Consider the following 114454-nt stretch of genomic DNA (forward strand, 5'->3'; position numbering starts at 1 on the left):
TTCGGAGGTCGCATCGGTGCCGTAGAAGTCGGCCAGGTACTCGGACCAGACCAGCCACGGATTGGTGGTGAACTTGCCGACCAGCGCGGCATCCGGGCCGGCGACCTGGATCAGGGTCGGACGGAAATGCCCGGAGTCGGTCAGGCTGTCGCCGAAGAACACCGTCTGCGAGTACGGGTGGTCATTGGACGCGGCGCCGGCCTGGGCGAACGCCGGTGCAGCAGCCAACGCGAGGGCGGCAGCCAGGATGGTGCGGACGGGTTTCATCATTGAAAGCTCCTGCAACGGAAGGGGGCAGCGCGACATACGCTGGTGGACGGATGCATCGAAACACGCACGCCCGCCGCAGGCAAGGCACCGAAGTCACCCCTACTGGCCCCGCCCTGCGCGACACGGGACAATGGCCGCATGAACATCACGCTCAACGGCGAGCCACGCACGCTCGCAGCACCCACCACCGTCACCGCGCTACTGCAAGCCGAAGGGCTGGGCGAGCGCCGGGTCGCCGTGGAGGTCAACGGCACCATCGTCCCGCGCAGCCGGCATGGCGAGCACCCGCTGGCCGACGGCGACACGGTCGAGATCGTGCACGCACTCGGCGGCGGCTGAGTCACTACCCGCGAGACAAATGGCGACGCGGGAATAATGTAGGAGCGACGTAAGTCGCGATCGCACGGCGAACCCGCTCACCGACGCGCCCCAACACGCTTCACCCCCGGCGAGCGCCGCGCCACGATGCGATAATCCCCGCATGAACGCTCCCCACGCCCCCGACACCCTGCTTTCCCAACCGCTGCTGATCGCCGGCAAGAGCTACCGCTCCCGCCTGCTGACCGGCACCGGCAAATTCAAGGACCTCGACGAGACTCGCCGCGCCACCGAGGCCGCCGGCAGCGAGATCGTCACCGTCGCGATCCGCCGCAGCAACATCGGCCAGAACCCCGGCGAGCCGAACCTGCTCGACGTGCTGCCGCCGGACCGCTACACCATCCTGCCCAACACTGCTGGCTGCTACACCGCCGACGAGGCCGTGCGCACCTGCCGGCTCGCCCGCGAGCTGCTCGACGGTCACCAGCTGGTCAAGCTCGAAGTACTCGGCGACCAGCGCACCCTGTTCCCCGACGTCGTGCAGACCCTCGCCGCGGCCGAGACGCTGGTGAAGGACGGTTTCGAGGTGATGGTCTACACCTCCGACGACCCGCTGCTGGCCAAGCGGCTGGAGGAGATCGGTTGCGTCGCGGTGATGCCGCTGGCGGCGCCGATTGGTTCCGGCCTGGGCATCCAGAACAAGTGGAACCTGGTCGAGATCGTCGAGAACGCCAAGGTGCCGATCATCGTCGACGCCGGTGTCGGTACCGCCTCCGACGCCGCGATCGCGATGGAACTGGGCTGCGACGGCGTGCTGATGAACACCGCGATCGCCGGCGCGCAGGACCCGGTGCTGATGGCGCACGCGATGAAGCTGGCGATCGAGGCCGGCCGCGCCGCGTTCAAGGCCGGACGCATCCCGCGCAAGCGCTTCGCCAGCGCATCGTCGCCGGTGGACGGGCTGATCGGGTGAGTGGACTTGCCGAACCAGTCAACCTCAGCGGTGGCGCGAAGCGCCGGATGAGGGCCGTGCGGGAACTCGACGGTATCGGAACCCGCGGCTTCGCCGCGCCCTCACCCCAACCCTCTCCCGCCAGCGGGAGAGGGACCCAGAAGCCATGACCGATACCGGCAAACCGGGCAAGGCGCCGCCCAAGCCGTTCACGGTCACCGAGGGCCATCGCCAGATCCGCAGCTTCGTGTTGCGCCAGGGCCGCTTCAGCCCGGCCCAGCAGCGCGCGTTCGACCAGCAGTGGTCGCGCTTCGGCATCGACTACACCGGCCAGCCGCGCGATTTCGACGCCGTGTTCGGCCGCAGCGCGCCGCGCGTGCTCGAGATCGGCTTCGGCAACGGCGAGGCGCTGCGCTTCGCCGGGCAAAACGACACAGACCGCGACCTGATCGGCATCGAGGTCCACGCCCCCGGCGTCGGTCGCCTGCTCAACGCGCTGGCCGCCGACGACGCCCGCAACGTACGGGTCTACCACCACGATGCGGTCGAAGTGCTGGCCAATGAGGTCGCCGACGCCAGCCTCGACGAGATCCGGATCTACTTCCCCGACCCGTGGCACAAGAAGCGCCACAACAAGCGGCGGCTGGTGCAGCCGGCGTTCGCCGCGCTGCTGGTGCGCAAGCTCGCGCCCGGCGGTCGCTTGCACCTCGCGACCGATTGGCACGACTATGCGGAGCAGATGTGGGACGTGCTCGACGCGACCGATGGCATCGTCAACCGCGCCGGGGAGCGCGGCTCGGTACCGCGGCCGGACTGGCGCCCGCAGACGCATTTCGAGACCCGCGGCCAGAAGCTCGGCCACGGGGTATGGGATCTCCTTTACGACCGCAGTTGAAAAGTCGCTGACCCAAGGTTGCCCGGCCCGGCATGGACACCGCACTGACGCTCACCACCGACATGAAGCTCGTCCTCGGGCTGGTGGGCTTCACGATGGCGATGTTCCTGTTCGAGCGCATCCGCGCCGACGTGGTCGCCCTCGTGGTGCTGGTACTGCTCGGACTGTCCGGACTGGTCGCGCCCGACCAGATCTTCAACGGCTTCTCGTCCAACGCGGTGATGAGCATCATCGCCACGATGATCCTGGGCGCCGGTCTCGACCGCACCGGCGCGCTCAACCGCCTGGCGGCGTGGCTGCTGCGGCGGGCGCACGGGGTCGAGTCGCGGTTGATGCTGCTGACCGGCGCGGTCGCCGGCCTCAACTCCTCGATCATGCAGAACCCGTCGGTGATGGCGCTGTACCTGCCGGTCGCCTCGCGGCTGTCGTCGCGCACCGGACTGTCGCTGCCACGCATGCTGCTGCCGATCGCGATCGCGATCGTCATGGGCGGCACCCTGACGATGGTCGGCAACTCGCCGCTGATCCTGCTCAACGACCTGCTGCTGTCGGCCAACAGCAACCTGCCGTCGGGCGTGGCGATGCTGGAGCCGTTGCAGATGTTCGCGCCGATGCCGATCGGCCTGGCGCTGCTGGTGGCGGCTCTGGCCTACTTCCACTTCTTCGGCGACCGGCTGCAGCGCGAGGAGGACGGCAAGGGCGCGACCCCCGCGCGCACCCAGAGCTACTTCGCCAACGCCTACGGCATCGAGGGTGACGTCTACGAGTTGACCGTCACCGCCGACAGCCCGCTGGTCGGCATGTCGCTGGGCGAGGCCGAGACGCTGCACGGCGCACCGCTGATCCTCGCACTCAAGACCAAGGACGAGTCACGGCTGTCGCCGCCGGCCGATGCGCGGATCTGGGTCGGCAGTGTGATCGGCGCGATGGGATCCAGGCAGGAGGTCGGTGATTTCGCCCAGAACCAGATGCTGCGCATGAGTTCACGGCTGCGCAATTTCGGCGACCTGTTCAATCCCAGCCGCGCCGGCATTTCCGAGGCGGTGATCCCGGCGACCTCCAAATTCATCGGCAAGACCGCCCGTGACCTGCAGTTGCGACGGTCGAAGGGCCTGAGCCTGCTGGCGATCAACCGCGACAAGAAGGTCATGCGCGAGGACGCCCGCGACGTCGCCCTGCGCGCCGGCGACATGCTGGTGCTGCACAGCATCTGGACCGAGCTGGCCGATGCCGCCAAGGGCAAGGACCTGGTGGTGGTGACCGATTACCCGAAGGGCGAGCAGCGGCCGCACAAGTTGAAGATCGCGCTCGGCATCTTCGCGGTGTCGCTGCTGCTGGCGCTGTCGTCGCGGCTGCCGGTGTCGATCGCGCTGATGACCGGCGTGGCCGGCATGCTGATCGCCGGGGTGATCCATATCGACGAGGCTTACTCGGCGATCAACTGGAAGACCGTGTTCCTGATGGCCTGCCTGATCCCGCTGGGCTGGGCGATGGACTCCAGCGGCGCGGCCTCGTGGGTGGCCGGCAACAGCGTGGAACAGCTTCCGGACGGCACGCCGGCGTGGCTGCTGCAACTGGCGCTGGGCCTGCTGACCACGCTGTTCTCGCTGGTGATCAGCCACGTCGGCGCGACCATCGTGATGGTGCCGCTGGCGGTCAACCTGGCACTGGCGGTGGGTGGCGACCCGACCGCGTTTGCGCTGATCACGGCGTTGTCGGCATCGAACAACTTCATGACCGCGTCGAATCCGGTGATCTCGATGATCACCGGCCCGGCCGGCTACACCGGCAAGGAGTTGTGGCGGGTCGGCGGGCCGTTGTCGCTGATCTACACGGTGATCGCGGTGCTGATGGTCAACCTGCTGTTCTGAATGACGGGCTTTGTGTAGGAGCGACGTGAGTCGCGAACGCCTCGCCATCCGGGATCGCCGTGCGATCGCGACTTACGTCGCTCCTACACGCACCCCTCGCTTTTCAGCCAGACGGCGGCGTCGCGGACTTCGACCGGAACCGCGCGCAGCGATTCGCCGCGGCACGGGCCGGCCAGGCATTCGCCCCGCAGCAATTCGAAACTGGCGCCATGCGCGGCGCACACCAGCAGCCCGTCCTTGCTCTTGAGGAACTGCCCCGGCGCCCAGTCGAGCCGTCGCCCGGCGTGCGGGCAGACGTTCAACCACGCGCGGACCTCGTCGCCCTGGCGGTGCAGCACCAGCGACTCGGCGTCGCCGTCGAGGGTCGCCTCCACCTCCGCAAATGCGCCGTCGGCGATCTGCTCCAGCGCAATCAAGGGAGGTTGGGTCATGAACGGAGTCGCCAATTGTTTAACGAAGTTCTCACAACTGTACGGCGGCCTGCACCGATACTCTCGTGTCCGGCTTTCCGCCGCATTGTGCCATGACGTACCGAATGACCGCCCAGACGTTCCGCTTCCACAGCCACCAGTTCCAGTCGCGCGTGCGCTCCGCGTTCAAGCCGCGCAAACCGCGCCATCGCCTGCTGCGTTTCGCGGTCGGCCTGGTCGGGCTGGCGTTGATCGTGCTGCTGGTGATGTTCGGGGTGGTGGTCGGTGCGGCGATGCTGGTCGCCGGCTTGGCATACAAGCTGTGGCACGGCCGCGGCAAGCCGATCGCGGCGCGCCGTTCGCACGATCCCCGCGTGGTCGACGCCGAGTACCGCGTGGTCGAAAAGCCCGCGATCGATCGTTGACCGACGTCATCGCGGCACCGCCGCAGCCACGCATTCCCGTCGGCTCCGGCGACGACGCAAGCTTCCCGGTGCGACGCATCCATTGCGTCGGCCGCAATTTCGCCGACCACGCCCGCGAGATGGGTGCCTCCGCACCTGATTCCAAAGCAGCGCGCGGCAACCCGGTGTTCTTCTGCAAGCCCGCCGACGCGCTGGTGATCGACGGCGTGGTGCCCTACCCGCGCGGTACCGCCGAGCTGCACCACGAAATCGAACTGGTTGTCGCACTCGGAGTCGACGCGCCGCCGGGCGTGCTCGATCCGGCCGACGCCGGCGCGCTGGTATTCGGCTACGGCGTCGGGCTCGACCTGACCCGCCGCGACCTCCAGGCCGCCGCCAAGGCAAAGGGCCTGCCGTGGGATACCGGCAAGGCGTTCGATGCGTCCGCTCCGGTGAGCCGGCTGGTTCCCGCCGGGGAGTGCGGCGACATCTCCACGCGTTCGCTGACCCTGCATGTCAACGGTGAAGTCCGCCAGCACGGAAAGCTGGTCGACCTGATCTGGGACGTGCCCGACATCCTGCACGAGCTGTCGAAGCTCTACGCATTGCGCGCCGGCGACCTGGTCTTCATGGGCACGCCGGCCGGCGTCGGTCCACTGCAGCCGGGCGACCGCTTCCACGCGAGCCTCGACGGCGTGGTCGAATTCGACGGTCACGTCGTTGACGGCGGTATCGACGCCATCTGATGCGGTAGGCTTCAGGCGCTACTGACAACCCGCTTCTCATCACGACGGAGATATCGACATGAGCATGGTCAGCGAGTTCAAGGCATTCATCGCGCGCGGCAACGTCCTGGACCTGGCGGTCGCGGTGATCATCGCGGCGGCATTCGGCAAGATCGTCACCGCGCTGGTCGACGGCATCATCATGCCCATCGTCGGCCTGGTCGTGGGCGGGGTCGATTTCTCGCAGTTGTTCGTCGCGCTCGATGGCAACGACTACGCCAACCTCGCCGCCGCGCAGGAAGCCGCGGCGCCGGTGATCACCTATGGCGCCTTCATCCAGACCATCATCGACTTCCTGCTGATCGCGTTCGTGATCTTCATGATCGTCAAGGCCTACAACCGCATGATCAAGAAGGAAGAGGCCGCTCCGGCCGCGCCAGCCGAGGAGGTCCTGCTGCTTCGCGAGATCCGCGATTCGCTGAAGCGCCCGGGCGTATGACCGCCGCGAAGTGCCAAGCGCGGCACAACGCCGCGTGACTTGAGGCACGCCAACACGAAGCCGCGAGTTGATACGCTCGCGGCTTCGTCGTTTTCAGGGCCGTGGCCCCGCAGGAGATCCGATGCGCCTTCCGTTGCTGCTGGGTACCACCCTGGCCACTTCCCTGATGTTCGCCGGCGCATTGCACGCCGCGCCGAAGGACACCACCATCCCCGCATCCGCGATCGACACCGCCGCCGACCTGCGCGAGACCGCGCTGGCCAGCGACCTGGGCTACCGCATCACCGAATCGCTGACCACCGAGGTCGGCCAGCGACTGGCCGGCAGCGAGGCCGACGCGCGCGCGGTGGCCTGGGCCAAGGCCAAGTTCGAGGCCCTGGGCTACGACAAGGTCTGGACCGAGCCGGTGACGTTCCCGAAGTGGGAGCGTCGCAGTGAGAGCGCCCGGGTACTTGGACCGCACGCGCAACCGCTGGCGCTGACCGCGCTCGGTGGCAGCCCGGGCGGCACCGTCACCGGCGAGGTCGTGCGCTTCGCCGACCTGGCCGCGCTGGAAGCCGCGCCGGCCGGCTCGCTGGCCGGCAAGATCGCCTTCATTGACTACAAGATGGAGCGAGCCCGCGACGGCGCCGGCTACGGCCCGGGCTCGCGCACGCGTTCCGGCGGCCCCTCGGCCGCGATCCGCGCCGGCGCGATCGGCTACGTGATGCGTTCGGCCGGCACCGATTCGCACCGCAACCCGCACACCGGCATCACCCGTTTCGACGACGGCCTGACCCCGATCCCGTCGGCCGCGCTGGCCGTGCCCGACGCCGACCAACTGGCGCGACTGCTCGCGCTGGGCAAGCCGGTGCAACTGGAGGTCGCACTCGACTGCGGCTGGAACGGCGAAGCGACCTCGTACAACGTCATCGGCGAGATCACCGGCAGCAGCAAGCCCGACGAAGTGGTCGTGATCGGCGGCCACCTGGATTCCTGGGACCTCGGCACCGGCGCGATCGACGACGGCGCCGGCGTCGGCCTGACCATGGCCGCCGGCAAGCTGATCGGCGACCTGCCGACCGCCCCCGCGCGCACCATCCGGGTCATCGCGTTCGCCAACGAGGAGCAGGGCCTGCATGGTGGCCGCGCCTACGCCAACGCCCACGTCGGCCAGATCGAGCAGCACCAGATCGCCGCCGAGAGCGATTTCGGCGCCGGCCGCATCTACGCCTTCGACACCTCCGCGCCCGACTACGCCAAGCCCGCGGCCGCCCAGATCGCCGAGGCGCTGGCACCACTCGGCATCGCCTACACCCCGGGCGAAGGCGGCCCCGGCCCGGACATCAGCCCGTTTGCCGGCAAGGGCATGGCCTGGGCCGCGCTGCGCCAGGACGGCACCGACTACTTCGACCTGCACCACACCCCGGACGACACCTTCGACAAGATCGACGCCGAGGCGCTTGCGCAGAACGTCGCCGCCTACACGGTGTTCGCGTACCTGGCCGCGTCGGCCGATGGCGACTTCGGCAGTGAGCTGAAGCAGGTCACGCCGCCGTCGGAATGAGCAACCGGCAGTAAGCTGTGGGCATGCCACAGCGCTATGACGATTTCGGAAGCATCGCGACCGACCCCGTAACCGGGGTCTACCGGCTGGGCGCCAACGGCCCCAACCTGGCCACCGCACTGGCCGCGGCGGGCGCCACCAAGCGGCGGGTGGCGCTGCTGCACATCGACATCGACATGTTCCGCTCGATCAACGCGAACATGGGCGAGGACATCGGCGACCAGGCGCTGGCTGCGGTCGCGCAGCGGCTGCGCAAGGCGATTCCGTCGGACGCGTGGCTCTGGCGGCTCAACAGCGACGAGTTCGTCGCCGGCGTCGGCTATCGCGAAGGCGAACTCGACGGCGCCGGGCTAGCCGAGCGCCTGCGCGACGCGCTCGAGATCCCGCTGTCGATCCCGCCCTACACGATGCCGATGACGATCTCGATCGGCATCGCGATCTACCCCGACCACGCCCCCGACGCCGCCAGCCTGCTCGCCAAGGCGGAGCAGGCCCTGCGGCGGGTCAAGGAAGAAGGCCTCGACGCGGTCGGCCACTACTCCACCCGCCCCACCCGGCCACCCGGTGGCGACGATTTCGCCGGCCGCCTGGTCGAGGCGCTCGACAACGAGTCGTTCCGGCTGTTCTACCAGCCGCTGGTCAGCGCCCACGATGGCGGCCTGACCGGCTTTGGCGCGCTGCTGCGCTGGCAGACCGACAGCGGCCTGCTGCGCCCGAATCGTTTCATGGACATTGTCGAACGCGTCGGCCTGTCCGCGCGCCTTGGCGAGTGGGTCACCGGAACCGCGGTCGCGCAGCTGGCCGACTGGCGCGCGCAGGGACTCGATTACCTCGGCATGTCGGTGCACCTGGCCGGCTCGATGCTGGCGCAGTCCGATTGCGTCGACCGCATCGGCGAACTGCTGCACCGGCATGGCCTGCCTGGCAGCGCGATGGAGTTCGAGATTTCCGAGAACGTGCTCGCGCTCGATGCCCGCCAGGTGTTCGACACCATCGGCGGGCTACGCGATCTCGGCGCAACCCTGACGGTGCAGGACTTCGGCCTCGGCGGCCTCAGCTTCGCCGCACTCGCTCAATACCCGCTGGACCGGCTCAAGATCGACCGCAGCTTCATCCGCAACGTCGCCAGCGACACCCGCAGCGCGGCGATCGTGCGCGGCATCATCGCGATGGGCCACCGGCTCGGGATGAAGGTCACCGCCAAGGGCGTCGAGAACGAAAGCGAACTGGGCTTCCTGCGCCGCAACCACTGCGACTTTTTCCAGGGCTACCTGTTCAGCGAACCGCTGCCGGCCGACCAGCTCGACGAACTGGTCGGGCGCCGCTTCCTGCTCCCCAACGCGTTCGCCGCCACCCGTCCCGAGCGCACCCTGCTGCTGCTCGACGACGAGGAGAACGTGCTGCGCTCGCTGGTCCGCCTGTTCCGCCGCGACGGCTACAACGTCCTCACCGCCAACAGCGTGCGCCAGGCATTCGACCTGCTGGCCAGCAACACCGTCCAGGTCATCGTGTCCGACCAGCGCATGCCCGACATGAGCGGCACCGAGTTCCTCGGCCGCGTGCGCGACCTCTACCCCGACACCATCCGCATGGTGCTGTCCGGCTACACCGACGTGACCACGATCACCGAAGCGATCAACCGCGGCGCGATCTACAGGTTCCTGACCAAACCGTGGCACGACGAGGAACTGCGCGAGCATATCCACGCCGCGTTCCGCGCCTTCGAGCGGCGCGCAGCGGGTGAAGCTGGTTACTAGGCATTGAACCCAAGTTGCGGGCCGCCGATACAGCACGCTCCTGCCTCCTCATGCACGGCGATCGAAAATGGCTATGCGCGGGCCAAGAGCGGCAAGGGGCGCAGGATCTTTTGCTTTCACGGTGACGCCAGAGAGAGAACAACGCCCTGGCGCAGTCCGATGGGACGCGCGCGCTACAACGACGGGACGGACTGGTCGGGCGACCACTGCCAGAAGGTCGCGCCGTAGCTGCTGCCTTCGATTTCGGGAAATACATCGCCCTGCTTGAAGTAGCGGCGGCTGTTTTGCTTGGCAGGGGTGAACCAGTAGCCGGCGCGCGAACACTCCTTGCCGGCGGGCAGACGCAGCGGTGGCGCTTCGACCGGCCCAAGCCCCTCGCTCAGCGGGATCGTTTCACCCGGAACGCGTTCGACCAGTGTCCATCGTGTCGGCTCACGGCTGACGTTCTGCATTCGCTTGGGGTCGTAGCCGACATTGGCTTTGTCGGCGGGGTCGCCGGCAATCAGAAACTGGGCGCAACTGTCGTCGATTTCCGGCAGGTAGATGCCGGTGCGCGGCACTGGGTCACCGGTTTGCACGGTGACTGAAGAATTCAGGCGGTACTTGGGCCACGCATCCACATCCGGCAGTGGGCCGCGGGAATCCGGGTTATATCGATCCGTCAAACCGCCCTTGATCCAATACGCGCCTGCCGTCCGCCAGATGGGGTCGGCGTAGCGGCCCGCAGTGTGCAGCAGATCGCTGTATTTTTGGAAAGCGCCTACTTCCACTTCGTCGAACCAGGCGGTCGAGAAGTCGCGTTGGCCACGAATATCGTTCGCCACTCCATGCGCTGCATCCAGCGACCGCATTTCACCATGGGTAAGCCTAATATAGGAGTCTTGCAGTTCAAGCAGGGTTGAGCGGAAGTTCGGTAAAACGATCTCGCCCCACACTATGTCCGGCTGCGCAGGCTGAGGACGACCGCGATAGTTGGCAGGGAGCTGATCCACAAATTGAGACAGGCAATGCTCCACATGCTTGACCATGTCCTCCCAGGCGTCGCGTATCAGAACGAAGTAGGCCTTGGAGCTGTAGTGCTCCAATAAATAAATTTCCTGCGGAATCAGCGGAGTTGCCATCAGAGTCACATAGTTTCATGGATGGGAAGATTTCGCTCATCCATATTGTTGGTAAGTTTCGGAAGACCTAAGAATTGGTCGCTTTCGCCGTGGAAGTCGGTGTAACCCCACCCAGTCGGCTGTCGTTTTCCGAACTGCTCCGGTTGGAGCTGGCCGGGGTCGAGCACGATCTGCGTACCTCCCCCCTCCAGAACGTACTGACTGGTGCTGTCAAGCTTTTGGCTGGCGGTAGCCCCTTCCCAGACCCTCAATCCGTCCCCCGGCGGGACGGTATAGGTCACGTATTCGCCGTTGCGGTTCCAGTGCCGCCAGACTGCGAAACGGCGGCGCCAATCGCCGCGATTTCTCAACGCCTTGAACTCGGCTTCACGCATCCAGCAAATGCTGTTGTCCTTGGAGGAGGGGTCGACGACACGGTACAGCTTCTCCCCCGGGGGGACGACGACGGCTTCGGCATCGTGGAACGTTTGATAGGTGCTCTTGGTAGCAGGATTCACGGATGTGTCGCTAATGTCGGGCCATAACGCCTGGGCGGGAGCATCATCAAGCGGTTGGAATTCGATCTTCCTTGTCTCATCCACCCAACCAGGCTTGTTCAGATCAAGCTCGACCCGGTCCTGTGCCAAGGTAGGCCGCACATATTTGTGCGGATTGACGGAATCGACGTGCGCCCGATAAGCCATGTCGCCCTCGACTTCCAGGCAGCGGGCCAGCTTGTCCAACCATTGTTTGACCGGTCGCGCGATCTCGCCCACCTTGGCATTGAGCGCCCGGCGGATTTCGACAACCGATTGCAACAACCGGACGGCACGGGCACCCATCGCTTCGGTGCCCCAGCGCTGGATGAGGTCCACGAAGTAACGTAGCGTCTCCAGTACCGAATCGAATGCCTTGCCCAGCTCGCTGGCGTTGACCTTGCTCGCCACCTCGTCAATTTTTCCGGCGAGCCATTTGTAAGGATTGGCTATGCGAAGCGCACTAAGCGTCTTCCGTACTGCCGGATGAGCGAGATGTTGATTGAGCTTCCCAATTCCGGCCTCCACGAATGGCCGGCTCGCGCGCCAGAAGTCGCTGTCCAAAGCGGACTTGCTGGCCCGGAACAACGATTTACGACCGTAGGCGAGCAGTATCTTGCCGCAGCCTTTGCCGAGCGACCCGAGAACCGGGAAGAGACCAACCAGCGTAAGCGACAGGCCTACCCAAGCCCATTTATTGCTGCTGTCTTCGTTGATCTTGCGGCAATTGGCGACTACGTCCCGCACGTCGCAAAGTTGATCGACGAACGGGATCATCGAGATCACCGTGCCAGTAGCGATCTGCGCCGTACTCTGCTCCTCGGCAAAGTCCCCCTGGATCACTTCCCAGAGCCACTCCGCGGCCGCGGACAGATCTTCTTTGGCGCTTTCCATCCAGCGTGCCGGCGCGGAGCCGTACCACGCCAGCGCGTTTTCGAGTTCATCCCACATGACGCCTTCCTTAGCCCAGTTTTGATCGCGAGACCGCTACGAGTGCCGAAAGCGGTTCCCAAGGCTCGTCCTCGAGCGGCTCGATTGGTTCGTACTCGACCCGCTCTGCTCGTCTCGGCACGTTTTCATGCCGTGCATGGCCGTCGGCGTCCAGTTTGCCCTTGACCGTCTGCCCGCCCTCGAAAAAGATCGTATAGCCCTGCCCGGCGAAGGGCTGGCTGTCGGCATCGCGATGATCTATTTCGATCCAGTTTTCCAGCTTTAGCTTGCTGTCCGGCAGCACTCCCAGCGCCGCTGCAGTACTAGCCCCACCCTTGAACGGCACTTGCCCCGCCTTGACCGTGAAGTTGCCCGGGCACGCAAACGTGATGTTGCCGCCTTCCAGCGTGATCTGCGTCTGGCCGGCCTGCAGGACGATCTTCTGCTTCGCCAGCACGTCGATGCGCTCGTCCGTGGCGGTGACGGTGACGGACTGGTCGGCCAGCAATTCCAGCGGACCGGTGTGGGCCTGCAGGCTCACTGGGCCGTTGGCGGCGATGGCCTTGACCGGGCCATGTTGGGCGAACAGGGCGAGGTGGCCGCCGCTGACGCCGGCAAAGGTGTGCGCGGCAGCCAGGTGGGCGTCCTGCTGGCTGGTCAGGTGGCTGTGGCCGCCCGCGTAGGCGACTGCGCTGGCGGGCGTCGTGAGGGCGATGGCGTCGGGTGATTCGGCGATCAGGACCGGGGTGGCGAACTTCTCGACCGGGTCGCCGCCGTCGCGGTTGGCACCGCTGGGCTTGGTCGCACTCTGGCCTTTGACGCTGCCGCTGTACTTGCCGTCCTGCTCGGAGTCCAGCGTGGTGATCAATTCGGTTTGCCGGGCGTTGGCGTCCAGTGCGGCGACCTCGCTGCCCTGCGCGGCATCGCTCAGCGCCTGCGCGGTGCGTTCGGCCGCTTTGAGTTGACCGACGGCTTCGGCAATGTCGAGTTGGGTCGACGTGGCGTGGTTGCGGGCGCTGGTCGATAGCAACACGCCGTGCCCGGCGCGGAGATTGGCCCAGCCCAGCGTGGCCAGGTCGAATCCTTCGCCGCGGTAGCCGCCCCGCGATGCGTTGCCAGCATCGATCAAGTGGCCCAGTTCGAGCCGGCTGTCGGCAAGGGATGTGTGCAAACGCTGGCGCAACTGGCCGGTGGCATCGTCGAGCAACCATTGCTGGGTGCCGCTGTCATCGAGCGATTGCGTGTGCAGGCCGCTGACAGTGCCCGGATGGTTGCTCGCATCGCCCAACGCGAACGGTGGGGCGACCTCGCCATTGAACAGTTGGCCGACAACGACGGGCTGGTCGATGTCGCCGTGCTGGAATTCCACCAGTACCTCGCTGCCGATCCGCGGCAGCGCGTGGCTGCCCCAGTTGGGGCCGGCCTGCCACTCGGCCACGCGCACCCAGGTGCCGGAGGCGTCGTCGCCCGGGGCATGGCCGTCGGGGTGGGCGCTGGAGCCGGTATCGGTGAGGCCGCCGCGGTTGGGGTTGCGGCCACGCTGCCAGGGGAACTGGATGCGGACCTGGTGGTCGCGGGTGCTGGTGACCGCCGCATCGGGCAGGCCGACCACGCGCGCGGTCTGCAGGCCGGGTGCGGTCGGCCTGGGCCTCGAGGTCGGAACGATCGCGGTATCGGCGCCGACCGCGGCAAACCGGTTCCGGTAGCTGCCGCGCTCCAGTTCGGCACCGTCGAGCAGGGCGACGATGCCGCTGCCCAGATTGTTGGCGGCGATGTGTTCGACCGCCAGCGGGATGAAGCGCTGGCCGGAAAGACCGGGATGCCCGGTCAGGGTGAAGGCCAATCCGGCGCCCAGGCCGCGGGCGCTGCCGGCGCCCGCGTGCAGGCGCTGCGGCAGGCGCAGGGCATCCAGTTGCAGGTCGGCGGCGAGGTCGGCGTGGCGGCGCTCGGCAAAGCGACCGGACGATGCGGCGGTGTAGACCTCGCGGGTCGGTAGGTTGGGGCCGGCCGGGTCGGCGTCGATGGCGGCGGCATGCGATTCGACCCGCTCGGGCTGCCAGCTGGCGGTGGTGACGGCGTTGGCGGTGGCCTGGCGCTGCTCGCTGAAGTGGCTGATCGCATCCAGCGATTCGGTCGCGTCGATGCGGTGGAAGCGCACCGTCGCCGGGTCGGCATCGACCACCTCGGCCTCGCGGTCGAAGATCACCAGAGTATGGCGCGCGTCGTCGCCTCCCTCGTCCGGAACCGCGGCTTGCGCGTGCTCGAAGCGCCAGGCCAGGCCGGCGTCGGCCAGCAGGCGGAACACGAAGTCGTGGTCGCTCAGGCGGTACTGGGTCCGGGTGGGAAACACCGGCAGCGGCTGGGTCGCATCGATGCGGTACGAGGCCTGCGGATAATCGTCGAGGATCCGTTCGATCACGCCGATGGCGTCGAGGTCCTGGAAGATGATCGCGTTGCGACGCAGCTTCAGGAACGCGGTCCACGGTTCCATCGTCAGCCGGTAACGCGCCAGTCCGCCGTCACTGCCCAGTGGCGCCACCCGCGTGCAGTGGCCGTGCCAGTGGCGGTGCGAGCCGTCAGCCTGCCGCAGCCGCAATGACAGCGGCTGCCCGATCAGGGCCTCGGCGTCTAGGAACGCCGACGTCGAGAGGCAATCGATGTTGAATTCGAAGTCGGCGCAGACCGACTCGTGGCCCTCGAAGCGTTCGACCACCAGTGCGCCGGGCGCGGCGGTGTCGATCTCGATCAGGCGGGTATCTTGCGACAGCAAAGTCCAGAGAGCAGGCAAATCCATTGCCATGGCATCCACTTCCATTTAGATGCCGACAAGGATAGCACCGCCGGGACGTGGGCCATTGAAGGGTCCGGCCAGGCCGGCAGGAGCACGGGGCTAGCCGGCCGTCGCCTCGTCGTCGCCCGCTCCGGCCGGCTGCACCACCGGCAGCACTACCCGGAACGTGGTCCCCGCACCGACCCGGCTCGACACTTCGATCCGCCCGTGGTGCTTGGCCACGATGCTGTAGCAGATCGCCAGCCCGAGCCCGGTGCCGCGGCCGATCGGCTTGGTCGTGAAAAACGGGTCGAAGATCTTCTGCAGCGCGTCCTCGGCGATGCCACAACCACTGTCGGCAATGCTGATCCAGGCCTCGTCGTCCTCGCAGCCGGTCGCCAGGCTGATGGTGCCGCGCTCGGTGATCGCCTGGCCGGCGTTGATCAGCAGGTTCATCAGCACCTGGTTGATCTCCGATGCGTGGCACTCGACCAGCGGCAGCGTGCCGTAGTGCTTCTCGACCCGCACCTTGTACTTGAGGTCGTTCCAGACGATGTTGAGGGTCGACTCCAGCCCGCGTTCCAGGTCCGACGGGCGCATGGCCTCATCGCGGCCGACGCGCGAGAAATCCTTGAGGTCCTGGACGATCTTGGTGACCCGCTCGATGCCCTCGCGCGACTCCGACAGCAGCTGCGGCAGGTCGCCGGTGATGAAGTCGAAATCCAGCCGCTCGCGCATGTGGCGGATCACCTCACGGCTCGATGCCGGGTCATCGGAGGCCAGCGCACTGGCATAACCTTCGATCAGTGCCATCAGTGCGCCGGTGTACTCCTGCAGCGTGCCGAGGTTGGAGTGGACGTAGCCGATGGGATTGTTGATCTCGTGGGCGACGCCCGCGGCGAGCTGGCCGATCGAGGCCATCTTCTCGGACTGCAGCAACTGTTCCTGGGCGCCAGCGAGGCGGCGGTAGGTGCGCTGCAGTTCGTCGTGGCGCCGCTGGAGCTCGTCCTCGCGGGCGGAGCGCGCGGAAACATCGCTGAAGGTGGCGAAGCGGCGCGTGGTGGACCCGTCGCTGCCGCAATAGAGCTTGACCTCCAGCACCATCGGCGGGTCCGCCATGGAGACTTCGCCCACCCAGCGGCCGTCGCGTTGCGCCATCTCCCACGACGCGCCGGTCGTGGTTCTCGAAAGCAGCAGGTCCGGGGTTGCACCAGGCCCCAGGCGCGCGGCCAGGACGCGCGCGGCGTGGTTGGCGCGGGTCGCCCTGCCCTCACCGTCGATCAGCACCACCGCGGTGTCGACTGCGGCCAGCGCCCATGGCATGTCGGTGTCCCGATGCCCGGCGGTGGTCGGTGTGTCGGGTTGTTCGCTCATCCCACTCCGAGGCAGCGCACTTGCGGACGCGCGCTCGATTGCCCACCGGCATCGTACACGCCCGTCGATTCGACGCGGCCAAGGTGGCGGAGGGCCCAGTTCACCTCGCGGCGGCGCCGGGCGAGCAGGATGGAGTTGGCGCGGTTGAGCTCGCTCAGCGCGCTCACCCGGGCGGGGTCGTTGCCACGCAGCGGCTGCGATTCGACCAGTCGCAGTGCGCTCAGCTTGGCCTGGGTGGAGTGCAGCAGGGCGTCGACGTCGTGCTCGAGCAGCGCCCGACGCTCGCCCTGCAGTGCCTGCTCAAGCGTATCGAGCGCGGCGGCTGCACCGGCCGCATCGGCCGTCACCGGCTGTGCGACCGCGGGGTTCACTGGCCCAGCTCGCTGTCGAGCGCCAACATGCGCGTGGCGATCTGCTGCGGGTCGACGCGGTAGCTGCCGTCGGCCAGCGCGGCGCGCACCTCGTTGACCTTGGCCAGGTCGATGCCAGGGGCGCCGAGTTCGCGCTGCATTGCCTGCAAGCCCTCGGCCTCGCCGGTCAGGCGCACGCTGTCGGCCGGCGGGGCCGCCGCGACGGGCTGCGAGCGTTCTTCACCGGCGCGCGACTGGGCCGCACCGATGGCGGCCGGATCGGTCGGGCGGATGGGCGGCGGCGTGCCGTCGATCTTGGTGGTCATGGAAATGCTCCTGATGGCTCGGTCGAACCCGGTAACGGCGTGTCCGGACGGAACTTTAGCCGACCCCGATTACCGGGCCTCAACGCATGACCTCGACGATCCCCGCGCCGACTACTCGGCCACGGATGATGCGGCGCGACTGCAGGTTCTCCACCGAAATCGCCCCGCCCGGCGCGGCCCGGCCCAGCGCGCGGCCGGCCACCCGGACCTCGATGCCGCCCGCCTTCGACACCAGTACCACCGGGTCGCCCCGGCGCAGCAACGGCCCCTCGGACATGTCCTCGCGGGTCGGCGCGGCGCCAGGGGCCAGGCTGCGTTGCGCGGTCTGGCCGACCAGCGCCGCCGGGTCGGCAAAGCCGCTACCCGCGCCGGCCATGTCGCGCCGGCGCATCGCCAGCATGTCGGCGGTGATGGTCTCGCCGGCCTGCACCGGCTGGGTCACCACCAGCACCTTCTCGATATCGCGCACCTGCACCGGCACGTACAGCTGCCAGCCCGGCTGGTCCGGGCAGCGCACCCGCACGATGCGTGCGCTGGTGGGTACCGCCTGCAAGGTCGCGCTGCAGGTCGCCATGCGCAGGTTGGGATCGACCGCGGCCTCGGTCGTCGCCAGGTCGCCGCCCACCGCGGCGACCGCCGCGGCGCGGATCGCTTCGGGCGGGGTGATCGGTTCGGCCGCAGGCGCAATGCCAGTGCACAGGGCCAACGCCAGCAGGAGGGGCAGGAACGACTGCCGCACGGCATGCTCCGGAATACGGGTGTGCCCATGGCAAGGCAAGCCGCGTGCCGCGCCGCCCGCCAACCACGTCGTCTCGTGCCCCGAACTGAATCGGCCTCAAGAACCCCGCCCCGCGGCCGACAACCTCGCCATGAGCCACGACCTGCTCGACCGCATCGACCAACGCACCCGCCTGGCCGGCCACAACCGGCTGGCGTTGCTGCTGTTCCGCCTCGGCACGCGTCAGCTTTTTGGCGTGAACGTGTTCAAGGTGCAGGAAGTGATCCCGCGCCCGCCGCTGTTCACCCTGCCGCAGCTGCCGCCGGCGTTCGCCGGGGCCGCGGACGTGCGTGGCCGGACCGTGGCGGTGCTCGACCTGGCCCGCGCCATCGGCCACACGCACGATGGCGACGAGCCGAACTACCTGGTGGTGACCGAGTTCAACCGCACCGTGCAGGGCTTCCTGGTCTCGGGGGTCGAGCGGATCGTCAACATCGCGGTCGAGGACATCCAGCCGCCGCCCGACCTCGGCGGTGACGCCCACTACCTGACCGGCGTGACCCGCCACAACGGCGAGTTGATCCAGCTGGTCGATGTCGAAAGCGTGCTGGCCGAGTCCGCCCCGCGCGCCAGCGACGCCGCGGGCATCGCGGTGCTGCCGCGCGTGCCCGGCGTGCCGCACGAGGTGCTGGTGGTCGACGACTCGCGCGTCGCCCGCAACCAGATCCGCCAGGTCCTCGAACACCTCGGCCTCGGCGCGACCCTGCTATCCGACGGTCGCCAGGCGCTGGAGCACCTGCAGCAGCTGGCCGACGCCGGCCGTTCGCCGGGCGAGCGCTACGCGATGGTGATCTCCGACATCGAAATGCCGGCGATGGACGGCTACACCCTGACGACGGAAATCCGACGCAGCCCCGTCCTGCGGGGGCTGTACGTGCTCCTCCACACCTCGCTGTCGGGCGTGTTCAACCACGCGATGGTCGAGCGGGTGGGTGCCGACGACTTCGTGCCCAAGTACTCCGAGCACGAGCTGGCACAACGCATCGCGGTGCGGATGAGCGCGCTGCAGCGCGCGGCGTAGGCCGCGCCCGGAGGCGAGCATCAGCGTCGTGGCACGGCGCTTGCCTGATCCCGGGTGAACCAGACCCGGAGGGCGTCCATGCCTTCGCCAGACTCATCGTTTCTCGGTATCCACGGCACCGCGCTGGCCCTGCGCGAGCAGCGCCTGCAGCTGCTCGCGGGCAACATCGCCAATGCCGACACGCCCGGCTTCAAGGCGCAGGACCTGGACTTCCGGTCCGCGCTGAACGCCGCGTTGAACCCGGCCACCCCCGGTGACGCGATCGAAAACGCGGTCGCTGCCGCGCGCTATGCACCCGCCGCCAGCCAGGCCAGCCTCGACGGCAACACCGTCGACGGCGAGCGCGCCAAGGCCTCGTTCGCACAGGCGTCGCTGGAATACCGCGCATCGCTGTCGTTCGTAGAGGCCAAGGTGCGCGGAATGCTGACCGCGATCACCGGGCAATAGGAGCGGCGGCGATGAGCACACTCCCGATCTTCGACGTCGCCGGCTCGGCGATGAAAGCGCAGTCGGTGCGCCTGAGCACCGTCGCCAGCAACCTCGCCAACGCCGATTCGGTGTCCGGCGACCCCAACGCGGTGTACCAGCCCAAGCACCCGCTGTTCACCACCCAGGCGGTCGCCGGCGATCCGGCGCTGTCCGGCGTGCGGGTCACCGAGGTGGTCGACAGCACCGCCGCGCCGCTCAAGCGTTACGAGCCCGGCCACCCGCTGGCCGACGCCGACGGCTACGTCTACGCCCCCGACATCGATCCGGTCGCGCAGATGGTCGACCTGATCTCCGCCTCGCGCAGCTACCAGGCCAACGTGGAGGTGTTCAACACCGCCAAGGAACTGGCGACCGCGACTTTGAACATGGGCAAGTGAGCGCGCCACGCATGAACACCCCGCACCCGAACCCCCGCACCGAGGACGCCACGCCATGAGCACCATCCCCGGCACCAGCCAGGAAAACCCGTGGGCCGCGCTGGGCCTCGCCTCGCAGGCGCCCACGCGCGACACCTCGCTCGGCCAGGCCGATTTCCTGCGCCTGATGACCGAGCAGCTCAAGCACCAGGACCCGCTCAAGCCGATGGAGAACACCGAGTTCCTCGGCCAGCTGGCGCAGTTCTCCACAGTCCAGGGCATCCAGGACATGCAGGGCGCGATGGGCTCGATGGCCAGCGTGATGGAGTCCGACCAGACCCTGCGCGCCGCCGCGCTGGTCGGCCATGACGCGCTGGTCCAGGCCGACGCGGTCGAACTGCAGGCGGGCGCCGACGGCGGCCTGTCGGGCGAGGTCGAGGCCGTCAGCGGCGGCCCGGTCCGGATCGACATCGTCGATGCCAGCGGCGCGATCGTCCACACCACCACCCTCGAGGCCGACGGTGCCGGCCCGGTCGGCTGGGAGTGGGACGGCCTGGATGGCGACGGCGAACCGGTCGACGCCGGGCGCTACGGCATCGTCGCCACCAGCGGCACCGGCGAGGACGCCACCGCGCTGGAAGTACGGCTGCAGGCGCGTGTCGACAGCGTGTCGATCGGCGCCGCCGGCCTCGTACTCAACCTCGCCGGCCTCGGCAGCCACTCGCTGTCTTCGGTCCGCCGGCTCGGCTAGCCCGGACAACCCCACCCACCCACCCGCCGCGCCGGCCGAACGCCGCCGCACCCCGAACAGAACCCGACCACAGGGAGCCACAGCATGAGTTTCCGCATCTCGCTCAGCGGCATGAACGCGGCCACGTCCGACCTCAATGTCACGTCCAACAACATCGCCAACTCCAAGACCACCGGCTTCAAGCAGTCGCGCGCGGAATTCGCCGACGTATTCCCGGTGTCCTCCTACGGCCTGTCGGGCAACGCCATCGGCGCCGGCGTGAAGCTGGCCCGGGTCGCCCAGCAGTTCGACCAGGGCAACGTCGAGTTCAGCGGCAAGGCGCTGGACCTGGCGATCAGCGGCGAAGGCTTCTTCACCCTGTCCGACCGCGGCACCACGGTCTATTCGCGCGCCGGCAATTTCGGCACCGATGACGACGGCTACGTGATCAACCCGGCCGGCCACCGCCTGCAGGTATTCATGCCGAGCACCAGCGGCACCGGCTTCGATACCGGCCGCATGACCGACCTGCGCCTGGCCACCGGCGACGCGCCGCCGCAGGCCACCCGCGGGGTCGAGGTCGGCACCAACCTGCCGGCCGATGCCAGCGTGCCGACGGTCGCGCCGTTCGATGCGGCCGACCCGTCCAGCTACAACTACACGACCTCGCTGACGGTGTACGACTCGCTCGGCGCCGCGCACACCCAGTCGCTGCACTTCGTGAAGACCGCCAACGCCAACGAGTGGCAGGTCCACAGCTCGGTCGACGGCACGCCCAATGGCGCGCCAACCACGCTGCAGTACTCCGACACCGGCGAGCTGCAGAGCCCGGCGCCAGCCCAGATCGCGCTGCCCGCCTACGACCCCGGCAACGGCTCGGCGCCGATGGCGCTGGAGCTGGACCTCGCGGCGTCCACCCAGTACGGCAACAGCTTCAGCGTCGGCCTGCTGGCGCAGGACGGCCACGCCACCGGCCGCCTGACCGGTATCGAAGTGTCCGAGGAAGGCGTGGTCGAGGCGCGCTACACCAACGGCGTGTCGACCCCGCTGGGGCAGGTGGCGATGACCAACTTCGCCAATCCGCAGGGCCTGCAGTCGATCGGCAACAACTCGTGGTCGGAGACCCACGCCTCGGGCGAGCCGCGCGTCGGCTACGCCGGTTCGTCGGACTTCGGCATGGTCCAGGGCGGTGCGCTGGAAGCGTCCAACGTCGACCTGACCGAACAACTGGTCAACATGATCACCGCGCAGCGCAACTTCCAGGCCAACGCGCAGATGATCTCCACCCAGGACCAGATCACCCAGACGGTGATCAACATCCGCTGAGGCGGGAGGTAACCGGCCGTGATCGATCGAGCCCTCTACGTCGCGATGACCGGCGCCAGCGCCACGCTGAAGGCGCAGGCGTCGGTGGCGCACAACCTCGCCAACGCCAACACGGTCGGCTTCCAGGCCACGCTCAGCGGTACGGTGGCGCAGCCGCTGGAAGGCGGCCGGCTCGACTCGCGCGTGGCCGCCAGCCACCGTACGCTCGGCGTCAGCGCGGCGCCGGGCGCGATCAACCAGACCGGCAACGCCACCGACATCGCCCTGCACCAGGACCGCTGGCTCGCGGTGCAGGCGCCCGACGGCGGCGTCGCCTACACCCGCGCCGGCAACCTGCAGCTGACCGCCAATGGCCTGCTGACCACGGCCAGCGGCCTGCCGGTGCTCGACCAGGGCGGCGCGCCGGTGGCGGTGCCGCCCAACGAGTCGATGCTGATCGGCGGCGACGGCACGATCTCGGTCGTGCCGCTCGGCCAGCCGCCGTCGACGCTGGCCGAAGCCGGCCGCCTGCAGGTGGTCGAGGCCCGCACCGACCAGCTGGTGCGCGGCGACGACGGCCTGATGCGGATGCCGCCCGGCGCCGACCCCGCGCCGCCGGCCGCCGGCAACGTGCTGACCGCCGGCGCGCTGGAGTCCAGCAACGTCGACAGCACCTCGATGCTGGTCTCGATGATCCAGCTGTCGCGCCAGTTCGAGATGCAGGTACGGGTCTTGCAGAGCGGTGACGAGAGCGCGCGTGCAAGCAACTCCCTGCTGTCCTCGCGCTGATTTTCCGACGCTTAACAGAGGTAACCCGCCATGACCCAGGCTCTGTGGATCGCCAAGACCGGCCTCGACGCGCAGCAGACGCGCATGGCGGTCATCTCCAACAACCTCGCCAACACCAACACCACGGGCTTCAAGCGCGACCGCGCGAGCTTCGAGGACCTGCTGTACCAGACCGTCCGCCAGCCCGGCGGTGCGTCCAGCGAGCAGACCCAGCTGCCGTCTGGCCTGTCCACCGGCACCGGCGTGCGTGTCGCCGCGACCGCCAAGCAGTTCACCCAGGGCAACCTGTCGCAGACCGGAAACGCGCTGGACGTGGCGATCAACGGCCGCGGCTTCTTCGAAGTGCTGATGCCCGACGGCAGCCCCGCCTACACCCGCGACGGCAGCTTCCAGATCAATTCCAACGGCGAGCTGGTGACCAATTCCGGTTACCCGGTGCAGCCGGGCCTGCAGTTCCCCGAGGGCGCGCAGAGCGTGACCATCGCCGCCGACGGCACCGTCAGCGTGCAGGTCGCCGGCGAGCCCGAGGCGGTGCAGGTCGGTGCGCTGACCCTGGCCGACTTCGTCAATCCCGCCGGCCTGCAGGCCAAGGGCGGCAACCTGTTCGTCGAGACCGGCGCCAGCGGCCCGGCGCAGGTCGGCGGCCCCGGCACCGGTGGCATCGGCCTGCTCGCGCAGGGTTCGCTGGAGTCCTCCAACGTCAACACGGTGGAGGAGCTGGTGTCGATGATCGAGACCCAGCGCGCCTACGAGACCAACGCCAAGGCGATCTCGACCGTCGACCAGATGCTCGGCTTCCTCAACCAGAACCTGTGACCATGAAGCGCCTCGTCGCCACCACCGCCCTTCTCGCCCTTGCCGGTTGCGCCAGCGTGGTCGGCGACGTGCGGCCGTTCGAGCCGATCGCGCCGCCGGTCGCGGCGATGCCGGGGCTTCCGGCACCTGCCGTCGCACCGGTGCCCACCAACGGTTCGATCTACGCCGCCAGTGCCGCCGCGCAGACCCGCGGGCTGAGCCTGTTCGAGGACAACAAGGCGCGCTACGTCGGCGACCTGCTGACGATCGTGCTGGTCGAGTCGACCTCCTCGCGCTCGGTCGCGCAGACCTCCGTCACCAAGGACTCGGGCATGAGCCTGGGCGCGCCGGTGATCGCCGGGGTGCCGGTCACCTACAACGGCCAGTCGATCCTGCAGGCCGAGGTCGAGGCCGGCCGCGAGTTCGCCGGCGCCGGCAACTCCACCCAGAGCAACCGGCTCGACGGCGAGATCACCGTCAGCGTCGTACAGGCGCTCGCCAACGGCAACCTGCTGGTCAGCGGCCAGAAGCGCATGCGCCTCAACCAGGGTGACGAGCTGGTGCAGGTTCAAGGAATCGTGCGCACCGCCGATATCGGTCCCGACAACCGCATCACTTCCGACCGCGTCGGCAACGCGCAGATCGTCTATGGCGGTCGCGGCACGCTGGCACGTTCCAACGCGATGGGCTGGCTCGGCCGGTTCTTCAACTCCGCAGCCTTCCCGTACTGAGGTCCGTCATGCGTCCGTTCATTTCACCGCTGGCCCTGTTGGCGCTGCTGTTCTTCGGCGGCACGGCCCACGCCGAGCGCATCAAGGACCTCGCCCAGGTCGCTGGCGTGCGCGGCAACGCGCTGGTCGGCTACGGCCTGGTGGTCGGCCTGGATGGCAGCGGCGACCGCACCAGCCAGACCCCGTTCACCGTGCAGAGCCTCAAGACGATGCTCGACCAGCTCGGCGTCAGCATCCCGCCGGGGGTCAACCCGCAGCTCAAGAACGTCGCCGCGGTCGCGATCCACGCCGAGCTTCCGGCCTACGCCAAGCCGGGCCAGACCATCGACGTCACCGTGTCCTCGATCGGCAATGCCGGCTCGCTGCGCGGCGGCAGCCTGCTGATGGCGCCGCTGAAGGGCGCCGACGGCCAGGTCTACGCGGTCGCCCAGGGCAGCCTGATGGTCAGCGGTTTCGGTGCGTCCGGCCGCGACGGTTCGCGGATCTCGGTCAACGCGCCCAACAGCGGCACGATTCCCAACGGCGCCACCGTCGAGCGCGCGGTCGCCGGTGCGGCGCCGAGCGGCAACGTCACCCTGAATTTGCACGAGTTCGATTTCACCACCGCCGCACGCATCGTCGCCGCGATCGACGCCGCGTTCGGCGCCGGCCATGCACATGCCATCGACGGCGTCACCATCGAGGTGGTGCCGCCGGCCGGTGACCGCATCGCGTTCCTGTCGCGGCTGGAAACCCTCAACGTCAGCCCCGGCACCGCGCCGTCCAAGGTCATCGTCAACGCGCGCACCGGCACCGTGGTCATGGGCGGCGAAGTCACCGTGCTGCCGGCGGCGGTCGCGCACGGTTCGCTGACGGTGTCCATTATCGAGAGCGCGCAGATCAGCCAGCCGGGTCCGTTCGGCAACGGCGTCACCGCGGTCGTGCCGGAGTCCTCGATCGAGATCACCGAGGACGGCAACCGCATGTTCGTGCTCGAAGGCGCCTCGCTGCAGGCGATCGTGCAGGCGGTCAACGCGGTGGGCGCCGCGCCGGGCGACATCGTCGCCATTCTCGAAGCACTCAAGCGCGCCGGTGCGCTGCGTGCCGAACTCGAGGTGATCTGAGCCACGGTCATGCACATCCACGCCACCAACGCCATGCCGCTCGACGCAGCCGGCCCTTCACGGGACCGGCTGCGCACGGCTGCGCGCGAACTGGAAACGCAGTTCGCGCAGATGATGTTGAAGACGATGCGCAGCACCAGCCTTGGCGATCCGATGCTGGGCGACAACACCATGTACCGCGAGATGTACGACCGGCAGCTCGCGAAGGAAATGGCCAAGGGCGACGGGCTGGGCCTGGCGCCGATGATCGTGCGCCAGCTCGAACGCGACCAGGGCGGCGCGGCGCCTGATACCGCCACCGCGATGCCCCTCGGTGCCAATGCCGGATTGCCGCTGATGCGCAACCTGCCGATGGCGATGCCGCTGTCGGCGTCTCCCGCGACCACGATGGCCCTGCCGGGCGTCGCTGGCGGTGGGCTCACGCTGGCGCCCAGCAGCAGCGGCGTGTCCATGGATGCCACCGCACCGTTGCCGGCGCCGATCGAAATTCCCGCACCTGCCGACACCTTCGCCGGCAACCCCGATGCCAGGCTCGACACCAGCAGCCCGGAAGCCTTCGTGCGCTCGATCTGGCCACATGCCCAGCGCACCGCGGCCGAACTCGGCGTGCCGGCCAAGGCGCTGGTCGCCCAGGCCGCACTGGAAACCGGCTGGGGCCGGCGGCTGGTCGGAGGCGACGGCTCGCACAACCTGTTCGGGATCAAGGCGACCGGCTGGAAGGGCGCCACCGTCAATTCCGCCACCCATGAATTCGTTGGTGGCGTGCGCCGCAACCAGCGCGACGACTTCCGCGCCTACGACTCGATCCACCAGAGCTTCGAGGACTACGCCCGGCTGATGCGCAATGACCGCTACGCCGGCGCGCTGGCGGCCGGCGACAACCCGGCCGGCTTCGCCCGTGCGTTGCAGCGGGCCGGTTACGCCACCGATCCGTCGTACGCCGCCAAGATCACCGCCATTGCCAACGGCCCCACGCTCGACCGCGCGCTCGCCGGGTTGACCGACGCCGCCCCGGCCACGCGCGCCTACGCGTCCGTCGCACCCACCGTTCCGAGAGGCTGAACATGAGTGGCCTGCTTTCCACCGGTAGTTCCGCCCTGCTCGCGTTCCAGCGCGCGCTCAACACGGTCGGCCACAACGTCGCCAACGCCAGCACGCCCGGCTACAGCCGCCAGCGCGTGCACATGGAAGCCCGCGTCGGGCAGGACAACGGCGCCGGCGCGATCGGCACCGGCGTCGACGTGGTCGCGCTGCAGCGGCTCGCCGACGGGCTGGTGTTCGGCCGCCAGATCGACAGCAGCAGCGAGATGGGCCGGCTGCAACAACTGTCCTCGCTGTCTACCCGGCTCGACACCCTCGTTTCCGACAGCACCAGCGGCCTGGCCGGCCCGTGGTCCAACTTCTTCGCCGCCGCCGAGGGCGTGACCGCCGAACCGACCTCGACCGCGGCGCGCAACCAACTGCTCGCCAGCGGCACCGAGCTGGCCACGCGCTGGGCCGCCATCGACAGCCGGATGCAACAGCTCGACGGCGAGGTCAACGACCGCATCCAGGCCCAGGTCGCCACCGCCAACCGGCTCGCCAGCGAGATCGCCACGCTCAACGGCGACATCGCCGCCGCCGGCAGCAACGCTTCGCCCGACATGCTCGACCAGCGCGCCCTGCGCGTCGACGCACTGGCCGCGCTGGTCGGTGCCGAGACCGTGGCACAGGACGACGGCTCGCTCAACGTGTTCACCACCGGCGGCCAGGCGCTGGTGCTCGGCAACCGCGCGATGGCGCTGGGCACCACCCCCGACCCGTACCGTGCCGACCGCTTGCAGATCTCGCTGCAGGGCGCCGACGGCAAGCAGATGCCGCTGCCGTCCTCGACCGTGTCGGGTGAAGTCGGTGGCCTGATCGAATTCCGCGAGCGCGTGCTCGACCCGGCCCGTGCCGAACTCGGACGCCTCGCCACCGCGTTCGCCGAGGGCTTCAACGCCACCCAGCGTGCCGGCGTCGACTACAACGGCCAGCCCGGCGCCGACATGTTCGCCCTGCCCGCGCCGCGGGTCGACCGCCACGCCGGCAACACCGGCGGCGCCAACCTCACCGCCAGCGTCGGCGACCTCGGCGCCCTGACCGGCCACGACCTGGTGCTGCGCTTCGATGGCGGCAACTGGAGCGCGACGCGTCCCGGTACCGGCGCGTCCGTCGCCATCGCCGGCACCGGCACCGCCGCCGATCCGCTGCGGGTCGATGGCGTTGAGCTGGTGGTCGACGGCACGCCGGCCAATGGCGACCGCTTCTCGCTGCGGCCGACCGCCGGCGTCGCCGGTGGCCTGGAGATGGTGCTCGACGACCCGTACGCGGTTGCCGCCGCGGCACCGCTCGAAGGTGCGGCCGCTTCCGGCAATGTCGGCAGCGGAACCATTGGCGGCAGCCGCATCACCGACCCGGCGGCGTTCGCGGGATTCGCCGGCGCGAACATCGAGTTCCTCGACGACGGCCAGTACTCCATCGACGGCGGTCCGCCGGTCGCATGGCAGGCCGGCGAGCCGATCCGTGGCAATGGCTGGGAACTGGATCTGGCTGGAACACCCGCGGCCGGCGACAGCTTCAGCGTCACTCCCACGCCGCCGCGCTCGTCCGACAACGGCAACGCGCGCCAGCTGGCCGGGCTCGACGAACTCGACCTGCTGGCCGGCGGCACCCTCGACCTGACCGCGGCGATGAGCCAGTTCACCGGCAAGGTCGGCGGCGAGGCGCGGCATGCCGACCTCGCGCTGGAAGCGCAGGGCGCGATCAACAATCAGGTCATCGCCGAGCGCGAATCGCTGTCCGGCGTGAACCTCGACGAAGAAGCGACCAACCTGCTGCGCTACCAGCAGGCCTACATGGCGGCCGCGCAGGTCATCGCCACCGCCGACACCATGTTCCAGTCCCTGCTCGGCGCCGTCCGGCGCTGATGGCATGACAGCGAGGCCGCGATGAGAATCTCTACCGCCGGGATGTACGCACAGGGCCTGCAGGCCATGCTGCAGCGACAGGGCGAACTGGCCCGCACCAGCGAGCAGATGAGCAGCGGCGTGCGCTTCACCCGCGCCGGCCAGGACCCGGCCGCGGCGTCGACCGCGCAGGGACTCGACCACGCACTGGCATCGCTGCAGCAGTACGAGCGCAGCGCCGGCCACGTCGGGCGCCGGCTGGAACTGCAGGAGGAAGCCCTCGCCAGCGCCGGCGACCAGCTGACCCGCGCGCGTGAACTGGTCGTACGCGCCAACAGCGCCACCTTGTCGGACGAGGACCGCAAGCTGATCGCGGTCGAGGTCCGCCACCTGCGCGAGGAAATGATCTCGATCGCCAATCGCGGCGACGGCGCCGGCCGGTCGCTGTTCGCCGGCACCCGCGACGGCGTGGTGCCGTTCACCGACAACGGCGGCAACGTCACCTACGCCGGCAACGATGGCAACAACGACGTCGACGTCGCCCCGGGATTCGCGATCACCGACACCGACCCCGGCAGTGCGCTGTTCCTGCGCGTACCGACCGGCGACGGCATCGTCCGCGGCAGCGCCGACGCCGGCAACAGCGGCAGCGGCGTGCTGTCCTCGGCCAGCGTCACCGACCACGCCGCGTGGAATGGCGACGGCATCACCGTCGAGTTCACCGGCGCCGACAGCTACCGCGTAGTCGATGCGGCCGGCGACGAGATCGCCATCGGCACCTGGCAGAGCGGCCAGACCATCAGCGCCGGCGGCGTGCAGATGAAGATTTCCGGCGCGCCTGCCGCGGGAGACAGCTTCAGTCTCTCCCCGGCCGGCGAGCGCGACATCTTCGCCACGCTGGACGGCATCGCCGATGCACTCGAAGCGCCCGGCAGCAATGCGGCCGCCGACGCGCGTCGCACCAACATCCTCACCGGCGCGCTTGGCGACCTCGCCACCGCGCAGGACCACCTGCTCGCCGCGCGCGCCAGCACCGGATCGCGCCTGGCCTCGCTCGACAACGCCGCCGAGAGCCGCAGCGCCACCGGCCTCGCGCTGGAAACGACGCTGTCGGACCTGCGCGACACCGACTACGCCGAAGCCGCGACCCGGCTCACGATGCAACTGACCGCACTGGAAGCCGCACAACAGGTGACCCTGCGCATCCAGGGCCTGTCGCTGTTCAACAAGCTGTAGTCGCGCCGTCCCGATCGCAGCGCGCTTCAGTTCCCGACGCCTCGCCCGATAACCGGACGAGGCGTTTTTGCATGTCGCCCCGGCGCGTTTATCAGTCGCCGCAGGGAAAAGCAAAAACTTTCGAAGATGGCCTAAAGCGTTCCACTCCCCGGCCGTTATCCATCTCAGCAGCGGACAGGACCGGATCACGGCAAGCCCCTGCAACGCCAACCGGCGCGAATCGCCGGACTTTCCGAATCCAGGAGACTTCAAATGTCTGTCATCAACACCAACGTGATGTCGCTCAACGCGCAGCGCAACCTGAGCACCAACAGCGCCGACCTCGGCACCACCATCCAGCGCCTGTCGTCGGGCCTGCGCATCAACAGCGCCAAGGACGACGCCGCCGGCCTCGCCATCTCCGAGCGCTTCACCACCCAGATCCGCGGCATGGACCAGGCCGCCCGCAACGCCAACGACGGCATCTCGCTAGCGCAGACCGCCGAAGGCGCGATGGGCGAGATCGGCAACAATCTGCAGCGCATCCGCGAGCTGGCCGTGCAGTCCGCCAACGCCACCAACTCCAGCGACGACCGCGCCGCCCTGCAGAAGGAAGTGGACCAGCTGCTGAGCGAGATCGACCGCGTCGCCGACACCACCAACTTCAACGGCACCAAGCTGCTGAACGGCGATGCCTCCTCGTTCGTGTTCCAGGTCGGCGCCAACGCCGGCGACACGATCACCGTCAACACCCCGGTCGATGCCAACATCGCCGCGCTCGGCGGCACGATCAGCGTGTCGACCGCCGAATCGGCCGCCATCTCCGGCCTGGGCATCGGTGCGGTCGCCGCAGGCTCGCTGACCATCACCGGCGCCGGCGGCACCGCCGTGGACATCGGCCCGCTGGACGCCGTGGGTACCGCCTCGCAGCGTGCCGCCCAGGTCGCCAACGCGATCAACAACGTGTCGACCGAAACCGGTGTCAATGCCCGCATCAACGAGTCCACCGGCAAGCTCGAGCTGTCGTCCGACGCCTCGTTCACCCTGGGCGGCACCGACGACGGCACGCTGACCGGCTTCGACGGCGCGGGTGCCGCGGTGTCCACCGACAACACCACCACCGGTATCGCCACGCTCGACATCAGTTCCTACGCCGGCGCCGAGCTGGCCATGAAGCAGGTCGATGCCGCCCTGAAGGAAGTCAACGCGGGCCGCGCCGACCTGGGTGCGATCCAGAACCGCTTCTCCTCGGTCGTGACCAACCTGCAGACCAGCTCGGAGAACCTGTCGGCCGCGCGCAGCCGGATCATGGACGCCGACTACGCCAAGGAGACCGCCAACCTGTCGCGCACGCAGATCCTGCAGCAGGCCGGTACCGCCATGCTGGCGCAGGCCAACCAGTCGTCGCAGAGCGTGCTCAGCCTGCTGCGCTGATCACAACCGCTCCACCGGAGATCCTCGTCTCCACGGAACCGGCCAGTGGCTCTGCCCTGGCCGGTTTTTTGTTGCCGCCGCGCCGGTTGCCGCGTGGCCGCCCGGCTAAAGCCCGGCGCGTTGCGGCCGTTACCGGGAGCAAGGCAGGGCACCGCATCCGGCCGCGTCAACGATCCGGCGGAACGATTCTTGCCGGGGCATTCCGGACCACCCCTTCCAACCCGTCCACCCGCTCCAGGAGGTCGCAGTGGCATCCCTCTCCAGCCCCGGCGTCGGCTCCGGCCTCGACGTACATACCATGGTGACCCAACTGGTCGCGGCCGAGCGCGCGCCGACGGAGAACCGCCTCGACCGCTTCGAGTCCACCACCCAGGCGCAGATCTCCGCGTTCGGCAAGATCAGCAGCGCGCTGTCGGGGCTGCAGGATGCGCTGGCGAAATTCGAGGACGACGGCGCATCGCCCGGCCGCAAGGTCAGCGTGCCCGAGGACGCCGGCTTCACCGCAACCGCCGGCGCCAACGCCGCGCTGGGGCGCTACGACGTCACCGTCGAAAGCCTGGCGACCACCCACAAGCTGCAGTCGGCCCCACTCGCCACCGATACCCAGCTGGGCCACGGCACGCTGACGATCACGGTCGGCGACGGCGACCCGATCGACATTTCCATCGCCGAGGGCGACGGCTCGCTGGCGTCCATCCGCGACGCCATCAACGACAAGGCCAGCGGCCTCGGCGTCAGCGCGACCCTCGTACGCGGCGACGAGGGCGACGTGCTGGTGCTCGCGTCCACCACCACCGGCAGCGAGGGCCGCCTGCAGGTCACCGCCAGCGGCGGCGACGGCGGCCTGTCCGCGCTGGCCACCAGCGGCGGCACCATGACCGTCGCCGACCCCGGCAACGACGCCGTGGTGGTGGTCGACGGCATCACCCGCACCAGCAGCAGCAACCGCATCGACGACCTGATCGACGGCGTCACCCTCGACCTGACCAAGGCCGCGCCGGGCGAGTCCTCCAGCCTGGAGCTCAAGTCCGACCCGAGCACGCTGAAAGCCACCATGCTGGGCTTCATCAGCGCCTACAACACCGCCCTGTCGCAGTTGCGCACGCAGAGCGCCGCCGGCACCGCGGACACGCCGGGCGCCGCGCTCAGTGGCGATTCCGCGCCGCGCGGGATCACCCAGTCGCTGCGCGGGTTCGTCAGCCAGGGCTATGCCGAACTGGCCGAACTCGGGCTGGAGACCAAGGTCGACGGCTCGCTCAGCCTGGACGGCGAAACCTTCGACAAGCTCATCGCCGAGGACCCGCAGGCCGTCCAGCGCCTGCTCGGCGACGAGGGCTCGCTGCGCAAGCCGCTGGCGGACACGCTCAAGTCCCTGCTCGGCGACGACGGCATGATCACCGGCCGCACCGATGCGCTGGAGGCACGCATGGACCGCCTGGAAACCGACCGCCTCGCGCTCGACCGCCGCATGGAAAAGGTCGAAGCCAACTACCTGCGCCAGTTCACCGCGCTCGACACGATGGTCGCGCAGATGAGCTCGGTCAGCTCCTTCCTCACCCAGCAGCTCGCCATGCTGCCGAACTACTCGCAGAGCTCCTGACATGCACAGCGCCCGCACCTTCGCCGACCAGTACCGCCAGACCAGCGCCAGCAGCGCCATCCTGGAAGCCAGCCCGCACCAGTTGGTGGCCCTGATGCTCGGTGGCGCGCGCGAGCGCGTGCGCCTGGCGATCGCCTGCCTGCAGCGCGGTGACGTGGCGCGCAAGGCCCACGCCATCAGTTCCGCCAGCGGGATTATCGGGGGGCTCAACAGCACCCTCGACATGAAGGCCGGTGGCGAGATCGCCGAAAGCCTGCACGCGCTGTACGACTACTTCCAGCAGCGGCTGCTGGAAGCCAACGCCAACAACGACGCCGCACCGCTGGCCGAGGTCGACGAACTGCTCGAGAACATCGAGCAGGCCTGGCGCGCTATCGACCCCGAGGCGCCCCAGCTCGCCGGTGCCTCGCAATGATTCCGGCGCTACCGCTGGCGAGGGTGAAGCAGGCGATGGAGGCCGGCGACTGGGACCGCGCCTCGGCGCTGCTGACCGAGCACGAACGCACGGTCCGCGAAACGATCGCCACCGCCCCGCCGGACGCACGCAACCGCGAGGCCTGGCTCGGGCTGCTGCACGCCCAGCGCGAACTGGTCGAACAGCTCAGCGCCGCCCGCAACGAGGCCGGCTCCGCCCTGCAGCGGCTCCGCCAGGCCAACCGCGGCGCGGCCGCCTACAAGGGCGCGCTGGGATGAACGTCGAGACCGCCCGCGCCGAAGTCTTTGGCGATTCGCTCGCCTGCGAGGAGGTGCGGCCGGCCGCTTTCGTACCCGGCACGCTGTCGCTGGACGCCGCGCGCGCGGCCTGCCAGCGCGGCGAAAACCTGCTGCGTTCGCTGGCGGTGGTCGAGGACAGCCGCGGCGACGACGGCGAGGACCACAGCGCCAACGACCTCGCGCTGCATCGGATCGAAGCCAAGCTCGACCTGCTGACCGCGCTGGTGGCCAGCCGCTTCGGCGAGCACTTCGACTCGCGCCGCCCGCTGCGATGGTCCGCGCGCGGCGCCTGCCTGGACGTCGACGACGCCATCGCACCGGGCACCGGCGGCGCCCTGCGCGTGCAGCCGTCCGACTGGCTGCCCGAAACGCTCCTGCTGCCGGCCACGGTGCTGGCCAGCGTCGCCCACAGTAGCGGCCAGCAGCTGTGGCTGCGCTTCGGGCCGATCACCCCGGCGCTGGAATCCGCCCTGGCCCGCCACCTGTTCCGGGTGCACCGCCGCGCGATCGCCGAGAGCCGTCGCATTCGCTGACGGCGGTCGCTGTCCAAGCCCGTGCCGCTCGGCTAAGGTTGACGCGGCGCACATCGCGACGGAGACGGGCTTCCAAGTGCGGGTACTGATCTGTGACGACCACACCCTGATCCGGGCCGGCCTGCGCCGCCTGGTCGAGTCGTTCGATGGCATTGAGGTCGTTGCCGAGGCCGCCAGCGCCGACGAGGTGGTGATCCGCGCCCGGCAGTCGCTGCCCGAGGTGATCCTGCTCGACCTGTCGATGCCGGGCCGCAACGGCTTCGAAGCACTGGACGAACTGCGCCGCACCTGCCCGGAAAGCGCGGTGGTCATCATGTCGATGCACGACGATGCCAGCCACGTGAGCGAAGCGCTGGCCCGCGGCGCGATCGGCTTCGTGGTCAAGGAAGCGGCACCGGGCGAACTGGAGATCGCCTTGCGCGCGGCCGTGGTCGGGCGCACGTTCCTGAGCCCGCAGGTGTCGGCACCGCAGCTCAACGCGAACCGCGCGCAACCGCAGGCCGGAGCCGGTGGCGCCTATGCACTGCCGCCGCGCCAGCGCGAGATCCTCGCCGCGATCGGCGCAGGCCAGAGCACCAAGCAGATCGCCGCCGACCTGGGCATCAGCGTCAAGACCGTCGAGACCCACCGCGCGCGCCTGATGGAGGCGCTGGGTTGCCGCAATGCGGTCGAGTTGCTGCGTACCGCGCTGCTGATGCGCGGCGATCTGTAGGGTCGCCAGGCAAAGCGCGACGCCGGTCGCAATCCGGCACATCCGTTTCCCAGTCGAACGTGATCCGGATGCCGGAAAATCGTCGGCCGTGTCGGGGATGCCCCTACATGGCGGGGGTTTACCCCTATCCGGGCCGGGTTCTCCCCGATGCAACCTCCGACACGGCTCCTGCAGGATTTGTGCCGGGGCCGCCACCGGGGCGGAAGGGGAACTGAACGTGAAGACCAGCGTCCGCGCGCAACTCTCGCAGAGCGTCAACCTCACACCGCAACTGCTGCAATCGATCCGGTTGCTGCAGCTGACCGCGCCGCAACTCGAACTCGAACTTCGCCAGGCACTCGACCACAACCCGATGCTGGAGACGGACGAGGACAACGAGATCGGCGAAACCGATGCCGACGACGGCGCCACCGACGCCGAGCTGGAAGCGGCGGCCTGGGACGAACTGCCCGAGCCGGCGTACCTCTCCGGTAGCGCGCTGACCGGCGGCGACGACGATGCCTGCGCGCGGATCGAGGCCGGCAGCTCCAGCGACTGGCGCGTGCGCCTGCTGCAGGAACTCGCCTTCGACTGGGACACCGACGACCTGCGCATCGCCCAGGCATGGCTCGACCACTGCGATGAGCTGGGCTTCCTCGAAGACGCCGACGCCGCGGTAGCCGACGCCCGGGCGTCGGTGCCGGAGGCGTCCGTGGCGCATATCGAGTCCGTGCGCCAGCGCCTGCTGCACGGCGACTGGACCGGCGTCGCCGCCGCGTCCGCCTCCGAATGCCTGCTGGCCCAGCTGGCGACGCAGCCGGCCACGGCCGAGCGCGCGCTGGCCGAGCGCATGATCGGCGAGCAGATCGACACGCTGGCCGCCCACGACCACGCCGCGCTGGCCCGCGCGCTCCGTACCGGGGCCAATGAAGTGGCCGCCGCCACCGCGCTGATCCTGTCGCTGCGCCCATCCGCCATCGAAGAACCGGCCCACGGCGACGACGGCCACATCATTCCCGACGTCAGCGTGCGCTTCGTCGGCGGCGAGTGGAGGGTCGCGCTGAATGGCCGCGCCGCCCCGCGCGTGCGCATCGCCAGCCATTGCGAACAGGCCCTCGCCCATGCCCCGGGCGACCAGAGCGTGCTGCGCGGCCTGCTGGAAGAGGCGCGCTGGCTGGTGCGCGGCATCGCCATGCGCAACGACACCCTGCTGCGCACGGTGCAGGTGCTGGTCGAGCGCCAGCGCGAATTCCTCGAACGCGGCGAGGAGGCGATCGCGCCGCTGACCCTGCGCGAGGTCGCCGACGCCATCGGCATGCACGAGTCCACCGTCTCGCGGATCACCAGCGGCAAGTACATCCAGACCCCGCGTGGCACGTTCGAACTCAAGCGGCTGTTCGCCGTCCGGCTCGAAGGCGCGTCGATCTCCGGCGCGGCGGTCAAGGCGGTGGTCAAACGCCTGATCGACGCCGAACCCGCGCATGCGCCGCTCGCCGACGACGTGATCGCCGGCCTGCTCGCCCGCCGCGGGATCCGCATCGCGCGCCGCACGGTGGCAAAGTACCGGGACCAGTTGTCGATTCCGTCCGCGCGACAGCGCTGCAAGCCGGCCCTCGCGGCCTGACCCGGAGAACCGCATGAACACCGTGAGACTGCTGCTGGTCGACGACCACGAAGGCTTTATCAGCGCGGCGATGCGCCACCTGCGCCGGATCGACTGGCTCGACATCGTCGGCTCGGCCGGCAACGGCATCGAGGCCATCGCCCAGTGCGAGGCGCTGCGTCCCGACGCCGTGCTGATGGACCTGGCCATGCCGGAGATGGGCGGCCTGCAGGCCACGCGCCTGATCAAGGCGCAGGACAGCCCGCCCTACATCATCATCGCCAGCCATTTCGACGACGCCGAGCATCGCGAACACGCGTTGCGCGCCGGCGCCGACGCCTTCGTCAGCAAGCTGTCCTACATCCATGACGTGGTACCGCTGCTGGAGGCCCTGTCCGCCCGGGCCAGCGTCGCCGGACAGGAGTGACCGGCGATGAGTGAATCACGCATCCTCGTGGTCGAGCAGGACATGGACCGCGCCGAGCACATGGCGACGCTGCTGGAGTTCATGGACTTCACCCCGCGCATCGTCACCGAGGCGTCCGACATCGACCTGGGCAAGGCGCGCGCCAGTGACTGGGTCGCGGTGGTCGTCGGCAACACCGGCGGCGCCGACTGGGACGGGTTTGTCGACTGGCTCGGCGCGCAGCCGCTGCACCCGCCGCTTCTGGTGCTGCCGGTGCATCCGCCCGATGCGGAATGGCGTGCGCGGCTGCACCCGGAAACCCTGTGGCCGCTGGATTACCCGCTGCGCCGCGTGCAGCTGCAGGAGGCGCTGCGCCGCGCCAGCCTGAAGCGTATCGACGAGGACGAGCGCCGCGAGCAGAACGCCGGCGGCGGCCCGACCGGTCGCAGCCCCGCGGTGCTGGAGCTGTCGCGGATGATCGACCAGGTCGCGCCGTTCGATACCACCGTGCTGATCCTCGGCGAGTCCGGTACCGGCAAGGAGGTCGCCGCGCGCGCCGTGCACCAGCGCTCCAAGCGCGCCAGCAAGCCGTTCGTCGCGATCAACTGCGGCGCCATCCCGCCGGACCTGCTTGAAAGCGAACTGTTCGGCCACGAGAAAGGCGCCTTCACCGGCGCGCTGACCCAGCGCAAGGGCCGCTTCGAGATGGCCGAGGGCGGCACCCTGCTGCTCGACGAGATCGGCGACATGCCGATGCCGATGCAGGTCAAGCTGCTGCGGGTGCTGCAGGAGCGCACCTTCGAGCGCGTCGGCGGCACCACCCTGATCCACTGCGACGTGCGCGTGGTGGCCGCCACCCACCGCAACCTGGAAACCCACATCCACGAGGGCAAGTTCCGCGAGGACCTGTTCTACCGCCTCAACGTGTTCCCGATCGAGATGCCGCCGCTGCGCGAGCGCGTCGCCGATCTGCCCGACCTGATCGGCGCGATTACCCGCCAGCTGGCCGACAGCGGCCGTGGCCGGGTCGCGTTGAGCGACAGCGCGGTGGCCGCGCTCGGACATTACGACTGGCCCGGCAACGTGCGCGAACTGAGCAACCTGCTTGAGCGGCTGGCGGTGCTGCATCCGTCCGGCATGGTCCGCGCCACCGACCTGCCGGCGCGCTACCGCGCCGCGCTGCCGGACCTGCCCGAGGACGAGGCGGTCGCCGGCATCACCCAGGGCGACCTGCACACGCCCGACCCCGCCAGCTATTCGCCGACCGCGACCCTGCCGCCGGAAGGCATGGACCTGCGCAGCCACATCGCCGACATCGAGCTGGAGCTGATCCGCGCCGCCCTGCAGCAGGCCGACGGCGTCGTCGCCCATGCCGCTCCGCTGCTGGGCCTGCGCCGCACCACCCTGGTCGAAAAGCTGCGCAAGTACGGCATCGAGCGCGACTGAGACGCCGGAATACTCCCGCGTCGGATTCCCGGCGCATCCGTGGCACGCGGCTTGCCTATGAACAGGCAGACCCGCTGAACGCGCAAGCCACGCAATGACCGACGCGATTTCATCGATCCTTTCCCAGATCCGCGCCCACGAGATGCGTGCGCGCGGACCGCTGGCCGACGCGCCCGCGGGCAATGCGATCAACCCCCGCGACCTTCGGCCCGATGCGCCCGGGCGCGCCGGCGGCGTCGAGGCGCCCGGTTTCAGTGAAACGCTCAACAACGCGCTGGATGGGGTGAGCCGCGCGCAGCGCGTGTCCAGCGAGCTGCAGACCGCGTTCGAAATGGGCGACCCGCGCGCCGACCTGGCGCGGGTGATGGTCGCGATGCAGCAGTCGTCGGTCGCGTTCAAGGCCACCGCCGAGGTCCGCAACCGGCTGGTCCAGGCCTACCAGGACGTCATGAACATGCCGATCTGACGGCACCGGACCTTTCGAACCCTCTTTCGAGACTGCAACGATGAGCGTCATCGCACTGCCCAAGAACGCCGCCAGCAACCTGCGCGACCTCGGTCCGCTGCAGGACATCCCCGTGGTGCGCCAGCTCGGCCTGTTCGCACTGGTCGCCGCGGCCATCGCGCTGGGGCTGTGGCTGTTCTTCTGGACTCAGAAGCCCAACTACGTGCCGGTCTTCGCCGGGCTCGACGCCAAGTCGACCGCCGAGGCCTCCGACCTGCTGCGGACCGCGCAGATTCCGTTCCGGATCGACTCGGGCAGCGGCGCGCTGTCGGTGGAATCCGACCAGATCGGCAAGGCACGGCTGGCGCTGGCCGCCGCCGGGCTGCCGGCGGCCGAGGGCGGCGGCTTCGAGATGCTGCAGGGCGACCAGGGCTTCGGCACCAGCCAGTTCGTCGAAAGCGCGCGCTACCAGCACGCGCTGGAAACCGAACTGGCGCGCACCATCGCCAACCTGCGCCCGGTGCGCGAGGCCCGCGTCCACCTGGCGCTGCCCAAGCCGAGCGCGTTCACCCGCCAGAAGGAGCCGGCCAGCGCATCGGTGGTGCTGCACCTGCGCAGCGGCAGCGTGCTCGAGCCCGGCCAGGTCACCGCGATCGAGCACCTGGTCGCGTCCAGCGTCCCGCAGATGCCGGTCGACAACGTCACCGTGGTCGACCAGTTCGGCCGCATGCTGTCCAGCGACAATCCCGACAGCGAGTCGGCGCTCACCGCGCAGCGCTTCGAACAGCAGCGCCGCGCCGAGGCGGTCTACGTGCAGCGCATCCAGGAGCTGCTGGAGCCGCTGGCCGGACCCGGCCGGGTCAGCGCGCAGGTCAGCATCGACATGAGCTTCGCCGAGACCGAGCAGGCCAGCGAAACCTACGGCCCGGACCCGGCGATGATCCGCAGCGAGCAGGTCTCCGAGTCCGGCGATCTGGCCGCGATGGCGGCGCCGCAGGGCGTGCCCGGCGCGGCCAGCAACAACCCCGACACCGCCGCGGCGGCCAACGCTGCCGCGGCCGCCGCGACACCCGCGGCCGCCGGCGGCTCGGGTTCGGGCTCGCGCACCGCCGTGCGCAACTACGAGATCGACCGCACCCTGACCCACACCCGCCAGGCGCCCGGCCAGATCACCCGCGTCACCGCCGCGGTGCTGGTCGACAACGTTCCGCAGACCGATGCCGCCGGCAAGACCGCGTACCGCGCGCTGACCGAGCCCGAGCTGGCGCGCATCCAGACGCTGGTGCAGCAGGCGGTCGGCTTCAACGAGCAACGTGGCGACGTGGTGTCGGTGGTCAACGCGCCGTTCGCGCGCGGCATCGCCGGCGAGGAGCCCGAGGCGCCGCCGTTCTGGCAGCATCCGCGCGCGCAGGAGCTGCTGCGCATCGCGCTGGGCGGGCTGGCCGTGCTGGTGCTGATTTTCACCGTGCTGCGCCCCGCCTCGCGCCAGTTGCTCGCGCCCAAGGAGCCGGTCACCACGGTCGCGACCGTGCTGCCGGAGGAAGAGGAAATCCCGGTGACGCTGTCGCCCCCGCCGAAACCCAAGCCCAAGCGCGACCCGCAGGTCGCGATGCAGGCGGCGATGGACTTCGACGAAAAGCTGCAGGTCGCCAAGACCGCGGTGAGCAACGACGCCAAGCGCGTGGCCGGCGTGGTGCGCAACTGGGTTGAATCCGATGGCTGAGTCGACGAACGCCAACGCCCGCAAGCTCGACGTGCTCAGCGGCACCCAGCGCGCCGCGGTGGTGCTGCTCTCGCTCGGCGAGGCGCAGGCCGCCGAGGTGCTCAAGCACATGAGCGCGAAGGAAGTGCAGAAGCTCGGCCTGGCGATGACCTCGGTCGGCGGCATCTCGCACGAGTCGGTCGCCGAGGTGTTCGACGACTTCGTCGACGTGCTGGCGCAGCCCGGCGCGCTCGGCTCGGCCGACGACTACATCCGCGCGGTGCTGACCCAGGCGCTCGGCGAGGAGCGCGCCAGCAGCCTGATCGACCGCATCCTGGCCGGCCGCAACACCTCCGGCCTGGACACGCTGAAGTGGATGGAGCCGCGCGCGATCGCCGACCTGGTGCGCAACGAGCACCCGCAGATCATCGCGATCGTGCTGTCGCACCTCGACCCCGACCAGGCCGCCGACGTCATCAAGGTGCTGCCCGAGCGGGTGCGCCCGGACGTGCTGGTGCGCATCGCCACCCTCGACGGCATTCCGCCGAACGCGCTCAACGAACTCAACGACGTGATGGCGCGGCAGTTTTCCGGCAGCCAGAACATCAAGTCCTCGACGGTCGGCGGCATCAAGGTCGCGGCCAACATCCTCAACTTCATGGACTCCGGCCAGGACGAGGTGATCCTGGGCAGCATCGGCGAGATCGACGATGCGCTCGGCGGCAGGATCCGCGACCTGATGTTCGTGTTCGACAACCTCGCCGAGATCGACGACCGCGCCATGCAGACCGTGCTGCGCGACGTGCCGTCCGACAAGCTGGCGGTCGCCCTGCGCGGCGCCGAACCGCGCGTGCGCGAGAAGATCACCGGCAACATGTCGCAGCGCGCGGCCGAGATCCTGATCGAGGACATGGAAGCGCGCGGCCCGGTGCGGCTGGCCGAGGTCGAGGCGGCGCAGAAGGAGATCCTCGCGATCGTGCGCAGGATGGCCGATGACGGCAGCATCCAGCTGGCGGCCAAGGCCGAGGCGTTCGTATGAACGACACGCTGCTGCGCGAGCGCTTTTCCGATCCGTCCGGCGCGGTGCGCTGGACCGCGCCGGGGCTGGCCTACGTCGAGCCCGAGCCGCTGCCACCGCCGCCCAGCGTGGAAGACCTGCAGGCGCTCGAACGCGCCGCCCACGAGGAAGGCTATGCCGCCGGCCATGCTGAAGGCCTTGCCGCCGCGCAGGCCGAAGTGCGCCGCCAGGTCGCCCAGATCGAAGGTGTGCTGGATGGCTTCACCCGCCCGCTGGCCCGGCTCGATGCCGAAGTGGCCGACGCGCTCGGCGACCTCGCGGTGCGCATCGCCGGCGCCCTGCTCGGCCGCAGCTACGCCGCCGACCCGACCCTGCTGGCCGACCTGGTGCGCGAGGCGCTCGACGCGGTCGGCACCAGCTCGCGCGAAGTCGAACTGCGCCTGCACCCGGACGACCTCGGCGTACTCGCCCCGCACCTGGCCGGCCTCAGCGGCGTGCGCCTGACCGCCGACACCACGCTCGGCCGCGGCGAGCTGCGCCTGCACAGCGAGAGCATGCGGATCGACGGCACCATCGCCGCGCGGCTGCAGACCTGCATGGATGCCTTCGTCCATGCCCCGGCCACGGAGCCCGACGCATGACCGCCATCGCCGCCGAACACTGGGAAGAAGCCCGCAACCTGCGGCTGGCCGCACGGCTGGCCGGACTCGGCGCGCAACCGCCTTCGCTCGGCCTGGCCCGCGAGGGCGTGCTGCGCCGCGCGGTGGGGCTGACCCTGGAAGCCTCGGGCTGCTCCGCGCCGCTGGGTTCGCGCTGCCGGGTCGAAACCGCCGGCGGCCGCTGGGTCGACGCCGAGGTGGTCGGGTTCTCCGGCGACCGCACCTTCCTGATGCCGACCGCCGACCTGGCCGGCCTGCTGCCGAACGCGCGCGTGGTCACCTCGCACCAGGAAGGCGAAGTGGCGGTCGGCGACGGCCTGCTGGGCCGCGTGATCGACAGCGACGGCGTGCCGCTCGACGGCCGCGGGCCGATCCGCGCGGAAAGCTGGGTCGGCCTCGGCGGCGAGGCGATCAACCCGCTGATGCGCGAACCGATCACCCGCTCGCTCGACGTCGGCGTGCGCGCGATCAACGCCCTGCTGCCGATCGGCCGCGGCCAGCGCATCGGCCTGTTCGCCGGGTCCGGCGTCGGCAAGTCGACGCTGCTGGGCATGATGACCCGCTACACCGCCGCCGACGTGATTGTCGTGGGCCTGATCGGTGAACGAGGCCGCGAAGTGCGCGACTTCGTCGAGAGCACGCTCGGCGAGGAAGGCCTGCGCCGTTCGGTCGTCGTCGCCACCCCGGCCGACCGTCCGCCGCTGGCGCGCCTGCACGGCGCGCTGCGCGCGACCGCGATCGCCGAGTGGTACCGCGACCAGGGCCTGCACGTATTGCTGCTGATGGATTCGCTGACCCGTTTCGCCCATGCGCAGCGCGAAATTGGTCTGTCGGTCGGCGAGCCTCCGACCACCCGCGGCTACCCGCCGTCCGTGTTCGCCAAGCTGCCGCAGCTGGTGGAGCGTGCGGGCAACGGCGCCGAAGGGCGCGGCTCGATCACCGCGTTCTACACCGTGCTGACCGAGGGCGACGACCAGCAGGAACCGATCGCCGACGCCGCCCGCGCGATCCTCGACGGCCACATCGTGCTGACCCGGCGCATCGCCGACGCCGGCCAGTACCCGGCGATCGACGTCGAGGTCTCGGTCAGCCGCGTGATGCAGGAAATCACCGACCCGGCGTGGCGCGAGCGCATCCGCAAGCTCAAGCGCCTGATGGCGGCCTACAACACCCAGCGCGACCTGATCGCGATCGGCGCCTACCAGCGCGGCAGCGACCCGGCCGTCGACGAGGCGGTGGCGCGCTGGCCGAAGATCCTCGACTTCCTCGGCCAGGACGTCACCGAGGCGTCCGATGTCGAAGCCAGCCGAGCCGCCCTCGCGCGCCTGCTCGACGACACCCGCGAGCCGGCCCCGGCCATGCCCGAATCCCCACCTGAATCCGTGCAGGAGACCGCCCGATGACGCGTTCGCAACGCCTGGACCCACTGCTGCGGGTGAAGCAGCAACGCCAGGACGATGTCGCCCGCGAGGTCGCCCAACGCGACCGCGCCGTATCCGAACAGGAAGAGCGGCTGGAGGCATTGCGCCGCTATGCCGCCGAGTACGCCGCGCCCGCGGCCAGCGTCACCAGTGCGGCGCTGCTGGCCAACCGGCTGGCGTTCCGCGAGCGGCTCGATGCCGCCGTCGTGCAACAGACCCGGGCCGTGGCCGACAGCCGCCAGAAGGCCGACGTGGAGCGCGCCCGCCTGCTGCTGGCCAGCCGCGAGACCCACGTGCTGGGCAAGCTTTCGGCCAGTTACCGCGCCGAAGAGAACCGGGTGGCCGAACAGCGCGTGCAACGCGAACTCGACGACCTCGGCGGCCGTCGCGCGCGCGCCGCCGCGACCGACACCGACCAGGAAGACGTGGCGTGATCACGCCTGCCCTGCCGACCCCGCCGGCGCCGGCTGCGAAGGCGCCGGGCGGAAATGGCGCATCGGCGTCTTCGGAATCGGTCGAGGGCGAATTCAAGCACCTGATGGACGCACCGGCCGACGCGCCGCCGCGTTCGGAGCAGCCGCAAGCGGACCGTGCCGCCCCGTCGGACCAGCCGGTCGCCGACGCCAGCGCCGAGGCCGGTGACGACGCCACGCCCGCCGACGACCCCGACGCCACGCTGCCGCAACAGTTGCTGGCACTGATCGGCTGGCCGCCACCGGCCAAGCCGGCATCCACTGCCGATTCCGCGTCACCTGCAACCACGGCCATCCCGTCCGCCGCAACCGCCGGCCCCGCACCCGTGCTGCCGCAGACGCTTACCGCCATCGCGCTGGACGGCGTCGCGGCGAACGCGCCGACCATGCAGGCACCGCAAGGCAATACCGCCGGGCTCCCGGGCACCGCCACTGCGGCGACCGTCGATCCGGCCCTGCCGGGTCTCGCCCCCACCGCCGCCACCGCGATGCCGGTCGACGCCGACGTGGCTTCGGCCGACTTCGCCCGGATGTTCGCGCTCGCCGTGGATACCGACCCGTCCGGCACGGGCGAGACCGCGGGTCGGGCCGAATCCGGCGATGGCGGCCTGCTGCTGTCGCCGAGCCCGGCCCCGGCGACGACCCCACGCAACCCGGCCGCCGCGATCAACGCCACCCCGCTCACGATGCCGGCCGATCCGGACGCCGGTTTCGACGACGCCTTCGGCGCGCGCATCTCGTGGATGGCCGAGCAGGGCATCGGCCGCGCCGAGCTGCGGCTCAACCCCGAACACCTCGGCGTCATCGACATCCGCCTGCAGATCGACGGCAACCGGATCTCCGCCGAATTCCAGTCGACCAGTGCCGACGTCCGCCACGCGCTGGAAAACAGCGTCGGCCGCCTGCGCGACATGCTCGGCCAGCAGGGTATGCAGCTCGCCCACAGCGATGTCGGCCAGGGCCGTGACGAACGCCAGGCGGGCGCGAGTGGCGATGTCCATCGTGACGATGCGGCCGGGCCCGGTCCGGACCGCATGGACACCGCGGATATCCGTCCCGTCCGCGTCCGCGGCCTGCTCGACGAGTACGCCTGACCCCGCGCCGGGCCGATCCGCCCGGCGCCAAATCTCCGTCGCCGGACGGACCCACCCTGCGGCACGCCCCTTGCACGGACGCTGGCACCCACCCAATGGAGTGCTCCACGCGTGTCAGCCCAGAGTCCCGCCACCGCTCCCGCGACCGGCAGCAAACTGCCCTGGATCATCGTCGCCGCCCTGCTGCTGGTAGTCGCCGGCGGCGCCGGCTGGTGGTTCATGAAAGGCCGCATCGCTCCGGTCGAACAAGCCGCCGCGGACACACCGGCAGCCAGCATCCGCAAGCCGGCGCAGTACTACCTGTTCGAGCCGGCGTTCGTGGTCAACCTCGCCGACACCGACGCGGTGCGCTACCTGCAGGCCGACATCCAGGTCATGACCCGCGACCCGGAGACCGTCAAGGCGCTCGAACTGCACGACCCGGCGATCCGCAACCGCCTGCTGCTGCTGCTCGGCCAGCAATCCGCGCACCAGCTCGCCCAGCGCAGCGCCAAGGAGCGCCTGCAGGAACGCGCCAAGGCCGAAGTCGTGGCGGTGCTGCGCGCCGAGCAGGCGCCCGACAAGGTCGAGGCGGTGTTCTTCACCAGCCTGGTCACCCAGTAGCCCCTCCACCTCCCAGCACCGGCACCCGCACCCATGACTTCGGACCTGCTTTCACAAGACGAGATCGACGCCCTGCTGCATGGCGTCGACAGCGGCGCGGTCGACACCGAGGACGCGCCCGCCGCACCCGGCGAGGCGCGCAACTACGACTTCGCCAGCCAGGACCGCATCGTCCGCGGCCGGCTGCCGACGCTGGAAATGATCAACGAGCGTTTCGCCCGCACCTGGCGGATCGGCCTGTTCAACCTGCTGCGGCGCTCGGCCGACCTGTCGGTGCGCGGCGTCGACCTGATGCGCTTCGGCGAGTACATGCACTCGCTGCAGGTGCCCAACAACCTCAACCTGGTGAAGATGAAGCCGCTGCGCGGCACCGCGCTGGTGGTGTACGAGCCGCGCCTGGTGTTCAGCGTGGTCGACAACTTCTTCGGCGGCAACGGCAAGTACCACACCCGCATCGAGGGCCGCGAGTTCACCCCGACCGAGATGCGCGTCATTCAACTCCTGTTGAAGCAGACCTTCGCCGACCTGGTGGAGGCCTGGGCGCCTGTCATGCCGGTGGAGTTCGAGTACCTCAATTCCGAGGTCAACCCGCACTTCGCCAACATCATCAGCCCGCGCGAGTACATCGTGGTCAGCCGCTTCCACGTCGAGCTGGAAGGCGGTGGCGGCGAGTTCCACGTGTCCATTCCCTACTCGATGCTCGAGCCGGTGCGAGAGCAGCTCGATGCCGGGCTGCAGAGCGACCGCGTCGAGCGCGATGAAGGCTGGACCAAGGCGATGCGCTCGCAATTGCTCGATGCCGAGGTCGAACTGTCGTGCGCGCTGGCGCACCGCCAGATCAGCCTGCGCAACCTGTGCCAGCTCAAGGTCGGCGACGTGATCCCGATCGACCTGGCCTCGTCGGTGGAGTTGCAGGTCGAGCAGATGCCGCTGTTCGTCGGCGAGTTCGGCAGCCACAACGGCAACAACGCCGTGAAGATCCAGACGGTCCAGCCCGCGCGTTCCATTCCCTCCTTCAACCTGTTGCAGATGCCATGAACACGACTGATTCCCAGACCGCCGCGACCGACCCGGCCCCGGCATCGTTCGACGCACTGATCGCCGACTCCGCCAGTGGCGGCGCCGACCTCAACCTCGACGTGATCCTCGACGTCTCGGTGTCGTTGTCGCTCGAAGTCGGCCGCGCGCGCATCCCGATCCGCAATCTGCTGCAGCTCAACCAGGGCTCGGTGGTCGAACTGGAGCGTGGCGCTGGCGAACCGCTGGACGTGTTCGTCAACGGCACGCTGATCGCGCAGGGCGAAGTGGTGGTGGTCAACGACCGCTTCGGCGTGCGCCTGACCGACGTGGTCAGCCCGGCCGAGCGGATCAAGCGGCTGCGATGAACGCGATGATGGACGGCACCGGCCCGGCCGGCGCGGCACAGACCTGGCCGCTGGCGACCGCGGCCGGGGTGACGGCGGTGCCGTTGCCGGCGGAAGCAAAAGCGCGCCCTCACCCCAGCCCTCTCCCGCAAGCGGGAGAGGGAGCAGTTTCGTCGCATCTTCCACCGGCGGGAGAGGGAGAAGGTTCGTCGCCTGTCCCGCAGGCGGGAGGGGAAGCACGCTCGTCGTCCGGCCCATCTTCCGACGCAAGTGCGGTTTTGCTCCCTCTCCCGCTTGCGGGAGAGGGCTGGGGTGAGGGCAAGCCCGGAGCCAGCGAACCCCAAGTAGCCTCCATCCCAGCCAAAGCATCCCCCTTCGCCAACACGACCAGCACCCAGGCCGCGCCCGCGTCCTTCGGCACGCCGCAGACCGGTGCCGGCATGGTCGGCACCACCGTGGTCACGTTGCTGCTGGTGATCGGTTTCATCCTGCTGCTGGGCTGGCTCGCCAAGCGCATGCCGGGTCTCGGCGGCGCCAGCAACCCGGCGCTCAAGGTGGTCGGCTCGCTGGCCCTCGGCCCCCGCGACCGCGTGGTGGTCGTCGCCGTCGGCGACACCCAGTTGCTGCTCGCCACCGGCCCCGGCGGCACCCGCACGCTGCACACGCTCGAACAGCCCCTGCCGATGCCTGCCAACACCCCTTCGCCGTTCGCCCAGGTACTCGCGCAACAGTTCGGAAAGAAGCCGTCATGACGACCCGACAGATCGCCGCCATCAATGGCCGGCGCAACCCTGCCGCGCGCGGCCTCGCCAACCGCATGCTGCGCATCGGTCTTGCGTTGGCGGTGCTGCTCGCCTTCGTCGGCTTCATGGCGCCGGCCGGCGCGCAGACCGCGCCCGCCACCCCGGCCGCGACGGCGACACCGGCGGCGACCCCGGCCCCCACCCAGCCGCTGCCCTCGGTCAACGTCGGCAACATCGGCGGCGAACCGGTGAGCATGCCGCTGCAGGTGTTGCTGCTGATGACCGCGATCACGCTGCTGCCGGCGGCGTTGCTCGGTCTCACCGCGTTCACCCGGATCATCATCGTTCTGGGGCTGTTGCGGCAGGCGCTCGGCACCGGGCAGACGCCCAGCAACCAGGTGCTGCTCGCACTCGCGCTGTTCCTCACCGCGATGGTGATGATGCCGGTGTTCGACCAGGCCTGGGCCAGCGCCATCTCGCCGTACCTCAACGACCAGATGGAATTCCGCGAGGCGTGGACGCTGGCGCTGGAACCGTTCCGCGGCTTCATGCTCGGGCAGATCCGCGAGACCGACCTGATGACCTTCGCCGGCCTGTCCGGCACCGGTCCGTACGCGTCGCCGCAGGACGTGCCGTTCGGCGTGTTGGCCGCGTCGTTCCTGACCAGCGAACTGAAGACCGCGTTCGAGATCGCGTTCCTGATCTACATCCCGTTCGTGATCATCGACCTGGTGGTCGCCAGCGTGCTGATGTCGATGGGCATGATGATGCTGTCGCCGATGATGATCTCGGCGCCGTTCAAGATCCTGCTGTTCGTTCTGGTCGACGGCTGGGTGCTGGTAGTCGGCTCGCTCGCCGCCAGCTTCAACCTCTGAGGCGGCGACGATGAATCCCGAAGTCGCCCTCACCGAGATCGGCCGCGGCCTGCAGATGGCATTGCTGCTCGGCGCGCCGCCGCTGCTGGCGGTGCTCATCGTGGGCGTGGTGGTCGGCATCCTGCAGGCCGCCACCCAGATCAACGAGCAGACCATCGCGTTCGTCGCCAAGGCCATCGCGCTGGTGACCGTGCTGGCGCTGACCGGGCACTTCCTGCTCGGCCGGCTGGTGTCGTTCACCATCGACCTGTTCCAGCGCATCCCGCACCTGATCGGCTGAGCGCCCGCGTTCGATGGACCCGGTCACCGCCACCACCGTCGACGGGCTCAACCTGTTCGGCATGCTCGCCGCGGTGCTGTGGCATCTGCTGCGGATCGGCGCGGCGCTGCAGGTGCTGCCGATGATCGGCGGCCGCGGCATGCCGGTGCAGGCGCGGCTGATCGTCGCACTGGCGCTGTCGGCGGCGATGTCGACGGTGCTGCCGGAGCCGCCACCGGCCGCGGTCGACGCCGCCACCGTGCTCAACGTCATCCGCGAGTTCGCGGTCGGCATCGCGCTGGGGCTGGTGCTGCGGCTGGCGTTCGAGGCCGGGCAGTTCGCCGGCGAGCTGATCAGCCAGGGCATGGGCCTGTCGTTCGCGACCATGGCCGACCCGCTCAGCGGGGCCTCGTCGAACGTGCTGTCGCAGTGGTTCTTCCTGGTGTTCGGGCTGCTGTTCTTCACCCTCGACGGCCACCTGGCGCTGGTCAACCTGCTGGTCGACAGCTACCACGCATTGCCGATCGGCACGCCACTGGCCGACATCAACGACTTCCTCGCCGCGTTGCCGGCGTTCTTCGGCACCTGCCTGCGGGTCGGCCTGCTGATGGCGCTGCCGGTGATGATGGCGCTGCTGGCCAGCAACCTGGCGTTCGGCGTGCTGTCGCGCGCGGCCGCCTCGCTCAACCCGATCGCGATCGGCCTGCCGGTCGCGCTGCTGGTCGGACTGGTGCTGCTGAGTTTGCTGGCACGGGAACTGCAGGGACCGGTGCAGCGGCTGTTCGAGGATGCGTTCCTCGCGGCGCGCGCACTGACTCCCTGACGACAACCCGGGCATGGCGGAAGCGGCGAGATGGCAAGCGAAGACAAGGACGACCGCACCGAGCAACCTACCGAGAAACGCCTGCGCGAGGCGCGCGAAAAGGGCGACGTCCCGCGATCGCGCGAACTCGGCAACGTGGCGGTGCTCGGTACCGCGGCCGTGGCGCTGATGATGACCGCCTCCTCGCTCGGCAATGCCGGCCAGGGCTGGTTGCGCGGCGCGCTGACCCTCGACCCGCAACTGCTCGGCCACCCCGACCGCCTGCTCGCGCACGCCGCGCGGCTGGCCGGCGGGCTGGTGCTGCCGGTGCTGCCGATGCTGGCCGCGGCGCTGCTGGCCTGCCTGATCAGCCCGGCGGTGCTGGGCGGCCTGCGGTTCTCGGGCCAGTCACTGCAACCGGATTTCAAGCGGCTCAACCCGGCGTCCGGGCTGGCCCGCATCTACGGCAAGGAGAGCTTCGCCGAGCTGCTGCGCTCGCTGATGCGCGTCGGCCTGGTACTCGGCGTCGGCGGTGCGATGGTCTACCGCGCGTTCCACAAGCTGCTCGCGATCCCTGGCATGTCGCTGGAGGAAGCCGTCGGCACCGGGCTGGACACCGCGCTGTGGGCGCTGCTGGCGATGGCCGGCTCGCTCGCCCTGCTGGCCGCGATCGACGTGCCGTGGCAGCACTACCGGCACCGCAGCAAGCTGAAGATGACCAAGCAGGAGATCCGCGACGAGTTCAAGGAGATGGAGGGCAACCCGGAGGTCAAGGCCAAGGTCCGGCAGATCGCCCAGCAGATGTCGCAGCGCCGGATGATGGAAGCGGTGCCCACCGCCGACGTGGTGGTCACCAACCCGACCCACTACGCGGTCGCGCTCAAGTACGACGCCGGCAACATGCGCGCGCCAAAAGTCGTCGCCAAGGGCGTCGACGAGATGGCGCTGGCGATCCGCGACGTGGCCGGCAAGCACCGGGTCGCGGTGCTGGAGGCGCCGCCTCTGGCACGCGCCTTGTATCGGCAGGCGCAGGTCGATCAGGAAATCCCGGTGAAACTCTACGCCGCCGTCGCGCAAGTGCTGTCCTACGTCTTCCAGCTCAGGCGCTGGCACCCGTCCCACGGGCCGGCGCCGGTGCTGACGCAGGTCGATGTCGGCGCCGATGGCGCCCCGGACATGCCGGCGCCGGGTGACGGGGAGCCGACGCGATGAGCGGCAACAGCCGGTTTTCCGGCATTACCGCGGCCATCCGCAACGGTGCCGCCGCGCCGGTGATCGTGCTGGTGATGCTGGCGATGGTGGTTGTGCCGCTGTCGCCGCTGCTGCTGGATGCGCTGTTCACCGTCAACATCGCGCTGTCGCTGGTGGTGATGATGGCGGTGGTCTACGTCAAACGGCCGCTGGAGTTCTCGGTGTTCCCGTCGGTGCTGCTGATGGTGACGCTGCTGCGGCTGGGCCTGAACGTGGCATCGACCCGCGTGGTGCTGCTGCACGGCCACCAGGGCCCGGCGGCCGCGGGCCACGTGATCGAGTCGTTCGCGCAGTTCGTGATCGGCGGCAGCTATGCGGTCGGCCTGATCGTGTTCGCGATCCTGACGATCGTGAACTTCGTCGTCGTCACCAAGGGTTCCGGCCGCATCTCCGAGGTGTCGGCGCGCTTCATCCTCGACGCGCTGCCCGGCAAGCAGATGGCGATCGATGCGGACCTCAACGCCGGCCTGCTGTCGCGCGAGGACGCCCGCGCCCGCCGCGAAGAGGTTCGCGAGGAAGCCGACTTCTACGGCTCGATGGACGGTGCCAGCAAGTTCGTCCGCGGCGACGCGATCGCCGGCCTGCTGATCCTGGTGATCAACCTGGTCGGCGGCATCCTGATCGGCCTGTTGCAGCACGACATGGATTTCGGCCATGCGGCGCAGACCTACACCCTGCTCGCCATCGGTGACGGCCTGGTGGCGCAGCTGCCGGCGCTGTTGATCTCCACCGCCGCGGCGATGCTGGTTACCCGCGCCACGCGTGAGCAGGACATGGGCCCGGCCGTGCGCAAGCAGGTGTTCGGGCACAAACGTGCGCTGATGGTCGCCGCATTGCTGATGGGCCTGGTCGGCATCGTGCCGGGCATGCCGAACCTGCCGTTCCTGGTGCTGGCCGGCGTGCTGGGCTACGCCGCCTGGCAGGCGCACAAGCGCGAGGCCCGCGAAGCCGCGGGCGAGTCCGACCCGGCCGAAACGGCCAGCGCCCCCGCCGCCACCGCGGAGCTGAGCTGGGATGAAGTACGACCGGTCGAGCCGCTTGCGCTGGAAGTCGGTTACAAGCTGATCGCCCTGGTCGACAAGGCCCAGGGTGGTGAACTGCTGGCGCGCCTCAAGGGCGTGCGCCGCAAGCTGACCCAGGACCTCGGCTTCCTGATCCCGGCCGTGCACGTGCGCGACAACCTCGAGCTCGGGCCGGGCCACTACCGCATCCTCGTCCACGGCGTGCCGGTCGCGACCGGCGAGTTGCACGCGGACCGCGAACTCGCGCTCGACCCCGGCCGCGTGTTCGGGCCGCTCGATGGCATTCCGGGCAAGGACCCGGCGTTCGGGCTCGACGCGGTCTGGATCCAGAAGACCCAGCGCGCGCATGCCGAGTCGCTGGGCTACACCGTGGTCGACGCCGCTACCGTGGTCGCCACCCATCTTTCGCACCTGGTGCGCGAGCGCGCCGCCGAGCTGCTCGGCCACGAGGAAGCGCAGCAACTGCTCAACAGCGTCGGAAAGGCGGCGCCCAAGCTTGTCGAGGAATTGACGCCCAAGCTGCTGCCGCTGTCGGTGGTGGTGCGCGTGCTGCAATCGCTGCTGGTCGAGAAGGTGCCGCTGCGGCAGATGCGCCAGATCGTCGAGGCAATGCTCGAGCACGGCGCGCACACCCAGGACCCGGCCACGCTGACCGCCGCGGTCCGCACCGCGCTGGGCCGCTTCATCGTGCAGGAACTCAACGGACTCAACCCGGAGTTGCCCGTCTACACCCTGGCGCCGGCTCTGGAACGGGTATTGCAGGACTCGGTCAACGGCCAGGGGGCCGCGCTGGAACCCGGACTCGCCGAGCGGCTGCACCAGAACCTCAGCGAGTGCGTGACCCAGCAGGAAGGCCGCGGTGAACCCGCGGTGCTGCTGGTCCCGGCGGGCATCCGCGCAACCATCGCGCGGCTGGTCCGCCACAGCGTCCCCGCGCTGTCGGTGCTGGCCTACACGGAAGTGCCGGAAGACAAACGGTTGCGCCTGGTTGGCGCGATCGGCTGAAGACAACGAGGCATCGCATCGGCGGTGCGGGACACAACGAGAACGGCGCGAGCCGGAGTGGTCAGGGGTAGTTGATGAGAATCAAGCGATTCATTGCCAGCGACATGCGCACCGCCCTGCGGATGGTCCGCGACGAGCAGGGCCCGGATGCGGTGATCCTGTCCAACCGCCCGTGCGCGGAAGGGGTGGAAGTGGTCTCGGCCACCGATTACGACGAGGCCCTGGTGCACCAGGCATTGCGCGCCGCCGCGCCCGCGATCGCAGCGACACCCGCTGCTGCGCCGACGCCTGCCGCGGTAGCTGCGGTAGCCGCCGAGCCGACACCCGCACCCGCATCGGTCCCGGCATTCGCGGCCACCAACCCGGCGCCGTCGGTACGCGAGACCCTCGCCACCCGCGCCCGGGCCGTGTTCAAGCTCGGCGATGCACCCCGCGCACCGTCCGCCGAGCCGACCCTGGCCGAACTCACCGCCGACACCACGCCGGCGGCCGCGGCGGTCGCCAGCGCCGAGCCGACCCGCTTCGACGCGATGATGGCCGCGCTCGGCGCCGTGCCCGCCAGCGTCGCCGACGCCGAGCCGGCAAACGATGTCGTCACCCTGTCCCACGCCGCGCGCGCCCAGGCCGAAGCCGCGCACGCCGCACCTCCTTCCCCGCCTGCGTCGCCGCGGCAGCACCCGGAGCCGGACGCCCCGGTGGCCGCCGCGGCCGCGCAGGTCCCTTCCGACCCGCAGGCCCCTGCCCAAGCCCCGGCGCCCGCACCCTTGCCTGCGCCGAAGATCGAGCTGAGCCTGGAACCCCTGCCGGAACCGCGCGAAGAGGCGACGCGCGACACCGCGCCCGCCGAACGCCACCTGCATGCCGTCCCGCGCTGGGACGCCGACCCGGCGGTCGCCGCGATGCGCGAGGAGCTGGCGACCATGCGCCAGCTGATCGAGCGCGAGATGGGCCAGTTCGCGGTCGAGCGCCTGAAAGGCTCGCCCGCCCGCGCCGCCGCGTTCGACATCCTGCTTGGCTACGGCTGCGACGACTCGCTGGCGCAGACCCTCGCGGCGAAGATCGACCCGACGCTGGACCCGGCCCGCGTGCACGCCCCGATGCTGGCCGAACTGGCCCGCATGCTGACCATCAGCCGCGAGGAACCGATCGACGACGTCGGCGGCAACAACAACGTGATCGCCCTGGTCGGCCCCACCGGCGCCGGCAAGACCACCACCACCGCCAAGATCGCCGCGCGCTTCGCCGCCCGCCACCGCGCCCGCGACGTGGCCCTGGTCACCACCGATTTCGAGCGCGTCGGCGCCTGCGAGCAGTTGCACGCCCACGGCCGCCGGCTCGGCATCACCGTCTGCGAGGCGCAGGGTCCGGAAGCATTGCAGCAGACCCTGGCGCAGTTGCAGGACTACCCGCTGGTGGTGGTCGACACCGCCGGCTACGGCGCCCGCGACCGCGCCCTGCTCGGCCAGATCACCTGGCTGCGCGCCACCCGCAACCTGCGCAGCCTGCTGGTGCTGCCGGCCAACGGCCATCCGCACGACATGAACGAGGTCGTGCGCCGCTACCGCATCGCCAGCCCGGAGGGCGTGGTGCTGACCAAGCTCGACGAGACCGGCCGACTCGGCGCCGCCCTGTCGGTGGTGATCCGCAACGGCCTCAGCCTCGCCTACACCTCCGCCGGACAGCAGGTTTCGACCGACCTGGCGGCCGCCAATGCATCGAGCCTCGTGCTGCTACTGGAGAAACTGCGCCGTGCTGCCGATAACCCCCTTGCCACCGAGGACCGTCATGCCGTCGCCTGACCACAATCCCGCTTTCCCGGCGACGCAGCCCGGCGCTGCGCCGGCGGCCCTGCGCGCCCCCGTGCGGGTGATCGCGGTCGCCAGCGGCAAGGGCGGCGTCGGCAAGACCAGCGTCTCGGTCAACCTCGCCCTGGCCCTGCAGAACGGCGGCCAGCGCACCCTGCTGCTGGATACCGACCTCGGCCTGGCCAACGTCGACGTGATGCTGGGGCTGTCGCCGCGGTTCACCCTGGCCGACGTGTTCGCCGGCCGCTGCGAGCTGCGCGACACCCTGCTGGAAGGCCCGGGCGGGATGTGGATCGTCCCCGCCGCGTCCGGCAAGCGCCACATGACCGAGCTGCTGCCGCAGCAGCACGTCGGCCTGGTGCACGCCTTCAGCCAGCTGGACGTGCCGATCGACACGATGATCGTCGACAACGCCGCGGGTATCGCCGATGGCGTGCTGACCTTCTGCCAGGCCGCGCAGGACGTGATCGTGGTGGTCTGCGACGAGCCGGCCTCGGTCACCGACGCGTACGCGCTGATCAAGGTACTCAGCCGCGACCGCGGGGTCAGCCGGGTGCAGATCCTCGCCAACCAGGTGCAGCACAGCGCCGAGGGCCGGCAGCTGTTCGACAAGCTGCAGCGGGTCACCTCCAAGTTCCTCGACGTGACCCTCAACTACCTCGGCGCGATCCCGCGCGACGAGTGGCTGCGCCGCGCGGTGCAGCGGCAGGAGGCGGTGGTCGACGCGTTCCCGTCGGCGCCGGCCGCGGCCGCGTTCCGCGACATCGCCCGCCGCGCCGGCCAGTGGCAGAGCCCGCAGGGCCCGCGCGGCCACGTCGAGTTCTTCATGGAGCGGTTGATCGACCAGCCCGCCAGGAGTGCCGCCGCATGAAAACCGCCGCTGCCGCCTATCGCGCCAACCAGTCCAGCGACGCCTCGCTCGTGGTCGAACGCCACGGCGAACTGGTGCGCCGCATCGCCCACCACCTCGCCGCGCGGCTGCCGTCCAGCGTCGAGGTCGACGACCTGATCCAGGCCGGCATGCTTGGCCTGATCGACGCCGACCGCAACTTCCAGTCCGACCAGGGCGCCGCGTTCGAGACCTACGCCAGCATCCGCATCCGCGGCGCGATGATCGACGAGATCCGCCGTGGCGACTGGGTGCCGCGCTCGGTCCACCGCAAGTACCGCGACGTGGTCGCCGCCACCCGCCAGGTCGAGCAGGACACCGGCCGCGCCGCCAGCGCGCAGGAAGTCGCCGCGCAGCTGGACGTGCCGCTCGACGAATACCACCGCATGCTCGAGGCCGCCGCGCGCGGCCAGCTGATCAGCCTCGACGCGCACCTGGAGGAGCACGACGGCGAGCCGCGGCTGGCCTCCGGCAGCACCGCCAGCCCGGCCCGCGAGTTCGAGCACACCGCGTTCCGCGAAGCGCTCGGCGGCGCGATCGGCCACCTGCCCGAGCGCGAGCAACTGGTGCTGTCGCTCTACTACGAGCAGGAAATGAACCTGCGCGAGATCGGCGCGGTGCTGTCGATCAGCGAATCGCGCGTCTGCCAGATCCACGGCCAGGCGATGTTGCGCCTGCGCGCGCGCCTGGGCGACTGGCGCGAGGAAGCCCTCCTCGACGACGACGCCTGACGCCAAGCCCCCTCAACTCCCCGCTGCAAGAGCCTGACCCATGGACAAGAACATCCGGATCCTGATCGTCGACGACTTCTCGACCATGCGCCGCATCGTCAAGAACCTGCTCAACGACCTCGGCCTCTACAACACCACCGAGGCCGACGACGGCACCAGCGCGCTGGTGGAACTGCGCAAGGGTCCGTTCGACCTGGTCATCACCGACTGGAACATGCCCGGCATGCCCGGCATCGACCTGCTCAAGGCGATCCGTGGCGATGCCGCACTGGCGAAGATCCCGGTGCTGATGGTCACCGCCGAAGCCAAGCGCGAGCAGATCATCGAGGCCGCCCAGGCCGGCGTGAACGGTTACGTCATCAAGCCGTTCACCGCCGCCACGCTGGGCGACAAGCTGACCAAGGTGTTCGAGCGGCTGGAGAGCGCGGCGTGAGCAGCGTGCCGGCCGACCCGGCGGCCACGGCCAAGCTGTTGGCGCCACAGGATCGCGAACTGATCACCGAGCGCCTGCACGCGGCGCTGTGGGCGCTCGAGCACGACGACCCGGTGGCCTGGCGCACCAATGTCGACGAGTTGATCCAGTGGCGCACACAGCCGTTCGTGCAGGGGCTGGCGCGCATCGCGCGGGAGCTGGAACTCGCCCTTGGCGGCCCGGGCGGCCACGGCAGCCACGGCTCGCTGCCCGACGCCTGCGCGCGGCTGGAACACGTGGTCACGCTGACCGAGACCGCCAGCATGCGCACGCTCGACCTGATCCAGGAATGCTCCGGCCTGCTGGGCCGGATGCAGGCGGGCGATGCCTCGCAGGACGAGGCCGTGACCGGCATCCGCGAGCGGCTGTCGGAAATGACCGCCGCGCAGGGTTACCAGGACCTCACCGGGCAGATCATCCTGCGCGTGGTCGAGCTGGTGCGTGCGGTGCAGGAAGGCCTCGGCGACGTGTCCGACCCGTCCGAGCCGCTGAAGCTGGCCAACCGCGGCCACGGCCCGTCGATCGCCGGCCTCGACGCCGCTCCGGCGACGCAGGACGACGCCAACGAGCTGCTGTCCTCGCTGGGGATCTGACATGAGCGCGGCGTTCGACGACGACACCGGCAACGACATCTGCGCCGACTTCCTGATCGAGGCCCGCGAGATCCTCGACCAGCTCGGCGAGCAGATGGTCGCGCTCGAGCGCAGCCCGGCCGACCGCGAATGCCTCAACGCGGTATTCCGCGGCTTCCACACCATCAAGGGCGGCGCCGGCTTCCTCGACTTCCCGCCGATGGTGGCGATCTGCCACGCGGTGGAGGACCGGCTCAACGCCGCCCGCAGCGGCGAGGCGCCGCTGGATGCCGATGCGTTCGACGGCGCCCAGCAATCGCTCGACCTGCTGGTCGACCTGCTCGACTGCGTTGCCGCCGGCGAGGTGCTGATGCCGGCGCCGCAGGCCCTGCTCGACGGCCTGCGCGCGGGCGCGTCCGGCGGTTCCGTCGCGGCGGCGCCGACCAGTGCACCGGCGGCGGAAGCGTCCGACGACCTCGACGATCTCGATTTCGAAGCGCTGCTGGACAGCCTGCACGGCTCCGGCGGCATCCCTGGCACCCACGACGCCGCCGCCGTGCCCGGGACGGCACCGGCACCGACATCGGCCCCGGTCGCATCCGCGCCGCCGGCCAATGACCCGCCGCCCCCGGCCCGCGCCCAACCCGCCGCCCCGCGCAAGCCCGCCGCCGCGCCGCACCAGGAAGACCCGACCGTGCGCGTCGACGTGCGCCGGCTCGACGCCATGGTCAACCTGGTCGGCGAACTCGTGCTCGCCCGCAACCGGCTCAAGACCATCCGCCCGCGCCTGCGCGACGACGAACTCGACCGCGCGGTGACCACGCTCGACGCCGCCACCTCGCGCCTGCAGTCGGCGGTGATGATGGCGCGCATGCAGCCGGTCGGCCGGGTGTTCTCGCGCTTCCCCAAACTCGCCCGCGACGTCGCCCGCCAGTTGCAGAAGAAGGTGGAACTCGAAGTCATCGGTGCCGAGACCGAACTCGACCGCAACCTCGTCGAGGCCCTGTCCGACCCGCTGGTGCACCTGGTCCGCAACGCGATCGACCACGGCATCGAAAGCCCCGACGCCCGCATCGCCGCCGGCAAGCCCGCGCAGGGTCAGGTCGTGCTGAGCGCGCAGCAGGAAGGCGACCACGTCGCCATCGAAGTGCGCGACGACGGCGCCGGCATCGACCCCGACCGGATCCGCGACAGCGCGGTGCGCAAGGGCCTGATCGAAGCCGAAGCGGCCGCGCGCCTGTCCAGCGACGAATGCCTGCAACTGATCTTCATGGCCGGCTTCTCCACCCGCAGCAAGGTCAGCGACCTGTCCGGCCGCGGCGTCGGCATGGACGTGGTGCAGTCGAAGATCCGCGAGCTGTCGGGCGAGGTGCAGATCCAGTCCGAGCCCGGCCGTGGCAGCCGCTTCCTGATCCGCGTACCGCTGACGCTGGCGATCCTGCCGACCCTGCTGGTCGAGCTGGCCGGCGATGTCTACGCGCTACCGCTGGTGCGCGTGGTCGAGGTGTTGTCGCACGAGCGCGGCCAGGCGATGCAGGTCGACGGCCAGACCGTGCTCGACCTGCGCCAGCAACCGGTGCCGCTGCTGTCGCTGCGGCGCTGGCTGGGGCTGCCGGAAACCACCCTGGAGGAATCCACCGCGGTGGTGCTGCAGTCGGGCGAGCAGCGTTTCTGCCTGGCGGTCGACAGCGTGCGCGGCCGCGAGGAAGTGGTCATCAAGGCCTTGCCGAAAACCCTGCGCGGGCTGGCCGGTTATGCCGGCGCAAGCCTGATCGGCGATGGCCGCATGGCGCTGATCCTCGATGTCGACGCGCTGTACCGCACCGGCGTGCGCGGCGGGCGCTGACAACCGTGAGCACGGTCGCCAGAACGCCGCCGTGCATCTCAAGTAATCCACCCACGGACCGTTAACTCGATCAATGGACAGGCTCAGCATCATCGGAACTTTACTGGCGATCGGCGCATTGCTGGGCGGCAGCGTGCTCAAGGGCGCGGGACTGTCCGGCCTGTGGTCGCCGGCCGCGTTCGTGATCGTGGTGCTCGGCACCGTCGCGGCGATCCTGGTGCAGACGCCGATGGACACCTTCAAGCGTGCGCTGAAGATCGTGCGCTGGGTGTTCCAGCCGCCGATGCAGGACCGCGGCGCATTGATCACGCGCATCGTCGAGTGGAGCGGCACCGCGCGCCGCCAGGGCCTGCTCGGGCTGGAGGCGGAAGTGCAGACGCTGGAAGACCCGTTCCTGCGCAAGGGCCTGCAGATGGTCGTCGACGGTGTCGAGCCCGAGGCGATCCGGCAGATGCTGGAGATCGAACTGCACGGCCAGTCCGACCGCGACGTCGCCGCCGCCAGGGTGTTCGAGGGCATGGGCATCTACTCGCCCACGCTGGGCATCATCGGCGCGGTGCTCGGCCTGATGGCGGTGATGAAGAACCTCGCCGACCCCAGCCAGCTCGGCCACGGCATCGCCGCGGCGTTCACCGCGACCATCTACGGCATCGGCATGGCCAACCTGGCGCTGCTGCCGATGGCGGCCAAGCTCAAGGGCCTGATCGGCCACCAGGCGCAGGAGCGCGAAATGATCGTCGAGGGGCTGATCGCGATCGCCCAGGGCGAGAACCCGCGCAACATCGAGGCGCGGCTCAACGGCTTCGTGCATTGAGGCGGCGCGCATGGGACGCCGCCGCCACCGCCATGAGGAGCACCAGAACCACGAGGCCTGGGCGATCCCCTACGCCGACCTGATGACGCTGCTGCTGGCCTTCTTCGTGGTGATGTACGCGATCTCGTCGCTCAACGAGGGCAAGTACCGGGTGCTGGCGGACTCGCTGTCGTCGGCGTTCGGCGGGCAGCCGCGGACTATTTCTCCGATCCAGCTCGGCCAGACTCAGTTGCGCGGTTCCTCGTTCGACCGGCCGTCGATGCAGACGCCGGACTCCAAGTCCGGGCCGTCCGCGGCCACCCCGATCAACTCGCCGCGGATGCTGCAGGTGCTGGACATGCCGACCTTCGGCCACACGGTGCGGGTCACGCGCGACACGATGCAGGCCGGCGGCGCGCAGCAGGGCCGGCACAGCGAGCAGTTGCAGTGGATCGGCACGCGCATCCAGCAGGCGCTGTCGGACCTGGTGCGGCGCAAGCTGGTCACCGTGCGGCGCAGCGAGCTGTTCCTGGAGGTCGAGATCCAGAGCGACATCCTGTTTGCCAGCGGCGTGGCCGAGCCCAGCCCGCTGGCGACCGAGACCGTGCGCCGACTCGCCGAGGTACTGCGCGACGAGCCCAACGCGGTGCGCGTGGAGGGCTACACCGACGACCAGCCGATCCACACCGTGAAGTTCCCGTCCAACTGGGAGCTGTCGGCGGCGCGCGCCGGCAGCGTCGTGCACGAGTTGATCGATGGCGGGCTGGAGCCGGAACGACTCGCGGTGGTCGGATTCGGCGAACACCAGCCGATCGCCGACAACGCCACCGTCGAAGGCCGCAACGCCAACCGCCGCGTGCTGCTGGTGATCCTCGCCGCGCCGCAGGGCGCGGATGCGATCACCCAGCCGCTGCCGCCGGTGGTCGCCGATGCGTCCACCGGCGACACCGGCCGCGTCGCCTCCGAACCCCAACCCGCTTCGTCCGCGGACGCGACCGGCGTCCTCACCAACCTTCCGCTGCCGGACATCGCTTCCGGCGGCAGCGGCCTGGGAGCCCCCTGACATGCAGACCTGGGCAATCGCCAACCAGAAGGGCGGCGTCGGCAAGACCACCACCTCGCTGTGCCTCGCGCGCGGCCTGGCCGCCGACGGCGCGCGGGTGGTGCTGATCGACCTCGATCCGCACGCTTCGCTGACCCGCGCGTTCGCGGTGCCGACCGATCCGCCGCCCGCCGGCAGCCACGACCTGTTCAACCCCGGCGGCGCCGAACTGCGCTCGCTGGCGCGCGGCACCGCCATCGACAATCTGTTGCTGGTCGCCGCGCAACCGGCACTGGCAACCCTGGAACGCCGCGGCGCGACCCAGCCCGGACTCGGCCTGTCGATCGGCCGTGCCCTGCACGCCGCGCGCGCCAACTTCGACTACGCGGTGCTCGACTGCCCGCCGACACTCGGCCTGCTGATGGTCAACGCGCTGGCCGCGGCGGACCGGCTGGTGGTGCCGACCCAGACCGACCCGCTCGCCCTGCATGGGCTGGCCGACATGCTGCGCACCGCCGCCATGGTCGAGCGCTCGCGCCGGCGCCCGCTGCCGCGCCACGTGCTGCCGACCCTGTACGACCGCCGCACCCGCTCCGGCGTGCAGAGCCTGGACCGGCTGCACGACCTGTACGAGGGCCGCGTCTGGCCCAAGGCGATCCCGATGGACACCCGCCTGCGTGACCCGTCCGTGCTGACCGCGGCCGAAGCCCCGGGCGGACGCGGCGCCGATGCCTACCGTTCCGCGCTGAACTGGCTGCTTGCGGCGATGCCGCGCCAGCAGGAGGCCGCGTGAGCACGCCCGTGGTCGACGCCTACCTGGACGAGCTGCTCTGCGAACTCCCCGCCGGCGATGCGCCGCAGGAGCCGATGGTCGATGCCGGGACCGAAGCCGTGGAATCCCCTCGCCCGCCGCTGCAGGTGGTGCCTCCCGTGGCGCCGCAACCACCCCGGATCGATCCGCCCGCCGCGCCAGCCGTCGTCCCGCCAGCCATTCCGCAAGCCATTGCTCCAGCAGCCGCGGCGCAGGCCGAACCGCGCCCACGGGCCGCCGCAAGCAGCCGCTGGCTGCGCGTCGGCATCGGCAGCGACCACTACGCCTTCGAGTTGCTGCGGGTGCAGGAAGTCGTCCGCGTCGCGCCGATCGTCGCCATGCGCGGCGCGGCACCGTCGGTGCTCGGGGTGATGAACCTGCGCGGCCGGATCGTGCCGGTGTTCGACCTCGGGCTCTGGCTCGGCGGCGCGGCCATCGTGACCACGGAGCATTCGCGGATCGTGGTGGTCGAGCGCGACGACGAGCTGATCGGGGTACTGGTCACCGTGGTCGAGAACGTCGCCACCCTCAGCCGCGAGCACGTCGAGCCGCCGCTGCTGGGCAGCGACGCCGGGGCGACGGTCGGCATCGCCCGGGTCGGCAACCAGCCCACCGTGCTGCTGGATGCGAACGCCCTGTTCCTGTCCTGAGAATCCCCGGAAAACCCGCCTGCGCCCGGCCCTCAAGTCGCCGCCGGCGCGGCCGTTAAACCTATCGACCCCCTTTCGGCCCGCGCCCCAATGAACCAACTGTCGCTGCAACCGGACCTGGGCATCGAGCACGTGGCCGAGCTGCAGGCCACGTTGTTGTCGCACCTCGATGACGAGGCGCCCCTGCAACTGGCCGGCGACCAGGTGCAGCGCGTCCATGCCGCCGGCCTGCAACTGCTGCATGCCTTCGTGCGCGACCGTGCCAACGCCGGCCGCAGCACCACCATCACCCTTGCCTCGCCGATCCTGGCCGACGCCGCGCGTTCGCTCGCGCTCGCCGCCAGCCTCGGCGTCGACACACCCACTGGAGAGCCCGCGTGAGCGCGAACCTGCTGATCGTTGACGATTCCACTTCCATGCGGCAGATGGTCGCCTTCGCGCTGTCGTCCGGCGGCTACAACGTCAAGGAGGCCGAGGACGGCCAGGCCGCGCTCGACATCGCCAAAACCGCGAAGTTCGACGCCGTGGTCACCGACGTCAACATGCCGCGGATGGACGGCATCGAGCTGATCCGCCAGCTGCGCCAGCTGCCCGACTACAAGTTCACCCCGCTGCTGATGCTGACCACCGAGTCCGGCGGCGACAAGAAGATGGAAGGCAAGGCCGCCGGCGCCACCGGCTGGCTGGTCAAGCCGTTCGACCCCGAACAGCTGCTGGCCACCGTCCGCAAGGTCCTCGGCTGACACCATGGACATCACCCAGTTCCACGCCGCGTTCTTCGAGGAGAGCCGCGAGGGCCTCGATGCGATGGAGTCCGGCCTGCTGGGACTGGAGGCCGGTGCGGGCAATGGCGCCGACACCATCAACGTGATCTTCCGCGCGGCGCACTCGATCAAGGGCGGCGCCGCCACCTTCGGCTTTGCCGCGATCAGCGACCTGACCCACCTGCTGGAGACGCTGCTCGACGAAGCCCGCGGCGGCAAGCGCACGATCGATGCCGCCGCGACCGGCGTCCTGCTGGATGCGGTCGACGTGCTGCGCGGCCTGCTCGCCGTCGCCGAACACGGCGGCCAGGTCGACGATGCCGCGCTGGCCCGCGCGCGCGAGGGACTGGACCGCATGCTCGGCAGCGATGCCGCGGCCGACGCGCCGGTTGCCGGCAACACGGCCGCCGCCGGCACCGACGGATGGCGCATCGGCTTCCGCCCGGAACCGTCGATGTTCATGAGCGGCAACGACCCGCTGCGGATCCTGCGCGAGTTGGAGAGCCACGGCCCGGTGCAGGCCACCTGCCTGGACGACCGCCTGCCGCCGTTCGCCGAACTCGATCCGTTCGAGGCCCACCTGGCCTGGGACCTCATGCTGCCGGGGAGCGTGCCGCGCGGCGTGATCGACGAGGCGTTCGCGTGGGTCGAGGACCAGTGCGAGCTGTCGATCGAGGCGATCGCGCCAGCCGCCCCGCAGGCCGCCGCCGTACCCGTCGCCGATGCCGACGCGTCCGCGGCAAGCTCGCGACCGGCCAGCGAACCCGAAACCTCGATCCGCGTCGCCGTCAACAAGGTCGACGCGCTGATCAACCTGGTCGGCGAACTGGTCATCACCCAGGCGATGCTGCGCCAGCAGTCGACCGGCCTCGACCCCAACACCCACGAAGCGCTGCTGGGCGGGCTGGAACAACTCGACCGCAACACCCGCGACCTGCAGGAAGCGGTGATGAGCGTGCGCATGCTGCCGGTGGAATTCGCCTTCAGCCGCTTCCCGCGCATGGTCCGCGACCTCGCCACGCGTCTGGACAAGAAGGTCCGGCTGAAGACCCAGGGCGAGGCGACCGAGCTCGACAAGGGCGTGATCGAGAAGATCGTCGACCCGCTGGTCCACCTGATGCGCAACGCGATCGACCACGGGCTGGAAATGCCCGACGAGCGCCGTGCCGCGGGCAAGGACGAGACCGGCACCATCAGCATGACCGCGGCCCACCAGGGCGGCCACATCATCATCGAGGTCGGCGACGACGGCAAAGGCCTTGACCGCGAGCGCATCCTGCGCAAGGCGGCCGAGCGCAACCTGCCGCTGCCGCCCGAGCCGACCGACGCGCAGGTCTGGGACCTGGTGTTCCACCCAGGCTTCTCCACCGCCGACGCGCTGACCGACCTGTCGGGCCGCGGCGTCGGCATGGACGTGGTCAAGAGCAACATCGTCGCCCTGGGCGGCCAGGTCGAGATCCGCAGCAGCAAGGGCGTCGGCACCACCGTGTCGATCCGCCTGCCGCTGACCCTGGCGATCCTCGACGGCATGTCGGTCGCGGTCGGCGACGAGGTCTTCATCCTGCCGCTGAACGTGGTGGTGGAATCGCTGCAGCCCGCCGCCGGCGAGATCCGCACCATCGCCAACGACGCCCGCGTGCTGCGCGTGCGCGACGACTACCTGCCGCTGCTGAACCTGCGCGAGCAGTACCGCCTGCCCCATTCCGGTGACGGCGCGGCCGCGGCCAATGCAGCCACGGCCGCACCGGCGCGTCCGCCGATCGCGGTGGTGGTGGAGAGCGACGGCCGCAAGCTGGCGCTGGAGGTCGACGAACTGCTCGGCCAGCAGCAGGTCGTGGTCAAGAACCTCGAAGCCAACTACCGCCGCGTGGCCGGCGTGTCGGGCGCGACCATCCTCGGCGACGGCCGGGTGGCGCTGATCGTCGACGCCGGCGGCCTGGCCCAACACCACTCCCTGCCCGCGGCCGCCTGAGCGCCGCCCGACACCGCACGACACCGAGGACCCACATGAGCAGCACCAGCCAGCAGACCCACACCCCCGGCATCGACGGCGACGGCGCCACCGACGAGTTCCTGACCTTCGCCCTGGGCGAGGAGGAATACGGCGTGGAGATCCTCAAGGTGCAGGAGATCCGCGGCTACGACGCGGTCACCCGCCTGCCCGACGCGCCCGACTACATCAAGGGCGTGATCAACCTGCGCGGCGTGATCGTGCCGGTGATCGACATGCGCCTGAAGTTCCGCCTGGCGGCCGAGTACAACGCGTTGACGGTGATGATCGTGCTCAACGTCGCCGACCGCGTGGTCGGCATCGTGGTCGACCGGGTGTCGGACGTGGTGCGCCTGTCGGGCGAGCAGGTCCGCGAAGTGCCCGAAGTCGGCGCGGCGATCGACCGCCAGTTCCTCACCGGCATCGGCACCCTGGAAGACCGGATGCTGATCCTGCTCGACATCGAGCGGCTGATGACCAGCGCCGAGATGGGCCTGGTCGCCGAAGCGATCGCGGCCTGATCCCGACGCAAGGCAGCTTCCTGCAGAATCGACCCGGCTCGCAAACGCCCGGCTAGCCCCCTGTAGGAGCGACGTAAGTCGCGAACGCCACGGCAACCGGCTATCGAAACTGGCTGACGGGTCCGGAACCCCTGGCGCGCATCCGCGTTTTCGCGCGCAGCACGATAACCGGCGCATCAGGGAATTCGCGACTTACGTCGCTCCTACAACAGCTTGCAGCCCGCAACAGGCACAAAAAAACGCGCCCCGGAGGGCGCGTTTGTCGTTCGGCTTACGCTTCGCTCAGAGCGCGAAGTCGAGCCGCACCTTGCCGCGGCCACCGCCGGGCGCGAAGTCCCACTGCTTCACCGCTGCGACGGCGGCGCGCTCGAACGTGCGGGCCGGGCGTGCGTTGAGCACCGAGACGCTCTCGACCTTGCCGCTGGCGTCGACGGTGAACTCGACTTCGACGAAACCTTCGGTGCGCGCGCGCAGCGCTTCGGTCGGGTACTCCGGCTCGACCCGCTTGATCGGCTTCAGTTCGGGATCGGCGTGGGCCGGCGCCACGAACGCCACCGCGAGTACGGCCGCGACGAGGATGGAGGGACGGGACATGGGGTGACTCCTTGAGGGGACAGCACTGGGGATGCCCGGTTCATCGGCACCGCCGGCGATAACTTTGGATCCGGGCCGCCGAAATGCGAGGTGCGTCACATTTGATCCGCGGTCGTTAAAGTTCGCGCGGCCGGCGCCGATGTCCAGTGAGTCGACCCATCGCGGGTCCCCGCCACTGCCGAGGTCCCACATGTCCAGCCGTTTTCCTTCCTCCCTGCTTGACCGTGCGATGGCGCCGGCGACGCGGTTGATGGCGCGATTGCGCTTCAGCCAGAAGGCGCTGGTGATCGGCGGCGTGTTCATGCTGACCTGCGGCCTGCTGGCCGGCATCCTGATGACCCGCGCGATCGCCGACATCAATGCCGCGCGCCAGCAGCAGGCGGCGGTCGAGGGCCTGTCGAGGCTGCACCAGTCGATGCTGGCGATGCAGCAGTACCGGCAACTGGTGACCCGCCGCGACGCCAACGACGGGATCTCCGCCGAACTGCTCTCGGCCGCCGCGGGCAACGCGTCCGACGGTCTCGCGGCGTTCGCCGAATGGGCCGGGCAGGCACTCCCCGACGCGCCGCTGCAGGAGCCGGCCAAGGCCGCCCGCACGGCCTGGGCCACGGCCAGCGCCGGCAGCGCGGACGCGACCGCGGCCGCCGAGGCGCGCGATGCGGCCGTGCTCGGCGTCCGCAACCTGATGGGCCTGGTCGCCGAGCACAGCGGCCTGGCCACCGCCGAGGACCCGGCCGTGATGTACATGGGCCGCGCGGCGTCCGAGTGGCTGCCGACCCTGGCCGAGTACACCTCGCAGCAGGGTGCCGTCGGCCTGCGCGTCCTGGGCGAGGGCGCGATCTGGGTCGAGGACCGCACCGGGCTGGCGGTCTCGCGCAACATGCAGGGCTTCCTGCGCGAGAACATCGAGGCCGAGGTCGCCACCGCCCAGGCGGCGATGCCGGAACTCGCCGACAGCATCGGCACCCAGCTCGCCACCGCGTTGTCGGCCGTCGACAAGCAGAACACCGCGATCCAGACCCACATCCTCGACGCCCCGGTGCCGGACCTGCCGGTCGCCACCATGGCCGCGCGCGACGATGCGACCCGCCTGGCGATGGAGGCGGCGCTGGTGGCGGCCAGCCGCTCGCTGGACCGCGCCGCGCGCGCCGAGATCTCCGCGCTCAAGGCCGAGGCCAACATCACCGCGCTGGTCGTGGTGCTGGTGCTGCTGCTGTCGGGCTACCTGTTCCTGGGCTTCACACGCAGCACCCGCGGCTCGCTGCAGACCATCCAGCGCGCGGCCGAGCAGATTTCCGCCGGCCAGTTCCCGCAGTCGGTCGCGGTGGACAGCCAGGACGAACTGCGCGACATCGCGGTAAGCCTTGAAGGCGCGGTCGGCACCCTGCGCGGTTTCTCCGATGCGCAGAAGAAGCTGTTCGAAGCGCACCAGGCCGGCGAGATCGACGACCGCCTCGACAACGAGGCCTTCCCCGGCTCGTTCGGCGTGATGGCCGAGGAAATCAACGCGCTGGTCGCGTCGCACATCGATGTCAACGAGCGCGTGATCGGCATCGTCGCCAGCTACGCGCGCGGCGACCTGAGCGAGGACATGGAGCGACTGCCCGGCAAGAAGGCGCAGATCACCGCGGCCATGGACGCGGTCAAGTCCGGCATGCAGGCGCTGACCGACGAGCTCAAGGGCCTGGTCGATGCCGCCGTCGAAGGCGACTTCAGCCGTCGCGGCGATGCGGAGCGGTTCGAGTTCATCTACCGCGACATGATCGAAAGCCTCAACGCGCTGATGGAAAGCGCCGACCGGGGTCTCGGCGAGGTCGGCGGCGTGCTCGCCGCGGTGGCCGATGGCGACCTCACCCGCAGCGCCGACGACGACCTGCCCGGCCAGTTCGGCGAGCTGGCGCGCAACGCCAACGTCGCGGTGCAGCACCTCGCGTCGGTGGTCGGCGAGATCCGCCAGGGCAGCAACGCGATCAGCGGCGCCGCCGGCGAGATCACCGCCGGCAACAACGACCTCTCGCAGCGCACCGAGCAGCAGGCCGCGTCGCTGGAGGAAACCGCCTCGTCGATGGAGGAACTGACCTCGACCGTGCGCCAGAACGCCGACAACGCGCGCCAGGCCAACCAGCTCGCCATCGGCGCGGCGGACGTCGCCGAACAGGGCGGCCAGGTGGTCGGCCAGGTGGTGCAGACGATGAGCGCGATCAATGATTCGTCGCGCAAGATCAGCGACATCATCGGCGTGATCGACGGCATCGCCTTCCAGACCAACATCCTGGCGCTCAACGCCGCGGTCGAGGCCGCGCGTGCGGGTGAACAGGGTCGTGGCTTCGCGGTGGTCGCCGCCGAGGTGCGCTCGCTGGCGCAGCGTTCTGCCGGCGCCGCCAAGGAGATCAAGCAGCTGATCACCGACTCGGTCGGCAAGGTCGAGGAAGGCAGCACGCTGGTCGACCAGGCCGGCAAGACCATGGGCGAGATCGTGACCAGCGTGAAGCGCGTGACCGACATCATCGCCGACATCTCGGCGGCGTCGCAGGAGCAGAGCAGCGGCATCGACCAGGTCAACCAGGCGATCCTGCAGATGGACGAAGGCACCCAGCAGAACGCCGCGCTGGTGGAGGAGGCCTCGGCCGCCGCGCGCAGCCTGGAGCAGCAGTCGACCCACCTGGTGGAGATCGTCGCCGCCTTCCACCTGGATTCGCAGGAAGCCGTGCAGACACCGCCGATCAAGATCACCCGGGTGGCCGAGCCGGCACCGCCGGTCGCGGCGCGCCGGGCGGTAGCCAAGCCGGCCAAGCAGGCCCGCAAGCCGGCCCGGAGCAACGGCGCGGCCAACGGCCAGGAGCAGCACTGGCAGGAATTCTGAGCCTCCAGCCACGTTGCAACCGAAAGGGCGCGCCGGGGAACCGGCGCGCCTTTTTCGTTCCCGCCGCGCGTGAAAACGTGCCGCCTACCACAACTCGCGAACATCCGTCACCCCGGTCGCGACAGTTCCCGCGCGCACGGCCGATACCGGGGCAACAGCGACACATGCACCCCACCGTCCCACCCTGTACCGGAGCACCTCCGTGATCGGCTTCATCCAGAACTACCGCGTCCGCAACCGCCTCGCCGTCGGCTTCGGCATCCTGCTGGCATTGCTCGTCGCACTCGGCGTGTTCGCGCTGTCGAAGATGGCCGGCATCCAGGCCCAGCTGGACGACATCGCGCTCGACAACACCGCCAAGACCACCCAGACCGAGATCATGTTCGACCGCACCGGCCAGGCGGCGATCCTGATCCGCAACATCGCGCTGATGGACGACCCGCAGTACGCGGCCGAGCAGGCCGTGGTGCTGGCGTCGCTGCGCCGCGACTACGACGCCGCGCGCGCGGAACTGGAGAAGCGTCCGCCCGACGCCGAGGGACGGGTGCTGCGCGAGCGCATCGATGCCGCCCGCGCCGTGGTCATGCCGCTGAACGACGAGGTGCTGCGGCTGGGCCAGGCCAAGCGCGATGACGACGCCAAGGCGGTGCTGCTGGAGAAGGCGGCCCCGGCCGTGGAGACGTGGCAGGGCGCGCTGCGCGAGAACCTGATCCTGCAGGCTCGCAACACGGCGCAGGCACATGCCGCGGCACTCGACAGCTACCGTGACGCCAAAACGGTGACGATCGTCATCATCGTGCTCGCGCTGCTGGTCGGGGTCGCGCTGTCCATCCTCATCACCGCCAGCCTGACCGGGCCGCTGGCCGATGCCACCCGGGTCGCCCGCCAGATCGCCGAGGGCCGGCTCGACGGGCGCATCCGCCCCAGCGGCAACGACGAACTGGCGGAACTGCTCGGCTCGATGCAGGCGATGCAGCAGGGCTTGCAGCGCTTCGCCCAGGCTCAGGGCGAGATCGCCCGACAGCACGACGTCGGCGAGATCGACTACCGCATTCCCGCAGCGGAATTCTCCGGTGCCTACGCGGAGATGGCCGAACAGATCAACACCCTGGTCGCGACCCATATCGCGGTGAAGATGCAGGTGGTCGAGATCGTCAGCGCGTATGCACGCGGCGACCTGTCGCGCGACATGGAGCGCCTGCCCGGCAAGAAGGCGCAGGTCACCGCCGCGGTCGATGCGGTCAAGAACGGCATGCAGTCGATCAACGGGCAGATCCGCGAACTGGTGGAAGCCGCGGTTGCCGGCGACTTCAGCCGGCGTGGCGACGCCGGGCGCTTCGAGTTCGTCTACCGCGAGATGATCGAGCGCCTCAACGGGCTGATGCAGACCGCCGACGGCGGACTCGGCGAGATCGGCAGGCTGCTGTCGTCGATCGCCGACGGCGACCTCGGCCAGCGCGCCGACGACGGCATGCCGGGCCAGTTCGGCCAGCTGGCCGCCGATGCCAACCGCACGGTCGAGCAGCTCGGCCGCATCGTCGGCGAGATCCGCCAGGGCAGCGACGAGATCAGCGCCGCCGCCAGCGAGATCGCCGCCGGCAACAACGACCTGTCGCAGCGCACCGAGCAGCAGGCCGCGTCGCTGGAGGAAACCGCCTCGTCGATGGAGGAACTGACCAGCACCGTCCACCAGACCGCCGACAACGCGCGCCAGGCCAGCCAGCTCGCCACCGGTGCGGCCGAGGTCGCCGTGCGCGGCGGCGAGGTGGTCGGCCGGGTGGTCGACACCATGAGCGCGATCAACGCGTCCTCGCGGCGGATCGTCGACATCATCAGCGTGATCGACGGCATCGCGTTCCAGACCAACATCCTCGCGCTCAACGCCGCGGTCGAGGCCGCGCGCGCCGGCGAGCAGGGCCGGGGCTTCGCGGTGGTCGCCTCGGAAGTGCGCTCGCTCGCGCAGCGCTCGGCCGGTGCCGCCAAGGAGATCAAGCAGCTGATCGACGACTCGGTGGAGAAGGTCGAGAGCGGCACCGAGCTGGTCGACAACGCCGGCCGGACGATGGAAGAGATCGTCGACAGCGTGAAGCGGGTGACCGACCTCATCGCCGACATCGCCGCCGCATCGCAGGAGCAGAGCGCGGGCATCGAGCAGGTCAACCAGGCGGTGCTGCAGATGGACGAAGGCACCCAGCAGAACGCCGCGCTGGTCGAGGAAGCCTCGGCCGCCGCGCGCAGCCTGGAGCAGCAGTCGACGCGACTGGTGCAGACGGTGGCGGCGTTCCGTTCCGGCGAACGCGGAATGGCGGCGGCCGTCCCGGCGGCGCGGACGGTGCCAACCCCCATAACCGCTGCGCCGATGCGCGCCCGGCCCGAACCGGCACCACGCCCTGTACCTGCCCCGGCGTCGACGCCCCGGGCGAGGGCCGTCAACGATACCGGCCAATGGCAGGAGTTCTAGCCCCGGATGCGCAGGTCGGGGCCGCCGTCGCGGCCTCGCCGCTCAAGCCAACGCCGGAACTGCCGATAACCAGATGACCGGCCGCGCTCCGATGCCAATCGGCACCGGGGCGCGGGAACCGGCCCGCCTTCGAGGAACCCACATGGCGCAACCGCTGCCGCCCGCAAAGAGCTTTGCCGAACACGCGGGTGCGCCGTGGAGCCGGATCGGCGACGACCTGCCGCATGATCCCGCACTCGGCGGCGAAGAGTTCATGGACCTGCTGTCGCTGGCCGCCTCGCTGGTCGGCGCGCCGATCGCGACACTGGCGATCGGCCAGGGTCCCGATGCGCGGCTGGTCGCGTGGCGTGGACTGGATTCCGGCAAGGCTCCCGAAAGCCCGCTGTTCCGCGAGGCGGGACCGGTCGCGCGGGCGATCGATGTACGCGCCGACCCCGTCCACAAGGACGACCCGCTGGTCACCGGTGCGCCCGGCATCCGCTTCGTGCTGTCGTTGCCGGTCAATGGCGCCGACGGGCAATGCCTGGGCGTGCTGACGGTCGCCGACACCATCGCCCGCAGGCGGCTGTCGCCAACCAGCGACCCCTTGCTGGCCCAGGTCGGCCGCCTCGCCGCGCGGCTGCTCGAACGCCACCAGCTGCAACGTCGCAACCGCATCGCCGCGCAGATCATGCAGGCCGATTTCAGCGCGGTGGTGGTGATCGATGCCGACGCCGCGGTGGTGTTCGTCAACCACGCGGCCGAGACCCTGTTCGGTGGCCGCGCGCGCGGCATGCGCGGCATGCCGGTGGAAATGCTGTTCCCGGGGCACCTGCAGTCCGACCCCGACGCGGCCCACGCCTGGCTGCATGGCAAGGCATCGTCGCCTGCCGCGCGGTTCAGCCTGCAGATCCAGTCCGGCGGCCAGCGGCGTACCGTCGAGGCGGCCCGCTGCGCCTGGCCACTCACCCAGGGCGAAGGCGTGGCGCTGGTGCTGCGCGACGTCACCGAGCAACTGCGGCAGCGCGAGGAACTGCTTCGGGTCGCCCTCAGCGATCCATTGACCGGCCTGCCCAACCGCACCGCGATGCTCGACGCGCTGGACGAGCACCTGGCCGGTGACGCGCGGATCGGCTTCGCGCTGGTGGGCCTGGACAACTTCAAGGCCGTCAACGACACCCTAGGCCACGAAACCGGCGACGCGATGCTGCACGCCGTCGCCGAGCGGCTGCAGGCCGCCTTGCCGTATGCCGGTCTGCTCGCGCGCTTCGGCGGCGACGAATTCGCGGTGCTCTGCCCCGATGCCGACCCGGACCGGTTCGGCCAGCAACTGGACGCCATGCTCCTGCAGGTCTCCGAGCCCGGCGAGTTCGGCGGCCATGCGGTCCACCTCGATGCAAGCGCGGGCCGCGCCATCCGCGAGGCCGGCGAACCGTGCACGCCGGGTGAGCTGATCGCCCGCGCCGACCTTGCGCTGTACAAGGCCAAGGCCGCCGGTGGACGCCAGTGCCGCGACTTCCATCCGGCGATGCGCGAGGAGATCAACGGACATCGCAAGCTCGACCTCGAGTTGCGGCGGGCGCACGCCAACGGCGAGTTCGAATTGCATTACCAGCCGCAGATCGACCTCGACAGCGGCCGCACCATCGGCGCCGAAGCCCTGCTGCGCTGGCGGCATCCGGAACGCGGATTGCTGCAGGCCGCCGATTTCGTCGCCGCGCTGGCGACCAGTCCGGTCGCCGCGGACGTCGGCCGCTGGGTCATCCGCCAAGCCTGCCACGATGCCAGCCGCTGGCCGAAGATCAACGGCGAGCAGCTCACCATCAGCATCAACCTGTTCCCGGTGCAGGTGAACAACGGCCAGTTGCAGCATGAGGTCGAACAGGCGCTGAGCGCCAGCGGCCTGCCGGCCGAGCGGCTCGACCTGGAGATCACCGAGATCATCGCCCTGAACCCGGGCGACGCCGCGGCACAGTCGCTCGCGGACCTGCGCTCGCGCGGCGTGCGGCTGTCGTTCGACGACTTCGGAACCGGCTATGCCTCGCTGTCGCTGCTGCAGCGCCTGCCGGTCGACCGGGTCAAGATCGACCGCTCGTTCGTGCGGGACATGCTCGCCAACGTCGGCGATGCGGCCATCGTCAAATCGATCCTGCTGATCTCGGCCAACCTCGAACTGCAGGTGATCGCCGAGGGCGTGGAGAACGACCAGCAGGCGCACCTGCTGCGCGGACTGGGCTGCCACGGCGCGCAGGGCTTCCTGTACGCGCCGGCGCTCGCCGCCGACGAATTCGGCGACTGGCTGGCCATGCACGTCGCCGGCGCGGAGACCGGGACGCGCGAGGTCGAGGTCGCCGGGCATGGCTGAGACCGCCGCACTCGCCCGCCGCCGCACCGCCGCGGCCGAGGCCGACATCCGCGATTTCAGCTTCGACGACCGCGACTTCGCGCGGGTATCGCGGCTGATCCACCAGCGTGCCGGCATCCACCTCAGCGCGCACAAGCGCGACATGGTCTACAGCCGGCTGGCGCGGCGCGTGCGTGCGCTCGGACTGGCGCATTTCCGTGACTACCTCGACGCCCTGGAAGCCGACCACGGTCCGGAGTGGGAGGCCTTCGTCAATGCGTTGACCACCAACCTCACGTCGTTCTTCCGCGAGTCGCACCACTTCGACGAACTGGTCCGCCACCTGCGCCAGCTCGATACGGACAGGATCACGATCTGGTGCAGCGCGGCCTCCACCGGCGAGGAGCCCTACTCGATCGCGATCGCCGCCTGCGAAGCATTCGATACGCTCACCCCGCCGGTGCGCATCCTCGCCACCGACATCGACACCAACGTGCTGCGCACCGCCGCCAGCGGCGTCTACGCGCTGGACCGCATCGCCGGCCTGTCGGAGCAACGCAAGCGCGCCTACTTCCAGCGCGGCAACGGCCCCAATGCCGAGCTGTGCCGCGTGCGCCCGGCGCTGCAATCGCTGGTGACGTTCCGCCAGCTCAACCTGCTCGACGTCAGCTACGGCCTGCGCGGCGGCTTCCAGGCGGTGTTCTGCCGCAACGTGATGATCTATTTCGACAAGCCGACCCAGTACGCGGTGCTGTCGCGGATGGCGCCGCTGCTGGCGCCGGGCGGGCTGCTGTTCGCCGGCCACTCGGAGAGCTTCGCGCACGCGCAGGACCTGGTGGTGCCGTGCGGCCGCACGGTGTACCGCGCGGCGCGGCCGGGGCCGGCCCGATGAGCGCGGTCGCCGCCTCCGTGCCCGTCCGTGCGGCCAATCCCGGCCGCTACTACGACAGCGCATTGCAGACCGACGCGATCAAGCTGCTGCCGGCTGACTACGTCGCCACCGGCGAGCCGGTCGCACTGGTGACCCTGCTGGGTTCGTGCGTCGCCGCCTGCCTGTACGACCCGGCCCTGAAGGTCGGCGGCATGAACCACTTCATGCTGCCCGGCGAGGACAGCAACGACATCTGCGGCCGCTACGGCGCGCACGCGATGGAACTGCTGATCAACGACCTGCTCAAGCGCGGCGCGCGGCGCCAGCGGCTGCTGGCCAAGGTGTTCGGCGGCGGCAACGTGCTCAGCGGCTTCCACGTCGACCCGATCGGAACCCGCAACGCGCGCTTCGTGCTGGAGTACCTCGCGGCCGAGCGCATCCCGGTGATGGCGCAGGACCTGGGCGACATCCATCCGCGCAAGGTCTGCTTCTTCGCCCAGACCGGCCGCACCCTGGTAAAGCGCCTGCCGGCCACCCGCGATGACGAGATCGCACGGGCCGAGCGCGCCTACCTGGGCAGCCTCGCACGCGCGCCGGTGGCCGGCAGCGTCGAACTGTTCTGATCGTGGCGGCGGCGGTGGACAACCAGCGGAGCCCGCAGCGACCGGTGCGGGTGCTCGTCATCGACGACTCGGCGCTGGTGCGCAGGATGATGACCGAACTGCTCGCGGCCGACCCCGGCATCGAGGTGGTCGGCACCGCGGCCGATCCGTTCATCGCGCGCGAGAAGATCAAGCAGCTGGCGCCCGACGTGCTCACGCTCGACGTCGAGATGCCGCGCATGGACGGGCTGACCTTCCTGCAGAACCTGATGCGGCTGCGACCGATGCCGGTGGTGATGGTGTCGTCGCTGACCGAGCGCGGCGCGGCGGTGACCCTGGACGCGCTTGCGCTCGGCGCGGTGGACTTTGTCAGCAAGCCGAAACTCGATCTCGCGCGCGGACTGGTCGAGCACGCCGCGCTGCTGCGCGAGAAGGTGCGGCAGGCGGCATCGGCCCGGGTGTGCCGGCTGGTACCCGACCGCATTCCGGTCGCATCGCAGGGACCGATGGCCTATCGCACCACCGACCGGCTGCTCGCGATCGGCGCGTCGACCGGCGGGACCGAGGCGATCCGCGCCGTGCTGGCGGCGATGCCGGCGGACGCCCCGGCAATCGTCATCGCGCAGCACATCCCCGCGGCGTTCAGCGGCAAGTTCGCCGAACGGCTCGACAGGCACAGCCGGATGACCGTGGTGGAGGCGCGCGACGACCAGCAGTTGCTCGCCGGCCACGCCTACGTCGCCCCCGGTGGCCGCCACCTGCGGGTGCGCCGTAGCGGCGCGCAGTGGCGGTGCCGGCTGGACGACGATGACGCCGTGTGCGGCCACCGGCCGAGCGTGGACGTGCTGTTCGAGTCGGTGGCCCGGCACGCCGGACGCAACGCTTCCGCGGCGCTGCTGACCGGCATGGGCGATGACGGCGCACGCGGCCTGCTGGCGTTGCGCGAGGCCGGTGCGACGACGCTGGCGCAGGACCAGGCCAGCAGCGTCATCTGGGGCATGCCGGGCGCTGCGGTCGCGTTGGATGCGGCGCAGCAGGTGGTTTCGCTCGACCGCGTTGCCGAAACGCTGCTGGCACCGCCGCGATCCGATCCCGCCTCCGTGTAGACATGCGCGGCTTGGCATTTCGTCGCGAATCCGGCCAACCCACCTCAAGCAATTCCGCCATCCGCCGTTATCGGGATTGACCGCCCCCGAGAGAGCTCAGATGGACTCCCGCGCAATGATCCGACTGGCCGCACCGCTGGTGCTTACCGCCATCCTGCTGTGTGCCGAACTGTTCGGCCTGCCCACTGCAATCCGCCTCGGCGCACTGGTTGCGATGACCGCCGCGTGGCTGGGCTTCGCCTGGTTCACCCTGCGCCCCGGCCAGGGCGCGGCGATGATCCGCGAACAGAGCCGGCTGCTGGACGAACTGCGCGATTTCGTCGGTTCCGAAGTGCAGGGCTCGCGCACCGAGATCGAACGCACCCGCGACCTGATCCGCGAGTCGGTATCCAAGCTCGGCGGCAGCTTCGAGGCGGTGAACCGCAAGTCGCGCGAGCAGAGCGAAGTGGTCGCCCGGATCATCGACCGCACCGGCCGGGACAACGGCGGCGACGTCGACATCCAGCAGTTCGCGCTGCAGGCCAGCCAGAAGATGGAGCAACTGGTGGAAGCACTGGAGGCCGTGGCCGGCCAGAGCGGCACCACGGTGACCCACATCGACGCGATGGCCGAGCACCTCGACGGCATCTTCGCGCTGCTGGAAGACGTCAAGTCGATCGCCGACCAGACCAACCTGCTCGCGCTCAACGCCGCGATCGAGGCCGCGCGCGCCGGCGAGGCCGGCCGCGGGTTCGCGGTGGTCGCCGACGAGGTGCGCAACCTGTCGGAGCGCTCGACCGCGTTCAACGAGCAGATCCGCAAGCTCGCGCACAGCTCGAAGGACGCGATCGCCAAGGTCCGCGACACCGTCACCACGATGGCCTCGCGCGACCTCGACCGCTCCCGCGGCGCACGCGCCGAAGCCGCGGCGATGCTGGAGCGCGTCGACGGCATCAACCGCGGCCTCGGCAACGGCATGCGCGAGATCGCCGACTGCGGCCGCGCGATCGACGGCTCGGTGGCCGAGGCCGTGCGCTCGCTGCAGTTCGAGGACATCGCCACCCAGGCCCTCGGCGCGGCGACGTTGCACCTGGAGCGCCTGAGCGCGATCAACACCGAAGCGACCGCGCTGCACGAACTGCTGCATCGCGACCATCACGACGGCGAGGTGCAGGCCGCGCTGAAGCGCCTGGTCCAGCGCATCGGCCAGATGCGCAGCGAATGGGAGCGGCCGCCGCACAAGCCGGTGATGCAGCAATCAATGGACGCCGGCAGCGTGGAACTGTTCTGACCCGCCGATCGCCCAATCTCCTCCCCGCCCCAGTGGCGGGGATTTTTTTGACACACTGGACTCCATGCCGCTTACGTCGTCCCTGCTGCTGATGGCCCTGATCGCACTGGTTGCGGCGCTGGCCGGTGCCGCCATCTGCTACGAGGTGGTCTGCCGTCGCACGGCGCGCGGCAACGAACAGACCGTGCGCCAGCAGAAGGCCGAGCTGCAGGCGATGACCCGCCGCATCATCCGCCTGCAGGAGGACGAACGCAGCGCCTTGTCGCGTGAGCTGCACGACGACATCGGCCAGGCGATCACCGCCATCAAGCTGTGCGCGCAGGCGCTGGACGACGAGGACGACGCGCGGCGCGGCGCCACCGTCGCCGAGATCTCGGACATCGCCGACCAGACCGTGATCAAGCTGCGCAACCTGTCGCTGCTGCTGCGGCCACCGCAGCTCGATGCCCTCGGGCTGGAGTCCGCGTTGCGCTGGCAGGCCGGGACGCTGTTCCGCAACAACGCGCCGGAACTGGTGCTGTCGCTGCAGCCGTTGCCGCAGCGCCCCGCGCCCGGGGTCGAACTCGCCTGCTTCCGGATCGCACAGGAAGCACTGACCAACGTCATCCGCCATGCCAACGCGAGCCGGGTGGAAGTAGCGCTGGCGATCGCCGGCGACGTGCTGGAGCTGCGGGTCGAGGACAACGGCGCCGGCTTCGACCCCCGCCGCACCCAGGGCCTCGGCCTGGTGACGATGCGCGAACGCGCCGAGCAACTGGGCGGCACGCTGGAAATGCGCCGCGGCAGCCACGGCGGGACCTGTGTCTGCGCCCGGCTGCCGATGGCACCGGCCGCGACGAAGGTTGATTCCTAGCGCCTCGCCCGCAGCACCCACTGGCCTTGCGGTAACCCCCTGGCGGGATCGTGGACCCGACATGCGACGGCATCGGTGAAGCCGATTTCTTCCATTAGCGGCAGCAGGTCCCATCCGAAGTGGTGGAAGCAGATCACTCCGCCGCTCAGCGGATCGCCATGGTATTCCGGCTCACCGAGATGCGTAACCTCTCCATCCGAATCCAGCCATGCGATCTGTCGACTGACGGGATCGTGGTCGTGGAACGGAATGGTCAGCACGAACATGCCACCCGGCCTGAGTACCCGGAAGAACTCACGTAAGGCCTTCGGGTAATCCGGAACATGCTCGAGCACATCGAGGCTCACGATCGCATCCAGGCTTTTGTCGGCAAACCGCAGCGCCGTGACGTCCTCGCATCGCAGCCAGGCCGGAACACCGTGGCGCCAGAGCCATGCCGTCAGCCGAAGCCGCTGGCGGAGAGCGACGCCATACTCGCTCCCCAGCAGCCGACCGACGTGCCGGCGCAGCCCGAGATAGAACACGCTCGCCTGCTCCGTGCAGTAAACCCGGGCCCGCTCTGGATGTCGCAGTCCCTCCAGCAACACGGCGGCCGCGGCGCGCTGCCGCGAGTTGTTGCCGCAGCGTCCGCACTGCAGTGACTCGCGAAGCACCGGCGCATCCAGGCCATCGAACACGCTATCGGAACCGCAGACATCGCAGTGGCCACGCAGCGGTGCAGCGGCTGCGGCAACGGCTTGCGCATCCTGATGGTGCAGTCTGCCCGCTACCGGCTGCCAATCGGCGTGGCGGTGCCAGCAAGCAATCGCATCACTCATGGTGTCCGCCACCACGCCGCCAGCAGCACCGCGGTGGCCGAAGCGACGTTGAGGCTCTCGACCGCGCCGCTGCCGGGGATCGACAACTGCAGGTCGCATTCGGCGGCCAGGCCGCGGTCCATGCCTTCGCCCTCGGCACCGAGGACGTAGACCAGCCGCTCGGGCAGGGCGGCGGCGAACAGGTCGTCGCCGCCGTCGACCACCGTGGCGGCGAGGCTGAAGCCGGCCTCGCGCAACCGTGCCAACGACGCCGGGTTGTCGTCGAGGCGCACCATCGGCACCGCTTCCGCGCCACCCTCCGCGACGCGCGCCGCCGCGCCGGACAGCGCCAGCGTCGAATCACGCGGCAACAGGATCGCGGCGACGCCGAAATGCGCGGCCGAACGCAGGATCGCCCCGAGGTTGTGCGGGTTGCCGACGCCGTCCAGCCAGATCGCGCATTGCGGGCCGGACGGCAACGCGTCCAGCCAGTCGGCCAGTACCAGCGGCGGCTCGCGCAACACGTCGGCCACCACGCCCTCGTGATGGGAGCTGGCGGCCAGCTTGCGCAGGTCTTCATCCTCGACCACGCGATAGCCCACACGGTTGGCCGCGCACCATTTCAGCAACGGCTGCAGCACCGGGATGCGGGCCTCGCCGAGATACAGCTTCCTGATCGCATCGGGTCGGCGGCGGAATACCGCGGACACGGCGTTGACGCCGTACAGCCGCAGCTCGCGCGCCGACGCTGCCGCAGCAGCGGGCGGGGCACCTGCGCCCGACCGCGGAACGGATTCCCGCGGCGGTGGCCGGCTGCCGGAACGCCGACCCCGCCCGCCAGCCCAGGGATCAACGGCCATCGCCACCGGTCCGGGGCAGGTCGGGTTCGGGCAGGTCGGGCTCAAGCCCGGCATCGCGCCGTTCCCAGTACTGCGCGTTGCGGATACCCAGCGCGCGTGGATCGAAATCGTAATCCACCACTTTCGCCTTCTTCTGCCGCTCGTAGTCACGCAGCGCCAGCAGCGCCGGCTTCTGCAGGATCACGATCGCGACCAGGTTGAGCCAGGCCATCAGACCGACGCCGATATCGCCCAGCGCCCAGGCGCCGCCGGTGGTGCGCAGCACGCCGACGAACACCGCGCCGATGATGGTCAGCCGCAGCAGCAGGACCAGCCACGGCCGGTGCACCTTGCGGTTGATGTAGGTGACGTTGGTCTCGGCCATGTAGTAGTAGGCCACCACCGTGGTGAACACGAAGAACAGCAGCGCCACCGCCACGAAGCCCGCGCCCCATCCGGGAAGCACGCTGTCGACCGCCGCCTGCGAGAAGTCCGGCCCGGCGACCGCGCCCTGCAGCCCCTCGAACAGGAAACCGCCGTCCGGGTTGGCGACGTTGTACATGCCGGTACCGAGGATCATGAACGCGGTCGCGCTGCACACCAGCAGCGTGTCGACGTAGACCGAGAACGCCTGCACGAAACCCTGCTGCGCCGGGTGCTGGACCTCGGCCGCCGCCGCCGCGTGCGGGCCGGTGCCCTGTCCGGCCTCGTTGGAGTAGATACCACGCTTGACGCCCCACTCGATCGCGAGCCCGAGCATCGCGCCGAACCCGGCGTGCACGCCGAACGCGCTCTCGAAGATCAGCGCGAACATGTCGACCACGTTCTCCGGATTCAGCACCATGATGACGAACGCGACCAGGATGTAGGCGACCGCCATGAACGGCACCACCACCTCGGCGAAGGTGGCGATGCGCTTGACCCCGCCGAAGATGATCAGCGCCAGCGCAATCGCAATCCCCGACGCGATCAGCAGCGGCGGCACCCCGAAGGCGTTCGCCATCCCTGTCGCCAGGGTGTTGACCTGCACCACCGGCAGCAGGAAGCCGCAGGCGATGATGGTGACCACGGCGAACAGCCACGCGTACCACTTCTGCCCCATCGCCTTTTCGATGTAGTAGGCCGGCCCGCCGCGGTAGCGCCCTTGCGGGTCCTTCTCCTTGTAGATCTGCGCCAGAGTGCATTCGATGTACGAGGTCGAGGCGCCGAGGAACGCCATCACCCACATCCAGAACACCGCGCCGGGGCCGCCGAACGCGATGGCGGTGGCGACGCCGGCGATATTGCCGGTGCCGACGCGCCCGGCCAGCGACATCGCCAACGCCTGGAACGACGACACGCCGGCAGTCGATGACTTGTTGTTGAGCATCAGCCGGAGCATTTCCGGCACGCCGCGCACCTGCATGAAGCGGGTCCGGAACGAAAAGTACAGACCCAGTCCGAGGCACAGCGCGACAAGCGCCATGCTCCAGATGATGTCGTTGAGCGAGGTGATCAGGGCTTCCACGGGGCGGTGTTCCTCGGAGCGGGCAACAAGACCCGCACCTTAACCGGATTTTCCGCCCCGCACGCGCCCCCTGCCCGGATCAGGCGTGGCCACCGGCCTGCGGCGTCCGCGCCTCCAGTTTCTCCAGCTCGTTGCCGACCGCATGCGGCGAACGCGTGTAGCGCGCCAGCAGCACGTAGAACGCCGGCACCACGAACAGCGACAGCAGGGTCGAGAATGCGACGCCGAAGATCACCACCACGCCGATGGTGGCGCGGCTGGCCGAGCCAGGACCGCCGGCCGCGACCAGCGGTACGGCACCCATCGCGGTGGCGATCGAGGTCATCAGGATCGGCCGCAGGCGCACGCCGGCCGACTCGACGATCGCCTCGTGGATGCTGCGGCCCTCGTCGCGCAACTGGTTGGCGAACTCGACGATCAGGATGCCGTTCTTCGCCGCCAGTCCGACCAGCATGACGATGCCGATCTGGCTGAACAGGTTGAGCGTGCCGCCGGTGAGGGCGAGCCCGATCAGCGCGCCGAGCACGCCCAGCGGCACGGTCAGCATGATCACGAACGGGTGGATGAAGCTCTCGAACTGCGCCGCCAGCACCAGGTACACCACCAGCAGCGCCAGGGTGAAGGTCAGCAGCACCGCGCCGCCGGCCTTCTGGTACTCGCGCGACTCGCCCTTCCAGTCGACCTGCGCATGCTCGGGCAACTCGGTGCGGACGGTGTCCTGCAGGAAGGTCAACGCCTCGCCCATGGTGTAGCCCGGCGCCAGTCCCGCGGTGATGGTGATCGCGCGCAGGCGGTTGAAGCGGTTGAGGCTGCCGGCCTCGGCCAGCTCGCTCAGGGTGACCAGGTTGGACAGCGGCACCAGCTCGCCACTGCTGGAGCGCACCTCGATCGCGGACAGGTCGGCCGGTGCCGAGCGGTTGTCGCGCTCGGCCTGCACGATCACGTCGTACTCCTCGCCGTCCTGCACGAAGGTGGTGACGCGCCGGCTGCCCATCATCGTCTCCAGCGCGTGGCCGATGTCGGTCACGCTGACGCCCAGGTCGGCGGCGCGCTGGCGGTTGATCTGCACCCGCATCTGCGGCCGCGTTTCCTTGTAGTCCGAATCGACCGAGAACAGGCCGGGGTTGGCCTCCATCTTCTCGATCATGATGTCGCGCCACTTCGCGATCTCGGAGTATTCCGGCCCGCCGAGCACGATCTGGATCGGCTGGCCGCGGCTGCCGACCAGGCCACCACCGACGCGCGGGTTGGCGCGCACGCCGGTCAGGTCATCGAGGTCGTTGCGCAGCGATTCGGCGACTTCACTGGTGTCCTGCTCGCGCTTGTTCCAGTCCTGCAGGAACACGATGACGTTGCCGGTATGCATCTCCTCGCTCGCTCCCCAGCCACCGGGCACGCGGGTGTTGTAGCGACGGATCGCCCGGTCTTCGCCACTGTGCTCGGCGAATACTTTCTCGACCTGCTTGATCTGCTCGACCGTGTAGTCGAAGCCGGCGCCCTCGGGACCGACGATCGAGACGAAGAACGCGCCGCGATCCTCGGCCGGCGCCAGTTCCGATGGCACCCACTTCATCAGGCCGTAGCTCAGCGCCACCGCACCCAGCATCAGCGCGGCGAACAGCCAGTGACGGTCGACCGTGCGTTCCAGCAGACGCCGGTAGCGCATGCCGACCCGGTCAAGCGTGCGGTTGATCCAGCGATGCACGCGGTTGCTCTTTTCCTCGCTGTGCGGGCGCACCAGCTTGGACGACATCATCGGGGTGAGGGTCAGCGCGACGAATGCCGACAACGCCACCGCACCGGCCAGCGCCACCGACAACTCGCGGAACAGGCGGCCGGTGTTGCCCTCCATGAAGCCGACCGGCAGGAACACCGCGACCAGCACCGTGGTGGTCGCGATCACCGCGAACGCGACCTGCTTGGTGCCGCGCGAGGCCGCCACCAGTTTCGGCTCGCCGAGGTCGGCGCGACGCTGGATGTTCTCCAGCACCACGATCGCGTCATCGACCACCAGTCCGATCGACAGCACCAGGGCAAGCAGGGTCAGCAGGTTGATCGAGTAACCGAACGCATACAGCGGGATGAACGCGGCGATCAGGCACACCGGCACGGTCAGCGCCGGGATCAACGCAGCGCGGAAGCTGCCCAGGAACAGCCAGATCACCACCAGCACCAGCGCCATCGCCTCGGCCAGGGTCCAGTAGACGCGCTTGATCGACGCGTCGATGAATACGGTGTCGTCGAACGCGACGAAGATCTCCATGCCCTCGGGCAGGGTCTTCTGGATCTCCTCGGCCTCCGCGCGCGCGGCGCGGGTGACATCCAGCGCGTTGGCGGTGGAGGTCTTGACGATGCCCAGGCCGATGTTCGGCTGGCCGTTGCTCTGGTAGTAGGCGCGGCGTTCGGCCGACGCCAGCTCGACCCGGGCGACGTCGCCCAGGCGCACCACGTAGCCGCCCTCGCCCTGCGCCAGCGGGATCTCGGCGAAGTCCGAGGGCTTCTGGTATTCACGCGCCACGCGCAGGGTGAAGTCGCGGGTCTCGGACTCGATGCGGCCGGCGGGCAGCTCGACGTTCTCGGCGCGCAATGCGTCCTCGACGTCGCGCACGCTGATGTCGCGCGCGGCCATCGCCGCGCTGTCGAGCCAGATCCGCATCGCGTAGCGCTGGCGCCCGCCGATCCGGACCTGCGACACGCCGTCGAGGCTGGACAGGCGGTCGACGATGTAGCGGTCGGCATAGTCCGACAGCTGCAGGGTGTCCATCGAGGTCGAGCTCATGTTGAGCCAGATCACCGTGTCCGAATCGCTGTCGGCCTTCTCGACCTCGGGCGGGTCGGCCTCGTCGGGCATGCGGTCGGCGACGTCGCTGACGGCATCACGGACATCGTTGGCCGCAGCCTCGATGTCGCGCTCCAGGGTGAACTCCATGGTCACCGACGAACGTCCGTTGACGCTGCGCGACTGGATCGTCTCGATGCCCTCGATGCCTGACAGCGCGTCTTCCAGCACCTGGGTGACGCGGGTTTCGACCACGGCCGCGGAGGCACCGGGATAACTGACGTCGACCGAGACGATCGGCGGGTCGATCGCCGGCAGTTCGCGCAGGGTCAGGCGCGAGAACGCCATCACGCCAAGCACCATCAACAGCAGGCTGATGACGGTGGCGAATACCGGGCGCCGGATCGAGAGTTCGGAGATGCTCATTCCGCGGTCGGCTCCGCTGCGACCGGAGCTTCCGGCCGGGTGTCGGCGTCTTCTTCGCCGGCCGTTTGCTGGCCCGCCGTGTCGGAATCCGCCGCCGCGGCCACGCGGATCTTCTCGCCGGCGCGCAGCTTGCCGGTGCCGTCGACCACCACGCGGTCACCCGCCTGCAGCCCGGCGACCACTTCGGCGAATCCGCCGCGACGCGCGCCGACCTCGATGTCGGCGCGCTCCACGGTGTCGTCGTCGCGCACCCGGAACACGTACGAGCTGTTGCCGACCTGCACGATCGAGATCTCCGGCACCACCAGCGCCTGCCGCTCCGGCCGCATCAGGGTCACCTGCAGCAGCATGCCGGGACGCAGCGCGCGGTCGGCGTTGGCGAAGTCGCCGCGGACGGTGACCGCACGCGTGACCGGGTCGATCCGCGAGTCGACCGTGCCGACGGTGCCGCTGAACTCGCGACCCGGCCACGCTGCGCTGGTCGCGGTCAGGACCTGGCCGGCGGCAAGGTGCGACAGGCTGGCTTCGGGCACCGGGAAGTCGACATGGACGCGTGCAGTGTCGTCGAGCGTGGCGATCGCGGTACCCGGCGTCACCAGGGAGCCGGGACTGACCTGGCGCAACCCGAGCACGCCGGCAAACGGCGCACGGATCACCCGGTCGGAGAGCTGGGCCTGGATCTGCGAGACCCGGGCAGTGGCGGCGTCGCGGGTGGCGCGTTGGGTATCCAGCGAGGCGCGGGCGATCAGTTGCTGTTCCGCAAGCTCGGCCTGGCGGCGGTACAGGCGGTCGGCTTCCTTGGCGTTGGCCTGGGCCTCGGCCAGCGAGGCGCGCTGTTGGCGCCCGCTCAGGGTGACCAGCGGAGCGCCGGCCTTGACCACGTCGCCGCTCTCGAAGTGCACGTCCTCGACGGTCTCGCTGACCTTGGCGGTGACCGTGACCGACTCGCGCGCCTTGACCGTGCCCAGCGCCTGCACGGTGTCGTTCCACGGACGCATCAGCGCCGGCTCGACGGTCACCGCGGTCGCGCTGGCGCCCGACTCCGGTGCGGCGGCGCCGTCGCCGCCACATGCCGCCAGCGTCAACGCCATCGCGGTCAGGAAAGCGAAGGCGGCAAGGGGGCGGGTCGGGATTCGCATACGGGATCGGGCCGGGAACAGGAAAGGGGCAATAGTAGTCGCGGGCAGGTAACGCCCGAGTGGGCCAAAGGTTGACCGCGGCTCACGACGACCGATCCGGCAAAACCCGTGCCAGCGGAAATCGCCCGGATCACCGGCGCTGCCTGCCGGCTGTGGCACCCTGCGGTGCACCCGCCACCTCCCCCCACAGGAGTCCACGCCATGATTTACGACAGCATCGTCGACACGATCGGCCGCACCCCGGTGGTGCGCCTCAACCGGCTGGCGCCGGGCAATGTCACCGTTTATGCCAAGGCGGAGTCATTCAACCCCGGCGGGTCGGTCAAGGATCGGCTCGCGCTGGCGATCATCCTCGATGCCGAGGCGCGCGGCGCGCTCAAGCCCGGCGACACCGTGGTCGAGGCGACCAGCGGCAACACCGGGGTGGCGCTGGCGATGGTCTGCGCGGCGCGCGGTTACAAGTTCGTCGCGGTAATGACCGAGACCTTCTCGATCGAGCGCCGCAAGCTGATGCGGGCGTACGGCGCCAAGGTGATCCTGACCGCCGCGGCCGAACGCGGCACCGGCATGGTGCGCAAGGCGGCGGAGCTTGCGAAGAAGCGCGGCTGGTTCCTCGCCAGCCAGTTCGAGAACCCGGCCAACCCGGCCTACCATCGCCAGACCACGGCGGCGGAAATCCTGCAGGACTTCGCCGGCCGCCGCCTCGACCATTTCGTCAGCGGCTGGGGCACCGGCGGCACCCTGACCGGGGTCGGCGAAGTGCTGCGGGTCGCGCGGCCCGAGGTACGGATCACCGCCTGCGAACCGGCCGGGGCGTCGTTGCTGGCCGGCAAGGAATGGCAACCGCACAAGATCCAGGGCTGGACACCCGACTTCGTTCCGGCGGTGCTCAACCGCGAAGTCACCGACACGATCCTGCCGATCGACGACGTGCTGGCCCGCGACACCGCGCGCCGGCTGGCGGCCGAGGAAGGCATCTTCGTCGGCATCTCCGCCGGCGCCACCGTGGCCGCGGCGCTGCAGGTGGCGAAGGGCGCCGACGACGGCGCGGTGATCCTGGCGATGCTGCCCGATACCGGCGAGCGCTACCTGAGCACCTTCCTGCTGGAAGGCGTCAACGAGGGTTCCGATGACGAGTGGCTGGCGGGCCTGGGCTGACAGGCAACACCCACCCCGCTTCTTGTAGGAGCGATGCAAGTCGCGATCGCACGGCGGTCCCGGGTGCCAGCGCATTCGCGACTTAAGTCGCTCCTACATCGAAGCCACCCGTCACGATGCCCGAACGCCATCCATAAAAAACGCCGGCACGAGGCCAGCGTTTCCGATTCCGGGCGTGACGCCGACGTTTTACGCCGCCTTCCACTGCCCCAGCGCCGCCAGGCCGTTGTCGCGGGCACGCGCGAACACGGTCTCCTGCGCCTTGCCGACGTTGGCGGCGATGTCCTGCGACCACAGCTTCAGCGCCGCCGACTGCATCGCGCGGCCGTAGGAGAACGACAGCGGCCACGGGTGCTGGCCCATGCGGTTCATCGCATCCAGGTGCGCGGTGGCGTCGTGGTCGGACTGGCCGCCCGACAGGAACACGATGCCCGGCAGGGTCGCCGGCACGGTCGATTTCAGCACCTGCAGGGTCGCTGCGGCGACTTCCTCGACGCTGGCCTTGTCGCTGCTGGTGGTGCCCGGCAGGACCATCGACGCCTTCAGGATGGTGCCCTCGAGCATGACGTTGTGCTCGTACAGCGAGGCGAACAGCGAGCGCAGGGTGACCTCGGTGACCTCGAAGCACTCGTCGATGTCGTGGCCGCCGTCCATGATCACTTCCGGCTCGACCATCGGCACCAGGCCCTGCTCCTGGCACAGCGCCGCATAGCGGGCCAGCGCGTGGGCGTTGGCGTCGATGCAGGTGCCCGAGGGGATGGTCTCGCCGATGTTGATCACCGCGCGCCACTTGGCGAAGCGGGCACCGAGCTTGTAGTACTCCTCCAGCCGCGCGCGCAGGCCGTCGAGGCCCTCGGTCACCACCTCGCCCGGGAACCCGGCGAGCGCGTGGGTGCCCTTGTCGACCTTGATGCCCGGGATGATGCCGTTGTCGCTCATCAACTTGGTGAACGGCACGCCGTCCTTCGTCGACTGGCGCAGGGTCTCGTCGAACAGGATCGCGCCGGAAATGTGCTCGCCCAGCTTCGGGGTCGACAGCAGCATCTCGCGGTAGGCGCGGCGGTTCTCCTCCGTGCACTCGACGCCGACGCCGTCGAAACGCTTCTTGATGGTCGCGTTCGACTCGTCGATCGCGATGATGCCCTTGCCCGCGGCGACCATGGCCTGGGCGGTTTCGGCAAGCTGTTCGATGCTCATGGGTTCCTGCGGGTGGCTTGGGGTAGCCCTCAAGTATACCCAGCCCCCGCCGGAAAGACCATTTCGAAACAGTGGCTTAGAGCTCGCCGAGCCCCTCGGCCTTGCCGCCCTCGCCGACCTGCAGCAGGCGCAGGGTGTTGGTCGCGCCGCGGTGCTCCATGTGGTCGCCGCTGGTGAAGATCAGGCGTTCGCCCTCCTCCAGCCGGTTGCTGTCGAACAGTTGCTGGATCGCGCTGCGCACCGCGTCGCGGGTGGCCAGGCCGCGGCTGTCGAAGTCCATCGGCACCACCGCCCGCATCAGCGCCATCTGCCGGCGGGCGCCGGGGTGGCGCGACAGTCCAAACACCGGCGCCGGCGAGCGGAACCGCGACAGGAAGCGGGCGGTGCCGCCGGATTCGGTCATCGCCACGATCGCGCGCACGCCGACGTGCTCGGACAGGAACATCGCCGCCATCGCGATCGCCTGGTCGGCGCGCTGCAGGTTGCGCGGGGCGTCCTCGAAATCGGTGTCGTGGTCGAACTGGCGCTCGGCGCCGAGGCAGATCCGCACCAGCGCCTCGACCGCCTTGACCGGGTAGCGGCCGGCGGCGGATTCGGCCGAAAGCATCACCGCGTCGGTGCCGTCGATCACCGCGTTGGCGACGTCGAGTACTTCGGCGCGGGTCGGGATCGGGCTCTCGACCATCGACTGCAGCATCTGGGTGGCGGTGATCACCACCCGGTTGCGGGCGAGCGATTCGCGGATGATCTTCTTCTGCAGGCCGGGCAGTTCGGCGTCGCCGATTTCCACGCCGAGGTCGCCGCGCGCGACCATCACCACGTCGCTGGCGTCGATGATCTCGCCGAGGTTCTCGATCGCCTCGCTGCGCTCGATCTTCGACACCAGCGCGGCATCGCTGCCGGCCGCGCGGGCGATGGCGCGGGCCTCGTCCATGTCGGCGGCGGTGCGGCAGAACGACACCGCGATGAAGTCGGCGTCGAGCTCGGCGGCGACCTTGATCAGCTCGCGGTCGCGTTCGGTCAGGGCACCGAGCGACAGGCCGCCGCCCTGCTTGTTGAGCCCCTTGCGATCGGACAGTTCGCCGTCGTTGAGCACGCGGGTGACGATGCGCTCGCCTTCGACCGCCTCGACCTGCAACTGCATCATGCCGTCGTCGAGCAGCAGCACGTCGCCGGCGGCGACATCGCCCGGCAGGCCGAGGTAGCTGACGCCGATTTCCGACGTGGTCCCGGGCGCGGCGTCGGCGCGCGCGACCAGGTCGAAACGATCGCCGGTCCTGAGCTGGACCTTGCCGTCGGCGAAGCGCTCGATCCGGATCTTCGGCCCCGGCAGGTCGCACAGGATGCCTACTTCGCGGCCGACCCGCCGGGCGGCCTCGCGCACGGCCTGGGCGCGGGCGATCTGCGAGGCCGGATCGCCGTGGGAAAAGTTGAGCCGCACCACGTCGACGCCGGCAGTCAGCAGTGCGTCGAGGACGCCGGGCGCGTCGGTCGCCGGGCCGAGGGTGGCTAGGATCTTGGTGCGTCGCAGCGGTATCGACATGGCATGCTTCCCCCGGGGTTGCGGGTCACGCTAGCACAGCTGCCCGGTGCCTCCGGTTGCATACGAATGCATGGGGAATCCGACATGCCGCAGAACCCTCCGAGCGACGACCTGCCGACCCTGGAAGGCCCGCGCATCCGCCTGCGCGGCTTTCGCGATGGCGACCTGCAGGACTTCTACGCGGTCCACTCCGACCCGCTGGTCAACCGCTACTGGAGCTTCCCGGCGTGGACGGAGGTGTCGCAGGCGCGCGACTACTTCGCCAGCGCGATCGGCGGCCGCGATGCCGGCCGGATGCTGTGCTGGGCGATTGCAGAACGCGAAGGCGACCGCCTGATCGGCAGCACCACGCTGTTTACGATCAATCGCGAGCAGGGCCGGGCCGAGATCGGCTATGCGTTGCGTGCCAGCCATTGGGGCCAAGGGTACGCGCAGGAGGCGTTGCGGATGGTGCTTGGCCATGCGTTCGGCACGCTCGGGCTGCGCCGGATCGAGGCCGACATCGACCCGCGCAATGCCGGGTCGTGCAGGCTGGTCGAACGCATGGGATTCATCCGGGAGGGGTTGTTGCGCGATCGCTGGTGCGTTGCCGGCGAAACCAGCGACAGCGCGATCTACGGGCTGCTCGCGGACGAATGGGAAGCGTCTGTAGGAGCGACGTAAGTCGCGAACGCACGGCGAAACCGGATATCAGTGAAATCGCGACTTACGTCGCTCCTACATCCAGGCGAGACTCGCGGCTGCCGGTGGGTCAGCGCAACCGCAAAACCCCGCTGTCACCCCCGCGCACCGAGTGCCGCCACCGCCGGCAACTCCTTGCCTTCGAGAAACTCCAGGAACGCGCCGCCGCCGGTGGAGATGTACGACACCTCGTCCTCGATCCCGTACTTGTCGACCGCCGCCAGGGTGTCGCCACCACCGGCGATCGAGAACGCTTCGCTCGCCGCGATCGCCCGCGCCAGCGCCTCGGTGCCGTGGCCGAAGGCGTCGAACTCGAATACCCCGACCGGCCCGTTCCAGACCACGGTGCCGGCGCGCTTGATCAGTTCGGCATAACGCGCGGCGGTATCCGGGCCGATGTCGAGGATCATGTCGTCGGCGGCCACCGCGTCGACCGCCTTCACCGTCGCCGACGCATCGGCGGCGAACGCGGGCGCGACCACCACGTCGGTCGGCACCGGGATGTCGGCGCCGCGGGCCTTGGCGTCGGCCATGATCTTTTTGGCGGTATCGACCAGGTCCATCTCGACCAGCGACTTGCCAACGCCATGGCCCATCGCGGCGATGAAGGTGTTGGCGATGCCGCCGCCGACGATCAACTGGTCGACCTTGGACACCAGTGAGGCCAACAGTTCCAGCTTGGTGCTGACCTTGGAGCCGGCGACGATCGCCAGCAGCGGCCGCGCCGGCTGGTCGAGCGCCTTGCCGAGGGCGTCGAGTTCGGCCATCAGCAGCGGCCCGCCGGCGGCGATTTTCGCGTGTTTGATGACGCCGTGAGTCGAGGCCTGCGCGCGGTGCGCGGTGCCGAATGCGTCCATCACGAACACGTCGCACAACGCCGCGTACGCCTTCGCCAACGCTTCGTCGTCCTTCTTCTCGCCGACGTTCATGCGGCAGTTCTCCAGCAGCACCAGCTGGCCCGGCTTGACGTCGACGCCGCCGACCCAGTCCTTGACCAGCGGCACCTCGATGCCGAGCAACTGCGACAGGCGCTCGGCGACCGGCTGCAGCGATTCGTGCTCGCTCCAGACGCCCTCGCTGGGGCGGCCGCGGTGCGACATCACCATCACCGCCGCGCCCTTCTCCAGCGCCAGCTTCAGGGTCGGCAACGCCGCCGTGATGCGCTGCTCCGAGGTGATCCGGCCGTCGGCGTCGATCGGCACGTTGAGGTCCTCGCGGATCAGCACGCGCTTGCCGGAGAGGTCGAGGTCGGTCATGCGGAGGATGGTCATCGGATTGGGCGCCTTGGAACCTCCCCGCGATGGAGAGGTGAATGGAGGAAGCGCATGCCGGCGAACCGGCTGCGAGGCCGGCATTGTCCCGCCGGCGTCGTTCCGGGGCAAATCCCGGCACGATGCACGACGATCGAGCTATCACAACATTTGGTATTGACGACGCGGGATATCCCGCTATGTTGTGGTTGTCGGTGCCGGCCTCGCGGCTGGCTTAAAACGGGAAGCCGGTGCGGACACCTCGTCCAATTCCGGCGCTGCCCCGCAGCGGTAGTGGAAACGAAAGCCGTCATGGCACTGGGCAGGCGCCCGGGAAGCGACGGCCGGTAGGTGGAGCGCCACGCTCCGCGTCCAGAGCCCGAAGACCTGCCGACAGCCGCGCGATGCACACCGCGCGGTGACCGGCCAAGGAGTCTCCGGACTCCGCGCCCGCGGGGGCATGGCCGTGCGATCGGTGTCGGGCCTGCGCCACGCAGGCCACGACGGTCGATGGCATGCGCGCCTCCGTGCGTCGCCCTTCGAGGGAAGGGTGGCGAACCGTGCTTCATGCACCGGAGTCACGCCATGACCACCGATACCCCCGCCGCGGTTGCCACCGACGGCACCAATACGTCCGACCTCGCCGGCTCCCTGGCCGGCACTGCCACTACCGCTACCGCTACGGCCGCCGACGCTCCCGGCCTGACCCTGACCCCGCCCGCCGCCGCCTTCTCGATGGCGGTGACCAAGCGCAACGGCGGCCGCGAGCCGGTCGACCTCAACAAGATCGTGCGCGCGATTACCCGCTGCAGCGACGACCTCTACGCGATCGACCCGATGCGCGTCGCCACCCGCACCATCTCCGGCCTCTACGACGGCGCCAGCACCCGCGAACTCGACGAACTGTCGATCCGCACCGCCGCCCTGCTGACCGCCGAGGAGCCCGAGTACGGTCGCCTCGCCGCGCGCCTGCTGGCGGGCGTGATCGAGAAGGAAGTCGCGGCAATCGACATCAACGCGTTCTCGCAGTCGGTGCAGCGCGGTCATGAGCTGGGCGTGATCAACGCGCGCCTGCTCGGCTTCGTCCAGGCCAACGCGCGCAAGCTCAACGACGCGATCGACAACTCGCTCAACACCCGCTTCGACTACTTCGGCCTGCGCACGCTGTACGACCGCTACCTGCTGCGCCACCCGACCGCGCGCACGGTGATCGAAACCCCGCAGCAATTCTTCCTGCGAGTGGCCTGCGCGCTCAGCGAGGACGTCGGCGACGCGCTGGCGCTGTACCGACGCATGGCGCAGCTGGACTACATCCCGTCGTCGCCGACGCTGTTCAACGCCGGCACCACCCACGAGCAGTTGTCGTCGTGCTTCCTCCTCGACTCGCCGGAGGATTCGCTGGAGAGCATCTACCAGCGCTACATGGACGTCGCCAAGCTGTCGAAGTTCAGCGGCGGCATCGGCCTGAGCTACACCCGCATCCGCTCGCGCGGCTCGCTGATCCGGTCCACCAACGGCCTGAGCAACGGCATCGTGCCGTGGCTGAAGACGCTCGACGCCTCGGTCGCGGCGGTCAACCAGGGCGGCAAGCGCAAGGGCGCGGCCTGCGTCTACCTGGAACCGTGGCATGCCGATGTCGAGGAGTTCCTGGAGCTGCGCGACAACACCGGCGACGAGGCCCGGCGCACCCACAACCTCAACCTCGCCAACTGGATTCCCGACGAGTTCATGCGCCGGGTCGAGGCGGATGCGATGTGGTCGCTGTTCGATCCGCACAAGGTGCCGGAGCTTACCGACCTGTTCGGCGAGTCCTTCGATCGCGCTTACGTCGCCGCCGAAGCCGCCGGACTCGCCCACAAACAGGTCAAGGCGAGGGAGTTGTACGGCCGGATGATCCGCACGCTGGCGCAGACCGGCAACGGCTGGATGAACTTCAAGGACAAGTCCAACCGCGCCTGCAACCAGACCGCGAAAGCCGGCAACGTCGTGCACCTGTCGAACCTGTGCACCGAGATCCTCGAGGTCACCTCGCAGGACGAGACCGCGGTGTGCAACCTCGGCTCGATCAACCTGTCGCACCATGTCGAGCTGTTTGAGGAGGGACCGGTGCATGGCGAAGCCGGGCGCTTCGATTTCGACCGGCTGGCCCAAACCGTGCGCCTCGCGGTGCGCCAACTCGACCGGGTGATCGACCTGAACTTCTATCCGATCGAGACCGCGCGCCGTGCCAACCTCAAGTGGCGGCCGGTCGGGCTCGGCGCGATGGGCCTGCAGGACGTGTTCTTCAAACTGCGGCTGCCGTTCGATTCCGAACCGGCGCGGGCGTTGTCGAAGCGGATCGCCGAGGAGGTCTACTTCCATGCGCTGTCGGCGTCGAGCGAGCTGGCGCTGGAGCACGGCCGCCACCCGGCGTTCGGCGACACCCGCGCGGCCAATGGCGGGTTGCAGTTCGAGGCTTGGGACGTGCAGCCGAGCGACGCCGAGCGCTGGGACGGCCTGCGTGCGCGAATCCGCGAACACGGGCTGCGCAACTCGCTGCTGATCGCAATCGCGCCAACCGCGACCATCGCCTCCATCGCCGGCTGCTACGAATGCATCGAGCCTCAGGTGTCCAACCTGTTCAAGCGCGAAACGCTTTCAGGCGACTTCATCGTGGTCAATCGCTACCTGGTCGAGGAGCTGAAGACGCTGGGCCTGTGGACCGCGGAACTGCGCGACGCGATCAAGCGCGCCGACGGCTCGATCCAGGGCATCGAGGCGATTCCAGAGTCGCTGCGGCAGGTCTACCGCACCGCGTGGGAACTGCCGATGCGCTCGCTGATCGACATGGCCGCCGACCGCGGCGCGTTCATCGACCAGAGCCAGTCGCTGAACCTGTTCATCGAGAGTCCGAACATCGGCCAGCTGTCGTCGATGTACATGTATGCGTGGAAGCAGGGGTTGAAAACGACGTATTACCTGCGCTCGCGGCCGGCGACGAAGATTGCGAAGGCAACCGTGGGGAAGGCTGTGGCAAGCGCGCCTGTGCCGGTAGGCGACGCGATCGCCTGTTCGCTGGAGAACCCGGAGAGCTGCGAAGCCTGCCAGTAGCGATCCAACGCTCCCTCTCCCGCTTGCGGGAGAGGGCCGGGGTGAGGGCACGCGACACCGCATTTTCGACTAAACCCCAACCCCGACCGCACCCGCTCCCGCGCACCCTCATCCGCCCTTCGGGCACCTTCTCCCGCAAGCGGGAGAAGGAATGGCAAGGAACCCTTTGATGTCCACCCATCTGCTCGACCCCGGCTTCGACCTCACCCTGCGGCCGATGCGCTACCCGCGCTTCTACGACATGTACCGCGACGCGATCCGCAACACCTGGACCGTCGAGGAGGTCGACTTCTCGCTCGACGTCAACGACCTGCGCCACAAGTTCGGCCCGGCCGAACGCCATCTGATCGAACGACTGGTCGCGTTCTTCGCCACCGGCGACTCGATCGTCGCCAACAACCTCGTGCTCAACCTCTATCAGCACATCAACGCCCCCGAGGCGCGGATGTACCTGTCGCGGCAGCTGTACGAGGAAGCACTGCACGTGCAGTTCTACCTGACCCTGCTCGACACCTACCTGCCCGACCCTACCGAGCGCGCACGCGCCTTCGATGCGGTCGAGAACATCCCCTCGATCCGCGCCAAGGCCGCGTTCTGCTTCAAGTGGATCGACTCGATCCAGGACCTGCAGCGCATCGAGACCCGCGAGCAGCGCCGCCAGTTCCTGCTCAACCTGGTCTGCTTCGCCTGCTGCATCGAGGGGCTGTTCTTCTTCGCCGCGTTCGCCTACGTCTACTACCTGCGTTCACGCGGGTTGCTGCACGGGCTGGCGTCGGGCACCAACTGGGTGTTCCGCGACGAGAGCTGCCATATGGCGTTCGCGTTCGAGGTCATCGACACCGTGCGCAAGGAGGAGCCGTCGCTGTTCGACGACGGGTTGCAGCGCGAGATCGTGCAGATGCTGGTCGAGGCGGTCGACTGCGAGATGCAGTTCGCCGCCGACACCCTCTCGGGCGGCGTGGTCGGGCTGTCGCTCAAGGACATGCGGCAGTACCTGGAGTACTGTGCGGACCAGCGGCTCGAACAACTGGGGATGCCGAAGCATTTCGGCGCAGGCAACCCGTTCGGCTTCATGGACTTGCAGGACGTACAGGAGGTCACCAATTTCTTCGAACGCCGGGTCTCGGCGTACCAGGTCGGCGTGCAGGGCGAAGTCGCGTTCGACGCCGCGTTCTGACGCGACGTCCGGTCGCGCATCGCGCACCATCCCCCGAGTCGAACCGCTCGGATCACTCTGATCGACGGCGCCGCGGGAACGCGGTTGCAAAGGCGGCACGGAGCCGCCGCCCCGGCACGGAGCGCGGGGCGACAGCAGGGATGCCGAGGGACGACATGGCAGTCGTCGATGCTGCACCGGACGCCGCGGGGGCCAGGGATGGCCGACAACGGGCGGCATGGATGCCGCCGGCTTGTTCTCAGCGTCCGCCGACCACCGGCAGGCCGAGGCCGCGCGTCGCCGCGTCGATGCCGAGTCCGTAGCGCAGGCTGCGGCCGATCCGATCGGCGTACTCGCCCATCTGCCGCGCGTGCTCCTCGTCGAGCAGTTCGGTCGTGGTCTCACGCCACAGTGCCAGCCACTCGTCGAAATGCGCGGCGTCGATCGGGTGGCCGCGGTGCTTGGCCATCGGGTTGCCGCGGTAGGACTTGGCGCCCAGCGCCACCGAACACCAGAACGAGGTCAGCAGGCGCTTGTGCTCGGGCCAGTCGTCGACCGCCGCGTTGAACACCGGTCCCAGGCTCGGGTGGCGCTGGACGCGGTCATAGAACACGTCGACCAGTTCGGCCAGTTGCGCTTCGGTGAGTTCGGCGGGTCGAGGCATGATCGAAAACAGGACAGGTGGGACGGGTCGATGGTGCATCGCAGAGATGGAGCCGGCTTTGCCGCAAGTCAAGCACCCACGAAAAAGGCCGGGCGATGGACCCGGCCTTTTCGCGTGCTGCGGCGGACGGCGCTTACTTCGCCGCGACCACCTTGACCATCTCCAGGCACTTGTTGGAGTAGCCCCACTCGTTGTCGTACCAGCTGACCAGCTTGACGAAGCTGTCATCGAGCGCGATGCCGGCCTCGGCGTCGAAGATCGAGGTGCGCGCGTCGCCGCGGAAGTCGGTCGCGACCACCTTGTCCTCGGTGTAGCCGAGGATGCCCTTGAGCGCGCCCTGCGACTGCGCCTTCATCTCCGCGCAGATCTCGGCGTAGGTCGCCGGCTTCTCCAGCTCGACGGTCAGGTCGACCACCGACACGTCCGAGGTCGGCACGCGGAAGCTCATGCCGGTCAGCTTCTTGTTGAGCTCCGGGATCACCACGCCGACCGCCTTGGCCGCGCCGGTGCTCGACGGGATGATGTTCTCGAGGATGCCGCGGCCGCCGCGCCAGTCCTTGTTGGACGGGCCGTCGACGGTCTTCTGGGTGGCGGTGGCGGCGTGCACGGTGGTCATCAGGCCGCGCTTGATGCCCCACTTGTCGTTGAGCACCTTGGCCACCGGGGCCAGGCAGTTGGTGGTGCAGCTGGCATTCGAGATGATCGCCTCGCCCTTGTAGGTCTTGTCGTTGACTCCGTAGACGAACATCGGGGTGGTGTCCTTCGACGGCGCCGACAGGATCACCTTCTTCGCGCCGGCGTCGAGGTGCTTCTGCGCGGTCTCGGCGGTCAGGAACAGGCCGGTCGACTCGATCACCACCTCGGCGCCGACCTCGCCCCACTTCAGGTTGGCCGGGTCGCGCTCCTGGGTCAGGCGGATCTTGCTGCCGTTGACGATGAGGTTGCTGCCGTCGACCGACACGTCACCGTCGAAGCGGCCGTGCACCGAGTCGTACTGCAGCATGTAGGCCAGGTAGTCCGGCTCCAGCAGGTCGTTGATGGCGACGATTTCGATGTCGTTGCCGAAATTCTGCACGGCCGAGCGCAACACGTTGCGTCCGATGCGGCCGAAACCGTTGATACCAACCTTGATCGCCATTACGGGCTCCTGATGGGCGGAACTGTGGGAGGAAGCGGATAAATCGGGGTATTTTAGCGTGTTGACCGGGCGAATGCCCCGCGCCCACCCGTTCCGAGAGCCATGCCATGCGCCGTCCACGCCCCACCACCCTGTTGCCCCTCCTGATCGCCCCGCTGCTGATGCTGCTGGCCGGGCCGGTTGGCGCCTGGGGGCCGCAGGGCCACCGGCTGGTCGCGGCGCTGGCCTGGAGCGGACTGACCCCGCAGGCGCGGGCGGAGGTCATGGTCCTGCTGGCCGGCGAGCCCGACCCCACCCTGCCCGGCATCGCCAACTGGGCCGACCAGTTGCGCGCCGAGGACCCGGACCTCGGCAAACGCAGCGCCGCGTGGCATTACGTCAACATCGGCGAGGAAGGCTGCCGCTACGACGCAGCGCGCGACTGCCCCGGCGGCAACTGCGTGGTGGACGCGATCGACCGCCAACTCGCGATCCTGGCCGACCACGCGCAACCGTTGGCGGCACGCCGGCAGGCGCTGAAATTCGTTGTCCACTTCGTCGGCGACGTGCACCAGCCGATGCACGCCGGCTACGGCCACGACAAGGGCGGCAATACCGTACAGGTCAACCTGGACGGCGACGGCAGCAACCTGCACCGGCTGTGGGACAGCGGCCTGCTGAACACCGCCGACCTCGACGACGCGGCCTACCTTCGGCACCTGCAGTCATTGCCGCCGGTGCCCGCCTCCAGCGTCGCCGGCCCGGCCGACTGGGCCGAAGCGTCCTGCGCCATCGCAATGCAGCCCGGGCTGTATCCGCCGCGCGCGAAGATCGGCGACGCCTACGTGCAACGCTGGCGGCCGGTGGCGGAAGCACAACTGCGACGCGGCGGTGCGCAGCTGGCCGCGCTGTTGAACGAGGCACTTGGCGGCTGACTCAAGCCCGGCCCGGCGACGGACGTACTATTGGGCTACCGCAGCGGAGGCCCGCCATGGTTCCCGACGTCCAGCCGTTCTTCCATCGCGACAGCAACACCTGGAGCTATGTGGTCACCGAACCCGGCGGTCCGGCGGCGGCAATCATCGACCCGGTGCTGGACTTCGATGCACGCGCCGGCCGGGTTTCCACCGCATCGGCCGAAGCGCTGCTGGAACATGTCCGCGAGCGCGGCCTGGACGTGCAGTGGATCTTGGAAACCCACGCCCACGCCGACCACCTTAGTGCCGGCGACTGGCTTCGGCGGCGGCTGCCCGGGGCCCGGCTCGCAATCGGCGATGGCATCCGCAGCGTGCAGCGCGAGTTCGCGCCGGTCTTCAACCTCGGCGCCGACTTCGCGGTCGATGGCTCGCAGTTCGACCACCTCTGGCAGGCCGATGAGGCCTTCACGATCGGCGCGCTGCCGGCCCGGGTGATCGGCGTACCCGGCCACACCGACGACAGCTGTGCCTACCTGCTCGGCGACGCACTGTTCACCGGCGACTCGCTGTTCATGCCCGACAGCGGCACCGCACGCTGCGACTTCCCCGGCGGCGGCGCGGCGACGCTGTATCGCTCGATCCGGCAGATGTACGAACTGCCCGATGCCACCCGCGTATTCGTCTGCCACGACTACGGCGTCGGCGGCAGCCGCGAGGTCGCCTGCGAGACCACCATCGGCGAGCAGAAGCGCCACAACATCCACGTCCGCGCCGACACCGGCGAAGCGGAGTTCGTGCAATTGCGCGAAGCCCGCGACGCCACCCTGTCGATGCCGGCGCTGATGCTGCCCGCGGTGCAGGTCAACATCCGCGCCGGCGCGTTGCCGGAGGCCGAGACCAACGGCATCCGCTATCTGAAGATTCCACTCGACCGGTTCTGACCTGCGGTCAAGCCGCACCCGACGGGGGCGATGCCACCGGCTCTTCGCCCGGTGGAATATCGAATTCGACCGGTACCCGGACCCGGCTGGCAACCGGTTTGCCGTCCTCGATCTCCGGGTTGAACTTCCATTTCGAAGCGGCATCGACCGCCGCCTGGTCGAACACACCGGCAGGCTCGGAACTCTCGACCACGATGTCGACCGGATGGCCCCCGGCATCCACATCGATTACCAGCACCACCTTGCCGGTGATTTTCTGCTCGACCGCCGCTTTCGGGTAGGCCGGTGGCTGCCGCATCTGTGTATTGCTGCCGGCGGTGGAGGACGGCGCGGCGTCGGTTTCGAACGTAATCGGCACCCGGACTTGGCCTGCCACCGGCTTGCCGTCACGGATTTCCGGATTGAACGTCCACTGCCAAGCCGCATCGATGGCCGCCTGGTCGAACACACCGGCCGGCTCGGAACGCTCGACTTCGACCGCGGTGGCGCGTCCGTTGGCGTCGACATCGACCACCAGCACCACCTTGCCGCCAATGCCCTGCTTGAGCGCGGACGCGGGATAACGCGGAGGCGTCCGATCACTGGTGACGCCCGCCAGTTGGTCGGCTACGACCTGCGGCGGTTGCGCAGCCCAGGCGGCACAGGCGACGACCAGGGTCAGTACACCGACCGCGGCACTGCCGACGACCCAGCGGGTACGGGTAGGAACGGGTTGGTTCAACATCGCGATTCTCTCCTTGAGTGGATGGCCATAACCCCAGTGACAGCCCAGCGGCAGCGCCTGGCTGGCCAGTTGGGCCTTCAACATCGCCTCGCCATAGGCGCGACGCGATTTCTGATGCAGCGCGATGACGCGCTGGTCGCATGCCAGCTCCTGGTCATGGCGGAAGCGCCGGCTGGCGAGGTGCACCAGCGGGTTGAACCAGAACAGGCAGCGCAGCGCGACGACCGCTGCGTTCAGATGCAGGTCGCCGCCGCGGATGTGGCTGCGCTCATGGGCCTGCATCAACCACTGCTGCTCGGTGCTGAAGCGCTGGTCGAAATCGGCCGGCACCACGATCCGCGGATGCAGCAGGCCGAACGCGGCGGGCAATCCGCGAACTGCACTGGACTGCTGCAGGCCGTCTCCACGCGACTGCAGGGTGCCCAGCGCGCGGCGAAACCGGCGTTGCTGCAGTGCGAACCAGGCGATGGAAAACAGCACGCCGATCGCCCATGCCAGCATCGCCGCCGTCGCCGCACCGATCGTTGTCGCCGGGCCGTGGGTGACCGCCACTGGAAGTGCAGCGACCGGTTGCGACATGACCGCCATCTGCGTCACTACGGTCGCTGCCGGCAACAGCACGGCGGCCAGCGCCGCCGGTACCAGCGACCAGCTCGCATACGCGATTCGCGCGCCGAAATACCTGCGCAGGCGCTGCCGCACCACCAGCACGACCATGATCGCGACGCTGCCGGCGATGGTCGTTTCGGCCAGCAGCGGCAGCGCGTCAGCGGGAGCCATCGTCGATCTCCCGAAGCAGCTTGCGCAGCTCGGCGATGTCTTCGCCGCTGAGCTTGCGGTGCTCGCTGAAGTGCGCGACCAGCGGTGCGACCCGTCCGCCGAACAGGCGGTCGAGCAGACCCTCGCTCTCGTCGATCAACCAGTCACCGCGCTCCAGCACCGGCGTGTACAGATAGCGGCGGCCGTCCTTCTCGGCGGCGATCGCGCCCTTGTTGAGCAGGCGGTTGAGCAGGGTCTTGATGGTCGGCTCCTGCCAGTGCCGGCTTTCCGCCAACGCCTGCACGACGTCGTCGGCGCTGAGCGGATGCTGGCGCCAGAGCACGTCCATCACGGTCGATTCGGCTTCGCTGATCTGCATTGTTTACATCCGTAATTTTCTACAGATTACGTGCGTAAACAGAGTTGTCAAGCCATTTGAGCCCCGCGCTCGCAGGAGCGATTCGAGTCGCAAGCGGCCCGGTGCGGTGGTGGCCGGGGATGGTTCAATCCCCGGCAATGCAGCACGTGCGGAATTCTGCGCGCAAGTCGCAACCCGCAGCGTCAGAGGGTCGCGACTTACGTCGCTCCTACAGGTGCGGGTTCGATGCGATTGGGGATGCCCTCGGCGGGAGGGCATCCGCAATCATCAGAGCGAGTTGGCCGCCTCGACCACGCGCTCGACGGTGAAGCCGAAGTGCGGGAACAGCTTGCCGGCCGGGGCGCTGGCGCCGAAGGTGTCGATGCCGATCACGGCGCCGTCGAGGCCGACGTACTTGCGCCAGAAGTCGGACACGCCGGCTTCGATCGCGACGCGCTTGCGGCAGGCGTCCGGCAGCACCGACTCGCGGTAGGCGGCGTCCTGGCGGTCGAACACGTCGGTCGACGGCATCGACACCACGCGCACGTCGTCGCCCAGCTGCGCCGCCGCCTGCATCGCCAGTCCGACTTCCGAGCCGGTCGCGATCAGGATCAGTCGCGGACTGGCGCCGCCGTCCTTCAGAACGTAGCCGCCACGCGCGATGTCGGCGACCTGCGCCTCGCTGCGCGGCTGGTGGTCGAGATTCTGGCGCGAGAAGACCAGGCAGCTCGGGCCGTTGCCGCGCTGGATCGCCGCGCGCCACGACACCGCCGACTCGACCGCGTCGCAGGGGCGCCAGACGTCGTTGTTGGGGATGTGGCGCAGGCTCGCCAAGTGCTCGATCGGCTGGTGGGTCGGGCCGTCCTCGCCAAGGCCGATCGAGTCGTGGGTGTAGACGTGGATCGCCTGCGCCGCCATCAGCGCGCTCATGCGCACCGCGTTGCGGGCGTAGTCGCTGAACACCAGGAAGGTGGCGTCGTAGGGGATGAAGCCACCGTGCACCGACAGGCCGTTGCTGATCGCGGTCATCGCGAACTCGCGCACGCCGAAGTAGATGTAGTTGGCGTTGGGGTCGTCGGTGGCGACCGACTTGCTGCCGCTCCACAGGGTCAGGTTGGAATGGGCCAGGTCGGCCGAACCGCCGACCAGTTCCGGCAGCAGCGGCGCGAACGCCTCGATCGCCATCTGCGAGGCCTTGCGCGAGGCCACGACCGGCCCCTCTGCCTGCAGCTTGGCGATGTACGCGTCGGCCTGCTCGACGAAGTCCGCCGGCAACTCGGCATGCGAGCGTCGGGTCAACTCGTCGGCCAGCTCCGGGTAGCGCTGCGCGTAACCGTCGAACGCACGGTTCCACTGCTCCTCGCGGACCAGGCCGGCGTTGCCGGCGCGCCAGCCATCGTAGATTTCCGGGGCGATATGGAATGCATCGTGCTCCCACGCCAGCGCGCCGCGGGTGGCGATGATCTCGTCGGGTCCGAGCGGGGCGCCGTGGCTGGACTCCTTGCCGGCCTTGGCCGGTGAGCCATAGCCGATCGTGGTGCGGCAGCAGACCAGGGTCGGCTTGTCGTTGCTGAGCATCGCCGCGTCGATCGCGCGCTTGATCGAGTCGCTGTCGTGGCCGTCGACGCCGCGGATCACGTTCCAGCCGTAGGCCTCGAACCGCGCCGGGGTGTCGTCGGTGAACCAGCCGTCGGTGTTGCCGTCGATCGAGATCTTGTTGTCGTCCCAGAACGCGACCAGCTTGTGCAGGCCCCAGGTGCCGGCCAACGACGCGGCCTCGTGGCTGATGCCCTCCATCAGGCAGCCGTCGCCCATGAACACCCAGGTGCGGTGGTCGACGATCTCGTGCTCGGGACGGTTGAAGCGCTGCGCCAGCAGCTTCTCGGCGAGCGCCATGCCGACCGCGTTGGCGAAGCCCTGGCCGAGCGGACCGGTGGTGGTCTCCACGCCCGGCGTCATGAAGTTCTCCGGGTGGCCCGGGGTCTTCGACTCGAGCTGGCGGAAATTCTTCAGGTCATCGATCGACAGGTCGTAGCCCGACAGGTGCAGCAGCGCGTACTGCAGCATCGAGCCGTGGCCGTTGGACAGTACGAAGCGGTCGCGGTTGAACCAGTCCGGGTTGTTGGGGTTGTGGCTGTAGTAGTCGTTCCACAGCACCTCGGCGATGTCGGCCATGCCCATCGGCATGCCCGGGTGGCCGGAATTGGCCGCCTGCACCGCGTCGATGGCGAGGAATCGGATGGCGTTGGCGAGGTCGCGACGGGTGGGCTTGGCGGCAGCAGGCGTGGGCATGGCGGGGTCGATGGCGAAAAACAGCCACCATTGTCCCATCCGGGGGCGGCCGTGTCGCGGCCCTTCGCGGGGGTACGGGGCTGGATGGTCGGGGTTTGGTGAGCCGTGGTGTGGGTCAGGGCGAAGGTCAGAAGCGGAACGCGGCTTCGTGGGGAGCGCCGCCCTGCCGGGGTGCTGCTGCGCCCGCTCCGTCGGGCCATCCATGGCCCGAGTCGGGGCCGTGCGCCATCCATGGCGCACTCTCCGCAGCACCCCGACAGGACGTCGCGTCGCGCTTGGGGGGTGTGGTGCGTCGTGTCGCTTGCGTGATGTATGCGGATATACGCGCCCGTGTAGGAGCGACGTAAGTCGCGATTTCCACGGTGTCCGTAATCGCCCTGAAATCGCGACTTACGTCGCTCCTTACATGAAGCATTCCTCCGCCGGCCGCCTTCTGGGCGGAACCGTGCCCGAAGCTCGCCCTCTGGCTTCCCCCGACCGGGATGAACCGCGCTACCGCCGAATCAACCCGCCAGATAACCGAATCAGTCGGCCAGCAATTCCGGCGGCGGATCCATCTCGCCGCGCGACACCACCGCCGCCGCCGCCAGGTCGCCGGTGACGTTCAGGGTGGTCCGGCACATGTCGAGGAAGCGGTCGACGCCGAGGATGATGCCGATGCCTTCCGGCGGCACCCCGACCATGCCGCAGATCAGCGCGATCACCGGCAGCGAGCCCGCCGGCACGCCGGCGGTGCCGATGCCGCCGAGGATGCACACGAACATCACCGTGACCTGCTGCACCAGCGACAGCTCGACCCCGAAAAACTGCGCCAGGAACAGTACCGTGACGCCCTCGAACAGCGCGGTGCCGTTCTGGTTGGCGGTGGCGCCGACGGTCAGCACGAAACGCGAGATCTTGCGCGGCAGGCCGAGCTGCTCGTCGGCCACGCGCAGCGCGGTCGGCAGGGTGGCGTTGCTCGACGCGGTCGAGAACGCCATCACCATCGCTTCCTGCGAACCCTTGAAGAATTTCAGTGGCGAATAGCCGCCGGCAAACTTCAGCGCCAGCGAATAGACCACGAACATGTGCAGCGCGAGCGCCAGCACGACGACGCCGACGTACGCGCCCAACCGCACCAGCAGGTCCCAGCCGAACAGCGCGGCGAGGTTGAACATGAAGCAGAACACCGCGTACGGCGCCAGCTTGATGACCAGCCCGATCAGGGTCATCGAGACCTCGAACAGGCCCTCGATGCCGCGCTGCAGGGTATCGGTGGCGGCGCTGCGGGTCAGCACCAGACCGATTCCTACCATGATCGCGAAGAACATCACCGCCAGGATGGAGTTGTTGGCGGCGGCGGTGATGACGTTGCTGGGGACAATCGAGAGCAGCATCTCCATGCCCTGCGGCTGGCCGCTGCTGCTGCTGACGATCGCCGCCGCGCGCTCGGAGCCCTCCGCCAGCATCTGTTCGGCGGCGGCGCGGTCGACGCCGACGCCCGGTTGCAGCCAGTTGACCAGCACCAGCCCGATCACCACCGCGATGCCGGACACCACCACCGTGTAGGCCAGCGTCTTCCAGCCGACCCTGCCGAGCGAGCGCACGTCGCCCATCTCGGCGATGCCGACCACCAGCGCCGAGAACAGCAGCGGGATGATCAGCATGAAGATCAAGCGCAGGAACAGCTGCCCGGCCGGCTGGGTGACGTAGGTGGTGAGCCACTGCACCCACTCGGCGTCGGCGCCGGACACGTAGTACGCGATCATGCCCAGCAGCAGGCCGGCCCCGAATCCGATCGCCATCTTCCAGTGCAACGGCATCTTGCGCTTGGCGGTGTTGGCGCCGGTATTCGCTTCCGTCATCGTCGTGCAGTTCCCCACTTGAGTGCGGGCGAGCTTAGCAAACCCGTTCCGGGGCGCCGGGTCAGCGGCGCGTGGGGGTCAGGCCTCCGGATACAACGGCGGCAGGGGCGACTTTGCGACAGCTGCCACTTCGCGCCAGCGAGGCCCACCGGCGAAGGCTGAGCGCATCAGGCTGCGGGCGGCGACACCGTCGCCCCCACCCCAGCGCGCATGCTGCAGTGCGTCGATGGCGTCACGCTGTGCGGGGTCGTCGAGCCGCGTCCGGACCTCGTCCAGGTTCGATGCCGGGGGACGCGCCATTGCGCACAAACTGTCGGCAACGTCGGCGAAATCGCCGGTAGCGAGCGCGCGCTTGAACGCGGCCGGGTCCGGCTTCGTGATCGAGCCCGGGGAAACCGGCCGCGGGGTAGCGACCGCGGCGGCCGGAGCGCTGCGATGCAACCCCCACAGCAGGGTCAGCAGCCACAACGCCGCGAACAGCAGGGTCGCCAGCACCCAGCCGCGACTCGCCCCGTGCAACGTGTCCTGCAATGGCGATTCGGTGGCGGACGGCGGCACCGGTTGCGATGTCGCCGCGCCCGGTGCAGTGGCAGCCGTCTGGCCCCCGCTGGCGGCGGGCGGGCCGGCGACCTGCCATTGCAGCGGTGGCAACCGGGTGCTGCGGGCCCTGCCGGCGCCGACGTCCCACCAGTCCAGCGCCAGCCCGGCCAGTTCCACCGCGCCGCCGCGGGTCGGCACCAGCGAGAACCTGCGCGTCAGCGTGACCTGCGGGCGGCCGTCCTTGAAGCGCTCATCGGCCTGCACCGGTTCGGCGAACACCTGCACGCCGTCGATCGGCGGCAGTTGCAGCTCGGGCATCTGCGCGGCGCCGACGCCATCGGCGATCGCTTCGATGGTCAGCGTGGCGGCGCTGCCCACGCGCAGCTCCTGCGGGGTCGAGCGGTAGTTCAGCCGCAGGTCGTGCAGCGGCAGCCACGGTTGCGGCGCCCCGGCGGGCGCCGGCAGCACCTTCACCGAGCGCGGCGCGGCGCGCGCCTGCAACACCCCGCTGCGGCCAAGGAAGTCGTCGAAGAAGCCGGTGGCGCCCCGCCCCTCGAAGGTCGCGCCCGGGATCTGCAGCGCGCCGCTGCGCTCCGGGATCAGCAGGTAGCGGCGTTCGACCACGTTGTAGCGGCGGCCGTCGATCTCGCGGCTGTACTGGGCGTCGTCACCGACCTCGCGCAGGGTGGCGCCGTCGGGGGCGGGCTGGTCGAGCTCGCCCGACACCAGCGGCACCGCCGAGTACAGCCGTACCACCAGGCCGACCGCCTGTTGCACGTAGGGACTGGTGTCATCGGCCTCGCTTTCGAGGAAGACGTCATCGCCCGCGCGTGCCGGAGTTCGGGTGCTGGCCGGGGTGACGACCAGCGACAGCGGCGCGGTGCGGTCGTTGCCGACGCGCAAAGCCGGAATGGTCAGCACCCCGTCGCGGCGCGGCTTCAGTGCAACCGCATACAGGGTGCGGCTCTGCATGCGGCCGTTGCTGAGCTCGACCTGGCGGCTGCTGCTGTGGCCGCTGATACCGAACTCCGACTCCAGCGGGCCGTAGTCGGGGCTGGCGCCGGCATCGGTCTGGATGTTGAGGGTGACGGTTTCACCCAGGGCGATGCGGTCGCGATCGAGCCAGGCGCGGGTCTGCGCGCCCGCGGCCAGGCTGGCCATCGCCAACAGCAGCAGGACCAGGGTTTGCAGCACGCTTCGCGACATCGGTGTCATTCCTCCCATCCGCCCTGCATCCGGCGACGCTGGTGCTCGAGCCTGAATTTTTCGCGCAGCAGGCCGCCCGGGTCATCCGGGATCCGTCGCAGCCATGCTTCGTTGGCGAGGCGGCGTTCGCGCTGTTCCGGCGATTCGGTCGGGGCGGCCTGTGCAGGGTCGTCGGCGTTGCCGTCTTCCTGCGCGGCCTGCAATGCCTCCTGCATGCGCTGGCGCTGGGCCTCGTCGGCGGATTGCTGGGCCGCTTCGTCTGCAGGCCGCGGTTGTTCCGGCGGCGTGTCCTGCGAAGCACCGTCACCGGCGTCGTCGGGTTTCGATGGTGGCGACTCGGATGGCTTGTCCTGGCCCTGCTGCCGCGACGGCGACTTGCCCTCGCCTTCCTGCTGCGGATCGCCCGCGTCACCCTTGGACGCATCATCCTTGCTGTCCGATGGCTTGTTCTCGTCCTGCTGCCCGCCCTTCGGCGGCTTGCGCTTCATCGCCGCCTCGACCGCGCGCTTGTTGGCGATCGCATCCTGCATGTCCGGCGATTGTTGCAGCGCTTGCCGGTAGGCCTCGACCGCCGCCGGATAGTCGCCGGCCCTGGCCAGAGCATTGCCCTGGTTGTAATGGGCATCTGCACTGTCGAGTCCACCGTACAACTGGGCGGCGCGCTTGAAATCACCTTCGCGGTAGGCCTGCGCCGCCTGTTGCATCTGCTCGTGCGCGGCCTGGTCGGGGCGTTGCCACAGCTCGGCGGCCTGTGCGCCACGGCCCGGCAGCCACAACACCAGCACCACCAGCGCGACCGGCGCGCCACGGCGGAATGCCAGCAGGGCCAGCACCATCAGCGGCAGCAGCAGCCAGTAGCCGTCGTCGTGCCAGCTGCGGCCGCGCTCTCCCTGCGCGGTATCGGTGCCAGTCGATCCCGGATCGGCCGACCCCGGGTCGAGCACGCCAAGCGATTGCAGGTCGCCGACGTCGTCGCCGAGACCGGCATAGTCGCCGCCGCCCGCCCGTGCGAGTTGCCGCAGCGAGCCCGGGTCCAGCGCCGCCGTGGCAAGCGCGCCTCCGGCCCGTCGATAGGGCGCGCCCTGCTCGCTGCCCAACCCGAGTACGGACACGCGGTATCCGCTCGCGTAGGCCGATGCGGCGGCGTCGCGCGCATCCGCATCGGCGCGGTCGGTCAACAGCAGGATCCGGCCGCGGTCGAAGCCCGCCTGCCGCAACAGCCTTGCCGACCACGCGATCGCACGGTCGGTGCGCTGGCCGTCGACCGGCATCACGCCGGGATGCAGCGCATCGAGGAACAGCGCGACGTTGGCCGCGTCGTCGGTCAGCGGCGCCACCGTGAACGCGTCGTCGGCGTAGACGACAAGGCCGACCTGGCCGCCATCGCGCTCGGCCAGCAGGGTTTCGAGCTTGGCCCGCGCCCGCGCGAGCCGCGAGGGTGGCAGGTCGCTGGCGAGACTGGCGCTGGACAGGTCGAGCGCGACCACCAGTGGCGTGCGCGTCTGCCACAACGGCTGCTCGGTCTGCCGCCAACTTGGTCCGGCGAGTGCCAGTACCAGCAGCACGTACCCGAGCATGCCGAGCACCAACGCGAACTGGCTGCGGCTGCCCCCGCTTCGATCAAGCAACCTGGGCAGCAGGTGCGGATCGACCGCCTCGCGCCAGACGCTCGCGGCCCGCCGGCGACGCAACCACCACCACGCCAGCAGTGGCAGCGCGGGCAATGCCCACAACCACTCCGCGCGAAGGAAGTGCAGCGCCATGGGATCGATGCTCATGCCAGCCTCCGGCGCGGCCACGCGAAACCCAGCAGGCCGAATGCGAACGCCACCGTCAACGGCGCCGCGTAGCGTTCGACCCTCGGCCGCACCGCTTGCCCCGCCCGCTCGACCGGCTCCAGCCGGTTGATCTCGGCATAGATCCCGGCCAGTTGCGCGGTGTCGCGGGCGCGGAAGAACCGGCCGCCGGTGGCGTCGGCGATCGCGCGCAGGGTGTCCTCGTCGATCTCGTCGCCGGCGCCGGGCATCGGCATCTGGAAGCCGAACAGCGACAGCGAGCCGTCGCCACCGAACGCGATGGTGTAGACGCGCACATTGGATGCCGCGGCCAGTTCGGCAGCCTTCATCGGGTCGAGCATGCCCGCGGTATTGACGCCATCGGTCAGCAGGATCACCACGTGTTCCGCGTCCGCCCCGGAGTTCTGCAATGCCCCGCGCAGGCGCTTGACCGCCAGCCCCAGCGCATCGCCGATGGCGGTCTCCTGCCCGGCCAGTCCGGCCACGCTGCCGGCCAGTTGCTGGCGCACGCTTTCGCGGTCGAGCGTGAGCGGCGTCAGTGCGTAGGCGCGGCGCCCGAATACCAGCAGGCCGACGCGGTCGCCGGCACGACGGTCGAGGAAGTCCGCAAGCACGGCCTTGGCCGCGGTCAGGCGATCGACCGGCCGGCCGCCAAGCTGCATGTCCGGCTCGCTCATGCTGCCGGACAGGTCGAGCACGAGCATCAGCTCGCGGCCGGCCTGCGGCGGCTGGATCGCCTCGCCAAGCACCTGCGGGCGCGCCGCGGCGAGGCACAGCAGCCCCCATGCCAGCCAGTACAGCCATTGGATGCGACCACCCCGCAGGCTGGCTCCACCCTCCGCGATCGATTCCAGCCGGTGACCGAACGGCACGTTCAGCGCCGCCGATGCGCTGCGTCGCGGCGGCAGCAGCCAGCGCGCCAGCAGCGGCAACGGCAGCGCCAGCAGCATCCATGGCCACGCGAAGCCCGCGAATCCGGGCATGACCGTACCGAGCAGGTCGTTGGACAAGCCGGCGAGCGCTTCGACGCTCATCGTTCGCCCTTTCCTTCCCGCAGCGTCCATTGCAGGAAGCGTGCGCGAGCGACGGCTCGCAGTTCTTCGACCTGCAGTGGATCGACTTCGGGCCGATAGCCGCCTTCAAGCAGCAACCGGCCGGGTGCTTCACCGAGGTCGACGAATTGCAGCCATGCATCGCCGTGCAGGCGATCGGCCGCCGGGTCGACCCGGCGCGCGGCACGCCGCAACAGTTCGGACATCGCGGCGACCTGCGCCGGCGGGGTCATGCCGGCGGCGACGGCGGTGTCGAACACGGCGGCAATGGCGCGCCGACGCTTGCGCTTGCGCGCGCGCCACCAGGCCCATGCCGCGATCGCCAGCAACAGCAGCGCGGCCAGCAGCCACCAGCCCGGCGCCGGCGGCCACCACGGCGGCGCCGGCGGCTGGTGGATGTCGCGCAGGACCAGGCTCGGGTCGGCCATCACGCCACCATCGGCCGGGCCCGGCCCAGCAGCGGCAGCCAGGCGTCGCTGGCGGCATCGGTCGACAGCGTCTGTACGCGGATGCCGCGGGCGGGCAGCGATTCCAACGCAGCTTCCAGGGGACGGGTGAACTCGGCTGTCCAGCGTTGGCGCCGATGGGCGTCGCCGAGATCGAGTTCGACGCGCGAGCCACCGCTGCGGAACGGAAGCGTGGCCGCGGGCGGCGCCAGCTCCAGCGGATCGGTCAGCAGCAGCACGATTACCTCGTGGTGCTGCGCGAGCACCGGCCAGCGGCGCGCGGGCAGGCCGGCGATGCTGTGCGGGTCGGCCAGCACGACCAGCCGCGAACCGGGACGCAGCAGGCGCTGCGCATGGTCGAGCGCAACCGCGAGGCCGGCGTCGTCCGCTGGCGGTCGGGAGTACCAGCGTGTCAGCGCGTCGAGCACGCGCAGCGCGCCGCGAGGACCGCCGGCGGGCGTCACCGGTGGTTCCCGATCACTGCCGCGCAGGGCTGCGATGCGGTCCCCGTCTCGCGCGGCGGCCCAGGCGGCGATTGCACCGGCGCGCGCCGCCTGCACCGACTTGAAGCGCACCCGGGTACCGAAGTACAGCGACGGCGAGGTATCGGCGACGATCAGGCTCAGGCGCTCGCGCTCGGCCTGGTAGACCTTGCTGTGCGCGCGACCGGTACGCGCGGTGACCCGCCAGTCGATATGGCGGGCGTCATCCCCGGCGATGTACTCGCGCGACTCGGCGTACTCCATGCCGCGACCGCGCAATGGCGACAGCGACTGGCCGCTGATGCCGTGGCGTCCGAGCCGGGCATTGCGTCGACCGCCGGCCAGCGCGCGCAAGGCGACCAGTTCGGCGAGCGTCGGGGTGATGCCGTCGGTCACGCCGATCGCCCCACTCCACTGGCGCCGCCGCGGTTCACGGCAGCGGCACCTTCGCCAGCAGCTCGCCGACCAGGCGGTCGCCATCCCAACCTTCGGCGGTCGCCTCGTAGCTGGGCAGGATGCGGTGGCGCAGCACGTCCGGGGCGATCGCGCGTATGTCGTCGGGGGTCACGTAGTCGCGCCCCGCCAGCCAGGCATGCGCGCGTGCACAGCGTTCCAGCGCGATCGAACCGCGCGGGCTCGCGCCCCAGGCGATGCGCTGGCCAAGTTCGGCGTCGTAGCGTCGGGCATCGCGTGAGGCCAGCACCAGTTCGACCAGGTAGCGCTCGACCGCCGGCGCGACGTGCAACTGCAGTACCGCGGCACGCGCGGCGAACACGTCGGCCTGCGGCATGCGTTGCTCGGATGGCCGCGCCGGTTGCAGCACCTCGCGTGCACGCTCGCGGGCCAGCCGCAGGATCTCGGTTTCCGCCGCGGCTTCGGGGTATCCGATGCGGACATGCATGAGAAAGCGGTCCAGTTGCGCCTCCGGCAACGGGAACGTGCCCTCCTGCTCGATCGGGTTCTGCGTGGCCATCACCAGGAACAACGGAGGCAACGGATAGGTCGCGCGGCCGACGGTGACCTGGCGCTCGCCCATCGCCTCGAGCAACGCCGACTGCACCTTGGCCGGCGCGCGGTTGATTTCGTCGGCAAGCAGGATCGGATGGAAGATCGGTCCCGGCTGGAACTCGAAGCGGCCGTCCTGCGGACGCCAGACCTCGGTGCCGGTGAGATCGGACGGCAGCAGGTCCGGGGTGAACTGGACGCGGGCGAAGTCGGCTTCCAGTCGCTCCGCGAGCGCACGGATCGCGCTGGTCTTGGCCAGCCCGGGTGCTCCCTCGACGAGGAGGTGGCCATCGGCGAGCAGCGCGATCAGCAGGCGCTCGATCAACGCCGACTGGCCGACGATCTCCGCCGACAGGGCGTCGCGCAATTGCATGAATGCCTGGTGCAGGCGGGTCGACTCGGCGCTGCGGGCTTCGGGCGCGCGCTCGGGGCGGCTGTCGATCGCGGTGTCTTCCATGGGTATCTCGGGTGCGGGGCTGGACCGAGTTTGACCGATGTGGCGTGACGAGGTTCAGCCGACGGCGGGACGGATTCAGGTTCTGCGACGAACGCCCGGTATGCCCCAACGCAAACGGGGCCCGAAGGCCCCGTCGCGTCTGTCGATGCAGGAAATGCTCAGCGGTGGTTGCGCTGCGCGACCTCGAGCACCTTCGGGGTCACGAAGATCAGCAGTTCGGCCTTTTCTTTCGTCTTCCCCTTCTTCTTGAACAGATTGCCAAGGAACGGGATGTCGCCCAGGAACGGCACCTTGCTGACGTCGTCGCGGTCGGCGAACTCGTAGACGCCACCGACCACCACGGTCTGGCCGTCCTCCACCAGCACCGCGGTGTTGACCGAGCGGGTGCTGATCTGCGGCACGTCGCCGATCGAAGTATCCACGAAGCCCTCGATCTCGTCCTTCTTGACGTTGAGGTTGAGGAACACGCGGCCGTCGTTGGTGATGGTCGGGGTGACCTTCATCTCCAGCACGACTTCCTTGAACTGCACGCTCGGGGTGGCAACGCCGCCCGCGGTGGCCGGCTGGATGGTCACGTAACCGACTTCACGGCCCTGCTTGATCACCGCTTCGCGCTGGTTGCTGGTGACGATGCGCGGGTTGGAAATCACTTCGCCGCGGCCTTCCTGCTGCATCGCCGAAAGGCGCAGATCAAGTGCATAACCGGCATTGAGCAAGGACAAGGCAACCGCACCGGCAGGATTCGTGACCGGCAGGCTGCTCATCAGGCCCGAGGTGATGACCTGACGGGTGCCGTTCTCCTCGGCATCGTTACGCGAATTCCAGTTCTTGACGTTGGTTTCGAAGTCCCCGCTGAAGGCCAGGTTGTCCTTCAACCCCGAGACGCCGAACTCCGCACCCAGCTCACGCATGAAGCTCTCGGTGGCGACCACCACGCGCGCTTCGATCACGACCTGGTCGACCGGACGGTCGATCTCGCCGATCAGCTCCTTCATCGCCTCGACCTTCTCCGGCGTGTCGCTGATCATCAGGGTGTTGGTACGTCCATCGGCGACCAGCCGGCCACGCGAGGACAGGAAACCGGTGTCGATGCTGCCGCCCTGGCCACCGCCACCACCCGAGCCACCGATGCCCTTGGCCTCGGTCAGCATTTTGAAGATCTGCTCGGCGTTGTGGTAGTTGATCTGGATGTACTCGGTGACCAGCTCGACCCGGTTTGACATCGCGATCCGCGCGTCGGCCTTGTCCTGCTCGTACTTGGCCAGCTCGGCCTGCGGGGCCACCCAGATCACGTTGCCGCTGCGCCGCTTGTCCAGGCCCTTGGCACGCAGCACGATGTCCAGCGCCTGGTCCCACGGCACGTTGACCAGCCGCAGGGTGACGTTGCCGGTGACGCTGTCGGCGGCGACCAGGTTGAGGTTGGACTCCTCGGCGACCAGCTGCAGCACGGTGCGCACGGGCACGTCCTGGAAGTTGAAGGTCACCGGGCGGCCGCTGTACTTCTTGGAGTCGCTGGTGGTGGCGCTGGTGGCGCCCATCGCGACGTCGCTGTCATTGTTTCGGGTGGTGGCGACGGCAGCCGCCGCGCGCGGCACGATCTCGACGATGTACTCGTTGCCGGTCTGGTACGCCATCGATTCGTAGGCGCCCTCGGTATCCAGCACCAGGGTGGTGCCGCCGCCGGTGCTGCGCGCGCTGATCTGCTCCACCGGGGTGGCGAAATCGGAGACGTTGAGCGGCTTCTGCAGCGAAGCCGGCAGCGAGGCGTTGCCGACGCTGACGACCACCTGGCCGCTCTCGTTGCGCAGGTCGGGTGCGGCGCCTTCGCCGCTGAAACGCAGGATCAGCCGGCCAGCGCCGCCGTCACCGCGCTTGAAGTCGATGTTCGACACCGAGATCGCGCCCGGCAACTGCTTGGCGGGGTCCAGGCTGGTGGCCGGGGCAACCTGCGCCAGCAGCGCCGGCGTGAACGTGGCGCCGGCGGTGGGCGTGGCCGCGTGCACGGCGCTGAACGCCGCCAGCGTGCCG

Annotated in this window: 104 protein-coding genes, 1 pseudogene and 1 riboswitch (2 of these 106 only partly in view); of the genes and pseudogenes, 74 read left to right on the forward strand and 31 right to left on the reverse strand. The window is 69.5% G+C overall.

Features of this window, described 5'->3' with window-relative positions:
• Positions 1-246 carry the 5' portion of an autotransporter domain-containing protein gene (locus tag ACT9AS_RS12445; RefSeq protein ID WP_445100598.1) on the reverse strand. 1587 nt of this gene lie to the left of the window's left edge, so the window shows 246 of its 1833 coding nt (coding positions 1-246); its start codon is at positions 244-246; its stop codon lies off the left edge, out of view.
• A gap of 162 nt (positions 247-408) precedes the next feature.
• On the opposite strand from ACT9AS_RS12445, the gene thiS reads away from it, so the two are divergent.
• The 4 genes from thiS to ACT9AS_RS12465 all read left to right on the forward strand — a co-directional run bounded on the left by thiS (position 409) and on the right by ACT9AS_RS12465 (position 4306).
• Positions 409-609 (forward strand): sulfur carrier protein ThiS, encoded by a 201-nt coding sequence (gene thiS / locus ACT9AS_RS12450; protein WP_445100471.1) that lies wholly within the window; start codon positions 409-411, stop codon positions 607-609.
• Between the two features lie 142 nt (positions 610-751).
• The gene (locus ACT9AS_RS12455; protein ID WP_445100472.1) at positions 752-1561 is read left to right on the forward strand and encodes a thiazole synthase; all 810 of its coding nucleotides are present in this window, start codon (positions 752-754) and stop codon (positions 1559-1561) included.
• Positions 1562-1706: 145 nt separating this feature from the next.
• Entirely contained in the window at positions 1707-2435 is a 729-nt protein-coding gene (trmB, locus tag ACT9AS_RS12460; RefSeq protein ID WP_445100473.1) for a tRNA (guanosine(46)-N7)-methyltransferase TrmB, read from the forward strand.
• Between the two features lie 32 nt (positions 2436-2467).
• Positions 2468-4306, forward strand: coding sequence for an SLC13 family permease (locus ACT9AS_RS12465; RefSeq protein ID WP_445100474.1), 1839 nt, complete (start codon positions 2468-2470; stop codon positions 4304-4306).
• Between the two features lie 83 nt (positions 4307-4389).
• Here ACT9AS_RS12465 and ACT9AS_RS12470 read toward each other — a convergent pair whose 3' ends face one another.
• Positions 4390-4737, reverse strand: a complete 348-nt coding sequence (locus ACT9AS_RS12470; RefSeq protein WP_445100475.1) for a Rieske 2Fe-2S domain-containing protein — start codon at positions 4735-4737, stop codon at positions 4390-4392.
• Positions 4738-4829: 92 nt separating this feature from the next.
• On the opposite strand from ACT9AS_RS12470, the gene ACT9AS_RS12475 reads away from it, so the two are divergent.
• The 5 genes from ACT9AS_RS12475 to ACT9AS_RS12495 all read left to right on the forward strand — a co-directional run bounded on the left by ACT9AS_RS12475 (position 4830) and on the right by ACT9AS_RS12495 (position 9647).
• On the forward strand, positions 4830-5141 hold the full coding sequence (locus ACT9AS_RS12475) for a hypothetical protein (protein ID WP_445100476.1): 312 nt from the start codon (positions 4830-4832) through the stop codon (positions 5139-5141).
• Positions 5138-5866 carry a fumarylacetoacetate hydrolase family protein gene (locus ACT9AS_RS12480; protein WP_445100477.1) on the forward strand — a complete coding sequence of 243 codons (729 nt, stop codon included), beginning with the start codon at positions 5138-5140 and terminating at the stop codon, positions 5864-5866. The genes ACT9AS_RS12475 and ACT9AS_RS12480 overlap by 4 nt, the downstream gene beginning before the upstream one ends.
• Before the next feature lie 58 nt (positions 5867-5924).
• A complete protein-coding gene (gene mscL, locus ACT9AS_RS12485) occupies positions 5925-6344 on the forward strand; it encodes a large conductance mechanosensitive channel protein MscL (RefSeq protein ID WP_445100478.1) in 420 nt (139 codons plus the stop codon).
• A gap of 166 nt (positions 6345-6510) precedes the next feature.
• The gene (locus ACT9AS_RS12490) at positions 6511-7890 is read left to right on the forward strand and encodes a M28 family peptidase (RefSeq protein WP_445100599.1); all 1380 of its coding nucleotides are present in this window, start codon (positions 6511-6513) and stop codon (positions 7888-7890) included.
• Between the two features lie 23 nt (positions 7891-7913).
• Positions 7914-9647 (forward strand): EAL domain-containing protein, encoded by a 1734-nt coding sequence (locus tag ACT9AS_RS12495; protein ID WP_445100479.1) that lies wholly within the window; start codon positions 7914-7916, stop codon positions 9645-9647.
• A gap of 173 nt (positions 9648-9820) precedes the next feature.
• Here the strand turns inward: ACT9AS_RS12495 and ACT9AS_RS12500 are convergent, their stop codons facing one another.
• The 7 genes from ACT9AS_RS12500 to flgA all read right to left on the reverse strand — a co-directional run bounded on the left by ACT9AS_RS12500 (position 9821) and on the right by flgA (position 17772).
• On the reverse strand, positions 9821-10768 hold the full coding sequence (locus ACT9AS_RS12500) for a hypothetical protein (protein WP_445100480.1): 948 nt from the start codon (positions 10766-10768) through the stop codon (positions 9821-9823).
• 5 nt (positions 10769-10773) lie between these two features.
• Entirely contained in the window at positions 10774-12234 is a 1461-nt protein-coding gene (locus tag ACT9AS_RS12505; protein ID WP_445100481.1) for a hypothetical protein, read from the reverse strand.
• A 10-nt stretch (positions 12235-12244) separates the two neighbouring features.
• A complete protein-coding gene (locus ACT9AS_RS12510; protein WP_445100482.1) occupies positions 12245-15007 on the reverse strand; it encodes a type VI secretion system tip protein TssI/VgrG in 2763 nt (920 codons plus the stop codon).
• Between the two features lie 96 nt (positions 15008-15103).
• A complete protein-coding gene (locus ACT9AS_RS12515) occupies positions 15104-16357 on the reverse strand; it encodes an ATP-binding protein (RefSeq protein ID WP_445100483.1) in 1254 nt (417 codons plus the stop codon).
• Positions 16354-16728 (reverse strand): flagellar protein FlgN, encoded by a 375-nt coding sequence (locus ACT9AS_RS12520; RefSeq protein ID WP_445100484.1) that lies wholly within the window; start codon positions 16726-16728, stop codon positions 16354-16356. Before ACT9AS_RS12520 ends, ACT9AS_RS12515 begins: the two co-directional genes overlap by 4 nt.
• The gene (gene flgM, locus ACT9AS_RS12525; RefSeq protein ID WP_445100485.1) at positions 16725-17033 is read right to left on the reverse strand and encodes a flagellar biosynthesis anti-sigma factor FlgM; all 309 of its coding nucleotides are present in this window, start codon (positions 17031-17033) and stop codon (positions 16725-16727) included. The genes ACT9AS_RS12520 and flgM overlap by 4 nt, the downstream gene beginning before the upstream one ends.
• 79 nt (positions 17034-17112) lie before the next feature.
• Positions 17113-17772, reverse strand: coding sequence for a flagellar basal body P-ring formation chaperone FlgA (gene flgA, locus ACT9AS_RS12530; protein WP_445100486.1), 660 nt, complete (start codon positions 17770-17772; stop codon positions 17113-17115).
• 130 nt (positions 17773-17902) lie between these two features.
• On the opposite strand from flgA, the gene ACT9AS_RS12535 reads away from it, so the two are divergent.
• The 51 genes and pseudogenes from ACT9AS_RS12535 (at position 17903) to ACT9AS_RS12785 (ending at position 65321) form a co-directional block, all read left to right on the forward strand.
• Complete coding sequence (locus tag ACT9AS_RS12535) at positions 17903-18832, forward strand: chemotaxis protein CheW (RefSeq protein WP_445100487.1); 930 nt, start codon at positions 17903-17905, stop codon at positions 18830-18832.
• Positions 18833-18910: 78 nt separating this feature from the next.
• A complete protein-coding gene (flgB, locus tag ACT9AS_RS12540) occupies positions 18911-19279 on the forward strand; it encodes a flagellar basal body rod protein FlgB (protein WP_445100488.1) in 369 nt (122 codons plus the stop codon).
• An 11-nt stretch (positions 19280-19290) separates the two neighbouring features.
• Positions 19291-19698, forward strand: coding sequence for a flagellar basal body rod protein FlgC (gene flgC / locus ACT9AS_RS12545; protein WP_445100489.1), 408 nt, complete (start codon positions 19291-19293; stop codon positions 19696-19698).
• 55 nt (positions 19699-19753) lie between these two features.
• Positions 19754-20428, forward strand: coding sequence for a flagellar hook capping FlgD N-terminal domain-containing protein (locus ACT9AS_RS12550; RefSeq protein WP_445100490.1), 675 nt, complete (start codon positions 19754-19756; stop codon positions 20426-20428).
• A gap of 84 nt (positions 20429-20512) precedes the next feature.
• Entirely contained in the window at positions 20513-21733 is a 1221-nt protein-coding gene (gene flgE, locus ACT9AS_RS12555) for a flagellar hook protein FlgE (RefSeq protein WP_445100491.1), read from the forward strand.
• A gap of 21 nt (positions 21734-21754) precedes the next feature.
• Positions 21755-22501 carry a flagellar basal body rod protein FlgF gene (locus tag ACT9AS_RS12560; protein ID WP_445100600.1) on the forward strand — a complete coding sequence of 249 codons (747 nt, stop codon included), beginning with the start codon at positions 21755-21757 and terminating at the stop codon, positions 22499-22501.
• 30 nt (positions 22502-22531) lie between these two features.
• The gene (gene flgG, locus ACT9AS_RS12565; protein WP_445100492.1) at positions 22532-23317 is read left to right on the forward strand and encodes a flagellar basal-body rod protein FlgG; all 786 of its coding nucleotides are present in this window, start codon (positions 22532-22534) and stop codon (positions 23315-23317) included.
• Positions 23318-23319: 2 nt separating this feature from the next.
• On the forward strand, positions 23320-24027 hold the full coding sequence (gene flgH / locus ACT9AS_RS12570) for a flagellar basal body L-ring protein FlgH (protein WP_445100493.1): 708 nt from the start codon (positions 23320-23322) through the stop codon (positions 24025-24027).
• Positions 24028-24035: 8 nt separating this feature from the next.
• On the forward strand, positions 24036-25130 hold the full coding sequence (locus ACT9AS_RS12575) for a flagellar basal body P-ring protein FlgI (protein WP_445100494.1): 1095 nt from the start codon (positions 24036-24038) through the stop codon (positions 25128-25130).
• Positions 25131-25163: 33 nt separating this feature from the next.
• Positions 25164-26192 (forward strand): annotated as a pseudogene (gene flgJ / locus ACT9AS_RS12580) (flagellar assembly peptidoglycan hydrolase FlgJ); the annotation flags it as partial.
• 2 nt (positions 26193-26194) lie between these two features.
• On the forward strand, positions 26195-28078 hold the full coding sequence (gene flgK / locus ACT9AS_RS12585) for a flagellar hook-associated protein FlgK (protein WP_445100495.1): 1884 nt from the start codon (positions 26195-26197) through the stop codon (positions 28076-28078).
• Between the two features lie 21 nt (positions 28079-28099).
• Positions 28100-29293, forward strand: coding sequence for a flagellar hook-associated protein FlgL (flgL, locus tag ACT9AS_RS12590; protein ID WP_445100496.1), 1194 nt, complete (start codon positions 28100-28102; stop codon positions 29291-29293).
• Between the two features lie 252 nt (positions 29294-29545).
• Positions 29546-30706 carry a flagellin gene (locus tag ACT9AS_RS12595; protein WP_445100497.1) on the forward strand — a complete coding sequence of 387 codons (1161 nt, stop codon included), beginning with the start codon at positions 29546-29548 and terminating at the stop codon, positions 30704-30706.
• Positions 30707-30953: 247 nt separating this feature from the next.
• The gene (fliD, locus tag ACT9AS_RS12600) at positions 30954-32306 is read left to right on the forward strand and encodes a flagellar filament capping protein FliD (RefSeq protein ID WP_445100498.1); all 1353 of its coding nucleotides are present in this window, start codon (positions 30954-30956) and stop codon (positions 32304-32306) included.
• Between the two features lies 1 nt (position 32307).
• On the forward strand, positions 32308-32721 hold the full coding sequence (gene fliS / locus ACT9AS_RS12605; protein WP_445100499.1) for a flagellar export chaperone FliS: 414 nt from the start codon (positions 32308-32310) through the stop codon (positions 32719-32721).
• Positions 32718-32999, forward strand: a complete 282-nt coding sequence (locus ACT9AS_RS12610) for a hypothetical protein (RefSeq protein ID WP_445100500.1) — start codon at positions 32718-32720, stop codon at positions 32997-32999. Before fliS ends, ACT9AS_RS12610 begins: the two co-directional genes overlap by 4 nt.
• Complete coding sequence (locus ACT9AS_RS12615; RefSeq protein ID WP_445100501.1) at positions 32996-33553, forward strand: PilZ domain-containing protein; 558 nt, start codon at positions 32996-32998, stop codon at positions 33551-33553. Before ACT9AS_RS12610 ends, ACT9AS_RS12615 begins: the two co-directional genes overlap by 4 nt.
• A 76-nt stretch (positions 33554-33629) precedes the next feature.
• Positions 33630-34265 carry a response regulator gene (locus ACT9AS_RS12620; RefSeq protein ID WP_445100502.1) on the forward strand — a complete coding sequence of 212 codons (636 nt, stop codon included), beginning with the start codon at positions 33630-33632 and terminating at the stop codon, positions 34263-34265.
• Between the two features lie 217 nt (positions 34266-34482).
• Positions 34483-35868, forward strand: a complete 1386-nt coding sequence (gene rpoN / locus ACT9AS_RS12625; RefSeq protein WP_445100503.1) for an RNA polymerase factor sigma-54 — start codon at positions 34483-34485, stop codon at positions 35866-35868.
• Positions 35869-35881: 13 nt separating this feature from the next.
• Positions 35882-36274 carry a response regulator gene (locus tag ACT9AS_RS12630; RefSeq protein WP_445100504.1) on the forward strand — a complete coding sequence of 131 codons (393 nt, stop codon included), beginning with the start codon at positions 35882-35884 and terminating at the stop codon, positions 36272-36274.
• Between the two features lie 6 nt (positions 36275-36280).
• Positions 36281-37699: a sigma 54-interacting transcriptional regulator gene (locus ACT9AS_RS12635; RefSeq protein WP_445100505.1), complete on the forward strand. Its 1419-nt coding sequence runs from the start codon at positions 36281-36283 to the stop codon at positions 37697-37699.
• Positions 37700-37793: 94 nt separating this feature from the next.
• Positions 37794-38165: a flagellar hook-basal body complex protein FliE gene (gene fliE, locus ACT9AS_RS12640; protein ID WP_445100506.1), complete on the forward strand. Its 372-nt coding sequence runs from the start codon at positions 37794-37796 to the stop codon at positions 38163-38165.
• A gap of 40 nt (positions 38166-38205) precedes the next feature.
• Positions 38206-39867 carry a flagellar basal-body MS-ring/collar protein FliF gene (gene fliF / locus ACT9AS_RS12645; RefSeq protein WP_445100507.1) on the forward strand — a complete coding sequence of 554 codons (1662 nt, stop codon included), beginning with the start codon at positions 38206-38208 and terminating at the stop codon, positions 39865-39867.
• Positions 39860-40885 carry a flagellar motor switch protein FliG gene (gene fliG / locus ACT9AS_RS12650; RefSeq protein WP_445100508.1) on the forward strand — a complete coding sequence of 342 codons (1026 nt, stop codon included), beginning with the start codon at positions 39860-39862 and terminating at the stop codon, positions 40883-40885. Before fliF ends, fliG begins: the two co-directional genes overlap by 8 nt.
• On the forward strand, positions 40882-41505 hold the full coding sequence (locus ACT9AS_RS12655; protein WP_445100509.1) for a FliH/SctL family protein: 624 nt from the start codon (positions 40882-40884) through the stop codon (positions 41503-41505). Before fliG ends, ACT9AS_RS12655 begins: the two co-directional genes overlap by 4 nt.
• Entirely contained in the window at positions 41502-42926 is a 1425-nt protein-coding gene (gene fliI, locus ACT9AS_RS12660) for a flagellar protein export ATPase FliI (protein WP_445100510.1), read from the forward strand. The genes ACT9AS_RS12655 and fliI overlap by 4 nt, the downstream gene beginning before the upstream one ends.
• The gene (gene fliJ / locus ACT9AS_RS12665; protein ID WP_445100511.1) at positions 42923-43378 is read left to right on the forward strand and encodes a flagellar export protein FliJ; all 456 of its coding nucleotides are present in this window, start codon (positions 42923-42925) and stop codon (positions 43376-43378) included. Before fliI ends, fliJ begins: the two co-directional genes overlap by 4 nt.
• Entirely contained in the window at positions 43375-44511 is a 1137-nt protein-coding gene (locus tag ACT9AS_RS12670; protein WP_445100512.1) for a flagellar hook-length control protein FliK, read from the forward strand. The genes fliJ and ACT9AS_RS12670 overlap by 4 nt, the downstream gene beginning before the upstream one ends.
• A 111-nt stretch (positions 44512-44622) precedes the next feature.
• Positions 44623-45114, forward strand: a complete 492-nt coding sequence (locus ACT9AS_RS12675; protein WP_445100513.1) for a flagellar basal body-associated FliL family protein — start codon at positions 44623-44625, stop codon at positions 45112-45114.
• A gap of 33 nt (positions 45115-45147) precedes the next feature.
• Positions 45148-46152, forward strand: coding sequence for a flagellar motor switch protein FliM (gene fliM, locus ACT9AS_RS12680; protein WP_445100514.1), 1005 nt, complete (start codon positions 45148-45150; stop codon positions 46150-46152).
• Positions 46149-46499, forward strand: a complete 351-nt coding sequence (gene fliN, locus ACT9AS_RS12685; RefSeq protein ID WP_445100515.1) for a flagellar motor switch protein FliN — start codon at positions 46149-46151, stop codon at positions 46497-46499. Before fliM ends, fliN begins: the two co-directional genes overlap by 4 nt.
• Positions 46500-46918: 419 nt before the next feature.
• The gene (fliO, locus tag ACT9AS_RS12690) at positions 46919-47230 is read left to right on the forward strand and encodes a flagellar biosynthetic protein FliO (RefSeq protein WP_445100516.1); all 312 of its coding nucleotides are present in this window, start codon (positions 46919-46921) and stop codon (positions 47228-47230) included.
• A gap of 116 nt (positions 47231-47346) precedes the next feature.
• The gene (gene fliP, locus ACT9AS_RS12695) at positions 47347-48096 is read left to right on the forward strand and encodes a flagellar type III secretion system pore protein FliP (RefSeq protein WP_445100601.1); all 750 of its coding nucleotides are present in this window, start codon (positions 47347-47349) and stop codon (positions 48094-48096) included.
• Positions 48097-48106: 10 nt separating this feature from the next.
• Positions 48107-48376, forward strand: a complete 270-nt coding sequence (locus ACT9AS_RS12700; RefSeq protein WP_445100517.1) for a flagellar biosynthetic protein FliQ — start codon at positions 48107-48109, stop codon at positions 48374-48376.
• A 13-nt stretch (positions 48377-48389) separates the two neighbouring features.
• On the forward strand, positions 48390-49178 hold the full coding sequence (gene fliR, locus ACT9AS_RS12705; RefSeq protein ID WP_445100518.1) for a flagellar biosynthetic protein FliR: 789 nt from the start codon (positions 48390-48392) through the stop codon (positions 49176-49178).
• A 30-nt stretch (positions 49179-49208) separates the two neighbouring features.
• Entirely contained in the window at positions 49209-50369 is a 1161-nt protein-coding gene (gene flhB / locus ACT9AS_RS12710; protein ID WP_445100519.1) for a flagellar biosynthesis protein FlhB, read from the forward strand.
• Positions 50366-52435: a flagellar biosynthesis protein FlhA gene (flhA, locus tag ACT9AS_RS12715; RefSeq protein ID WP_445100520.1), complete on the forward strand. Its 2070-nt coding sequence runs from the start codon at positions 50366-50368 to the stop codon at positions 52433-52435. Before flhB ends, flhA begins: the two co-directional genes overlap by 4 nt.
• A 74-nt stretch (positions 52436-52509) precedes the next feature.
• On the forward strand, positions 52510-54234 hold the full coding sequence (flhF, locus tag ACT9AS_RS12720; protein WP_445100521.1) for a flagellar biosynthesis protein FlhF: 1725 nt from the start codon (positions 52510-52512) through the stop codon (positions 54232-54234).
• Positions 54221-55111 (forward strand): P-loop NTPase, encoded by an 891-nt coding sequence (locus ACT9AS_RS12725; protein ID WP_445100522.1) that lies wholly within the window; start codon positions 54221-54223, stop codon positions 55109-55111. Before flhF ends, ACT9AS_RS12725 begins: the two co-directional genes overlap by 14 nt.
• Complete coding sequence (locus tag ACT9AS_RS12730) at positions 55108-55860, forward strand: RNA polymerase sigma factor FliA (protein ID WP_445100523.1); 753 nt, start codon at positions 55108-55110, stop codon at positions 55858-55860. The genes ACT9AS_RS12725 and ACT9AS_RS12730 overlap by 4 nt, the downstream gene beginning before the upstream one ends.
• A gap of 40 nt (positions 55861-55900) precedes the next feature.
• Complete coding sequence (gene cheY, locus ACT9AS_RS12735; protein ID WP_445100524.1) at positions 55901-56293, forward strand: chemotaxis response regulator CheY; 393 nt, start codon at positions 55901-55903, stop codon at positions 56291-56293.
• Positions 56290-56925 (forward strand): protein phosphatase CheZ, encoded by a 636-nt coding sequence (locus tag ACT9AS_RS12740; RefSeq protein WP_445100525.1) that lies wholly within the window; start codon positions 56290-56292, stop codon positions 56923-56925. The genes cheY and ACT9AS_RS12740 overlap by 4 nt, the downstream gene beginning before the upstream one ends.
• Position 56926: 1 nt before the next feature.
• A complete protein-coding gene (locus ACT9AS_RS12745) occupies positions 56927-58750 on the forward strand; it encodes a chemotaxis protein CheW (RefSeq protein WP_445100526.1) in 1824 nt (607 codons plus the stop codon).
• A 73-nt stretch (positions 58751-58823) separates the two neighbouring features.
• Positions 58824-59564, forward strand: a complete 741-nt coding sequence (locus ACT9AS_RS12750) for a flagellar motor protein (RefSeq protein WP_445100527.1) — start codon at positions 58824-58826, stop codon at positions 59562-59564.
• A gap of 10 nt (positions 59565-59574) precedes the next feature.
• The gene (motD, locus tag ACT9AS_RS12755; protein ID WP_445100528.1) at positions 59575-60606 is read left to right on the forward strand and encodes a flagellar motor protein MotD; all 1032 of its coding nucleotides are present in this window, start codon (positions 59575-59577) and stop codon (positions 60604-60606) included.
• Between the two features lies 1 nt (position 60607).
• Positions 60608-61378 carry an AAA family ATPase gene (locus tag ACT9AS_RS12760; RefSeq protein WP_445100529.1) on the forward strand — a complete coding sequence of 257 codons (771 nt, stop codon included), beginning with the start codon at positions 60608-60610 and terminating at the stop codon, positions 61376-61378.
• Complete coding sequence (locus ACT9AS_RS12765) at positions 61375-62046, forward strand: chemotaxis protein CheW (RefSeq protein WP_445100530.1); 672 nt, start codon at positions 61375-61377, stop codon at positions 62044-62046. The genes ACT9AS_RS12760 and ACT9AS_RS12765 overlap by 4 nt, the downstream gene beginning before the upstream one ends.
• A gap of 90 nt (positions 62047-62136) precedes the next feature.
• Positions 62137-62427, forward strand: coding sequence for an STAS domain-containing protein (locus tag ACT9AS_RS12770; RefSeq protein ID WP_445100531.1), 291 nt, complete (start codon positions 62137-62139; stop codon positions 62425-62427).
• On the forward strand, positions 62424-62789 hold the full coding sequence (locus ACT9AS_RS12775; protein ID WP_445100532.1) for a response regulator: 366 nt from the start codon (positions 62424-62426) through the stop codon (positions 62787-62789). Before ACT9AS_RS12770 ends, ACT9AS_RS12775 begins: the two co-directional genes overlap by 4 nt.
• Before the next feature lie 4 nt (positions 62790-62793).
• Positions 62794-64782, forward strand: coding sequence for a chemotaxis protein CheW (locus ACT9AS_RS12780; RefSeq protein WP_445100533.1), 1989 nt, complete (start codon positions 62794-62796; stop codon positions 64780-64782).
• Positions 64783-64817: 35 nt separating this feature from the next.
• Positions 64818-65321, forward strand: a complete 504-nt coding sequence (locus tag ACT9AS_RS12785; protein ID WP_445100534.1) for a chemotaxis protein CheW — start codon at positions 64818-64820, stop codon at positions 65319-65321.
• A gap of 282 nt (positions 65322-65603) precedes the next feature.
• Here ACT9AS_RS12785 and ACT9AS_RS12790 read toward each other — a convergent pair whose 3' ends face one another.
• On the reverse strand, positions 65604-65915 hold the full coding sequence (locus ACT9AS_RS12790) for a TonB family protein (protein ID WP_445100535.1): 312 nt from the start codon (positions 65913-65915) through the stop codon (positions 65604-65606).
• Positions 65916-66105: 190 nt separating this feature from the next.
• Here ACT9AS_RS12790 and ACT9AS_RS12795 point away from each other — a divergent pair, with 190 nt between their 5' ends.
• The 8 genes from ACT9AS_RS12795 to ACT9AS_RS12830 all read left to right on the forward strand — a co-directional run bounded on the left by ACT9AS_RS12795 (position 66106) and on the right by ACT9AS_RS12830 (position 78264).
• A complete protein-coding gene (locus tag ACT9AS_RS12795; RefSeq protein WP_445100536.1) occupies positions 66106-68778 on the forward strand; it encodes a methyl-accepting chemotaxis protein in 2673 nt (890 codons plus the stop codon).
• Between the two features lie 202 nt (positions 68779-68980).
• On the forward strand, positions 68981-71239 hold the full coding sequence (locus tag ACT9AS_RS12800; RefSeq protein WP_445100537.1) for a methyl-accepting chemotaxis protein: 2259 nt from the start codon (positions 68981-68983) through the stop codon (positions 71237-71239).
• Positions 71240-71381: 142 nt separating this feature from the next.
• Positions 71382-73583, forward strand: a complete 2202-nt coding sequence (locus ACT9AS_RS12805; protein WP_445100538.1) for an EAL domain-containing protein — start codon at positions 71382-71384, stop codon at positions 73581-73583.
• Positions 73576-74454: a CheR family methyltransferase gene (locus ACT9AS_RS12810; RefSeq protein ID WP_445100539.1), complete on the forward strand. Its 879-nt coding sequence runs from the start codon at positions 73576-73578 to the stop codon at positions 74452-74454. Before ACT9AS_RS12805 ends, ACT9AS_RS12810 begins: the two co-directional genes overlap by 8 nt.
• Positions 74451-75056, forward strand: a complete 606-nt coding sequence (gene cheD, locus ACT9AS_RS12815) for a chemoreceptor glutamine deamidase CheD (RefSeq protein WP_445100540.1) — start codon at positions 74451-74453, stop codon at positions 75054-75056. The genes ACT9AS_RS12810 and cheD overlap by 4 nt, the downstream gene beginning before the upstream one ends.
• Before the next feature lie 89 nt (positions 75057-75145).
• On the forward strand, positions 75146-76141 hold the full coding sequence (locus ACT9AS_RS12820; RefSeq protein WP_445100602.1) for a chemotaxis-specific protein-glutamate methyltransferase CheB: 996 nt from the start codon (positions 75146-75148) through the stop codon (positions 76139-76141).
• Positions 76142-76241: 100 nt separating this feature from the next.
• Positions 76242-77411 carry a methyl-accepting chemotaxis protein gene (locus ACT9AS_RS12825; RefSeq protein WP_445100541.1) on the forward strand — a complete coding sequence of 390 codons (1170 nt, stop codon included), beginning with the start codon at positions 76242-76244 and terminating at the stop codon, positions 77409-77411.
• Positions 77412-77475: 64 nt separating this feature from the next.
• Positions 77476-78264, forward strand: a complete 789-nt coding sequence (locus ACT9AS_RS12830; RefSeq protein WP_445100542.1) for an ATP-binding protein — start codon at positions 77476-77478, stop codon at positions 78262-78264.
• On the opposite strand, the gene ACT9AS_RS12835 is transcribed toward ACT9AS_RS12830, so the two are convergent.
• The 5 genes from ACT9AS_RS12835 to ACT9AS_RS12855 form a co-directional block, all read right to left on the reverse strand.
• Positions 78261-79082: a methyltransferase domain-containing protein gene (locus tag ACT9AS_RS12835; protein WP_445100543.1), complete on the reverse strand. Its 822-nt coding sequence runs from the start codon at positions 79080-79082 to the stop codon at positions 78261-78263. The genes ACT9AS_RS12830 and ACT9AS_RS12835 overlap by 4 nt on opposite strands.
• A complete protein-coding gene (locus tag ACT9AS_RS12840; protein ID WP_445100544.1) occupies positions 79079-79975 on the reverse strand; it encodes a TrmH family RNA methyltransferase in 897 nt (298 codons plus the stop codon). Before ACT9AS_RS12840 ends, ACT9AS_RS12835 begins: the two co-directional genes overlap by 4 nt.
• Complete coding sequence (locus tag ACT9AS_RS12845) at positions 79911-81407, reverse strand: amino acid carrier protein (protein WP_445100545.1); 1497 nt, start codon at positions 81405-81407, stop codon at positions 79911-79913. Before ACT9AS_RS12845 ends, ACT9AS_RS12840 begins: the two co-directional genes overlap by 65 nt.
• A 79-nt stretch (positions 81408-81486) precedes the next feature.
• A complete protein-coding gene (locus ACT9AS_RS12850; RefSeq protein ID WP_445100546.1) occupies positions 81487-84612 on the reverse strand; it encodes an efflux RND transporter permease subunit in 3126 nt (1041 codons plus the stop codon).
• Positions 84609-85751 carry an efflux RND transporter periplasmic adaptor subunit gene (locus ACT9AS_RS12855; protein WP_445100547.1) on the reverse strand — a complete coding sequence of 381 codons (1143 nt, stop codon included), beginning with the start codon at positions 85749-85751 and terminating at the stop codon, positions 84609-84611. Before ACT9AS_RS12855 ends, ACT9AS_RS12850 begins: the two co-directional genes overlap by 4 nt.
• A 201-nt stretch (positions 85752-85952) precedes the next feature.
• Between ACT9AS_RS12855 and cysK the strand changes: the two genes are divergently transcribed.
• Positions 85953-86909 carry a cysteine synthase A gene (gene cysK, locus ACT9AS_RS12860; RefSeq protein ID WP_445100548.1) on the forward strand — a complete coding sequence of 319 codons (957 nt, stop codon included), beginning with the start codon at positions 85953-85955 and terminating at the stop codon, positions 86907-86909.
• 189 nt (positions 86910-87098) lie between these two features.
• On the opposite strand, the gene ACT9AS_RS12865 is transcribed toward cysK, so the two are convergent.
• Together ACT9AS_RS12865 and pyk are read right to left on the reverse strand one after the other, a co-directional pair.
• Positions 87099-88106, reverse strand: coding sequence for a class I fructose-bisphosphate aldolase (locus tag ACT9AS_RS12865; RefSeq protein WP_445100549.1), 1008 nt, complete (start codon positions 88104-88106; stop codon positions 87099-87101).
• Positions 88107-88182: 76 nt separating this feature from the next.
• Positions 88183-89649, reverse strand: coding sequence for a pyruvate kinase (gene pyk / locus ACT9AS_RS12870; RefSeq protein WP_445100550.1), 1467 nt, complete (start codon positions 89647-89649; stop codon positions 88183-88185).
• Between the two features lie 84 nt (positions 89650-89733).
• Between pyk and ACT9AS_RS12875 the strand changes: the two genes are divergently transcribed.
• Positions 89734-90312, forward strand: coding sequence for a GNAT family N-acetyltransferase (locus ACT9AS_RS12875; RefSeq protein ID WP_445100551.1), 579 nt, complete (start codon positions 89734-89736; stop codon positions 90310-90312).
• Positions 90313-90425: 113 nt separating this feature from the next.
• Here ACT9AS_RS12875 and ACT9AS_RS12880 read toward each other — a convergent pair whose 3' ends face one another.
• A complete protein-coding gene (locus ACT9AS_RS12880; protein ID WP_445100552.1) occupies positions 90426-91601 on the reverse strand; it encodes a phosphoglycerate kinase in 1176 nt (391 codons plus the stop codon).
• A gap of 175 nt (positions 91602-91776) precedes the next feature.
• Positions 91777-91989: riboswitch (cobalamin riboswitch) on the forward strand.
• A gap of 326 nt (positions 91990-92315) precedes the next feature.
• Between ACT9AS_RS12880 and ACT9AS_RS12885 the strand changes: the two genes are divergently transcribed.
• Both ACT9AS_RS12885 and ACT9AS_RS12890 read left to right on the forward strand, forming a co-directional pair.
• On the forward strand, positions 92316-94670 hold the full coding sequence (locus ACT9AS_RS12885) for a ribonucleoside-diphosphate reductase subunit alpha (protein WP_445100603.1): 2355 nt from the start codon (positions 92316-92318) through the stop codon (positions 94668-94670).
• A gap of 169 nt (positions 94671-94839) precedes the next feature.
• Positions 94840-95847: a ribonucleotide-diphosphate reductase subunit beta gene (locus ACT9AS_RS12890; RefSeq protein WP_445100553.1), complete on the forward strand. Its 1008-nt coding sequence runs from the start codon at positions 94840-94842 to the stop codon at positions 95845-95847.
• 238 nt (positions 95848-96085) lie between these two features.
• Here ACT9AS_RS12890 and ACT9AS_RS12895 read toward each other — a convergent pair whose 3' ends face one another.
• The gene (locus ACT9AS_RS12895; RefSeq protein WP_445100554.1) at positions 96086-96490 is read right to left on the reverse strand and encodes a globin domain-containing protein; all 405 of its coding nucleotides are present in this window, start codon (positions 96488-96490) and stop codon (positions 96086-96088) included.
• A 133-nt stretch (positions 96491-96623) separates the two neighbouring features.
• Positions 96624-97628, reverse strand: coding sequence for a type I glyceraldehyde-3-phosphate dehydrogenase (gene gap / locus ACT9AS_RS12900; RefSeq protein WP_445100555.1), 1005 nt, complete (start codon positions 97626-97628; stop codon positions 96624-96626).
• Positions 97629-97789: 161 nt separating this feature from the next.
• Between gap and ACT9AS_RS12905 the strand changes: the two genes are divergently transcribed.
• On the forward strand, positions 97790-98542 hold the full coding sequence (locus ACT9AS_RS12905) for a S1/P1 nuclease (RefSeq protein ID WP_445100604.1): 753 nt from the start codon (positions 97790-97792) through the stop codon (positions 98540-98542).
• A gap of 56 nt (positions 98543-98598) precedes the next feature.
• Positions 98599-99465: an MBL fold metallo-hydrolase gene (locus ACT9AS_RS12910; protein WP_445100556.1), complete on the forward strand. Its 867-nt coding sequence runs from the start codon at positions 98599-98601 to the stop codon at positions 99463-99465.
• A gap of 7 nt (positions 99466-99472) precedes the next feature.
• Here ACT9AS_RS12910 and ACT9AS_RS12915 read toward each other — a convergent pair whose 3' ends face one another.
• The 11 genes from ACT9AS_RS12915 to ACT9AS_RS12965 all read right to left on the reverse strand — a co-directional run.
• On the reverse strand, positions 99473-100969 hold the full coding sequence (locus ACT9AS_RS12915) for a TonB family protein (protein ID WP_445100557.1): 1497 nt from the start codon (positions 100967-100969) through the stop codon (positions 99473-99475).
• Complete coding sequence (locus tag ACT9AS_RS12920) at positions 100956-101327, reverse strand: BlaI/MecI/CopY family transcriptional regulator (protein ID WP_445100558.1); 372 nt, start codon at positions 101325-101327, stop codon at positions 100956-100958. Before ACT9AS_RS12920 ends, ACT9AS_RS12915 begins: the two co-directional genes overlap by 14 nt.
• A 267-nt stretch (positions 101328-101594) precedes the next feature.
• On the reverse strand, positions 101595-103598 hold the full coding sequence (tkt, locus tag ACT9AS_RS12925) for a transketolase (RefSeq protein WP_445100559.1): 2004 nt from the start codon (positions 103596-103598) through the stop codon (positions 101595-101597).
• Positions 103599-104122: 524 nt separating this feature from the next.
• Entirely contained in the window at positions 104123-105442 is a 1320-nt protein-coding gene (locus tag ACT9AS_RS12930; protein WP_445100560.1) for a cation:dicarboxylate symporter family transporter, read from the reverse strand.
• A 78-nt stretch (positions 105443-105520) separates the two neighbouring features.
• A complete protein-coding gene (locus ACT9AS_RS12935; RefSeq protein ID WP_445100561.1) occupies positions 105521-107188 on the reverse strand; it encodes a BatD family protein in 1668 nt (555 codons plus the stop codon).
• A 5-nt stretch (positions 107189-107193) separates the two neighbouring features.
• Positions 107194-108966 carry a VWA domain-containing protein gene (locus ACT9AS_RS12940; protein ID WP_445100562.1) on the reverse strand — a complete coding sequence of 591 codons (1773 nt, stop codon included), beginning with the start codon at positions 108964-108966 and terminating at the stop codon, positions 107194-107196.
• Positions 108963-109967, reverse strand: a complete 1005-nt coding sequence (locus ACT9AS_RS12945) for a VWA domain-containing protein (protein WP_445100605.1) — start codon at positions 109965-109967, stop codon at positions 108963-108965. Before ACT9AS_RS12945 ends, ACT9AS_RS12940 begins: the two co-directional genes overlap by 4 nt.
• Before the next feature lie 47 nt (positions 109968-110014).
• Entirely contained in the window at positions 110015-110464 is a 450-nt protein-coding gene (locus ACT9AS_RS12950; protein WP_445100563.1) for a DUF4381 family protein, read from the reverse strand.
• Positions 110464-111360 (reverse strand): DUF58 domain-containing protein, encoded by an 897-nt coding sequence (locus ACT9AS_RS12955; RefSeq protein WP_445100564.1) that lies wholly within the window; start codon positions 111358-111360, stop codon positions 110464-110466. The genes ACT9AS_RS12950 and ACT9AS_RS12955 overlap by 1 nt, the downstream gene beginning before the upstream one ends.
• A 34-nt stretch (positions 111361-111394) precedes the next feature.
• Entirely contained in the window at positions 111395-112426 is a 1032-nt protein-coding gene (locus ACT9AS_RS12960; protein WP_445100565.1) for an AAA family ATPase, read from the reverse strand.
• A 158-nt stretch (positions 112427-112584) separates the two neighbouring features.
• Positions 112585-114454, reverse strand: the 3' portion of a protein-coding gene (locus ACT9AS_RS12965) for a type IV pilus secretin PilQ (protein WP_445100566.1). It continues 89 nt past the right edge of the window; 1870 of the gene's 1959 nt are visible here — the last part of the coding sequence; the start codon falls outside the window, past its right edge; it ends in the stop codon at positions 112585-112587.

It is taken from the genome of Lysobacter sp. F60174L2 (assembly GCF_052547135.1).

Bases quoted from the DNA above. Each gene is read 5' to 3' on its own strand.
- ACT9AS_RS12785 (WP_445100534.1), top strand. From the start codon at position 64,818: ATGAGCAGCACCAGCCAGCAGACCCACACCCCCGGCATCGACGGCGAC.
- flgK (WP_445100495.1), top strand. From the start codon at position 26,195: ATGAGTGGCCTGCTTTCCACCGGTAGTTCCGCCCTGCTCGCGTTCCAG.
- tkt (WP_445100559.1), bottom strand. From the start codon at position 103,598: ATGCCCACGCCTGCTGCCGCCAAGCCCACCCGTCGCGACCTCGCCAAC.
- ACT9AS_RS12615 (WP_445100501.1), top strand. From the start codon at position 32,996: ATGAACGTCGAGACCGCCCGCGCCGAAGTCTTTGGCGATTCGCTCGCC.
- flgE (WP_445100491.1), top strand. From the start codon at position 20,513: ATGAGTTTCCGCATCTCGCTCAGCGGCATGAACGCGGCCACGTCCGAC.
- ACT9AS_RS12745 (WP_445100526.1), top strand. From the start codon at position 56,927: ATGAGCGCGGCGTTCGACGACGACACCGGCAACGACATCTGCGCCGAC.
- ACT9AS_RS12910 (WP_445100556.1), top strand. From the start codon at position 98,599: ATGGTTCCCGACGTCCAGCCGTTCTTCCATCGCGACAGCAACACCTGG.
- ACT9AS_RS12865 (WP_445100549.1), bottom strand. From the start codon at position 88,106: ATGAGCATCGAACAGCTTGCCGAAACCGCCCAGGCCATGGTCGCCGCG.
- fliS (WP_445100499.1), top strand. From the start codon at position 32,308: ATGCACAGCGCCCGCACCTTCGCCGACCAGTACCGCCAGACCAGCGCC.
- ACT9AS_RS12635 (WP_445100505.1), top strand. From the start codon at position 36,281: ATGAGTGAATCACGCATCCTCGTGGTCGAGCAGGACATGGACCGCGCC.
- ACT9AS_RS12510 (WP_445100482.1), bottom strand. From the start codon at position 15,007: ATGGATTTGCCTGCTCTCTGGACTTTGCTGTCGCAAGATACCCGCCTG.
- ACT9AS_RS12810 (WP_445100539.1), top strand. From the start codon at position 73,576: ATGGCTGAGACCGCCGCACTCGCCCGCCGCCGCACCGCCGCGGCCGAG.
- fliJ (WP_445100511.1), top strand. From the start codon at position 42,923: ATGACGCGTTCGCAACGCCTGGACCCACTGCTGCGGGTGAAGCAGCAA.
- fliR (WP_445100518.1), top strand. From the start codon at position 48,390: ATGGACCCGGTCACCGCCACCACCGTCGACGGGCTCAACCTGTTCGGC.
- flgH (WP_445100493.1), top strand. From the start codon at position 23,320: ATGAAGCGCCTCGTCGCCACCACCGCCCTTCTCGCCCTTGCCGGTTGC.
- ACT9AS_RS12880 (WP_445100552.1), bottom strand. From the start codon at position 91,601: ATGACCATCCTCCGCATGACCGACCTCGACCTCTCCGGCAAGCGCGTG.
- flhB (WP_445100519.1), top strand. From the start codon at position 49,209: ATGGCAAGCGAAGACAAGGACGACCGCACCGAGCAACCTACCGAGAAA.
- ACT9AS_RS12960 (WP_445100565.1), bottom strand. From the start codon at position 112,426: ATGGAAGACACCGCGATCGACAGCCGCCCCGAGCGCGCGCCCGAAGCC.
- ACT9AS_RS12730 (WP_445100523.1), top strand. From the start codon at position 55,108: ATGAAAACCGCCGCTGCCGCCTATCGCGCCAACCAGTCCAGCGACGCC.
- cheY (WP_445100524.1), top strand. From the start codon at position 55,901: ATGGACAAGAACATCCGGATCCTGATCGTCGACGACTTCTCGACCATG.
- ACT9AS_RS12630 (WP_445100504.1), top strand. From the start codon at position 35,882: ATGAACACCGTGAGACTGCTGCTGGTCGACGACCACGAAGGCTTTATC.
- fliO (WP_445100516.1), top strand. From the start codon at position 46,919: ATGGTCGGCACCACCGTGGTCACGTTGCTGCTGGTGATCGGTTTCATC.
- fliP (WP_445100601.1), top strand. From the start codon at position 47,347: ATGGCGCCGGCCGGCGCGCAGACCGCGCCCGCCACCCCGGCCGCGACG.
- ACT9AS_RS12915 (WP_445100557.1), bottom strand. From the start codon at position 100,969: ATGGCTCCCGCTGACGCGCTGCCGCTGCTGGCCGAAACGACCATCGCC.
- flgB (WP_445100488.1), top strand. From the start codon at position 18,911: ATGCCTTCGCCAGACTCATCGTTTCTCGGTATCCACGGCACCGCGCTG.
- flgL (WP_445100496.1), top strand. From the start codon at position 28,100: ATGAGAATCTCTACCGCCGGGATGTACGCACAGGGCCTGCAGGCCATG.
- ACT9AS_RS12595 (WP_445100497.1), top strand. From the start codon at position 29,546: ATGTCTGTCATCAACACCAACGTGATGTCGCTCAACGCGCAGCGCAAC.
- fliN (WP_445100515.1), top strand. From the start codon at position 46,149: ATGAACACGACTGATTCCCAGACCGCCGCGACCGACCCGGCCCCGGCA.
- ACT9AS_RS12820 (WP_445100602.1), top strand. From the start codon at position 75,146: ATGACCGAACTGCTCGCGGCCGACCCCGGCATCGAGGTGGTCGGCACC.
- ACT9AS_RS12725 (WP_445100522.1), top strand. From the start codon at position 54,221: ATGCCGTCGCCTGACCACAATCCCGCTTTCCCGGCGACGCAGCCCGGC.
- fliE (WP_445100506.1), top strand. From the start codon at position 37,794: ATGACCGACGCGATTTCATCGATCCTTTCCCAGATCCGCGCCCACGAG.
- ACT9AS_RS12920 (WP_445100558.1), bottom strand. From the start codon at position 101,327: ATGCAGATCAGCGAAGCCGAATCGACCGTGATGGACGTGCTCTGGCGC.
- ACT9AS_RS12760 (WP_445100529.1), top strand. From the start codon at position 60,608: ATGCAGACCTGGGCAATCGCCAACCAGAAGGGCGGCGTCGGCAAGACC.
- pyk (WP_445100550.1), bottom strand. From the start codon at position 89,649: ATGTCGATACCGCTGCGACGCACCAAGATCCTAGCCACCCTCGGCCCG.
- ACT9AS_RS12550 (WP_445100490.1), top strand. From the start codon at position 19,754: ATGAGCACCATCCCCGGCACCAGCCAGGAAAACCCGTGGGCCGCGCTG.
- ACT9AS_RS12790 (WP_445100535.1), bottom strand. From the start codon at position 65,915: ATGTCCCGTCCCTCCATCCTCGTCGCGGCCGTACTCGCGGTGGCGTTC.
- flhA (WP_445100520.1), top strand. From the start codon at position 50,366: ATGAGCGGCAACAGCCGGTTTTCCGGCATTACCGCGGCCATCCGCAAC.
- motD (WP_445100528.1), top strand. From the start codon at position 59,575: ATGGGACGCCGCCGCCACCGCCATGAGGAGCACCAGAACCACGAGGCC.
- fliI (WP_445100510.1), top strand. From the start codon at position 41,502: ATGACCGCCATCGCCGCCGAACACTGGGAAGAAGCCCGCAACCTGCGG.
- ACT9AS_RS12515 (WP_445100483.1), bottom strand. From the start codon at position 16,357: ATGAGCGAACAACCCGACACACCGACCACCGCCGGGCATCGGGACACC.
- ACT9AS_RS12750 (WP_445100527.1), top strand. From the start codon at position 58,824: ATGGACAGGCTCAGCATCATCGGAACTTTACTGGCGATCGGCGCATTG.
- mscL (WP_445100478.1), top strand. From the start codon at position 5,925: ATGAGCATGGTCAGCGAGTTCAAGGCATTCATCGCGCGCGGCAACGTC.
- ACT9AS_RS12850 (WP_445100546.1), bottom strand. From the start codon at position 84,612: ATGAGCATCTCCGAACTCTCGATCCGGCGCCCGGTATTCGCCACCGTC.
- ACT9AS_RS12465 (WP_445100474.1), top strand. From the start codon at position 2,468: ATGGACACCGCACTGACGCTCACCACCGACATGAAGCTCGTCCTCGGG.
- ACT9AS_RS12840 (WP_445100544.1), bottom strand. From the start codon at position 79,975: ATGCCGGGCTTGAGCCCGACCTGCCCGAACCCGACCTGCCCCGGACCG.
- ACT9AS_RS12935 (WP_445100561.1), bottom strand. From the start codon at position 107,188: ATGTCGCGAAGCGTGCTGCAAACCCTGGTCCTGCTGCTGTTGGCGATG.
- cysK (WP_445100548.1), top strand. From the start codon at position 85,953: ATGATTTACGACAGCATCGTCGACACGATCGGCCGCACCCCGGTGGTG.
- flgM (WP_445100485.1), bottom strand. From the start codon at position 17,033: ATGACCACCAAGATCGACGGCACGCCGCCGCCCATCCGCCCGACCGAT.
- ACT9AS_RS12780 (WP_445100533.1), top strand. From the start codon at position 62,794: ATGGACATCACCCAGTTCCACGCCGCGTTCTTCGAGGAGAGCCGCGAG.
- ACT9AS_RS12505 (WP_445100481.1), bottom strand. From the start codon at position 12,234: ATGTGGGATGAACTCGAAAACGCGCTGGCGTGGTACGGCTCCGCGCCG.
- flgG (WP_445100492.1), top strand. From the start codon at position 22,532: ATGACCCAGGCTCTGTGGATCGCCAAGACCGGCCTCGACGCGCAGCAG.
- gap (WP_445100555.1), bottom strand. From the start codon at position 97,628: ATGGCGATCAAGGTTGGTATCAACGGTTTCGGCCGCATCGGACGCAAC.
- ACT9AS_RS12770 (WP_445100531.1), top strand. From the start codon at position 62,137: ATGAACCAACTGTCGCTGCAACCGGACCTGGGCATCGAGCACGTGGCC.
- ACT9AS_RS12490 (WP_445100599.1), top strand. From the start codon at position 6,511: ATGTTCGCCGGCGCATTGCACGCCGCGCCGAAGGACACCACCATCCCC.
- ACT9AS_RS12945 (WP_445100605.1), bottom strand. From the start codon at position 109,967: ATGCCCGGATTCGCGGGCTTCGCGTGGCCATGGATGCTGCTGGCGCTG.
- ACT9AS_RS12805 (WP_445100538.1), top strand. From the start codon at position 71,382: ATGGCGCAACCGCTGCCGCCCGCAAAGAGCTTTGCCGAACACGCGGGT.
- flhF (WP_445100521.1), top strand. From the start codon at position 52,510: ATGAGAATCAAGCGATTCATTGCCAGCGACATGCGCACCGCCCTGCGG.
- ACT9AS_RS12500 (WP_445100480.1), bottom strand. From the start codon at position 10,768: ATGGCAACTCCGCTGATTCCGCAGGAAATTTATTTATTGGAGCACTAC.
- ACT9AS_RS12535 (WP_445100487.1), top strand. From the start codon at position 17,903: ATGAGCCACGACCTGCTCGACCGCATCGACCAACGCACCCGCCTGGCC.
- ACT9AS_RS12950 (WP_445100563.1), bottom strand. From the start codon at position 110,464: ATGGCCGACCCGAGCCTGGTCCTGCGCGACATCCACCAGCCGCCGGCG.
- ACT9AS_RS12895 (WP_445100554.1), bottom strand. From the start codon at position 96,490: ATGCCTCGACCCGCCGAACTCACCGAAGCGCAACTGGCCGAACTGGTC.
- ACT9AS_RS12610 (WP_445100500.1), top strand. From the start codon at position 32,718: ATGATTCCGGCGCTACCGCTGGCGAGGGTGAAGCAGGCGATGGAGGCC.
- ACT9AS_RS12575 (WP_445100494.1), top strand. From the start codon at position 24,036: ATGCGTCCGTTCATTTCACCGCTGGCCCTGTTGGCGCTGCTGTTCTTC.
- fliG (WP_445100508.1), top strand. From the start codon at position 39,860: ATGGCTGAGTCGACGAACGCCAACGCCCGCAAGCTCGACGTGCTCAGC.
- thiS (WP_445100471.1), top strand. From the start codon at position 409: ATGAACATCACGCTCAACGGCGAGCCACGCACGCTCGCAGCACCCACC.
- ACT9AS_RS12830 (WP_445100542.1), top strand. From the start codon at position 77,476: ATGCCGCTTACGTCGTCCCTGCTGCTGATGGCCCTGATCGCACTGGTT.
- flgC (WP_445100489.1), top strand. From the start codon at position 19,291: ATGAGCACACTCCCGATCTTCGACGTCGCCGGCTCGGCGATGAAAGCG.
- fliM (WP_445100514.1), top strand. From the start codon at position 45,148: ATGACTTCGGACCTGCTTTCACAAGACGAGATCGACGCCCTGCTGCAT.
- ACT9AS_RS12940 (WP_445100562.1), bottom strand. From the start codon at position 108,966: ATGAGCATCGATCCCATGGCGCTGCACTTCCTTCGCGCGGAGTGGTTG.
- cheD (WP_445100540.1), top strand. From the start codon at position 74,451: ATGAGCGCGGTCGCCGCCTCCGTGCCCGTCCGTGCGGCCAATCCCGGC.
- ACT9AS_RS12795 (WP_445100536.1), top strand. From the start codon at position 66,106: ATGTCCAGCCGTTTTCCTTCCTCCCTGCTTGACCGTGCGATGGCGCCG.
- ACT9AS_RS12655 (WP_445100509.1), top strand. From the start codon at position 40,882: ATGAACGACACGCTGCTGCGCGAGCGCTTTTCCGATCCGTCCGGCGCG.
- ACT9AS_RS12825 (WP_445100541.1), top strand. From the start codon at position 76,242: ATGGACTCCCGCGCAATGATCCGACTGGCCGCACCGCTGGTGCTTACC.
- trmB (WP_445100473.1), top strand. From the start codon at position 1,707: ATGACCGATACCGGCAAACCGGGCAAGGCGCCGCCCAAGCCGTTCACG.
- ACT9AS_RS12470 (WP_445100475.1), bottom strand. From the start codon at position 4,737: ATGACCCAACCTCCCTTGATTGCGCTGGAGCAGATCGCCGACGGCGCA.
- ACT9AS_RS12930 (WP_445100560.1), bottom strand. From the start codon at position 105,442: ATGACGGAAGCGAATACCGGCGCCAACACCGCCAAGCGCAAGATGCCG.
- ACT9AS_RS12905 (WP_445100604.1), top strand. From the start codon at position 97,790: ATGCTGCTGGCCGGGCCGGTTGGCGCCTGGGGGCCGCAGGGCCACCGG.
- ACT9AS_RS12890 (WP_445100553.1), top strand. From the start codon at position 94,840: ATGTCCACCCATCTGCTCGACCCCGGCTTCGACCTCACCCTGCGGCCG.
- ACT9AS_RS12700 (WP_445100517.1), top strand. From the start codon at position 48,107: ATGAATCCCGAAGTCGCCCTCACCGAGATCGGCCGCGGCCTGCAGATG.
- ACT9AS_RS12455 (WP_445100472.1), top strand. From the start codon at position 752: ATGAACGCTCCCCACGCCCCCGACACCCTGCTTTCCCAACCGCTGCTG.
- ACT9AS_RS12885 (WP_445100603.1), top strand. From the start codon at position 92,316: ATGGCGGTGACCAAGCGCAACGGCGGCCGCGAGCCGGTCGACCTCAAC.
- ACT9AS_RS12475 (WP_445100476.1), top strand. From the start codon at position 4,830: ATGACGTACCGAATGACCGCCCAGACGTTCCGCTTCCACAGCCACCAG.
- ACT9AS_RS12495 (WP_445100479.1), top strand. From the start codon at position 7,914: ATGCCACAGCGCTATGACGATTTCGGAAGCATCGCGACCGACCCCGTA.
- ACT9AS_RS12875 (WP_445100551.1), top strand. From the start codon at position 89,734: ATGCCGCAGAACCCTCCGAGCGACGACCTGCCGACCCTGGAAGGCCCG.
- ACT9AS_RS12835 (WP_445100543.1), bottom strand. From the start codon at position 79,082: ATGAGTGATGCGATTGCTTGCTGGCACCGCCACGCCGATTGGCAGCCG.
- fliF (WP_445100507.1), top strand. From the start codon at position 38,206: ATGAGCGTCATCGCACTGCCCAAGAACGCCGCCAGCAACCTGCGCGAC.
- ACT9AS_RS12855 (WP_445100547.1), bottom strand. From the start codon at position 85,751: ATGCGAATCCCGACCCGCCCCCTTGCCGCCTTCGCTTTCCTGACCGCG.